Origin of the sequence: Peristeroidobacter agariperforans (assembly GCF_004138335.1) — a bacterium.
GTDB lineage: Bacteria > Pseudomonadota > Gammaproteobacteria > Steroidobacterales > Steroidobacteraceae > Steroidobacter > Steroidobacter agariperforans.
The window spans coordinates 2,647,113-2,762,455 of sequence record NZ_RYFW01000001.1 but is presented as its reverse complement, the minus strand read 5'-3'; the positions used below and the strand labels follow the sequence as shown (position 1 = coordinate 2,762,455).

General features: G+C 62.6%; 102 protein-coding genes, 3 tRNA genes and 2 pseudogenes (2 of these 107 cut by a window edge). 46 read left to right on the top strand and 61 right to left on the bottom strand.

The genetic code is table 11. The features are described from left to right. Positions 1-340, bottom strand: the 5' portion of a protein-coding gene (locus EK373_RS12065) for a PA2169 family four-helix-bundle protein (protein ID WP_129642888.1). 116 nt of this gene lie to the left of the window's left edge; 340 of the gene's 456 nt are visible here — the first part of the coding sequence; the start codon lies at positions 338-340; its stop codon lies beyond the left edge, outside the window. A 315-nt stretch (positions 341-655) separates the two neighbouring features. Between EK373_RS12065 and EK373_RS12060 the strand changes: the two genes are divergently transcribed. Then, the gene (locus tag EK373_RS12060; RefSeq protein ID WP_129642887.1) at positions 656-1,186 is read left to right on the top strand and encodes an HD domain-containing protein; all 531 of its coding nucleotides are present in this window, start codon (positions 656-658) and stop codon (positions 1,184-1,186) included. A 76-nt stretch (positions 1,187-1,262) separates the two neighbouring features. On the opposite strand, the gene EK373_RS34235 is transcribed toward EK373_RS12060, so the two are convergent. Together EK373_RS34235 and EK373_RS12050 are read right to left on the bottom strand one after the other, a co-directional pair. Beyond that, entirely contained in the window at positions 1,263-1,571 is a 309-nt protein-coding gene (locus EK373_RS34235) for a helix-turn-helix transcriptional regulator (protein ID WP_129642886.1), read from the bottom strand. Positions 1,572-2,012: 441 nt separating this feature from the next. Next, positions 2,013-2,105, bottom strand: a tRNA-Ser gene (locus tag EK373_RS12050). Between the two features lie 269 nt (positions 2,106-2,374). Here EK373_RS12050 and EK373_RS12045 point away from each other — a divergent pair. Both EK373_RS12045 and EK373_RS12040 read left to right on the top strand, forming a co-directional pair. Beyond that, the gene (locus EK373_RS12045) at positions 2,375-3,886 is read left to right on the top strand and encodes a M48 family metalloprotease (protein ID WP_129642885.1); all 1,512 of its coding nucleotides are present in this window, start codon (positions 2,375-2,377) and stop codon (positions 3,884-3,886) included. A gap of 124 nt (positions 3,887-4,010) precedes the next feature. Next, the gene (locus EK373_RS12040) at positions 4,011-4,778 is read left to right on the top strand and encodes an MlaA family lipoprotein (RefSeq protein WP_129642884.1); all 768 of its coding nucleotides are present in this window, start codon (positions 4,011-4,013) and stop codon (positions 4,776-4,778) included. A 62-nt stretch (positions 4,779-4,840) separates the two neighbouring features. On the opposite strand, the gene EK373_RS12035 is transcribed toward EK373_RS12040, so the two are convergent. The 7 genes from EK373_RS12035 to EK373_RS12005 are packed head-to-tail and all read right to left on the bottom strand — an operon-like array spanning position 4,841 to position 10,280. Then, a complete protein-coding gene (locus EK373_RS12035; RefSeq protein WP_129642883.1) occupies positions 4,841-5,986 on the bottom strand; it encodes a pyridoxal phosphate-dependent aminotransferase in 1,146 nt (381 codons plus the stop codon). 42 nt (positions 5,987-6,028) lie between these two features. Beyond that, positions 6,029-6,370 (bottom strand): STAS domain-containing protein, encoded by a 342-nt coding sequence (locus tag EK373_RS12030; protein ID WP_129642882.1) that lies wholly within the window; start codon positions 6,368-6,370, stop codon positions 6,029-6,031. After that, entirely contained in the window at positions 6,370-7,050 is a 681-nt protein-coding gene (locus tag EK373_RS12025; protein WP_129642881.1) for an MlaC/ttg2D family ABC transporter substrate-binding protein, read from the bottom strand. The genes EK373_RS12030 and EK373_RS12025 overlap by 1 nt, the downstream gene beginning before the upstream one ends. Then, on the bottom strand, positions 7,047-7,574 hold the full coding sequence (gene mlaD, locus EK373_RS12020; protein ID WP_129642880.1) for an outer membrane lipid asymmetry maintenance protein MlaD: 528 nt from the start codon (positions 7,572-7,574) through the stop codon (positions 7,047-7,049). The genes EK373_RS12025 and mlaD overlap by 4 nt, the downstream gene beginning before the upstream one ends. A gap of 14 nt (positions 7,575-7,588) precedes the next feature. After that, complete coding sequence (mlaE, locus tag EK373_RS12015; RefSeq protein WP_129642879.1) at positions 7,589-8,356, bottom strand: lipid asymmetry maintenance ABC transporter permease subunit MlaE; 768 nt, start codon at positions 8,354-8,356, stop codon at positions 7,589-7,591. Continuing rightward, positions 8,353-9,204: an ABC transporter ATP-binding protein gene (locus tag EK373_RS12010; protein WP_129642878.1), complete on the bottom strand. Its 852-nt coding sequence runs from the start codon at positions 9,202-9,204 to the stop codon at positions 8,353-8,355. Before EK373_RS12010 ends, mlaE begins: the two co-directional genes overlap by 4 nt. Before the next feature lie 56 nt (positions 9,205-9,260). After that, positions 9,261-10,280 (bottom strand): class I fructose-bisphosphate aldolase, encoded by a 1,020-nt coding sequence (locus tag EK373_RS12005; protein WP_129642877.1) that lies wholly within the window; start codon positions 10,278-10,280, stop codon positions 9,261-9,263. A gap of 303 nt (positions 10,281-10,583) precedes the next feature. On the opposite strand from EK373_RS12005, the gene EK373_RS12000 reads away from it, so the two are divergent. Genes EK373_RS12000 through EK373_RS11955 form a run of 10 tightly spaced genes read left to right on the top strand, consistent with a single transcriptional unit; the run spans position 10,584 to position 18,450 of the window. Beyond that, the gene (locus EK373_RS12000) at positions 10,584-11,045 is read left to right on the top strand and encodes an SUF system Fe-S cluster assembly regulator (RefSeq protein ID WP_129642876.1); all 462 of its coding nucleotides are present in this window, start codon (positions 10,584-10,586) and stop codon (positions 11,043-11,045) included. Positions 11,046-11,065: 20 nt separating this feature from the next. Next, the gene (gene sufB / locus EK373_RS11995; protein ID WP_129642875.1) at positions 11,066-12,523 is read left to right on the top strand and encodes a Fe-S cluster assembly protein SufB; all 1,458 of its coding nucleotides are present in this window, start codon (positions 11,066-11,068) and stop codon (positions 12,521-12,523) included. Between the two features lie 46 nt (positions 12,524-12,569). Then, positions 12,570-13,322 carry a Fe-S cluster assembly ATPase SufC gene (sufC, locus tag EK373_RS11990; RefSeq protein ID WP_129642874.1) on the top strand — a complete coding sequence of 251 codons (753 nt, stop codon included), beginning with the start codon at positions 12,570-12,572 and terminating at the stop codon, positions 13,320-13,322. Further along, positions 13,319-14,641 carry a Fe-S cluster assembly protein SufD gene (gene sufD / locus EK373_RS11985; protein ID WP_157994333.1) on the top strand — a complete coding sequence of 441 codons (1,323 nt, stop codon included), beginning with the start codon at positions 13,319-13,321 and terminating at the stop codon, positions 14,639-14,641. The genes sufC and sufD overlap by 4 nt, the downstream gene beginning before the upstream one ends. Next, on the top strand, positions 14,638-15,891 hold the full coding sequence (locus tag EK373_RS11980) for a cysteine desulfurase (RefSeq protein WP_129642872.1): 1,254 nt from the start codon (positions 14,638-14,640) through the stop codon (positions 15,889-15,891). Before sufD ends, EK373_RS11980 begins: the two co-directional genes overlap by 4 nt. 15 nt (positions 15,892-15,906) lie before the next feature. Further along, positions 15,907-16,353 carry a Fe-S cluster assembly sulfur transfer protein SufU gene (gene sufU, locus EK373_RS11975; RefSeq protein WP_129642871.1) on the top strand — a complete coding sequence of 149 codons (447 nt, stop codon included), beginning with the start codon at positions 15,907-15,909 and terminating at the stop codon, positions 16,351-16,353. A 12-nt stretch (positions 16,354-16,365) separates the two neighbouring features. Continuing rightward, positions 16,366-16,917, top strand: a complete 552-nt coding sequence (sufT, locus tag EK373_RS11970) for a putative Fe-S cluster assembly protein SufT (protein ID WP_129642870.1) — start codon at positions 16,366-16,368, stop codon at positions 16,915-16,917. Further along, complete coding sequence (locus EK373_RS11965) at positions 16,917-17,228, top strand: Rieske (2Fe-2S) protein (protein WP_129642869.1); 312 nt, start codon at positions 16,917-16,919, stop codon at positions 17,226-17,228. The genes sufT and EK373_RS11965 overlap by 1 nt, the downstream gene beginning before the upstream one ends. 8 nt (positions 17,229-17,236) lie before the next feature. After that, a complete protein-coding gene (locus tag EK373_RS11960; protein WP_129642868.1) occupies positions 17,237-17,737 on the top strand; it encodes a SixA phosphatase family protein in 501 nt (166 codons plus the stop codon). Then, entirely contained in the window at positions 17,737-18,450 is a 714-nt protein-coding gene (locus EK373_RS11955; protein WP_129642867.1) for a YkgJ family cysteine cluster protein, read from the top strand. Before EK373_RS11960 ends, EK373_RS11955 begins: the two co-directional genes overlap by 1 nt. Positions 18,451-18,457: 7 nt before the next feature. On the opposite strand, the gene putA is transcribed toward EK373_RS11955, so the two are convergent. Then, positions 18,458-21,613: a bifunctional proline dehydrogenase/L-glutamate gamma-semialdehyde dehydrogenase PutA gene (gene putA, locus EK373_RS11950; RefSeq protein ID WP_198683234.1), complete on the bottom strand. Its 3,156-nt coding sequence runs from the start codon at positions 21,611-21,613 to the stop codon at positions 18,458-18,460. Between the two features lie 166 nt (positions 21,614-21,779). On the opposite strand from putA, the gene trxA reads away from it, so the two are divergent. Further along, positions 21,780-22,637, top strand: coding sequence for a thioredoxin (trxA, locus tag EK373_RS11945; RefSeq protein WP_129642866.1), 858 nt, complete (start codon positions 21,780-21,782; stop codon positions 22,635-22,637). Between the two features lie 5 nt (positions 22,638-22,642). Here the strand turns inward: trxA and EK373_RS11940 are convergent, their stop codons facing one another. After that, positions 22,643-23,434 (bottom strand): queuosine precursor transporter, encoded by a 792-nt coding sequence (locus EK373_RS11940; RefSeq protein ID WP_129643661.1) that lies wholly within the window; start codon positions 23,432-23,434, stop codon positions 22,643-22,645. Positions 23,435-23,623: 189 nt separating this feature from the next. Between EK373_RS11940 and EK373_RS11935 the strand changes: the two genes are divergently transcribed. Then, a complete protein-coding gene (locus EK373_RS11935) occupies positions 23,624-24,457 on the top strand; it encodes an MOSC domain-containing protein (protein ID WP_129642865.1) in 834 nt (277 codons plus the stop codon). Between the two features lies 1 nt (position 24,458). On the opposite strand, the gene EK373_RS11930 is transcribed toward EK373_RS11935, so the two are convergent. The 5 genes from EK373_RS11930 to EK373_RS11910 form a co-directional block, all read right to left on the bottom strand. Beyond that, on the bottom strand, positions 24,459-24,737 hold the full coding sequence (locus EK373_RS11930) for a hypothetical protein (protein ID WP_157994332.1): 279 nt from the start codon (positions 24,735-24,737) through the stop codon (positions 24,459-24,461). 205 nt (positions 24,738-24,942) lie between these two features. After that, complete coding sequence (locus EK373_RS11925) at positions 24,943-26,073, bottom strand: acyl-CoA dehydrogenase family protein (protein ID WP_129642863.1); 1,131 nt, start codon at positions 26,071-26,073, stop codon at positions 24,943-24,945. 13 nt (positions 26,074-26,086) lie between these two features. Then, a complete protein-coding gene (locus EK373_RS11920; protein WP_198683232.1) occupies positions 26,087-27,283 on the bottom strand; it encodes an acyl-CoA dehydrogenase family protein in 1,197 nt (398 codons plus the stop codon). Position 27,284: 1 nt separating this feature from the next. Further along, complete coding sequence (locus EK373_RS11915) at positions 27,285-28,355, bottom strand: phosphotransferase (protein ID WP_129642862.1); 1,071 nt, start codon at positions 28,353-28,355, stop codon at positions 27,285-27,287. A 138-nt stretch (positions 28,356-28,493) separates the two neighbouring features. Beyond that, positions 28,494-28,928: a hypothetical protein gene (locus tag EK373_RS11910; protein WP_129642861.1), complete on the bottom strand. Its 435-nt coding sequence runs from the start codon at positions 28,926-28,928 to the stop codon at positions 28,494-28,496. 180 nt (positions 28,929-29,108) lie between these two features. Between EK373_RS11910 and EK373_RS11905 the strand changes: the two genes are divergently transcribed. Further along, positions 29,109-30,194, top strand: a complete 1,086-nt coding sequence (locus EK373_RS11905) for an XdhC family protein (protein ID WP_129642860.1) — start codon at positions 29,109-29,111, stop codon at positions 30,192-30,194. Here EK373_RS11905 and EK373_RS33985 read toward each other — a convergent pair. Beyond that, positions 30,191-30,586: an RNA-binding S4 domain-containing protein gene (locus EK373_RS33985; RefSeq protein WP_129642859.1), complete on the bottom strand. Its 396-nt coding sequence runs from the start codon at positions 30,584-30,586 to the stop codon at positions 30,191-30,193. The genes EK373_RS11905 and EK373_RS33985 overlap by 4 nt on opposite strands. A gap of 135 nt (positions 30,587-30,721) precedes the next feature. On the opposite strand from EK373_RS33985, the gene glpD reads away from it, so the two are divergent. Continuing rightward, a complete protein-coding gene (glpD, locus tag EK373_RS11895; protein WP_232831076.1) occupies positions 30,722-32,254 on the top strand; it encodes a glycerol-3-phosphate dehydrogenase in 1,533 nt (510 codons plus the stop codon). A 116-nt stretch (positions 32,255-32,370) separates the two neighbouring features. Then, positions 32,371-34,185, top strand: coding sequence for a DUF885 domain-containing protein (locus EK373_RS11890; protein WP_129642857.1), 1,815 nt, complete (start codon positions 32,371-32,373; stop codon positions 34,183-34,185). A gap of 127 nt (positions 34,186-34,312) precedes the next feature. On the opposite strand, the gene EK373_RS11885 is transcribed toward EK373_RS11890, so the two are convergent. Together EK373_RS11885 and EK373_RS11880 are read right to left on the bottom strand one after the other, a co-directional pair. Beyond that, positions 34,313-36,940, bottom strand: coding sequence for a TonB-dependent receptor (locus EK373_RS11885; protein WP_198683231.1), 2,628 nt, complete (start codon positions 36,938-36,940; stop codon positions 34,313-34,315). Between the two features lie 185 nt (positions 36,941-37,125). Then, the gene (locus EK373_RS11880; protein WP_129642855.1) at positions 37,126-39,549 is read right to left on the bottom strand and encodes a TonB-dependent receptor; all 2,424 of its coding nucleotides are present in this window, start codon (positions 39,547-39,549) and stop codon (positions 37,126-37,128) included. A gap of 247 nt (positions 39,550-39,796) precedes the next feature. Between EK373_RS11880 and EK373_RS11875 the strand changes: the two genes are divergently transcribed. Further along, positions 39,797-40,987 carry a glycine C-acetyltransferase gene (locus tag EK373_RS11875; protein WP_129643655.1) on the top strand — a complete coding sequence of 397 codons (1,191 nt, stop codon included), beginning with the start codon at positions 39,797-39,799 and terminating at the stop codon, positions 40,985-40,987. Positions 40,988-41,041: 54 nt separating this feature from the next. After that, the gene (gene tdh / locus EK373_RS11870; protein ID WP_129642854.1) at positions 41,042-42,073 is read left to right on the top strand and encodes an L-threonine 3-dehydrogenase; all 1,032 of its coding nucleotides are present in this window, start codon (positions 41,042-41,044) and stop codon (positions 42,071-42,073) included. 5 nt (positions 42,074-42,078) lie between these two features. Here the strand turns inward: tdh and EK373_RS11865 are convergent, their stop codons facing one another. After that, positions 42,079-42,996 carry an MBL fold metallo-hydrolase gene (locus EK373_RS11865; RefSeq protein WP_157994331.1) on the bottom strand — a complete coding sequence of 306 codons (918 nt, stop codon included), beginning with the start codon at positions 42,994-42,996 and terminating at the stop codon, positions 42,079-42,081. A 120-nt stretch (positions 42,997-43,116) separates the two neighbouring features. Here EK373_RS11865 and EK373_RS11860 point away from each other — a divergent pair, with 120 nt between their 5' ends. The 5 genes from EK373_RS11860 to EK373_RS11840 all read left to right on the top strand — a co-directional run bounded on the left by EK373_RS11860 (position 43,117) and on the right by EK373_RS11840 (position 49,014). Further along, on the top strand, positions 43,117-44,553 hold the full coding sequence (locus tag EK373_RS11860; RefSeq protein WP_129642852.1) for a hypothetical protein: 1,437 nt from the start codon (positions 43,117-43,119) through the stop codon (positions 44,551-44,553). Further along, entirely contained in the window at positions 44,550-45,185 is a 636-nt protein-coding gene (locus EK373_RS11855; protein ID WP_198683230.1) for a vWA domain-containing protein, read from the top strand. Before EK373_RS11860 ends, EK373_RS11855 begins: the two co-directional genes overlap by 4 nt. Before the next feature lie 23 nt (positions 45,186-45,208). Continuing rightward, positions 45,209-45,811, top strand: a complete 603-nt coding sequence (locus EK373_RS11850) for a cell wall hydrolase (RefSeq protein ID WP_129642851.1) — start codon at positions 45,209-45,211, stop codon at positions 45,809-45,811. 429 nt (positions 45,812-46,240) lie between these two features. Next, a complete protein-coding gene (locus EK373_RS11845; protein WP_157994330.1) occupies positions 46,241-47,725 on the top strand; it encodes a TonB-dependent receptor plug domain-containing protein in 1,485 nt (494 codons plus the stop codon). Next, positions 47,662-49,014 (top strand): TonB-dependent receptor domain-containing protein, encoded by a 1,353-nt coding sequence (locus tag EK373_RS11840; protein ID WP_129642849.1) that lies wholly within the window; start codon positions 47,662-47,664, stop codon positions 49,012-49,014. Before EK373_RS11845 ends, EK373_RS11840 begins: the two co-directional genes overlap by 64 nt. A 43-nt stretch (positions 49,015-49,057) precedes the next feature. Here EK373_RS11840 and sppA read toward each other — a convergent pair whose 3' ends face one another. The 7 genes from sppA to ffh all read right to left on the bottom strand — a co-directional run bounded on the left by sppA (position 49,058) and on the right by ffh (position 55,619). Continuing rightward, positions 49,058-50,893, bottom strand: coding sequence for a signal peptide peptidase SppA (gene sppA / locus EK373_RS11835; protein ID WP_129642848.1), 1,836 nt, complete (start codon positions 50,891-50,893; stop codon positions 49,058-49,060). A gap of 34 nt (positions 50,894-50,927) precedes the next feature. Continuing rightward, positions 50,928-52,049 (bottom strand): PQQ-dependent sugar dehydrogenase, encoded by a 1,122-nt coding sequence (locus tag EK373_RS11830; protein WP_129642847.1) that lies wholly within the window; start codon positions 52,047-52,049, stop codon positions 50,928-50,930. A 142-nt stretch (positions 52,050-52,191) separates the two neighbouring features. Continuing rightward, positions 52,192-52,533, bottom strand: coding sequence for a 50S ribosomal protein L19 (gene rplS / locus EK373_RS11825; protein ID WP_129642846.1), 342 nt, complete (start codon positions 52,531-52,533; stop codon positions 52,192-52,194). Positions 52,534-52,578: 45 nt separating this feature from the next. Next, positions 52,579-53,316: a tRNA (guanosine(37)-N1)-methyltransferase TrmD gene (trmD, locus tag EK373_RS11820; RefSeq protein WP_129642845.1), complete on the bottom strand. Its 738-nt coding sequence runs from the start codon at positions 53,314-53,316 to the stop codon at positions 52,579-52,581. A 9-nt stretch (positions 53,317-53,325) separates the two neighbouring features. Continuing rightward, complete coding sequence (rimM, locus tag EK373_RS11815) at positions 53,326-53,850, bottom strand: ribosome maturation factor RimM (RefSeq protein WP_129642844.1); 525 nt, start codon at positions 53,848-53,850, stop codon at positions 53,326-53,328. Between the two features lie 35 nt (positions 53,851-53,885). Continuing rightward, positions 53,886-54,143 carry a 30S ribosomal protein S16 gene (gene rpsP, locus EK373_RS11810; RefSeq protein ID WP_129642843.1) on the bottom strand — a complete coding sequence of 86 codons (258 nt, stop codon included), beginning with the start codon at positions 54,141-54,143 and terminating at the stop codon, positions 53,886-53,888. Positions 54,144-54,257: 114 nt separating this feature from the next. After that, a complete protein-coding gene (gene ffh / locus EK373_RS11805; RefSeq protein ID WP_129642842.1) occupies positions 54,258-55,619 on the bottom strand; it encodes a signal recognition particle protein in 1,362 nt (453 codons plus the stop codon). Positions 55,620-55,792: 173 nt separating this feature from the next. Between ffh and EK373_RS11800 the strand changes: the two genes are divergently transcribed. Together EK373_RS11800 and EK373_RS11795 are read left to right on the top strand one after the other, a co-directional pair. Then, positions 55,793-56,602, top strand: a complete 810-nt coding sequence (locus EK373_RS11800; RefSeq protein ID WP_157994329.1) for a cytochrome C assembly family protein — start codon at positions 55,793-55,795, stop codon at positions 56,600-56,602. Positions 56,603-56,611: 9 nt separating this feature from the next. After that, the gene (locus EK373_RS11795; protein WP_129642840.1) at positions 56,612-57,502 is read left to right on the top strand and encodes a transporter associated domain-containing protein; all 891 of its coding nucleotides are present in this window, start codon (positions 56,612-56,614) and stop codon (positions 57,500-57,502) included. Here EK373_RS11795 and radA read toward each other — a convergent pair. Then, entirely contained in the window at positions 57,485-58,846 is a 1,362-nt protein-coding gene (radA, locus tag EK373_RS11790) for a DNA repair protein RadA (protein WP_129642839.1), read from the bottom strand. The two genes, EK373_RS11795 and radA, sit on opposite strands and share 18 nt — an antisense overlap. A 306-nt stretch (positions 58,847-59,152) precedes the next feature. On the opposite strand from radA, the gene EK373_RS33980 reads away from it, so the two are divergent. The 3 genes from EK373_RS33980 to EK373_RS11775 are packed head-to-tail and all read left to right on the top strand — an operon-like array spanning position 59,153 to position 63,519. After that, positions 59,153-61,828 (top strand): CHASE2 domain-containing serine/threonine-protein kinase, encoded by a 2,676-nt coding sequence (locus tag EK373_RS33980; protein ID WP_269813428.1) that lies wholly within the window; start codon positions 59,153-59,155, stop codon positions 61,826-61,828. Positions 61,829-61,863: 35 nt separating this feature from the next. Next, positions 61,864-62,682, top strand: a complete 819-nt coding sequence (locus tag EK373_RS11780) for a Stp1/IreP family PP2C-type Ser/Thr phosphatase (protein ID WP_198683229.1) — start codon at positions 61,864-61,866, stop codon at positions 62,680-62,682. 42 nt (positions 62,683-62,724) lie between these two features. Further along, the gene (locus tag EK373_RS11775) at positions 62,725-63,519 is read left to right on the top strand and encodes an FHA domain-containing protein (protein WP_129642838.1); all 795 of its coding nucleotides are present in this window, start codon (positions 62,725-62,727) and stop codon (positions 63,517-63,519) included. A gap of 118 nt (positions 63,520-63,637) precedes the next feature. On the opposite strand, the gene alr is transcribed toward EK373_RS11775, so the two are convergent. From alr to rpsF, 6 genes are all read right to left on the bottom strand, one after another. Beyond that, the gene (alr, locus tag EK373_RS11770) at positions 63,638-64,711 is read right to left on the bottom strand and encodes an alanine racemase (protein WP_129642837.1); all 1,074 of its coding nucleotides are present in this window, start codon (positions 64,709-64,711) and stop codon (positions 63,638-63,640) included. Then, positions 64,712-66,070: a replicative DNA helicase gene (dnaB, locus tag EK373_RS11765; RefSeq protein ID WP_198683330.1), complete on the bottom strand. Its 1,359-nt coding sequence runs from the start codon at positions 66,068-66,070 to the stop codon at positions 64,712-64,714. 82 nt (positions 66,071-66,152) lie between these two features. After that, the gene (rplI, locus tag EK373_RS11760) at positions 66,153-66,602 is read right to left on the bottom strand and encodes a 50S ribosomal protein L9 (protein WP_129642835.1); all 450 of its coding nucleotides are present in this window, start codon (positions 66,600-66,602) and stop codon (positions 66,153-66,155) included. Between the two features lie 28 nt (positions 66,603-66,630). Continuing rightward, positions 66,631-67,479, bottom strand: a complete 849-nt coding sequence (locus EK373_RS11755; protein ID WP_129642834.1) for a hypothetical protein — start codon at positions 67,477-67,479, stop codon at positions 66,631-66,633. Positions 67,480-67,597: 118 nt separating this feature from the next. After that, entirely contained in the window at positions 67,598-67,822 is a 225-nt protein-coding gene (rpsR, locus tag EK373_RS11750) for a 30S ribosomal protein S18 (protein WP_129642833.1), read from the bottom strand. 31 nt (positions 67,823-67,853) lie between these two features. Further along, complete coding sequence (gene rpsF, locus EK373_RS11745; protein WP_129642832.1) at positions 67,854-68,234, bottom strand: 30S ribosomal protein S6; 381 nt, start codon at positions 68,232-68,234, stop codon at positions 67,854-67,856. A 276-nt stretch (positions 68,235-68,510) separates the two neighbouring features. On the opposite strand from rpsF, the gene EK373_RS11740 reads away from it, so the two are divergent. After that, entirely contained in the window at positions 68,511-70,658 is a 2,148-nt protein-coding gene (locus tag EK373_RS11740; protein WP_129643643.1) for a bifunctional diguanylate cyclase/phosphodiesterase, read from the top strand. 2 nt (positions 70,659-70,660) lie between these two features. Here EK373_RS11740 and rlmB read toward each other — a convergent pair whose 3' ends face one another. Both rlmB and rnr read right to left on the bottom strand, forming a co-directional pair. Continuing rightward, entirely contained in the window at positions 70,661-71,401 is a 741-nt protein-coding gene (gene rlmB, locus EK373_RS11735; protein ID WP_129642831.1) for a 23S rRNA (guanosine(2251)-2'-O)-methyltransferase RlmB, read from the bottom strand. Continuing rightward, the gene (gene rnr, locus EK373_RS11730; protein ID WP_129642830.1) at positions 71,398-73,662 is read right to left on the bottom strand and encodes a ribonuclease R; all 2,265 of its coding nucleotides are present in this window, start codon (positions 73,660-73,662) and stop codon (positions 71,398-71,400) included. The genes rlmB and rnr overlap by 4 nt, the downstream gene beginning before the upstream one ends. A gap of 102 nt (positions 73,663-73,764) precedes the next feature. Here rnr and EK373_RS11725 point away from each other — a divergent pair. The 3 genes from EK373_RS11725 to EK373_RS11715 all read left to right on the top strand — a co-directional run bounded on the left by EK373_RS11725 (position 73,765) and on the right by EK373_RS11715 (position 77,927). Continuing rightward, positions 73,765-73,849 (top strand) — tRNA-Leu (locus EK373_RS11725). A 155-nt stretch (positions 73,850-74,004) separates the two neighbouring features. Continuing rightward, a complete protein-coding gene (gene treZ, locus EK373_RS11720) occupies positions 74,005-75,897 on the top strand; it encodes a malto-oligosyltrehalose trehalohydrolase (protein WP_129642829.1) in 1,893 nt (630 codons plus the stop codon). Further along, positions 75,894-77,927, top strand: coding sequence for an amylo-alpha-1,6-glucosidase (locus tag EK373_RS11715; RefSeq protein ID WP_129642828.1), 2,034 nt, complete (start codon positions 75,894-75,896; stop codon positions 77,925-77,927). Before treZ ends, EK373_RS11715 begins: the two co-directional genes overlap by 4 nt. Here the strand turns inward: EK373_RS11715 and EK373_RS11710 are convergent. The 14 genes from EK373_RS11710 to EK373_RS11645 form a co-directional block, all read right to left on the bottom strand. Further along, entirely contained in the window at positions 77,913-79,799 is a 1,887-nt protein-coding gene (locus EK373_RS11710; protein ID WP_129642827.1) for an ATP-binding cassette domain-containing protein, read from the bottom strand. The genes EK373_RS11715 and EK373_RS11710 overlap by 15 nt on opposite strands. Before the next feature lie 120 nt (positions 79,800-79,919). Next, positions 79,920-80,279, bottom strand: a complete 360-nt coding sequence (locus tag EK373_RS11705; protein WP_129642826.1) for a four-helix bundle copper-binding protein — start codon at positions 80,277-80,279, stop codon at positions 79,920-79,922. A 58-nt stretch (positions 80,280-80,337) separates the two neighbouring features. Continuing rightward, positions 80,338-81,552 (bottom strand): BON domain-containing protein, encoded by a 1,215-nt coding sequence (locus EK373_RS11700; RefSeq protein WP_129642825.1) that lies wholly within the window; start codon positions 81,550-81,552, stop codon positions 80,338-80,340. 171 nt (positions 81,553-81,723) lie between these two features. Then, positions 81,724-83,022 carry an adenylosuccinate synthase gene (locus EK373_RS11695; RefSeq protein ID WP_129642824.1) on the bottom strand — a complete coding sequence of 433 codons (1,299 nt, stop codon included), beginning with the start codon at positions 83,020-83,022 and terminating at the stop codon, positions 81,724-81,726. Between the two features lie 26 nt (positions 83,023-83,048). Then, positions 83,049-83,240 (bottom strand): DUF2065 domain-containing protein, encoded by a 192-nt coding sequence (locus EK373_RS11690; protein ID WP_129642823.1) that lies wholly within the window; start codon positions 83,238-83,240, stop codon positions 83,049-83,051. A 7-nt stretch (positions 83,241-83,247) separates the two neighbouring features. Then, complete coding sequence (hflC, locus tag EK373_RS11685) at positions 83,248-84,120, bottom strand: protease modulator HflC (protein ID WP_129642822.1); 873 nt, start codon at positions 84,118-84,120, stop codon at positions 83,248-83,250. After that, positions 84,120-85,280: an FtsH protease activity modulator HflK gene (gene hflK, locus EK373_RS11680; RefSeq protein WP_129642821.1), complete on the bottom strand. Its 1,161-nt coding sequence runs from the start codon at positions 85,278-85,280 to the stop codon at positions 84,120-84,122. Before hflK ends, hflC begins: the two co-directional genes overlap by 1 nt. Positions 85,281-85,407: 127 nt before the next feature. Beyond that, a complete protein-coding gene (gene hflX / locus EK373_RS11675) occupies positions 85,408-86,688 on the bottom strand; it encodes a ribosome rescue GTPase HflX (protein ID WP_129642820.1) in 1,281 nt (426 codons plus the stop codon). Between the two features lie 21 nt (positions 86,689-86,709). Further along, on the bottom strand, positions 86,710-86,967 hold the full coding sequence (hfq, locus tag EK373_RS11670) for an RNA chaperone Hfq (protein ID WP_129642819.1): 258 nt from the start codon (positions 86,965-86,967) through the stop codon (positions 86,710-86,712). A gap of 234 nt (positions 86,968-87,201) precedes the next feature. Next, complete coding sequence (miaA, locus tag EK373_RS11665) at positions 87,202-88,155, bottom strand: tRNA (adenosine(37)-N6)-dimethylallyltransferase MiaA (protein WP_129642818.1); 954 nt, start codon at positions 88,153-88,155, stop codon at positions 87,202-87,204. Then, entirely contained in the window at positions 88,152-89,993 is a 1,842-nt protein-coding gene (mutL, locus tag EK373_RS11660; RefSeq protein WP_129642817.1) for a DNA mismatch repair endonuclease MutL, read from the bottom strand. The genes miaA and mutL overlap by 4 nt, the downstream gene beginning before the upstream one ends. A gap of 140 nt (positions 89,994-90,133) precedes the next feature. Further along, positions 90,134-91,363 carry an N-acetylmuramoyl-L-alanine amidase gene (locus EK373_RS11655; protein ID WP_198683226.1) on the bottom strand — a complete coding sequence of 410 codons (1,230 nt, stop codon included), beginning with the start codon at positions 91,361-91,363 and terminating at the stop codon, positions 90,134-90,136. Positions 91,364-91,440: 77 nt separating this feature from the next. Then, complete coding sequence (gene tsaE, locus EK373_RS11650; protein ID WP_198683225.1) at positions 91,441-91,959, bottom strand: tRNA (adenosine(37)-N6)-threonylcarbamoyltransferase complex ATPase subunit type 1 TsaE; 519 nt, start codon at positions 91,957-91,959, stop codon at positions 91,441-91,443. Then, complete coding sequence (locus EK373_RS11645) at positions 91,932-93,422, bottom strand: NAD(P)H-hydrate dehydratase (RefSeq protein WP_129642815.1); 1,491 nt, start codon at positions 93,420-93,422, stop codon at positions 91,932-91,934. The genes tsaE and EK373_RS11645 overlap by 28 nt, the downstream gene beginning before the upstream one ends. Positions 93,423-93,470: 48 nt before the next feature. Here EK373_RS11645 and queG point away from each other — a divergent pair, with 48 nt between their 5' ends. Beyond that, positions 93,471-94,535, top strand: coding sequence for a tRNA epoxyqueuosine(34) reductase QueG (gene queG / locus EK373_RS11640; protein ID WP_129642814.1), 1,065 nt, complete (start codon positions 93,471-93,473; stop codon positions 94,533-94,535). Here the strand turns inward: queG and panC are convergent. From panC to pcnB, 5 genes are all read right to left on the bottom strand, one after another. Next, a complete protein-coding gene (gene panC / locus EK373_RS11635) occupies positions 94,532-95,404 on the bottom strand; it encodes a pantoate--beta-alanine ligase (protein WP_129642813.1) in 873 nt (290 codons plus the stop codon). The two genes, queG and panC, sit on opposite strands and share 4 nt — an antisense overlap. A 3-nt stretch (positions 95,405-95,407) precedes the next feature. Then, complete coding sequence (gene panB, locus EK373_RS11630) at positions 95,408-96,235, bottom strand: 3-methyl-2-oxobutanoate hydroxymethyltransferase (protein WP_129642812.1); 828 nt, start codon at positions 96,233-96,235, stop codon at positions 95,408-95,410. A gap of 94 nt (positions 96,236-96,329) precedes the next feature. Further along, positions 96,330-96,995: a deoxynucleoside kinase gene (locus EK373_RS11625; RefSeq protein WP_129642811.1), complete on the bottom strand. Its 666-nt coding sequence runs from the start codon at positions 96,993-96,995 to the stop codon at positions 96,330-96,332. A 17-nt stretch (positions 96,996-97,012) separates the two neighbouring features. Beyond that, positions 97,013-97,546 (bottom strand): 2-amino-4-hydroxy-6-hydroxymethyldihydropteridine diphosphokinase, encoded by a 534-nt coding sequence (folK, locus tag EK373_RS11620; protein WP_198683224.1) that lies wholly within the window; start codon positions 97,544-97,546, stop codon positions 97,013-97,015. Next, positions 97,543-98,940, bottom strand: coding sequence for a polynucleotide adenylyltransferase PcnB (gene pcnB, locus EK373_RS11615; RefSeq protein ID WP_232831074.1), 1,398 nt, complete (start codon positions 98,938-98,940; stop codon positions 97,543-97,545). The genes folK and pcnB overlap by 4 nt, the downstream gene beginning before the upstream one ends. 71 nt (positions 98,941-99,011) lie before the next feature. On the opposite strand from pcnB, the gene EK373_RS11610 reads away from it, so the two are divergent. From EK373_RS11610 to EK373_RS11585, 6 genes and pseudogenes are all read left to right on the top strand, one after another. Continuing rightward, positions 99,012-99,087: transfer RNA gene (locus EK373_RS11610), tRNA-Glu, on the top strand. Between the two features lie 222 nt (positions 99,088-99,309). Next, positions 99,310-100,131: a hypothetical protein gene (locus EK373_RS11605; RefSeq protein ID WP_129642810.1), complete on the top strand. Its 822-nt coding sequence runs from the start codon at positions 99,310-99,312 to the stop codon at positions 100,129-100,131. 560 nt (positions 100,132-100,691) lie between these two features. Continuing rightward, positions 100,692-101,357: pseudogene (locus EK373_RS11600) on the top strand (ABC transporter ATP-binding protein); the annotation flags it as partial. Between the two features lie 71 nt (positions 101,358-101,428). Then, positions 101,429-102,163, top strand: coding sequence for an ABC transporter permease subunit (locus EK373_RS11595; protein WP_129642808.1), 735 nt, complete (start codon positions 101,429-101,431; stop codon positions 102,161-102,163). A 1-nt stretch (position 102,164) separates the two neighbouring features. Further along, a complete protein-coding gene (locus EK373_RS11590) occupies positions 102,165-104,057 on the top strand; it encodes a GldG family protein (protein WP_129642807.1) in 1,893 nt (630 codons plus the stop codon). Between the two features lie 19 nt (positions 104,058-104,076). Then, positions 104,077-105,222: a DUF4340 domain-containing protein gene (locus tag EK373_RS11585; RefSeq protein WP_129642806.1), complete on the top strand. Its 1,146-nt coding sequence runs from the start codon at positions 104,077-104,079 to the stop codon at positions 105,220-105,222. 120 nt (positions 105,223-105,342) lie between these two features. Here EK373_RS11585 and EK373_RS11580 read toward each other — a convergent pair whose 3' ends face one another. Genes EK373_RS11580 through lptF form a run of 3 tightly spaced genes read right to left on the bottom strand, consistent with a single transcriptional unit; the run spans position 105,343 to position 107,969 of the window. Further along, positions 105,343-105,804 carry an RDD family protein gene (locus EK373_RS11580; protein WP_129642805.1) on the bottom strand — a complete coding sequence of 154 codons (462 nt, stop codon included), beginning with the start codon at positions 105,802-105,804 and terminating at the stop codon, positions 105,343-105,345. Between the two features lie 3 nt (positions 105,805-105,807). After that, positions 105,808-106,878 (bottom strand): LPS export ABC transporter permease LptG, encoded by a 1,071-nt coding sequence (lptG, locus tag EK373_RS11575; protein WP_129642804.1) that lies wholly within the window; start codon positions 106,876-106,878, stop codon positions 105,808-105,810. Then, positions 106,875-107,969 (bottom strand): LPS export ABC transporter permease LptF, encoded by a 1,095-nt coding sequence (gene lptF / locus EK373_RS11570; protein WP_157994328.1) that lies wholly within the window; start codon positions 107,967-107,969, stop codon positions 106,875-106,877. Before lptF ends, lptG begins: the two co-directional genes overlap by 4 nt. A 116-nt stretch (positions 107,970-108,085) precedes the next feature. Between lptF and EK373_RS11565 the strand changes: the two genes are divergently transcribed. Together EK373_RS11565 and EK373_RS11560 are read left to right on the top strand one after the other, a co-directional pair. Next, positions 108,086-109,573, top strand: coding sequence for a leucyl aminopeptidase (locus tag EK373_RS11565; RefSeq protein ID WP_129642802.1), 1,488 nt, complete (start codon positions 108,086-108,088; stop codon positions 109,571-109,573). A 10-nt stretch (positions 109,574-109,583) separates the two neighbouring features. Next, positions 109,584-109,976, top strand: a pseudogene (locus EK373_RS11560) (DNA polymerase III subunit chi); the annotation flags it as partial. A gap of 37 nt (positions 109,977-110,013) precedes the next feature. On the opposite strand, the gene EK373_RS11555 reads toward EK373_RS11560, so the two are convergent. Together EK373_RS11555 and EK373_RS11550 are read right to left on the bottom strand one after the other, a co-directional pair. Next, a complete protein-coding gene (locus EK373_RS11555) occupies positions 110,014-110,454 on the bottom strand; it encodes an acyl-CoA thioesterase (RefSeq protein WP_129642800.1) in 441 nt (146 codons plus the stop codon). A gap of 36 nt (positions 110,455-110,490) precedes the next feature. After that, positions 110,491-111,402, bottom strand: coding sequence for a LysR family transcriptional regulator (locus EK373_RS11550; protein WP_129642799.1), 912 nt, complete (start codon positions 111,400-111,402; stop codon positions 110,491-110,493). Positions 111,403-111,528: 126 nt separating this feature from the next. On the opposite strand from EK373_RS11550, the gene EK373_RS11545 reads away from it, so the two are divergent. The 3 genes from EK373_RS11545 to EK373_RS11535 form a co-directional block, all read left to right on the top strand. Next, entirely contained in the window at positions 111,529-112,299 is a 771-nt protein-coding gene (locus EK373_RS11545) for an SDR family NAD(P)-dependent oxidoreductase (RefSeq protein ID WP_129642798.1), read from the top strand. A gap of 135 nt (positions 112,300-112,434) precedes the next feature. After that, positions 112,435-115,209 carry a valine--tRNA ligase gene (locus tag EK373_RS11540; protein ID WP_129642797.1) on the top strand — a complete coding sequence of 925 codons (2,775 nt, stop codon included), beginning with the start codon at positions 112,435-112,437 and terminating at the stop codon, positions 115,207-115,209. A 123-nt stretch (positions 115,210-115,332) separates the two neighbouring features. Continuing rightward, positions 115,333-115,343, top strand: the beginning of a protein-coding gene (locus tag EK373_RS11535) for an AAA family ATPase (protein WP_129642796.1). It continues 946 nt past the right edge of the window; 11 of the gene's 957 nt are visible here — the first part of the coding sequence; the start codon lies at positions 115,333-115,335; the stop codon falls past the right edge of the window.

Here is a 115,343-nt window from a genome sequence, read left to right as displayed (position 1 = left end):
TCAAAGCTGTCTCGTATTTCGCCTTGATGAAGTCCTCGCCCCGCTCGACTTCATCGATCACGGATTCGTCGCTGCCGGTGACCGAATCGCGCAGCTTGAGAAACATGCGATGGCCTGCCGCGAGGATGGACCCGTCGTCTTCGGGCGTTCCGCCGAGGCGGCGCACCTGCCCTTGCAGTTGGGTCACCACTTGGCGTCGGTCTTCGGCCCAGCGAACGAATACGTCCTTGTAACCAGATTGCTTGGCCTTGGCCGCGGCTTGGCTGTAGCCATCGGCGCTGTCCAGCGTAGTTTCGATCAGGGTGTTGAGTACGTCGATATCATGCTCTGCAGGGGGCATCTCGAATCCTCCAGACGGGGTTGTTCAATTCAGTACGGTGCGTTCGAGTCGAAACGCGGGCCATCTAAACGCCTGGGTGTTCTAATAGTTCGTGAGCTGTTCGTGCGGTTTGTCCGACACGATGCGCCCTCATCAGCCCGGTAGCGTCGTGTCAGGTTTTCGCGGGACCGATCCGCTGGAAATGGGCGCCATTCCGTTAGCACTGGCAGGCTGGTTCGCCTTCAACAGCATTTCCGCGACTCCGATCCAGAGACACTTGGAAAGTTTGGACAGAAAATCAAACTAAGATACTGCCGTAACGTATAGAGCCCCCAGATGGAAAACACATCCGCGCTTCTGATCCGAGCGATGGCCTTCGCGGCACACAAGCACCGCAACCAGCGGCGCAAGGACGCGGACGCCTCCCCCTACATCAATCATCCGATCGCGCTGGCCAACGTCCTGGCGAACGAAGCCGGCATTGCTGACCCCGTCGTCCTGGTGGCTGCGCTGCTGCACGACACGATCGAGGACACGGACACGACGCACGCCGAGCTTGAGGCTCAATTCGGACCAGCAATCGCCGCGGTTGTGGCCGAAGTCACCGATGACAAGTCCCTGCCGAAAGACGAGCGCAAGCGCCTTCAGATCGAGCACGCGGCACACATCAGCCCGGCCGCCAAGCTGGTCAAGCTGGCGGATAAGATCTGCAACCTGCGGGATGTTGCCAGCTCGCCGCCGGCCGACTGGTCAGTTGACAGGAAGCGAGAATATTTCGACTGGGCACGCTCTGTAATCGACCAGATGCGCGGGGCGCACCCCGCCCTTGAGCAACTATTCGATGTCGCGTTTAGGGAGCGGACGTAGGCCGAAACGCCCAGAATTGGCACTACCGAAACGACCGCGGCCTGAGAGTAGCGCGGGGCTTGGATGGGGCGTTGACTCAGTTCCGCGCTGATCTGTCCTCCAGCAGATCGAGGAGCCGAACGACAAAGCGCTGATCAGTTCGCCGCCGCGCTTGCAGTCGCTTCGCGTGTCGCACTGCCTTCGGTGACAGCCGTCCTTTGCGAGATGCTGGCGCCAGGCCAATCAGATCCGCGACCGGAACATTGAACGCTTTCGCGATCTTGGCCACGATAAGCAGGCTGATGCGGCGCTCGCCCCATTCGTACGCGAACAAACATTGCTGTGAAGCGCCTATCACACGTGCCAGCTCTGCGACTCCATGCGGATGGATGCGCTCATGACACATCCCCCGGAGGCCGGTCGAGCATCACGATCGCGCCGTCCACAATCAGCAGCTCCGCCACGGCATCGGCGAGATCGATCCGTCATCTGACCCAGTGACGACCGTGATGCATTCGGCGACCGCACGGACCTTCTGCAGCTGTCGGAGGACTGCTTGCTGTCGAAGTTGGCGAGACCCATGGCGCCCTCCGCATGCAACTAGATACGCTCGTCTAGATACGCTCGTCGACGTTGAGGCGTTGTTTCAGGGAGGGCGTGACCGGCTTATCGGCCGGCGTGGGGAACGAGCTGCACTTGCCTTAGCCATGGCTTGCACCTCGAATGCAGGTTTTGGTTAGAGCCGGCTCGGTGCTCATCACCGGGTGGGCTCGCCTCTTTGCTTCTGAGATGCTTTGTCTGGGCTTCCGTACGGTTTCCGTACAGAGTGACAAACCTGGAAAAAGAGTGGCGGAGAGGGAGGGATTCGAACCCTCGTAGGGACGTAATGCCCTCAACCGATTTCGAATCGGTGCCGTTGTGACCGCTTCGGTACCTCTCCGTGCGGGGCCGCGCATTCTATAGGAGTGATCCCCGGCTAGAAAAGGGTTTTTCGCTACAGGGCGGCGGCAAAGAATCCATTCCCCGAGTGCCAGGCGAATATTCGAGCCGTGCGCGTCGGTACACTCCCAGTTCGGTCCGCGGTCCTGCCCGAGACCGCCAACTCCCTGACCTGTCGCGAGTTTTACGTCGGGGATGAACGTACAGCGCCGGTTAAGGTCCAAGCAGTGACGCTTTACAGCCTCCCCGGCCCGCACCACACTGCCTGCTGTGAAAATCCCCTCCTTCTCGATGTTCAAGGCTCTGCTGTGCGCCACCGTGGCGTCCCTGGTCATGGTCGGGGGCGTGAGCCATGCCGATCCGGAGGATTTGCCCGACATCGGCAGCCCGGCGCAGGCCATGCTGACGCTGGAGGAGGAATACCAGATCGGCCGCATGATCGTGCGGGGTCTGCGGGACCAGGATCAGATCCTCGAGGACCCGGAAGTCACCGAGTACATCCGTTCGCTCGGCTTCAAGCTGTCCAGCCAGGCTCACGACGGCGCGCAGCGCTTCAACTTCTTCATGGTTCGGGACAACGCCATCAACGCCTTCGCCTTGCCGGGCGGGTTCATTGGCGTGAATACCGGATTACTGCTGAAGACCGAGGACGAGAGCGAGCTGGCCGGCGTGCTGGCCCACGAAATTGCGCACGTTACTCAACGGCACATTGCTCGCAGCATCGCCGCGCAGAGCCGGTCGAGCCTCGTGTCCACCGCGGCCATGCTGGCGGCAATTCTGGTCGGCGCCGCAGCGGGCGGTGGGGATGCCGCGATGGCGGGCGTGGCCGCAGCGCAGAGCCTGGCCATCCAACAGCAGATCAGTTTCACCCGCTCGAACGAGACCGAAGCCGACCGCGTCGGCCTGGGATTTCTGGCGCGCTCGGGCTTCGACCCGAATGGCATGCCCAGATTTTTCGAGACCATGAGCCGTCTCGGCGGCAGCAGCGAGCTGAACATTCCGGAAATGCTACGCACGCACCCGGTGAGCCACACTCGAATCGCCGAAACAAAGGAACGCGCTGCGCAGCTCGACGTGGCTCCGGCCCCGCAGAGCGTGAGCTATGCGCTGACTCGCGAACGCCTGCGCGTGCTCTCGACGCCTGCGGGCGAAGATCCGCGTGCGTATTACGCCGCCACCATCAACAACGAGCCCGACGCGACGCCGGCACAGGTTTATGGCCAAGGGCTGGCATTGATGATGGCCGGTCAACCGGCCAAGGCCGTGCCGATCTTCGAGCGGCTGCGCTCGGCCGATCCGACCATGCTTCAGTACCACACGGCGCTGGGTCAGGCGCAGCTGCAGGCCAAAGATGGCAAGGCGTCGATTCAAACATTGAAGCGCGCCACGGAGCTGTTCCCGCGCAACGTGGCCGTTACGATTCGCTACGCCGAAACGTTGATGCAAACGGGCGACTCCAAGAAGGCCCACGAAATCCTGCTGGATCTGTTCAACACCGTACCGCCGACACCGGAACAGGCGAAGCTCACGGCGCAGGCGGCGAATGCTGCAGGCGACGTGGCCGATTCGTACTACTACATGTCGGAGTACCACATCATGAGCGGCGATCTGTTGCTGGCCGTCAATCAGCTGCAGCTCGCCCTGGCCGTGCCGAAGATCTCCGAAGTACAGCGCGCGCGCTTCGAAGCCCGTCTCGACGAGATTCAGCAAGCATTGCCCAAGCGGGCCGCCCGCCGGCCCATCGAAGCCAGCAACGGCGACGGCCGTCGACGCGCAAATTGATACAATCCCCGCACCCACCGGGTGTGTTCTGGTATAGCCACTGGCCGAGCGAAGCCCGTTCGCGATTGATTTTGCCGGCTCGCGGCGTCCACCTGATTTTGTTTGTTTGAAGGATTCACGACGCATGTCCACGTTACTGCGCGCTGCGCCCCTGTTGCTTACCCTCGCTGTCGCCGGCTGCGCCAGCGCTCCAGGTCGCACTACCAACAAGGAGAGCTTCGAAGGATTCAATCGCGGTGTGTATAAGTTCAACGACACCGTCGACAAGGCGGCGTTGAAGCCGGCCGCCAAGGGTTACCGCAAGGTCACCCCGCAATTCGTTCGCACCGGCATCGGCAATGTGCTGAGCAATCTCGAGTACCCCGGCACCTTCATCAATCAGTTCCTGCAGGGCAAAGTCCTGCTGGGCCTGAAGGACACCGGTCGCTTCCTGCTCAACAGCACACTCGGCGTCGCCGGCATCTTCGACGTGGCCACGCCGCTCGGGTTGGAAAAGAACGATGAGGATTTCGGCCAGACCCTGGCCGTGTGGGGCGTGCCCTCCGGCGCTTACGTGAACCTGCCGCTGTTCGGCCCCTCCTCCGTGCGCGACGCTCCTTCGCGAGTAGTCGACTGGTTCACCACGCCGCTGCAATACACCGACCTGCCTTGGGAAGCGGACTGGGCCCAGCGCATCATCAGCCCGATCCACACCCGCTCGGAGCTGCTGCCTCTGGACGACACCCTACAGCGCACTTACGACCCATACGTCTTCATCCGCGACGCCTGGGTCCAGCAACGCGAATTCAACATCTTCGACGGCAACCCGCCCCCGGAAACGCTGGAAGATGTGATGGGCGAGGAGCCCGAAGAAGGCGCGACGGAAGAAGCGCCTGAAGCTCCGCCGCAGTAAGGAGCGATTGCTGCTCTACTCACGAAAATCCCGGCCTTGGCCGGGATTTTCATTTGGAGGATTCAGGCAACGCGGCTGCGCTCTCGCTCAGCAAACCACGGCGTGATTCGAGCAATCGCATCTTCGACTTCCGCCGTCGAGACGGCGAAGCTGAAGCGCATGTAGTGGTGGCCTTCGACGGGGTCGAAGTCGACGCCGGGGGCGGTGGCGACGCCGGTGTCGCGGAGCAGCGATTGGCAGAAGGAGACGCTGTCGTCGGTGAGGTGAGCGATGTTCGCGTAGATATAGAACGCGCCATCGGGCGGGGCGATGTTGTTCAAGCCGAGTTTGGGCAGCGCCTGCAGCAGCAGCTGGCGATTGCGGGCATAGGTCGCGAGATAACCTTCCAGCTCGTCGCGACAATCCATCGCCACGAGCGCAGCGTGCTGGCTCAGCGACGGAGCCGTTAGAAACAAATTGCTCATGAACGCGCGGGCGCGAGGCAGATGTTCCATGGGAACGAGCAACCAGCCCAGGCGCCAGCCGACCATGCTGAAATATTTCGAGAAGCTGTTGACGATGCGCGCGTTCGGCTCGAACTCCAGCATGGAGCGCGCCGGGCCGACGTAGCTCAGGCCGTGATAGATCTCGTCCGAAATGATCGTGATATTGCGCTCACGACAGACGCGCGCGATCGCGTCCAGTTCGGCAGGAACAATGATGGTGCCGGTGGGATTCGCAGGGCTCGCGACGATCACACCTTGGGGCGCGGGATCGAGTGCAGCCAGAGCGGACGCGGTCAGCTGAAATCGCGACTCAGGCCCGCAAGGAATCTCCACCGGTGTGAGGTGCAACGCGCGCAGCGTGTTGCGATAGGCGACATAGCCCGGACGAGCCAGCGCAATCCGGTCGCCGGCACAAAACGTCGCGGTCAACGCCAGCGTCAGCGCCGGCGAAGCGCCGCACATCAGTATGAATTGTTCGGGCTCGACCGTGACGCCGTAGCTGTCGAAATAGTGCCTCGCGAGCCGCGCCTTCAGAGCGGTGCTCTCCCAATAACCGCCGGGATCGATATCCAGCACTTCATGGGCCCGCTTGATTGCCGCCCGAGGCGCGCCGGTCGACGGTTGCCCGAACTCCATGTGAATGACCGAGCGGCCCTGCGCCTGCAACTGGTGAGCGAGGCGACTGATCGTGAGGGCTTGAAACGTGTCGACTTGGGAGAGCATGCGGGGCACCGGCCTGCTGGCGGAGCCCACATTATGAACCGATCAGGCGGGCTTGGAGCCGTTGCCGTTCAGCAGATTGTCGACTTCGCTGATGCGAGCCAGCGCCGCGATCTGCGGCGGTACATTTTTTAAGTGGATGGTTTGCCGACGGTGTTTCGCCAGCCGCAGCCATTCGATCAGCAATGCCAGGCCGGCGCTGTCGCCTTCGGGCACATTCGCCAGATCGATGTCGAGCGATGAACCCGCATCCTTGAAGGCCGCCTCGCTGCGCTTGAGCAGGTCAGTCGCGGTATCGGCGTCGAGCGCGCCGTAAACCTTGAAGCGCCCGTTGCCGAGCGCTTCAAGTTTGGCGGGACCCGGGGTCGCTGCCGGTTTCGCGTTCATCAGGCCGGATTCGCTTTCTCGGTCGGCTTCTTGACCGTGCCGCTCGCGACCTGCTGCTCCAGACGCTGGATCACCGCCTCGAGGCCCTTCTGGTCGATCTCGGCGCCGAAGTCGGTGCGGAACGACTTCACATACGACACGCCTTCGATCTGCACGTCGTACGCCTTCCAGCCGTTGTCAGTCTGACGCAGCGAGTAGTTCACCGGCACTCGGCTGCCGTTGTCGCGACGAATTTCCGTGCGCACCGTCGCAACCTTGTCGGCCGGGTTGCCCTGGAACGGCAGGATCTTCAGTCGATCCGGCGTGAACTCCAGCAGCGCCTCGCCGTAGTTCTGCAGCAGCGACTGATAGAACGCCTCGACGAAGCGCTTGCGCTGTTCCGGCGTCGCCGTGCGCCAGTGTTTCGCCAGCACCAGCTGCGCCGAGTACGCGGTATCGAAGTACGGCAGCATGTTCTTGTCGACCAGCTCCCGGACCTTGCCCTTGTTCTTGGCGTATTCCGCGCGATTCGCGTCCAGGTCCTTCAGCGTGTCGTTCGCGACCTTGGAGACCAGCTCCTGCGGCCCGAGCTTGGCGGCGTCCTGCGCCTGTGCGGAGCCTGCGAACAGGCCCAGCGCGGCGACCAGCGACAAACCTGCCGCGAGAATGTTTCTACGACTCTGCTTCACGAAGATACTCATTGCTTCGCTTCCTCCGTCTTGTTCTGTCCGCCCTCGGCGCCCTGCTGGGCGTCGTCCGAGTTGTCGCGCTTCATGAAGCTGGCGACCAGCTGATTGATCAGGTTCTCCAGCACCAGCGCGTCCTGCACCAGCGTGATGCGGTCGCCGCTCTTCAGGAACTCCTCGGAGCCGCCGGCCGTGATGCCCACGTACTGGCCGCCGAGCAGGCCCGAAGTCATGATGGCCGCATCGCTGTCATTCGGTATGCGGTTGTAATTGGAGGCAATCCGCATCTTCACAACGGCTTTGTAAACATTCTGGTCGAAGCTGATGGAATCGACCCGGCCCACCGTGACGCCGGCCATCGAGACGGCGGCGCCCGGCTTCAGGCTGCCGATGTTCTCGAACTGGGCGGTTACGTCATAACTCGCGCCATCGACCGAGAGTTCACGGTTGGTAATCTGGGTAACCATGAAGAACAGTGCCGCAAAGCCCAGCAGCACGAACAGTCCGGTCGAGATCTCTACAGTGCGTGTCGAACGCATAATCGCTCCGCAGATCACAGCATTACAGCTGTGATCATGTAATCCAACATCAGGGTCAGCACCGCCGAAATCACCACGGTGCGCGTAGTAGCGCGGCCCACGCCTTCTGCGGTGGGAATCGCGTTGTAGCCTTCGTACACCGCAATCAGGTTGCACGCGAAACCGAACACGCAACCCTTGATCACACCTTCGGCGATATCGTTCAACTCCACACTGGCGCGCATTTGCGACCAGAACGAGGCCGAATCCACGCCGAAGTTCTGCACACCGACCAGTTGCACACCGAAAATGCCGATGGCGATGAAGACAACCGTCAGCAGCGGCATCGCAATGACGCCACCGACGAAGCGCGGCGCGACCACACGGCGCATCGGGTCGACCGCCATCATTTCTATCGCGGTCAGCTGATCGGTCGCGCGCATCAGGCCGAGTTCGGAAGCGAGCGCCGTGCCCGCGCGACCGGCGTACAACAAGGCGGTAACGACCGGGCCCAACTCCTTCACCAAGCCAAGTGCGCCCACGGTCCCAAGCGCATCTTCGGACCCAAACCGCAGCAGAGTGTCGTAGCCCAGCAAGCCGAGCACGGCGCCAACGAACAACGCGCAGGTCATGATGATGACGAGCGACAAAGCGCCGGTATTATGGACTTGCGCGACGATCAGGGACGGACGCAGCAGCGCCGCCGGAATCTGCCGGAGCAGCCGGCCCAGGAACAAGGTGACGCCGCCGACCGTCGCGGCAAAGTCGCCCGCGTTGTCCGCCAGCTCTCGCACGATTTTCATTCTGAGTCCGCCAGCAGCTGCTGCTGATAGTCAGCCGCCGGATAATGAAACGGCACCGGCCCGTCGGGCAGGCCGTTGAGGAATTGGTTGACGATTTCGGACTGGTGACCTTTCAACTCGTTCAACTTGCCTGCCGCAGCTACCTTGCCGCCGGCGATGATATAGCTGGTGTCGGAGAGGTCCGAAAGCTCGTGCACGTCGTGCGACACGACGATGCTGGTAATGCCGAGCGCGGCATTCATGTGACGCACGAGACGCACGATCATGCCCATGGAAATCGGATCCAGACCGGTGAACGGCTCGTCGTAGATCAACACTTCGGGATCGGTCGCCATGGTGCGGGCGAGCGCAACGCGCCGATTCATGCCGCCCGACAGCTCCGCCGGCATCAACTGCGCAGCGCCTCGCAAGCCGACGGCCTGCAACTTGGTGAGCACGATGTTTCTAATCAAGCATTCCGGCAGATCGGTGTGCTCGCGCAGCGGGAACGCAACGTTCTCGAACACGCTCATGTCCGTCAGCAAGGCGCCGTTTTGAAACAGCATACCCATGCGCCGGCGCAGCGCGTACAGCTCACGCGTCTTGAGCGCCGAGACATCGATGCCGTCGAACAGGATCTGGCCGCGCGTCGGCTTGATCTGGCCGGTCATCAGGCGCAGCAGTGTGGTTTTGCCCGTGCCGCTCGGTCCCATGAGCGCGGTAATTCGGCCGCGCGGAATCGACAGATTCAGGCCGGAAAAGATGCTCCGGCCGCCGACCGAATAGTGCACATCGCGAATCTCGATGAGCGATTCGGAAGCGGCGGCGGATTGGGCGGAAGACGCATCGGTGCTAACAGCAGAGACCATTCACGACCCCGGTATGAACACGCGATGCATTGTCTCCGCCCATACTTACGCCAGGCTTAAGCAGCCTGCTCCGAGGCGGCGGTGTAGCTGCCGTTGCGCGCATCGCCATTCAACTTGGCGCGACGAGCGAAGGCCTTCTGGCCAGCAGCGAACTGATCCGGCTTGCCGCCCCACGCCTTCAGCGCTTCGTCCTGCAGAGCGCGGCCGTACGAGAAGGTGAGCTCCCAAGGCAGATTGCCCATCTTGTTCATCAAGCTCAGGTGCTCGGTGGCTTCGGCAGCGCTCTGGCCGCCGGAGAGGAACGCGATGCCCGGCACCGCGCTCGGCACGAAACGCTTCAGCGTGCGCACAGTGGCTTCTGCAACCTGCTGGCGGCCGGCGCGCGCGGCGTTCTTCTTGCCCGAGATGACCATGTTGGGCTTCAGGATCATGCCTTCGAGATGAATGCGGTGTGAATCCAGCTGCTCGAACACCGACTTCAACACGGCGCTCGTCACTTCCTCACAACGCTCGATGGAATGATCGCCGTCCATCAGCACTTCCGGCTCGATGATCGGAACGATGTTTGCTTCCTGGCAGAGCGCGCCGTAACGGGCCAGCGCATGCGCGTTCGCGTCGATGGCGAACTGCGTCGGGATGTCCTTGGCGATGTCGATCACAGCGCGCCACTTGGCGAAGCGGGCGCCCAGCTTGTGATATTCGGCCAGACGCTCGCGCAGACCATCGAGGCCTTCGGTGATCGTTTCGTTGGGGAAACCGGCCAGCGGCTTAGCGCCCATGTCGACCTTGATGCCCGGGACCACGCCCAGCTTGGTCAGGTACTGCGCGAACGGCGTGCCGTCCTTGGTCTTCTGGCGCAGGGTTTCATCATAAAGAATGACGCCGCTGATGTACTTCGCCGCATCGGGCGTGGTGAACAACATCTCGCGGTAGGTACGGCGCGCTTCCTCGGTCGATTCGAGCTGGATGCTGTCAAAGCGCTTCTTGATGGTGCCGCTGGATTCATCAGCCGCCAGGATGCCTTTGCCTTTTGCAACCATTGCACGCGCAATCGATTCGAGCTCAGAGCGATTCATACTGTCCTCCGCCTTCAGGGGTGAGCTTGCGCGCGACGCGACGCTCGCAACAGCGTCGGCCCAAACGGCAAGCCTCAAGTTTTGGGGGGCGTAGGATAGCAAATCGCCTTCAGCTCCGGCCGGTACAAGTGTTGTAGCGGAACGACAACGTTGGACTACAAGGCCGTTGGCGGGTTTCCTGCCGGTAAAATTGACGCAACCCAAGCCCAACGCCGGGTCGGGACGGACAGGACTCTGGCTTGGGGGTTGTATTGGGACTAGAATGGTCCCATATCCTCCACCGAACCTCTCGATGGAATTCCCATGCTTCGCATTAGCAAGCTGACCGATTACGGCACGGTGATTCTTGCCCGCCTCGCAGGGCAACCGGACCGCTTGTGGACGGCGACGGAAGTCGCCGAGGCCACCCATATCGGGCTGCCCACGGTGAGCAAGCTGCTGAAAAAGCTGCAGCGGAGCGGCTTGGTCGTCTCCACGCGCGGCAGCCACGGCGGTTATCAACTGGCACAGGCGCCGGGCGAAATCACCGCCGCCCGGATCCTGGACGCGCTCGAAGGGCCCTTCGCCATCACCGAGTGCAGCGGCTCGCACAGCACCTGCGGGCTCGAGTCGAAATGCTCGGTCGGCCATACCTGGCAGAAGGTCAATGCCGCCATCCGGCGCGCGCTCACCGACATTTCGCTGGCCGAACTGGCCGGCACGACGCACGGCGTGACGACGACCACCGTCCCGCTCACCCGGCTGCTGCGCGCCTCGCACGATTAATTTTTGGGTTGAAGTTAGCAATGGCAAGCAATCCGCAAACCGATCCGACTTTAGAAGCCCTGGTCGCTCAGAAATACCGGCACGGCTTCGTCACGGACATTGAATCCGACACCGTCCCGCCCGGCTTGGATGAGGACGTCATTACTTTCATCTCGCGCAAAAAGGGCGAGCCGCAATTCATGCTCGACTGGCGCCTGCGCTCGTACCGGCACTGGCTGACCATGAAGGAGCCGCAGTGGGCGCACCTGCGCATCCAGCCCATCGACTATCAATCGATTTCCTACTATTCGGCGCCCAAGCCCAAGGCGGATGCGCCGAAGAGTCTGGAAGAAGTCGATCCGAAGCTGCTCGAGACCTACGACAAGCTCGGCATTCCTTTGCATGAGCGCGCCCGCCTCGCCGGCGTGGCCGTCGACGCGGTGTTCGACAGCGTGTCGGTCGCGACCACGTTCAAGGAACGTTTGCACAAGGCCGGCGTGATCTTCTGTTCGTTCTCCGAAGCCGTGCAGAAATATCCGGAGCTGGTCGAGAAGTATCTCGGCAGCGTCGTGCCCTACACGGACAACTACTTCGCGACCTTGAACTCGGCGGTGTTCACTGACGGCTCATTCGTATTCGTGCCGAAGGGCGTGCGCTGCCCGATGGAGCTGTCGACCTACTTCCGCATCAACGCGGCCAAGACCGGTCAGTTCGAGCGCACGCTGATCGTCGCCGAGGAAGGCTCGCATGTGAGCTATCTCGAAGGCTGCACGGCGCCGATGCGCGACGAGAATCAGCTGCACGCTGCCGTCGTCGAGCTGATCGCACTGGAAGGCGCGCAGATCAAATACTCGACCGTGCAGAACTGGTATCCGGGCGATGAGCACGGCCGCGGCGGCATTTATAACTTCGTCACGAAGCGTGGCGAGTGCCGTGGCGCGAACTCGAAGATCAGCTGGACCCAAGTCGAGACCGGCTCGGCGATCACCTGGAAATATCCGAGCTGCATCCTGACCGGCGACAACTCGGTCGGCGAGTTCTACTCGGTGGCCGTGGCCAACAATTATCAGCAGGCCGACACCGGCACCAAGATGATTCACATCGGCAAGAACACGCGCAGCACGATCGTTAGCAAAGGCATTTCGGCCGGTCACGGCCAGAATGCTTATCGCGGCCTGGTGAAGGTTCTGCCGAGCGCCATCAACGCCCGCAACTTCACTCAGTGCGACTCGCTGCTCATGGGTGACAAATGCGGCGCGCACACCTTCCCTTATATGGAAGTGCGCACGCCGACCGCGAGCGTGGAGCACGAAGCGACCACGTCGAAGATCGGTGACGATCAATTGTTCTATTGCCTGAGCCGCGGCATCTCCGAAGAGGACGCGGTGAACATGATCGTCAACGGCTTCTGCAAGGCCGTGTTCAAGGAACTGCCGATGGAATTCGCCGTCGAAGCGCAGAACCTGCTCGCCGTGAGCCTCGAGGGAAGCGTCGGCTAAAAAGCGCCGACGTGAGCCACCGCCAACCCCCAACTGCCAACCACTTATGCTCAGTATCAAGAATCTCCACGCGCTCGCCGGCGAAAAGCAGGTGCTCAAGGGCCTCGACCTCGAAGTGGGCGCGGGCGAAGTGCACGCCATCATGGGCCCGAACGGTTCGGGCAAGAGCACGCTCGCTCAGGTTCTCGCCGGCCGCGAGGGTTACACCGTCACCGATGGCAGCGTCACTTATAAAGGCAAGGACCTGCTCAGCCTGGCGCCCGAGGAGCGCGCGCGTGAAGGCGTGTTCCTCGCGTTCCAATACCCGGTCGAGATCCCCGGTGTGAACAACGTTTATTTGTTGAAAGCCGGCCTCAACGCCATTCGCAAACATCGCGGCGAGTCCGAGATGGACGCGTTCGAGTTCCTCACGCTAGTGCGCGAGAAGATGAAGCTCATGCAGATGAGCGAAAGCTTCTTGAACCGCGGCGTCAACGAAGGTTTCTCGGGCGGCGAGAAGAAGCGCAACGAAATTCTGCAGATGGCGGTGCTCGAACCGGCGCTCGCGCTGCTCGACGAAACCGACTCCGGCCTGGACATCGACGCACTGCGCGTCGTCTCGAATGGCGTCAACAGTCTGCGTAGCCCGGATCGGGCAATCGTGCTGGTAACGCACTACCAGCGGCTGCTCGATTACATCGAGCCGGATCATGTCCACGTGCTCTCCGACGGCAAAATCATCAAGAGCGGCGACAAGTCGCTGGCGCTGGAATTGGAGAAGCGCGGTTACGACTGGGTGAAACAGGAGGCCGCGGCGTGAGTGCTGTAGGCGCCAAGAGCAATGCATCGCCCGTCGACCGGTACAAGGCCGCGTTCGATGCGCGATGGCAAGGTAATGACGAGCTGACGGCGCTGCGCCGTGCGGCGCTCGATCAGTTCCTGTCGACCGGCTTTCCGACGCAGCGGGACGAGGCTTGGAAGTACACGAACCTGCGTCGTCTGGAAACGCGCTCGTTCACGCCTGCAGATGCGTCCGCGCTCGACGCTCATCAGCCCGAATGGCTGACGACGACGGGAACTCGCATCGTGCTGGTCAACGGCCACTGGCTGCCTGCCCTCTCCTTGCAGACCGCACAGCCGCCGGGTGTGACCGTGCTGACGCTCAAACAATGGTTGCAGCGTGAGCCTGCAGCCGTCGCCGCATATCTGAAGGAACACGATCAACTCACCGGCAATGCGCTGGAGCAGTTGAACCTGGCGTTCTTCGAAGACGGCGTCGTCGTGAATCTCGCGGATAACGCGATTCTCGACGCGCCGATCTACATCGTGCACCAGTCGACCAGTGCGGCGGCAGGCTGCATGAGCCATCCGCGCGTCATGGTTCGCGCCGGCCGGAACAGTCGCGCGACCATCATCGAACACTATCTTGGCGCCAACGAGGCGGAATATTTCACCAACGCGGTGACTCGTCTCGAAATCGCTGCCGGTGGCGCCATCACCCACTATCGAGGGCAGCGGGAAGCGCCTCGCGCCTTCCACATCGGCCACATTCAAACGAAGCTGGCGAAGGACGCGCGCTACTCCATCCATGACATCCAGCTTGGCGCAAGCCTGGGCCGGACTGGCATCACTGCGCTGCTCGAAGGCAGCGGTGCTCACGCGGCGCTGTTTGGTTTGTTTACGCCAATGGGCAATCAGCACCTCGACGCGCACACTCGCATCGATCACGTCGCCCCGCACACGACCAGCGAAGAAGACTATCGAGGCATCGCTGGCGGCAAAGGCCGTGGCGTCTTCAACGGCAAGATCATCGTGCGGCCGGATGCGCAAAAGATCGACTCGCGGCAGTCGAGCCGCAACCTGCTGCTCTCGCCGACCGCCGAGATCGACACCAAGCCTGAGTTGGAGATCTACGCCAACGACGTGAAATGCAGCCACGGCGCGACGACCGGTCAGCTCGATGCGACCGCCCTCTTCTATCTGCGCTCGCGTGGCTTGTCGGAATCGAACGCTCGCGCCTTGCTGATCCGGGCGTTCGCCGAATCCATTCTTTCGACCATCGGTCTCGAACCCGTGCGCGCGGCGCTCGAGAAGCAGATCGATGAGCGGTTCAAGCTAGCTAACGAGGCCAAGGCATGAACGCAGCTGTTACAGCTACGCGGAGCGCGACTGCGCTCGATATCGCCGCCATCCGGCGCGACTTTCCGATCCTGCACCAGACGGTGAACGGCAAACCGCTGGTGTACCTGGACAACGCGGCGTCGAGCCAGCGGCCGAAGTCAGTCATCGAAGCGATCTCTCGTTATTACGAGCACGATCACGCCAACGTGCACCGTGGCGTCCACACGCTGAGCCAGCGGGCGACGGATGCTTACGAAGGCGCGCGCGAGACGATTCGTCGCTTCATCAATGCCCGCGACACGAAAGAGATCGTCTTCGTTCGCGGCACGACCGAAGCGGTGAACCTGGTCGCCCAGAGCTTCGCTCGTCCGGGCTTCCAGGCTGGCGACGAGATCCTGATCAGCGCGCTCGAGCATCACGCCAATATCGTTCCGTGGCAGTTGCTGCGCGATCAGGTCGGCGCCGTGCTGAAGGTCATTCCGATCAACGAAGCCGGCGAAGTCGATTTCGTCGAGTTCCAGAAGCTGATCGGCCCGCGCACCAGGTTGCTAGCGCTGGCGCATGTTTCCAATGCACTGGGCACCATCGTGCCGGTGGAGAAATTCATCAAGGTCGCCAAGCAGCATGGCGTGCCGGTGCTGCTCGATGGCGCGCAAGCCATTCCGCACACCGCGGTCGACGTGCAGGCGCTGGGCTGCGACTTCTACTGCTTCTCCAGTCACAAGATGCTCGGCCCGACGGGCATGGGCGTGCTGTACGGCAAGCGCGAGCTGCTGGAAGCCATGCCGCCGTGGCAGGGCGGCGGCGACATGATTCTATCGGTGACGTTCGAGAAAACGACGTTCAATCAGCTGCCGTGGAAGTTCGAAGCCGGCACGCCGCACATCGCCGGCGCAATCGGTCTCGCGACCGCCATCGATTATCTGGAAACGATCGGCATGCAGCGCATCGCCGCCTACGAGAACGAGCTGCTCGAATATGCGACCGAGCGCCTGAGCGCCCTGCCGGGCCTGCGCATCGTCGGCACGGCGGCGGACAAAGCGGCTGTTGTGTCGTTCACGCTCGACGGCATTCATCCGCACGATATCGGCACCATTCTCGATACCGAGGGCGTCGCGATCCGCACCGGACATCACTGCGCCATGCCGGTGATGGACTTCTTCAGGGTTCCGGCGACGGCGCGCGCATCGATGTCGTTCTACAATACGCGCGAGGAAATCGATCGGCTCGTGGCCGCGCTCGAACATACTCGTCAAGTGTTGGGCTGAGCCCCGGACGACGACATGGATCTGAAAGATCTTTATCGCGACGTGATCGTCGATCACAACCGCCATCCGCGGAACTTCGGCAAGCTGCAGCCTGCCGACGTGCACGCCGACGGCCACAATCCGCTGTGCGGCGACCGCTTGACGATGTACGCCAATCTCAAGGGCGAGCACATCACCGATGTGAAGTTCGAAGGCAGCGGCTGCGCCATCTCGGTCGCGTCGGCTTCGTTGCTGACCGAAGCCGTCAAAGGCAAGACCAAGTCGGAAATTAAAGAGCTGTTCGACGACGTGCATACGCTGCTGACCCAGCACGACGCCGTCGTCGATCCCGCCAGGCTTGGCAAGCTCGCTGCGCTCTCGGGCGTGCGCGAGTTTCCGGCTCGCGTGAAATGCGCGAGCTTGTGCTGGCACACGTTGAACGCGGCGCTGGATCGCGCCGCCGAACCGGTGACTACAGAGTAGTTAGTTTCTTTCATGCACAGCCACGACAACGAACCTGTAACTCTACAGCGCGACGTCGAAGCCATCATGGTTCCCGCCGGCATCCCGGTGACCTTGCGCGAAGGCAAAACAGGCTTCATCACTCAGGCCCTCGGCGGCAGCTTCACGGTTTACGTGGAGGGCAACCTGTTTCGCGTCGCCGGCAAGGATGCGGATGCGCTCGGCAAGGAGCCGAGCCTTGCGCCCGAGCTGCCGCCCAACGCCACCGACGAGGACGTGAAGCAACTGGTGTGGGATCAGATGCGCACCTGCTACGACCCGGAAATTCCCATCAACATCGTCGAGCTGGGCCTGGTGTACACCTGTGACATCATGCACACGCCCGAAGGCGATCGCATCGCCGACATCAAGATGACTTTGACTGCGCCCGGTTGCGGCATGGGCGAAGTACTTGTGCAGGATGTCAAAGACAAAGTCGAGCTCGTGCCCACCGTGGCGCGCGCCGATGTCGAGCTGGTGTTCGATCCGCCCTGGAATCAGAGCATGATGTCGGAAGCGGCGCGGCTGCAGACGGGAATGATGTAATGACCTGGCATCCCGTGGCTCCCGCGGCCTCGATCGCGCCGGGCGACTACGCGCAGACCGAGATCGACGCTCAACTGATCGCCGTGTTCAATATCGCCGGCACGTTCTACGCGATCGACGACCTTTGCACGCACGACGGCGGCGAATTGGCCGGCGGTGCGGTCGACGGCGACGTCGTCATCTGCCCCCGCCATGGCGCCCGCTTTTGCTTGCGCACTGGCGCGGCGATGACGCCACCCGCTTACGAGCCTGTGCGGACTTATCCAACCCGCGTCAGTGACGACGGCATGGTCGAGATCGAAACCGACTAAGGAATCACATGCGCCTCACTCTGCTTCGCCACGCCAAGACCGAAGCTCAGCATTCCGGCCAGGAAGATTGGGATCGCATGCTCGAACCTCGCGGGCAGAAAGATGCGCCGGAAATGGCGCGTCGGCTACGTGAGCGCAAGCTCAAACCCGATCTGGTGATTACCAGCCCGGCCGTGCGGGCCCTGACGACGGCGCAGATATTCATGCGCGAGCTGCACCTGGCGCCTTCGAAGTTGCAGCAGGACGAGCGCTTGTATCTGGCCTCGCCGAAGGTGCTGAAGGAAGTCATCCGGGAGCTGGGCGGCACGGCGCAGCATCTGATGATCGTCGGTCACAATCCCGGGCTGACCGAGTTTGCCGATCGAGTTTCGGCCGATCGGGAGATCGACAACATGCCGACCTGTGCGATCTATACGTTGGAGTTCGAGATCGAGGATTGGAGTGAGCTGGAGTGGGACAGCGGCGTGAATGCCGAACTGGACTATCCGAAGAACTGTAGTACTTGTTGATGGAGATTTCTCTCGACGTTCCCTTCGTCCTCGACGTTCTCGCCGAGGAGCAATCGCGAGCCCAGGGCGAGATTCGCGATGTCGGCGTCGTGCGTGCGTACGAGAACTCGCGCCAGCGTCACGACGCTCGGATCGCAGCAGCGCCCGACGTGAGCACTCTCGCCTGCCGCGCCGGCTGCACGTGGTGCTGCCACTTCAGCGTCGATGTTCGTGCAGTGGAAGTCTTCAGCATCCTGGATTTCGTTGAACGCTCTCTGCCGGCCGCAGAGAAGGCCCGCATTTATGTCGAAGTGCGCACGAACAGCGCAGCGTTGCAGGGCATGGACGACATGGAGCGCATGCGACGCAACGTCAAATGCCCGTTCCTGAGCGCCGGCCGCTGCTCCATCTACGAAGCCCGCCCGCAGACCTGCCGCAACTACCATGCTACGGACGTGGTTGGCTGCCAGCAGTCCTACGAAGATCCCGACAACCTGGAGATCGACCCGGAATTTGCGCCGATGGTGTATCAAGCGGGCGGCGCCCACGTCGACGCATTCACGCGCGCGATGCGTGAAGATGGCTACGACACGAGTGTGTACGAGATGAACTGCGCACTCGACACCGCTTTGTCCGAGCCGGACGCGCGCAAACGATTCGAGCAGAAGCGCGCGCCGTTCAAGAAGCTTGCGGGTGACGATGTGCCCGGCGAGTTTGAAGACCTCGCTGACTGAGCGAAGCTCACTCCCCCGCCATCGTCAACAAACTCGCATTGCCACCGACCGCGGCGGTATTGATCGTCACCGTCTGCTCCGTCGCAAACCGGTGCAAATAGTACGGCCCGCCCGCTTTCGGCCCCGTCCCTGACAACCCGCGACCGCCGAACGGCTGTACGCCCACGACCGCACCGATTATGTTTCGATTCACATAAACATTGCCAGCGCGAACGCGCGCAGCGATGTACCTGGCCGTGGCATCTACACGCGTGTGCACGCCGAGCGTCAACCCGAATCCCGTCGCATTCACCGCATCGATGACTTTGTCGAGCTTGTGCGCCTGGTATCGAATCAGGTGAACGATCGGCCCGAACACCTCACCCGTCAGCTGTGAGAGCGCCTCGATCTCCACTGCCGCCGGCGCGAAGAACGTTCCCTGCTCATGCTCGGGCTTCAGCTTATAAGCATGACTCCAGCGCGCCTTGCGCGTGATCTTCTCCGTATGAGTCCGAAGCATCTCGCACGATGGCGGATCGATCACGGGCCCGACGTCCGTCGTCAGCAGCATCGGATCGCCGAGGGTCAGCTCCTCCATGTACCCCGCGAGCAACTCGGCAACGCGATCGGCGATCTCCTCCTGCACATACAACGCCCGTAGCGCCGAGCATCGCTGGCCCGCGCTGTTGAAGCTGGACTGCACGACATCGAACACGACCTGCTCGGGCAGCGCCGAGCTGTCGACGATCATGGCATTCTGACCGCCGGTCTCTGCAATCAACACCGGAATCACACCCTCTCGATTCGCCAGCGAACGATGGATCGACTTCGCCGTCTCGGTCGAGCCCGTAAACGCCACGCCGGCGACCCGTGGATCCGCGACGATGCGCGCCCCGACCGTCGCTCCATCGCCAGGCAACAGATGCAAGACGTCAGGCGGCACCCCCGCCTCCAACAATATCTGCACCGCTCGCGTCGCAATCAGCGGTGTCTGCTCCGCCGGCTTCGCCAGCACCGAATTCCCAGCAGCCAACGCCGCCGCGATCTGCCCCGTGAAAATCGCGAGCGGAAAATTCCAAGGGCTGATACAACAGAACACCCCGCGCCCGCGCAGCTTCAACTCGTTGCTCTCACCCGTCGGCCCAGGCAAGCGAACGCCCGCGCCAAATTCGTTCCTGGCGCGGTCCGCGTAGTAGCGCAAGAAATCGACCGCCTCGCGCACTTCCGAAATACTGTCTGGAATCGTGCGCCCGCCTTCTCGCGCGCAATACGCAATCAACTCCGGCATGCGCTCTTCATAAAGATCTGCGGCATGTTCCAGAACTTCAGCGCGCTCGCTCGCGGACACCGCATCCCACTGCATTTGCCCCGACACCGCCGCCACGAGCGCTTTATCGACCAGCGCAACGTCCGCCTCTCTCACCGTTCCAATCACTTCGTTCCGATTCGCCGGATTCCGCACCTCGACGCCGCGCATCTCCTGCAGCTCACCTTTGACGATCGGCCCACCGACCCATCGCTGCTGAGCCGCTTGTTTGATCTTCGCGAGCAGCGGCTCTCGTTCCGCCGGATCGGCCAGGTTGACGCCCAGCGAATTCAATCTCGACGAGCCATACAACATCCGAGGCAGCGGAATCCGCGGATGCGACACTTGCTTCAAAGCATCCACTTCGAGGACAGGATCGCGAACGATATCCGCAACCTCGTGCTCCTCGTCGACGCTGCGATTGACGAATGAAGTGTTGGCGCCATTCTCGAGCAGCCGCCGCACCAGATACGGCAGCAGGTCTTCGTGCGAACCGACCGGCGCATACACTCGACAGGGAATCCCCAGCTTGTGCTCCCCGACGATCTGCTCGTACAGCTCTTCGCCCATGCCGTGCAGCCGCTGGAACTCGAACTTCCGCCCCGCCTCCCCGGCCAGCTCGATGATGGTCGCAACAGTCTGAGCATTGTGAGTGGCGAACTGCGGGTAGATCTCCGCCCCCGACGCAATCAACTCCCGTGCACAGGCGATGTATGAAACGTCGGTATTCATCTTCCGGGTGAACACCGGATAGCCCGAGAGCCCTCGCTCCTGAGCCCGTTTGACTTCGCTGTCCCAGTACGCGCCCTTCACCAAACGGACGTTCAAGCGCCCTCCGCTCGACTGCGCCAGCTCCTTCAGCCAGCGAATCACATCGATGGCACGCTTTTGGTACGCCTGCACGGCCAGCCCGAATCCATCCCAACCTTGCAGTTCCTTCGAGCGCGCGACGTGTTCGATGAGCTCGAGCGACAGCTCGAGCCGCTCCGACTCCTCTGCATCCACCGTCAACGGAATGTTTACTGCCTTCGCCGCCACGGCCAGCTCGTGCAACCGAGGCGCGAGCTCTTTGAGCACTCGCTCTCGTTGCGAGAACTCATAGCGCGGAAACAGTGCCGACAACTTCACCGAAATGCTCGGCGATGCTTCGATGGCAGAGACCTTGCTCGAATGCGCGCCGATTTTCTGGATCGCCTCGTGATACGCCTTCAGATAGCGCATGGCGTCCCAGCTCGTCAGCGCCGACTCGCCCAGCATGTCGAACGAATGTCGGTACAGCTTGCTTTCGGCGCTGGTGGAGCGGTCCAGCGCCTCTTCGATGGTGCGTCCCATGACGAACTGATGTCCCATGATGCGCATGGCCTGCCGGAATGCCCCTCGCAGCACGGGCTCACCGATGCGACCTGCAATACGCGCAAGTACGCTTCGGGGGTCGTGCATATCGGCATCGCTCGGCCGCACGATGCGCCCGGTGAGCATCAAGCCCCAGGTGGACGCGTTGACGAACAACGATTCGGCGTCGCTCAGGTGCGAAGCCCAGTCGCCCGCTGCAATCTTGTCTGCGATCAAACGGTCGGCGGTGGCATCGTCAGGAATGCGCAGCAGCGCTTCGGCGAGACACATCAGGATTACGCCTTCCTGTGACGACAAGTCATACTTGCGCAGGAAAGCATCGAGACCGGTGCGGCGCGCCTGATAGTTGCGCACGCCTTCGACCAGAGCTTGCGCGCGGCTCGCTATCTTGGCGCGCTGTCCCTCCGACACTCTGGCAGCTTCCGCCAGCCTGCGGACGATCTGCTCTTCAGCGCCAAGATAGTTCCTGTTGATGGCGTCGGCGATGGGCCGCCGAGCATGGTTGTGCTGCTGGGACGACATCATGGTTTATTTCTTTCCCTGGGAAAGCAGGGTATACACAACGCAACGCGGCACCGGCTGTACGTAGATGGCGACAGCCAACCTGCTACCGTGCGCTTGAATTCGGCGCCCGGGACTCAATTCTCCACGGACGAGTGTGCTTGTAGCAGATCCCCGATGGGAGGGTTGTGTGAGCCAGGAAACGACCGTTGTGACCGCGGACACCTTCATGGCCGAAGTGGTCGAGACATCGGCCCGCGTGCCGGTGCTGGTCGACTTCTGGGCGCCGTGGTGCGGACCCTGTAAACAACTCATGCCCATCCTCGACCGCCTGGCCCAGGAATATGGCGGGCGCTTCCGCCTCGCCAAGGTCAACACCGACGAGCAACAGGAATTGGCGCAGCAACTCGGCATCCGCAGCTTGCCGACCGTCGTGCTGTTCAAAGACCGCACCTCGGTGGATCATTTCGTCGGCGTGGTGCCGGAGGCGCAGATCCGGCGCTTGCTCGACAAGCATTTGCCCACCAGCTCCGACGCACCGTTGGAGCGCGCCCAGGCGCTCAAGGCCAAGGGCGATTTCTCGGCAGCGCGCGCCATCATCGACAGCGCCCTGGCCGGCGATCGCGAGAACATCGCTTATCTGACCGAGCTGGCCGAGCTGCGCGCGCTGGATGGCGACGTTGAGGGTGCACGCGCCGAACTGACGCGCTTGCAAGGCATCGAGCCGAATCATGCCGCGGTGAAACGGCTCGCCGCGTTATTGAGTTTCAGCGACGTCATCGCCGCCTATCCCGATGTTCGCTCGTTACGTGAGCGGAATGCGACCGACGCCAGCGATCTCGATTTGCGCCATGCACTGGCCGTGCATCAGCTGTTGGGCGGCGACGTCGAGCCGGCGCTACAAACCTGGCTCGAGATGATGCGTAACCATCGCGGCTACAAGGACGACCTGGCGCGCCGCAGCCTGCTGCAGGCGTTCGAGCTGATCGGCGACGCAGATCCCATCGTCTCGCGCACCCGTAAAGAAATGGCGCGCTTGTTGTTCTAAACCTCTCAGCCCGAAACGCGCGCCGTCTCCTGCAATTGCTTCGACGCTGCGGTTCCCAAATACGCCCGAATCAACAGGCGCGTCACATAGATGAATGGGATGAGCAGGAACGCCATAAGCAGCTTATAGGCATAGTTCACGCTGGCGACCGCCAGGAACAGCGACATCGGCCACTTCTGCGGGCCGATCACGAAAGCGATGTAGAGCACGACGAAGCTGTCCACCAGTTGTGACACCGCCGTCGAGCCGGTGGCGCGCAGCCAGATCCAGCGCTCGCCAGTCAACATGCGAATCCGGTGAAACACGGCCACGTCGATCAGCTGGCCTACCAGGAAGGCCGTCACCGAGCCCGCGATCGTCCACATTCCCTGCCCGAAGATATTGCTGAACGCCGCCTGCATGTCCGGCACGCCGCGCTCGCTGTTGACCGCGACCCAGAATCCCGCCGGCGTCAGCGAGATGGCCATGTACGCCGCGAGAAAGCCGTAGACGATCAGCACGACCGTGAGCCAGGAAATGAAACGCACCCCGCGCGTGCCGAAATATTCGTTGATGATGTCGGTCATCAGAAACACGAACGGCCACAACAGCACGCCGCTGGTGAACGACAGCGAGCCGCTCTGTCCGAACAGGTTCCAGTTCAACGGCTCCAGCCCGAGCGTGGGCTCCAGCGCAAATATCTTCACGCCGACGAACTCGGCGATCACGGCGTTACAGACCAGGAAGGCCGCGAGCACGATGAACAGCTTTGCCGCCCGGTTCTCGATGGGATGTCCTAGCGCGGCCGTCGCGGCCAGGCCGAGGGCCTGCGAGCCCGGGCCAGCGGCGGGCAGCCGAGCGGAGTCTGGAGATGAAACCAAGGTTCACCAGGTGCGATTACAGTTTCGGATCTGTATGAGTATGCACCACTCCACGGGCGGCCTGGGCATGCTGCTCCCGCGTGAACCAGTTATGCTTCAGTTCTTTTCGCACGGTTCTACAAAGTCATGGTCCAGATCACGGGGCTCAATATCTATCCGGTCAAATCTTGTCGCGGTATTGCGCTCACGCAGGCGCGCCTGACCGAGACCGGGTTCGAGCACGACCGCGAGTGGCTGGTCATCACGCCCGAAGGCCGCTTTCTTACCCAGCGCGAACGACCGCAGCTGGCGCAGGTCGAAACCGCCCTCAGCAACGATCGGCTGGTTCTGCGCAAGCCCCATGGCGCGGACCTGAGCCTGCCTCTGAACCTGACCGGCCCCGAACTGGAAGTAACGATCTGGCGCGACAAGGCTGCTGCCTTCGACGCCGGCGATGAGGCCGCGACCTGGCTCACCGAGCATCTCGGCAAGCCGGCGCGACTGGTGCGCTTCGATAAGCGCCACAAGCGTGCGAGCAACATGCAGTGGACCGGCGGCGTCGAAGCGCTCACTCAATTCGCCGATGGCTATCCGTGGCTGCTGATCTCGCAGGGTTCGCTGGATGAGTTGAATCGGCGCATGACGACGCCGCTGCCGATGAATCGGTTCCGTCCCAACATCGTGGTCGACGGCCTGCCGGCGTTCGGCGAAGACAGCGTCGATGAGTTCGTCGCGGGCGACGTGCGGCTGAAGGTCGTGAAGCCTTGCGATCGCTGCGTGATCACGACCACCGATCAGATCACCGGCGAGCGCAGCAGCGACGAGCCACTGAAGGCACTGAAGGAATTCCGCTTCGATCGCAATCTGCGCGGCGTGCTGTTCGGTCAGAACATGATCCTGACCGGCGGCATGGGCAAGGAGCTAAAGGTGGGTCAGCAGTTCGAGGTGACTGCAGGCACGAGCAAGACCAGCATCGGCTGAATTACTCGCCGTACTCGCGCGTCACGGCGCGCGACAGCAGCCGCAGTGTCTGGGTCTCCCAACCGAAGCGGGCTTCGGCAGCAGCATCTTCGCCGACCGCGCTCTGCACGGCGGCGACATGGGGAGCGACGCGACGGATCACCGTGCTCTCCCAGTCTTCGCGCACCAGGGTCTTCTCAGGATCGGCGTCTTCCAACTCGGGATCGATCAGCACCGGGCGGGGCATCTCGATGGTGGCTTCCGGATCGTAGTCGCGCTCGGTTGTCATAATCTTCGACACTCTTCGGCTCGGACGACCCCGCCACCCTAGCCACTTCCGCCAAAGTCGGCATGAGCGGCGGATCACAAGGTCGTCATCTCAGTGAAACTCGCGTACGAAGTCGCGGGACCGCGCACGCTTTGTAGCTAATGCGCGGCGCCGAGCCCAGGTTCCGCTGGACCGGTTACAGGCGAGTGACAGAGATGCGAATAGCTTGCCAGCGACCTTAATAACCAGACAATTGAGCAAACCGATCGGTGTGGTAGTACTGATCGCCGAAGGTTTCCGCGGCCGCGCGAGCACGCTTCATGAAGAAACCGATGTCGAATTCGTCGGTCATACCGATGCCGCCGTGCATCTGCACAGCTTCGTTGGTGGCGATGCGCGCCACCTCGCTGGCCTTCGCTTTTGAGAGACACACCAGCGATGAAGCCGTCGGCTCCTGCGCATCCAGCGCCTGCAGGGTTCGCAGCACCACCGAGCGCACCAATTCGATCTCGCAGAACAAGTGCGCTGCGCGATGTTGGAGCGCCTGGAACGTGCCGATCTTGACGCCGAACTGCTCGCGCTCGCGCAAGTAAGCCAACGTGCGCTCGAAAGCTTCCTCGGCGACACCCAACAACTCTGCCGACAATACAGCGCGACCTGCATCGAGTACGGCGTCGAGGACAATTGCGCCTTTATCGAATGTGCCGATCACATCGGCATCGGTAACCGACACGTCGCGCAAGTCGACGGTCGCGCTGTTGCGGCTGTCGACCATCGAGGAGCGCGTGATGCTGACGCCGCTCGCCTTCGGGTCCACCAGGAACAGCGTGATGCCATCGCGGGCGCCGATATCGCCCGACGTGCGCGCCGTGACGATCAAGCGGTCCGCGATGTGGCCATCCAGCACGTGCAACTTGCGACCGCTCAGCTTGTACTTGCCGGTGCAGCGAGTGGCGACGTGATAGGGCGTGTGACGCACACATTCGTCGCTGGCCAATGCAATCAGCAAGTCGCCGCCGGCAATGGCAGGCAGCAATGTTTCTTTCTGCGCCGGAGTGCCGCCTCTTAGCAACGCGGTTACAGCCAGCACTGCGCTCGACAGCATCGGCGTTGCGCTGAGATTGCGGCCGATCTCGGCTGCGATGAGCCCGGCGCCCACAAAGCCAAATCCCACGCCGCCATGTTCCTCGGGCACGAGCACGCCGGCCCAGCCCATCTCGGCCATTTCTTTCCACACATCGCGACTGAGGCCGATCGGGTCGACATCGTCGCGCAGCTTGCGCAGTTGAGAGACGGGCGCACGCTCGGCGGCAAAGCGCTTCGCGGCGTCACGAAACATCAGTTGATCGTCGGTGAGTACCAGAGTCATGAGCTGCTCCTGATCACGCGCCCGGCAGGCGCAGCACGTTCTTGGCGATGATGTTGAGCTGGATCTCCGACGTGCCGCCCTCGATGGAGTTGGCCTTGGTCCTGAGCCACATCGCGGCCAGCTGCTCTTCGCTATGAGAATCGCCGAACTTCAAGCCTTCGCTGCCTGCTACCGACATGGTCAGCTCGGCGCGCCGCTTGTTGAGCTCGGTGCCGTAGTACTTGAGCATCGACGACATCGCGCCGGTCTCATTGCCCGCTTTCGCTTCATCGGTAACGCGATTCATCGTGAGTGCGAATGCGAGCGCGTCCATCTCGAAGCGTGCGATATCGGTACGCAACGCCGGCTCCGCGAGGCGCCCACCGGCGAGACCGATATTCTTGATCGCGAGCTGACTGAGCGGCGTGACCCGCTGCGTACCCATGCCGCCAATCATGTTGCGCTCGTGGGTGAGCAGATACTTCGCGATGGTCCACCCTTTGTTCAATTCGCCGAGCAGGTTTTCCTTCGGCACTTTGACGTTGTCGAAGAACGTCTGCGTGAACGGCGAGTAACCGGAGATCAAGCGGATCGGGCTGGTCGTGACGCCGGCCGATTCCATGTCGAACAGCACGAAGCTGATGCCTTCCTGTTTTTTGCCGGTGAAGCTGGTGCGGACCAGGCAGAAGATCCAGTCCGCCTTGTCGCCGTAGCTGGTCCAGATCTTCGAGCCGTTGACGACGAAGTGATCGCCGTGATCGTCGGCGCGCGTCTTCAGCGACGCGAGGTCGGAGCCCGCGCCAGGCTCCGAATAACCCTGACACCAGCGAATCTCGCCGCGCACGATCTTGGGGATGTGCTCGCTCTTTTGTTTCTCGTTGCCGTACTTCAGCAGCGCTGGCCCGAGCATGGAGATGCCGAAGGACGTAAGCGGAGGACGGCACTTCAACGCAGCCAGCTCTTCGCGCAGCACGCGCGCTTCGTCCTTGCTCAGACCGCCACCGCCGTACTGCTTCGGCCATTCTGGAACCGTCCAGCCCCGCTCCGCCATCTTCTGCAGCCACACGCGCTGCGCGTCGTTCTTGAACTTGGCGCGCCGGCCACCCCAGCAGATGTCGTATTCGTCGACCACGGGCTGGCGCATTTCGGGCGGGCAATTTGCTTCCAGCCACGCGCGAGTGTCGCGGCGGAATGCTTCCAGCGTCTGATCTGAATTCAGTTGTGCGGACACGTTAGTCTCCATGGCGCGTCATCGCGCGACCGGCGGCAGCAAAGCCCTTGGCATGTTCACCATACTTGATGGCGCGCTGATCGGCGGCATTGCCTTGCAATGCGCGCGCGTACACGCCCTGGGTGATCGCAGCCATGCGGAAATATGCAAACGACAAGAAGAACGGCCAGTCGGCGATGCGATCGCGGCCGGAGAACTTGCAATACAAGCTCAGGAATTCCTGCTCGTCCGGAATGCCGAGCTCGGCGATGTCGACACCGGCGAGCCCGCCGCTGCCGGTATCGCTCGGCGGAATTCGATAGAACATGCAGGCATAAGCCAGGTCGCTCAGCGGGTGACCGAGCGTCGCCAGCTCCCAATCGAGCACAGCAATGATGCGCGGTTCGGTGGGATGCAGAATCGTATTGCCGATCCGATAGTCGCCATGAACGATCGCGGTTTCGTCGCTGGCCGGCAGATGCGCCGCGAGCCAGGCCATCAGCTCGTTCATATCGGCGTTCTCTTCGGTCTTCGACGCCAGATATTGTTTGCTCCAGCGATCCAGCTGGCGCGCCACGTAGCCTTCGGGCTTGCCAAAATCCCCTAATCCGCAAGCTTTGTAGTCGACCCCGTGCAGCTTGGCGGCCACGCGTGCGTAGTCGGTGTAAATCGCACGACGTTCTGGTGGAGTGAGATTCGGCAAATGCACGCCGTTGATCACGCGGCCCTCGACATGATCCATCACATAAAACGGCGTGCCGATGATGCTTGGATCCTCGCACAGCACGCGTGCACGCGGCACCGGCACTTCCGTATCGGGCAGCGCGCGCAGGATGCGATATTCGCGCTCGATCAAATGCGCCGACGGCAACAGCTTGCCCGGCGGCTTTTTCCGCAGGACGAACTTCTTGGTGGGGGTCTGGATCAAATAAGTGGGGTTGGATTGCCCGCCTTGAAACTGACGCAGCTGCGCGGGCTGCGAGAAATCATCCAGGTGCCGTTGCAGGTACTGCCACAACGCCGCTTCGTCGAAACGGTGCTGCGGCAGGACGTCGATCAGAGAAACGTCTGACTGTGATACGGGCCCCGGCATTGCTCATCGTCTCCCTGGTTCGGCCCGTCATTGTATGCGCCAGCCCTCCATGCCGGAACTGCGCGTACGTGCAGAATTGATAGTGTCGTGAACTGTACCGCTGTGTGAAATAAATCTCACACTGGCGTGCGCCCGAGCTCAGAGTGAAATCGTCATCGCGCCGAACACGACGCCGAGATCCACGCCTCGGCCCGTGCCGCTCAGCGCCAATGAGACTTCACCCTTGGTCATCACCTGCGCGCCGGCTGATTTGATCACGCCAGCGTGCGCCTCGGCTGCGACATAAGTGCCCAGCAACTGCGCCGTGCTGCCGACGGCGGAGAACCTGCCCTGGCCATCCTCGATCGACGACTTGCCCACCGTGAGCCCGCCGCCTTTCGCCGACAGCTTCACCTTCAGCGACTGCCCGTTGTCGCAGTCGATCGTGCCGCGGCCGTCGGCAGTCTTGTAGAACGCCGACCAGCCCTGCATGGTGAACTTGAGCGTGCAGCGGACGTTGGCTTCGGGCGCGGCCGGCAGCGGGCCGGCGCCGGCGAGTGCCAGCAGGGATCCGAGCATGAACTTGCGAAGCATGCGCCCTCGCTTATCGATTCATTGGTGATGGAGCGCGGTACCTTGTGTTAGTGGTGCCGATGACCTCGAAAAGTTCCCGGGCGACGGAAATGCTGGATTAGGCAAGGATTGAGCCCGCTTTTACATGCAGCATCGCCGCGAAGCTGGGACAATCCGCCCCTGGAGGTCGATTTCCCCGCCATGACCCAGCCAGGATTGATCCACAGCGGCATCGCCGCCGACGAATTCTTCCGCTACTACGTCGACCGCGCCGAGCCGCTGGTGCTCGCGACGGTCGCGCAGACGCTGGGCTCGACCTATCGCAAGGCCGGCGCCCAGATGCTCATTGCCGGCGACGGACGCGTCGCCGGCCTGCTCAGCGGCGGTTGCCTCGAAGCGGACTTGATGGCGCGTGCCAGCGCTGTGCTCGCTAGCGGCGAGCCCGCCACCGTTCATTACGACACGCGCAGCTCCGATGACGTGATCTGGGGCATCGGGCTGGGTTGCGAAGGCGCGATGACCATTCTGTTGAGCCGGCTGGATCGCGCCAACGACTATCAGCCGTTCAACTTCGCATCCCGTTGCCGCTTCGATCAGATCGAAGCGAGCTTCGCCGTCGTCACTCAGTCGCGTAACCCGAAATATCCTCTGGGTGCGGCGTTCTGGACGCAGAACAAACATTCAGCTCCCGCCCCCGTAGCCGCGGCGATGGCTGTGCCAACGCCGCGAGGTGCGGGGCCGTCCAGTCAGGTCGTTGATGCTGAGGATGCGACGTTCCTGGTCGTGCCGATCGAATTGCCGCCTCGCCTGCTGCTGCTCGGCGCGGGCCCGGACGCCATGCCGCTGGTGGAAATTGCCGGCCTGATGAATTGGCAGGTCACCGTGATCGATCACCGTCCGGCGTACGCCATTGCGGATCGATTCCCCCGAGCCCGACGGGTCTTACTGAAACCATCCGCCGAGCTGCCGCAGGAATTGCATGCAGGACAGTACGATGCCGCGGTCGTGATGAGCCATCACCTGCTGTCGGACCAAGCGTATCTCGCGGCGCTCGCGGACAGCTCAATTCCTTATGTCGGCCTGCTCGGCCCCGCTCCCCGGCGCATTCGTTTGTTACACGAGATCGGCGATAAAGCCGCCAAGCTCAGCGGGCGTCTGTATGGCCCGATCGGCCTCGATCTCGGTGCGCGTTCGCCCGAGACCATCGCGCTGGCCATCGTCGCCGAGATTCAAGCCGTGATGGCAGGCCGCGAAGGCGGCTCCTTCAGCAAGGTAGCGCCGGGCTAGCCACGGCGCAGATCCCGCAGTACCCGCCGGGCATGCTTGTCGGGCCGCCCTTCGGGCGCAGGCGCGGCGAGCCGATTGCGCTCCCGCTGCTGCTCTCGCGCGGCGATGCTTTCCGGCGTCTCTTCATAATGCTGCCGGGCTTCTGGGGCCGGGCCACGCCGAACCGGCATGCCGCGCACGATCACTTCCAGTCGCGTTTCGTCCTTGGTGATGTGCAGCCGGTCGTCGACGTGCAGGACCCGCGAGGGTTTCACGCGATCGCCGTTCACATGTACCAGACCGCCGGCCACCGCTTCGGTAGCCTGGGAGCGGCTCTTGAACAGGCGTGCGAACCACAGCCATTTGTCGATGCGCAATCCGGACTGGTCGCCGGCGGATTTCTCGTCGGTCATGCCGGCAGTGTACGCCGTTAAAGTGACGCGGGTGCACGTAGGGGCATTCATTCGACACCGGGCCATCTGTATCCTCGACTCTCTGTCAGCACTTTCGGGTCGATACTGTTTCAAGGCATGGGCAACAGCGAGCACGTGACAACGGGGGCGACGACCGCCAGCAACAGCGACCAACTCAGCGTCGATCTGCTCATCATCGGCGGCGGCATCAATGGCGCCGGCATCGCGCGGGATGCGGCCGGGCGCGGCATGAAAGTGATGCTGGTCGAACAAGCGGATCTCGCCTCGGCGACCTCCTCCGCCAGCACCAAGCTCATCCATGGCGGCCTGCGCTATCTGGAGTTCTTCGAGTTCAGACTGGTGCGCGAGGCGCTGATCGAACGCGAGCGGTTGCTGCGAATCGCGCCTCACATCATCCGGCCGATGCAATTCATCCTGCCGCACGTGCCGGAGCTGCGGCCGCGCTGGCTGATGCGCCTCGGATTGTTCTTCTACGATCACATCGGCGGTCGCAAGATCCTGCCCGCGTCACGCAGCGTGCGTCTCGCCAACGGCGCATACGGAGCATTGCGGCCCGGACTGGATCACGGCTTTGCCTATTCCGATTGCTGGGTCGATGACAGCCGCCTGGTCGTGCTCAACGCGCTGGACGCGGCGTTGCGTGGCGCGTCGATTCGCACGCGCACGCGTTTTCTAAGTGCGAAGGTCGACGGCTCGCTGTGGCTCGCAACCGTTCAAGACGTGAAGAGCAATGAGACGACGCAAGTGCGCGCCCGCGCGATCGTCAACGCCGCGGGCCCGTGGGTGCAGGAAGTGCTCAAAGGGTTTCCCAAGATGGACAACGAAGGGCACGTCCGCCTGGTCAAGGGAAGTCACATCGTCGTGCCCCGGCTGTACAGCGGCGAGCACGCCTTCATGCTGCAAAATCCCGACGGCCGCATCGTGTTCACGATTCCTTATCAGGAAGCCTTCACGCTGGTCGGCACCACCGACGTGCCCTTCAGCGGCGATGCGACCAATGTCAGCATCTCGCCCGAAGAAGTCCTGTATCTGTGCAGCACCATCAACAGTTACTTCCGCAAGGGCATCGCGCCCTCGGATGTGAAATGGAGCTACGCGGGCGTGCGGCCGCTCTCCGACGACGAATCGAAGAACGCATCGAAAGTCACACGCGACTATAAGCTCGAGCTGACCGAAACGACTCCCGATGCTCCACCGCTGCTATCGGTATTCGGTGGCAAGATCACGACCTATCGCCGGCTCGCCGAAAGTGCGCTCAGCAAACTGCAGCCGCACCTGGATAGCAGCGACCGCGAATGGACCAACAAGGCCGCTTTGCCCGGCGGCGATCTACCACGCGCTGACTTTGCCGCGTTCGCTGAGGGCGTACACAAGCGGTGGCCCTTCCTGTCTGCCTCTCTGGCTCACCGCTTGGCGCGAGCGTACGGCACGCGCGTCGAGAAGATTCTCGGCAAGGCCCAGGCCATGCTGGATTTGGGCGAGCACTACGGCGCCGGCCTCACGCAAGCCGAAATCGACTATCTGGTCACGAACGAGTGGGCCCGCAGCGCCGATGACATTCTGTGGCGGCGAACCAAGCTCGGGCTGCACCTGGACCCGCAGCAGCGGCAGCGAGTCGCACAGTTGTTCGATTCGCAACAAAGTTGAGCGCGGCCTGCGTGGCCAGCTCGACCGGGACTCCGGTAAGCTGGAGTCCGACAAAAGTCGCGCCTTTTGGCGGACGTATCGAAAGGGCCTCGGCCGCTTTCGATCAGAGGATATGAATGAATCGCCGCACACTCATCCGCGCCGCGGTCGGCGCAGGTCTCGCAGCCTTCAGCGGGCTGCCCGCATTCGCAGCCAATAACACATCGCCCGCGCTCGATGCCCTGCTGCAACGACTCGCGGAAGACTACCTGCGACGTAGTCCGGAACAAGCGACCCAGTATGAATTCGATGTCGGCTCGAATGCTGGCCTGCGCTCTCAGCTCGACGACCGCTCGCTCGCCGCGACAGCCAGGGATCATGAATCCGCGACTCGCGCGCTGAGCGAGCTTGGGAAAATCGATCGCACGAAGCTCGATCCCGCCGCACAGCTCGACTACGACACTGCCGTGTTCGTTTACTCGATGCTCAAGGATCTGACCGGGCGCTACGGCACCATGGACATCGACCTGCGTCCAAGCCCGTTCCCCGTCAGCCAGATGAACGGCACCTATTATTGGTTGCCGGAGTTTCTGGGCTCACGTCATCCGCTGCAGTCGGCGCAGGATGTCGATGCCTATTTCTCGCGCCTGAGCGCCTTGGCGCGCTCGCTGGATCAAGAGACCGAAAGAATTCGTCACGATGCGGGCATCGGCGTCATTCCGCCCAGCTTCGTGATCAAACGGACCCTGGCGCAGATCCAGACATTGCGCGATACGCCGCCGGCGCAGACCGCCATGATCGGCCCAGCGATCGAGCGAGCCCAGGCCAAGAAGCTTGGCGACCTCGGGCCGCGTGCCGAACAAATATTCCGCTCGCAGATCGTTCCGGCTCTCAACCGCCAAATGCAGGCACTGGAAGCACTCTCGCCAAAAGCCAAGACATCGGCCGGCGTTTGGGCGCTTCCCGACGGCGAGGCTTATTACGCAGCGGCCGTGCATTCGAACACGACGACCAAGATCGAGCCTGGTGAACTGCACAAGCGCGGCCTGCAACTGGTTGCGGATATCAGCGCGCAGCTCGATCGCAGCCTGCAGGAACAAGGATTGAAAAGCGGGCCAATCGGGGAACGCGTCAAGGCCCTGGATGCGGATCCTCGCTTCCTCGTGCCGGAGAACGATGCGGGACGTGAGCAACTGCTCGCGGCCGCGCGCAACGACATCGCCGCGATCCGCGCACTGCTCCCGAAGGGCTTCAAGACGATTCCGAAAGATGAGCTGCTGGTGAAGCGCATTCCTGTCGCCATCGAAAATGGCGCGCCCGGCGCGTTCTACAGCGATGGCGTCGGCGGCCAGCCCGGCACGTTCTCGTTGAATTTGAAATCGCCCGCTGAGCTGCCGTTGTGGCGGCTGCCGACGCTGGCCCATCATGAAGGCATTCCGGGTCATCACTTCCAGTTCGCCGTGTTGCGTGCGGCGGGCGAGCTCTCATTGTTCCGCCGGCTGGTGCGTTTCTCTGCGTACACAGAAGGCTGGGCGTTGTACGCCGAGCGCGTCGCCGACGAGTTGGGCATTTACCAAAAGAATCCAGCGGGTCGGGTCGGGCTGCTGCAGTCGGAGCTGTTCCGCGCCGCCCGCATCGTGGTGGACACCGGCATTCATCATCATCGCTGGACCCGCGAGCAGGCCGTCAAATGGATGGTCGAGAACGCCGGCGAGCGCCAGATGTCCAGCGAGCGGGAGATCGACCGCTATTGTGTGTATCCCGGCCAGGCCTGCAGCTTCATGGTCGGCGCCACTGGGATTCGCGCCGCGCGCGAGCGGGCGCGCCAGCAAATGGGCAGCCGCTTCGATGTGCGGCTCTATCACGATCTGGTGTTGAGGTCGGGACCGGTGCCGATCGATGTGCTGCACGCCGCGGTGGATCAGTGGAGCAAGTCCGCGCCCGGCCCATAAAACGTAACGCGTGCCACCCCAGGCACAGGGATGTGCCCGCCGCCGCAGGCGGCGAGCGCAGGGGGAAAAGTCGCGCCTTTTCCCCTCTGCGCCACAGCGCGAGTGGCAGGATGCCCGAGTCGCGTTTTTAGAAGCGAAACTGCAACTCCATCCCATACGTTCGCGGATAGGTCAGCGAAACCGTGCGACGCGACCCCACCGGCGTAGGCGTGCCTCCCGTCGAGCTGCCGTAGCCAATCTCGTCGAACGCATTTTTCACGAAGCCGATCACGGTGTAGCGGTTCTCGGCATCGTTCCATAACAGGCGAAAGTCCGCGAGCTCGAACGACGGCGCGGTGTAGATGGGATTGTTCCAGATCGTCGATTGCTGATCGTTGGTATCGGTGTACATGCCGCTCGCGGTGAGCGACCCAGCCGCAAAACCCCACGTGTAGTTCGCACCCACGGTCCACTTGTGCTCCGGCGACAGCGGCAAACGATTACCTACCAGCGTCTGCGCCACATCGCCATTCGGCAGCACACTCACCGGCTGAGCGCCCGACGTAAGTGCTCTGGGATCCGCGTTATCCACGAAACAGCAGCCGCGAGTGATCTCCGTATCGAGATACGAATAACTCGCCAGCAACTGCAATCGGTCGATCGGCGACCAGACGGCCTCCAGTTCCACACCCTGCACTCGCGCCTGCAAGTTCAAGAACCGGCTGGCAGTGATCGTGCCGAGCGACACAGTGAGAGGCGTCTGGAATCCATCGTAATCACTGTAGAACACAGCGGTATTGAGCTGCACTCGATCCGCGATCACCGTCTTCACGCCGAGCTCGTACGAATCGACATACTCCGGATCGGCGTACGGATTGGGCGTCAGGCCATTGGAGCCGAGCCAGCCACCCGATTTGTAGCCGCGGCTGTAGCGCAGATACAAATTCGTGTTGTCGTTGGGTTCCCACTGCAGGCCGGTCGTGCCGGTTACCGCATCCCAATCGCCTGCGAGATCGCGCCGTAGACCACCACCTGGGTTGGGCTGGAGATCGGGAGCGCAAGCGGTCGCGCCGCAGACCTGACTCTGCGTCACATCGAGCGCGAGCGCTTGAGTCTGCGCAAGCACGGCGGCGCCAACCAGCGGACCGAGGGTGGGCACCTGCGTTTGTATGTACGAAAGCGGCGTACCCGCAGGAAACAAATTGATGATCGCATTCTCGAGCGTCGTCCCCGCATCGGCCGCGGCGATGGCAGTACCGGGCGTGCGCGCCACATACCTCGCCATATCGATGCCCGTCTTCTTGTCCTTCGTGTACCGCAGGCCCAGCGTGTAGGTCCACTCCTCGGCGAACGTCCAATCCATTTGACCGAACCCCGCGTAGGAGTCCGTCTCCAGGTGACCGTCCACCGCGAGGAACGCGCCGCTTGGGTTCGACGGCGCACCGAGCGGATTCAGGATCGCGTTGTCGCCCACGACCCGGATGCCCTGCGGCTGGTCCCACTTCTGGCTGTATTGATACAAACCGACGATCCATTGCAGATCGCCATCGCCATTCGATGAGAGATTCAGCTCGTTCGACTGCCACTGCTGTCGCTCGTGATAGTACGTGCGAGCGTCGGGCGTTACATTGAGCGCGTTGAATGACGCCGTGATCGTCTGACTCGGCAGCGGCCCGCTCGGGCCATCGAGATCGACCGACAACGGCCCGCTCGCCGGAATACTGAAGAGGCCGGTTCGCGGCGTGCCATCGCTATCCGATGATGTGAAGTACGTGTACTGCTGGTAGCCGGATAGCAGCTTGAGCGTCGCGCCATCGAAATCCGCTGTCACGTCCAGATGGATGCGGTGCTGGTGCGACAGCGTGCCGGCGGCATCCGAGTTGGTGTCGATCGTGTAGGGATCGGCAACGCTCGGATTGGGCTCGGTGTAGCCGAACACGGTGTTGTAGTACAGCGCCGAGGTGCCCGTTCCTGCCAGTGAAATATTGTTATAGGGCGAGATGACGCTGCCCAGCGTGTTACCCACGCCATAACTATCCTGCCACTCGAACTTCGAATATCTCAGCCGCGCCACCACTCGTTCGCCAAGATCGGCTTCGAGCTGGGCCTCGACGAACCAGCGATCGCTGTCGGCCGTGTCGGCGCCCGGTCCGATGTTATTGATGAAGCCCTCCTCACGACGATCCTTCGACCCACCGACCAGGAAACGGATCGACTCGGTGATCGGCCCACGCAGCAGCGCATCGGTGCGCCAGCTGCCGTAGTTGCCGAAAGTGCCACGCACCTCGCCGTTGAAGTCTTTGGTCGGACGCTTGGCGATGACGTTGAGCGTCCCGCCGATGGAGTTCCGCCCGTACAACGTGCCCTGCGGGCCGCGCAGGATCTCGGTGCGATCGATGAATAGCGACGGCGTCGAAGTATCGGCCATGGACGTGGAAAAAATGCCATCGGAATACAACGCCACGGATGGATCGGTGCCGATGTTATTGGTGAGACGGCCGAAGCCGCGAATCGAGAGGCGGTCGTTGTTGGTATAACTCAAGCTCGGCGTGATGCGCGCCACATCCTCGATAGTATTGACCCCGATCAGATCCCGACGCGCGCTGGTGTAAGCGGAAACGGCAACTGGCACTTCTTGAAGCGTCTGCTCGCGCTTTTCGGCAGTGACCACGACTTCTTCCAGTACTGAACTTTTCGTGTCCTGTGCGTTTGAAATCCCACTCACGCACAACAGGCCGCCCATGACGGACAGCAATCCTCGCTGTGACATCTTCATGAGAACCCCCGTTCGGATGAGCGACATCCGACCATTAATTATGTGTGGAATCGACGATCGCTCTGCGGTCGCATCGATGGTATGAACTGCGCCTTCCTACAGCAACACTCCAAAGCAAGCCTGCAGCACGGAATATATACAAACATTCCTGCGCCCCCTCCGAAGGGAGGGGGACAGGAGTGGTCTTATGTGCCAAAGCGGAACTGCGCTTCGACGCCATACACGCGCGGGGCGGTTGGTGAGGTCGTGAGAGTGCGCACGCCCCATGCGGATTGCGTTGCGCCTACTGCCTCATAACCTTCGTCATCGAACACGTTGCGCACGAAACCGATCAACGTGTAGCGGCCGTCCGGCGCGTTCCAAAGCACGCGCAAATCCGTCTCGTCGTACGACGGCGCGAGGTTGTAGTCGCGCGCGAACACGGAGTAGTACGTTTCGTCTCGATACGTCCACGTGCCCGAAAGCGTGAGGGCGCCCAACGGCATCTGCCACGTGTAGTTGGCGTTGAACGCGATCTTGTTTTCCGGCGAGCTCGGCAAGCGTCCACCGTCGATGCGCTGACCGATTTGCTGACCGGGCACCGGAGTGCCGCAGGGACGCGCATCGGGAGCAGTGGCGCGCGTGTCATCGCCATCGATGAAGCAGCGCGTGTCCTCGATCTCGGTGTCGAGATAGCTGTAACTCAGATTCAGCTGCAGGGCATCGGTGACCGCCCACAACGCCTCCAGCTCCACGCCCTGTGAAACGGCGTTGTCGAGATTGAAGAAGCGCGATTCATTGATGTTGGACACCGGATCGCGGACCGTCGAGGGATACTGCGCATCTTTGTAGTCGTAATGGAAGATCGACAGGTTCGCGGTCAGGCGCCCGAAGAGGGTCTGTTTCAGGCCCAGCTCGTAAGCGTTGATGTATTCCGGCTCGGTGTAGCCGGTGCGGTCCGGTGCAAATGCACCGGCGTTGAAGCCGCCGCTCTTATAGCCTCGCGTGTACTTGGCGAAAGCCATCGTGTCGGAGTTGGGTGACCACTGCAGCCCCGCCGTACCGGTCGTCGCGTGCCATTTGCCGCTGAGCGGGTTACGTATATCGATCTCGCTGTAGTACGCATAGGGAACGCCAGGGACACCGTACAGCGCACGCGTTCGATACTCCTCCGCGTCTTTATTGTCCTCGGTGTAACGCAATCCGATGGTGGTCTTCCAGGTCGGCGAGAAGCTGTAATCGATCTGTCCGAACACGGCCCGCGCATCCGCGTCCAGAAACGCACCGGCAATCTGCAAATTATGGTCGGGATTCGGCGGACCGAGCACCGTCGGCGTCGTGCGAGCCATGCGCGGCGTCGCCAGTTCCGTCTGCTGCGGCACGCGCACGCCGGAATTCTGATTCACCTGCTCGTGATATTGATACAGGCCGATGATCCATTGCAGGTCGCCGTCGCCGGTCGAGATCAGGTTCAGCTCGTTGCTGTAGTACTCCTTGTCCTCCATGTAGAACGCTTCGATCTGCGGGAAGATCGTGAACGGCACGCCGCCGGCCACGGTTCGGTAAGGTCCGCGATCGATGGTGTCGTAATCGGACACTTGCGAGTACGTCGAGCCCGTGTAGCCGCCGACGTACTTCAGATCCGCCCAATCCATGTGGCCGACCAGCTCCATCACATAGGAATGATTGCCGTCCAGATTGGCTCGAAACGGAGTGTCGTTGTTGTACAGCCGATGATTTTCGTTGCTCGGATTGGTTGCGGTGAAGGGCGCCGACACCGGCTGGGTCGGCGTGCCGTTGAACGTGGAGTTTGGAAACAAACCGCCGAAGTACGTCGGCGCGATGTCGTAGGGAGTGGTCGCGATGGTCGAACGGCGCGCCTGATTCCACTCCGCGTGGCTGTATCGGATCCAGCCGTCGACGCGCTCGCCGATGTTGAATTCGAGCTGCTGCTCGACATAGAGATCATCGCTGGCGTTGCCCTCGGTCTCGTCGCTGTTCACATCGCGGAAGAAGCCGCGCCCTTGCCCGCCCTTCGTGCCGGCCGTGCGAAACCGTAGCCAGTCGGTGATGGGACCCGACAGCGCGGCTTCGAAATATCTGGTTTCGTAATTGCCGGCGGTAGCGCGCACTTCGCCCTGAAAGGTATCGGTCGGCCGCTTGGAAATGATATTCAGCGCGCCGCCGATCGAATTGCGCCCGTACAGCGTGCCCTGCGGTCCGCGCAGCACTTCGATGCGATCGATGATGATCGGACGCTTGCCCGCCTCGTAATTGCTCGCTGTGTAGAAGCCGTCCGAGTAAGCCGCAACGCCAGGGTCGGAGCCATAGTTGTTGGTGAGTCGCCCGACGCCGCGCAGACTCATGCGATCCAGCGTGCTCGCGAATGAAAGGCCGGGGGTGAAATCCGTCAGTTCGCCGATGGTGATGACGCCCATGACATCGCGCATCTCCGCCGTCATTGCCGTCACCGCGATCGGCACATCCTGCACGCTTTCACTGCGCTTCTGCGCCGTGACCACGATCTCTTCCAGCAGGTTGTCGACCGCTCCCTGTGCCAGTACCGGACTCGTCGCAGAAATGCTCAACAGGCTGCCGATGGACAGCCACGCTCGTCCTGTCGCCTTCATGAATCCCCCTCGCACCGCTCACGGTGCGGTCCGAATCGTTATTTGGAATCTGAGGTCGCTCTGCAGACATACCGAGAATAAGAATTTTCTTTGTTAGATAGCAATATGCCTGGATAATCCCACTGCTCAGAACTGTACTCAGTCTTCTAGAAAGCTGTACTCCAGGGCGCGGAACCTAGCTGACCTGCTAGCCGTCATCCGCACAGTGGCACAATCCGCGCTTCGGCACGGGCAGCGTGAGGTCGATGTGAAGCAGGACTTTCTTCAGCGATTGACGGCAGAGACGGAACAGCTGCGCGTGCAAGGGCTGTTCAAGCCGGAGCGGGTGCTGAGCTCGCCGCAAAGCTCGTCGGTGCGGGTGGTCGGCGGCGAAGAAGTCCTGAACCTCTGCGCCAACAATTACCTGGGGCTGGCCAATCATGCTTCGGTGCGCGAAGCGGCCCGCCTGGCGCTGGACCGTTACGGTTACGGCATGGCCTCGGTGCGTTTCATCTGCGGCACGCACCAGATCCACAAGGATCTGGAAGAACGATTGAGCCGCTTTCTCGGCACTGACGACACCATCCTTTATTCCTCCTGCTTCGATGCCAACGGCGGTTTGTTCGAAACCTTGCTCGACGAGCAGGACGCGGTCATCAGCGACGCGCTGAATCACGCCAGCATCATCGACGGTATCCGCCTGTGCAAAGCGCAGCGCTTTCGTTATGCGAACAACGATCTGGACGAGCTCGAAACTCGCCTGAAGGAAGCAGCGCACTGCCGAGTGCGGCTGATCGCCACCGACGGCGTGTTCTCGATGGACGGCGTGATCGCGCGTCTGAAGGAGATCTGCGATCTGGCCGATCGCTACGACGCGCTGGTGATGGTCGATGATTCGCATTCGGTCGGCTTCGTCGGCGAGCGCGGCCGCGGCACGCACGAACTGCGAGGCGTGATGGATCGCGTCGATATCATCACCGGCACGCTCGGTAAGGCGCTGGGCGGGGCTGCCGGAGGATATACATCGGGCCGCAAGGAGATCGTCACCTGGCTGCGCCAACGCTCCCGGCCGTATTTGTTCTCGAACAGCATCCCGCCCTTCATCGCCGCGGCGAGCCTGCGAGTGCTGGATCTACTGGAAGCAGACGATAAGTTGCGCTCGCGGCTATGGGACAACGCCGCGCATTTCCGTAAACAAATGACCGCTGCCGGCTTCAATCTCGTGCCGGGCGAGCATCCCATCATTCCAGTCATGCTCGGCGATGCCAAGGTTGCAGCCGAGTTCGCGCAGCGGCTGCTCCAGCACGGTGTTTATGTCATCGGCTTCTCATTCCCGGTGGTTCCCCACGGCAAGGCGCGCATCCGCACACAAATGTCGGCGGCTCACACGACCCAACAACTGGACAAGGCCGTGGCTGCATTCGCCACAGTAGGCAAAGAGCTCGGCGTCATTCGATAATCTGCAGCGCCCACGCTGCGCTTTGCTCAATCGGATCAACACAAGCACACTCTCATGCGCGCACTAGTCAAAGCCCATGCTGCCGTCGGCATTGAACTGCAGGATATTCCCAAGCCGACGGTCGGCCCCAACGACGTGATGATTCGAGTCAAGCGGACCGCGATCTGCGGCACCGACATGCACATCTACAATTGGGATGCGTGGGCGCAGAAGACCATTCCCGTGCCGATGGCCGTGGGCCACGAGTACAGCGGCGAAGTGGTCGAGGTCGGCAGCGAAGTACAAGGCTTCAAGCCGGGAGATCGTGTTTCGGGCGAAGGCCACATCACGTGCGGCTACTGCCGCAACTGTCGCGCCGGACGGCGGCACCTGTGTCGTAACACGCAGGGTGTCGGCGTGAATCGCCAGGGCTCGTTTGCAGAATACGTCGTCATTCCAGCCTTCAACGCGTTCAAATTGCCGGCGGCCATCGACGACGAGATCGCGTCCATTCTCGATCCACTCGGCAATGCCGTACACACCGCGCTGGCATTCGACGTGGTCGGCGAGGATGTTTTGATCACGGGCGCCGGCCCGATCGGCATCATGGCGGTGGCGATCGTTCGTTTCATCGGCGCGCGCAACGTAGTGATCACCGACGTAAATGACTATCGCCTGGACCTGGCGCGCAAGATGGGCGCTACCCTGGCGCTGAACGTCACGCGCGACTCGCTCGACGACGCGATGAAACAACTCGGCATGCAGGAAGGCTTCGACGTCGGCCTGGAAATGTCCGGCAACGCCTCCGCCCTGCGCAGCATGCTCCGCACGCTACATCACGGCGGCAGCGTCGCCATGCTCGGCATCCCTGCCACCGAAGTCGCCATCGACTGGAACGAAGTGGTCTTCAAGGGCCTCACCATCAAGGGCATCTACGGCCGCCAGATGTTCGAGACCTGGTACAAGATGGCCGCCATGCTCCAGAGCGGCCTGAACATCCGCCCCATCATCACTCACCGCCTGCCGGTCAGCGAATATCAGCGCGCCTTCGAAATCATGGGCGCCGGCCAGTCAGGCAAGGTGGTGATGAATTGGGAAACGGGCTGAAGGCGCTACTTCGGCCACACGATGAAGCGCCGAGTCGCGATCTGCTTCGGCTCGGCGCCGGCCTGCTGTAACAATCGATCCAGGTCTTCCAGGTCTCGGGGCGTCAGCACGAGACTCGCTTCGTTCGGTTGATACGTTGTGCCAGCTGCGTACTGCGTGCCATCGCGCGCAAGCTCGATGTGCGTGCCCATGACGGCAGCCACCGGGTGAGTGTTCGCAAACGTCGCCATGCGCCGCACGCTGACGCGAAACGCCGCCCAATCTCTCACGTAGAGGCGGCCGGGATAGACGCTGTCTCCGGTCAGCAGCCATCGCGTGCGATCGTCGTAAACGACCAACGCTTCGTCCTGATGGCCGGGCGCGGGGAGCACAGTCAGTGTGCGACCTCCCAGATCGATCGTGGCCTCGCCGTCCGGCCAACTCGTGAAACCAAAATGCTCTCGCACGGCAGTCGCAGTGGGCTCGACCAGTGTGGCGCCGGGCTTACCACGAAACTGCGCGTCGGCGGCGACATGGTCGCCGTGACTGTGAGAGTGTGTGACCAGGATTTTCAGTTTCTCAGCGCCCCGTTGACGCATGAGCTGTCGAACGGTTTCGTAGAGCGGGAACTGCTCGGGATCTGCCGTCGCCCCGGTGTCCTGAATGAACAGCGTGTGCTCGCCGAACATCAAGTAGATGAAGGGCCCCTCAAAATTCGCGCATTTGTTCTGCCTGAGAATGTAGGTGTCGGGCTCGAACTGAAACGTTTCGATGGGCGGATCGCGATTCTCGGCGCAATTCGCCGATCCATGAATCCACACCTTCTCGCTCAACTCATCGGCGCGTGCCAGGCTGAAAAACGACAGCACGGCCGCCGCCACCAGAATCAGTCCGATAACCGTGCGGGCATGTCGTTCAGCCAGCCGGCTTGAGAACTGCGTCAAGATTCGCTCCATTCGTTCATTCAGGTCACATCCGCCCGCCCCGTTCAGCCGAATCCGAAAGAGCTAGCGGCATCCTCGTTCAGGATTGCCGCGCCGGACGCCCATTGCAAGGGGAAACCTATGTCCTTCAGCGCGATTCTCGAGTTCACACCCTGGCCCACGCTTTCGATACTGATCCTATTCATCGTGGCAGTCTTCGTACTCTTTCTGGCGCGAGATACGGCTCACCAGGCCATTCGTACGGCGACCAGCGCCATAGCGCGCGGCCTGCGACTGGCATCGCATTCGACGACGCATCTCGAGGCGCGGCTCGCGACGCGCAATCGTGACGTTCTGCTGGCGGCGGGACGCGAGGCAAAGGAACGGATCATCGAACGCGAGTTCGAGCGCATCAGCGACAGCGTGCGCAAGGATCTCTCCAACTATCCGACCCTGCACCGGGCGCTGAGCGAGTCGATCCGGCGCATCGAGGAGGATCATCAAGCCGCCGTCGATGTGCCGCCGGAAGCGCCGGGCTGGGTTCGTGCCGTCGATGCCGTGTCGAAGATGGAAGGCAAGAACGGCGCAGCCGCCATCCTCGAGGACATCCATAAATCGCTGGTCAAAGCTCACAAAGAAGCGATGGATACCTATCGCGAGGCCAGCTCCGAGCGGCACGGTCTGCTGCGCAAGATGATGCCGGAGTGGCGCGTCATCAAAGAAACACTCGACCGTGTCATGGCCTCCGTCGAAAGCCTGCTGAACCGGGCCACTGCCATCGATCGGCACATGCAGGACTATCAGGATATCGTGCGCGGCCACGACCGAGCGGTCTCGACGCTCTCCTCCTCATCGGTCGTGCAGTTCTTCGTCTCGGGACTGGTGCTGCTGATTGCGATCGGCGGCGCCGCGATCAACTTCTCGCTGATCGCACGCCCCATGTCGGAAATGGTCGGCGGTACCAGTTATATCGGCTCGTTCCGGACCGCCGACATTGCCGCGCTCGTGATCATCATGGTCGAGATCTCGATGGGTCTGTTCCTGATGGAATCGCTGCGTATTACGCGATTGTTCCCAGTCATCGCGGCGCTGCCCGACAAGATGCGTGTGCGGATGATCTGGATCACCTTCAGTCTGCTCACGCTGCTGGCGAGCGTCGAGGCCGGCCTGGCTTATATGCGTGAGGTGCTGCTCCAGGACGAATTGGCGACTGGCGCGCTGCTGCGCGGGGAAGATAGCGGCGGCCTGCAGAACGAATACTTGTGGATCACCACGGCCGCGCAGATGGGCATGGGCTTCATCCTGCCGTTCGCGCTGACGTTCGTCGCGATTCCGTTCGAAACGTTCGTGCACTCCTCCCGAACCGTGCTCGGCCTGTGCGGCATCGGCCTGCTCAGAGCCGTGGCATTGTTCCTCCGGGTGCTGAGCAATTCCTTCCATCACATCGGCAAGCTGCTGGAGCGTCTCTACGATCTGCCGCTGTTCGTGCCATTGTGGCTGGAAAAGGCCCGGGCAAAAGCCGCAGCCGACGAGGAGCGCGCTCGTGAAATGGTTTCGGTACAGGAGGCACAGACATGAAGGCATTCATCCTGGCCCTGACTGCCCTCTTGATCGGCGGCTGCACGCCGAGCGCGCCACGCAACACAGGCGTCTATCTGTTGCTCGATACGTCCGGCACATATAACGAGGAACTGAACAAGGCCCAAAGCATCATTCTGTACACGCTGTCGAAACTGCAGCCGACGGACTCGTTTGCCGTGGCCCGCATCGACACCGGCAGCTTCAGCGAGAAGGACATCATCGCCAAGGCCACCTTCGACGATCGGCCCAGCAGCGCCAACGTGCAGAAGCGCGCGTTCGCGGATGCCATCAAGACGTTCGTCGATCACTCGAAGGCGGCGAGCTATACCGACATCACCGGCGGACTGCTCCAGGGCATCGAGTTCCTCAACGAGAAGAATTCCGGCCGCAAGGCCATCCTGATCTTCTCGGACCTGAAGGAAGATCTCGACAAAGGCTACGTGCGCGACGTGCCGCTCGACCTGAAGGGCTTCGAGGTCGTTGCACTCAACGTCACCAAGCTGCGCACGGACAACTACGATCCTCGCGAATATCTCGCGCGGGTCGATACCTGGCGCCAGCGAGTCGAGAAAGCCGGCGGTCGCTGGCGAATGATCAACGATCTGGAGCGCCTCGACGGCCTGCTGTGACGTCTAGCGGCTGAAGCGACGCGATGCTGAGATCGTTGTTCTACGGCGTACGGGGCTGGTTCGTACTCCGACGGCGCAGGCTGGCCATGTATTGGGCGCTCCGGGACCGGGGAGACGCCCCGTTCTTCGCATTTCTCAGCCTGCCGTTCATCGCGGTCGGTCTCATTGTCTATTTTGCCTACGCCGCTCGCTCGACCTACGACGGCTCGCAAATCGATGCAGGCAAGCTGCGGGCTCGTGAGATTCGCTGCCTCGCCGAGAACATATATTTCGAGGCGCGCGGCGAGACACTGAAGGGGCAGTACGCGGTCGCGGAAGTCACGATGAATCGACTGGCTTCGCCGTACTTCCCCGACACGATCTGCGAAGTCGTGCACGACACTCGCTGGGATCGATCGCGACGCCAGCTGGTCGCGCACTTCTCCTGGACGGCGCTCAAGCTGCGACTGGAGTCGGGCAGTCCCGCTTGGAAACAAGCAATGGACGTGGCGACGACGGTCTATCACGGCTACTACGAGCCAGTGGTGCCGGACGCTTTGTTCTATCACGCCACGAGCGTGAATCCCTACTGGGCGAGCTCGAAGAAAGTGGTTGCCAGGATCGGCAACCACATTTTTTATCGGTGACGGCCACTGCCGGGCCACATACCCCGATTTTCAGTACGGTGAGGCTTCGTGCGTCACGGCAAGCGGCGCCGTTGTTGCCGTACGGCCACGATCATGCAGCACACGGCCAGTTTTTAATTTCAGTTCTATAGTCGCTTCATCGTGACAGCGCCACATGCGCTCGACGCGCGCGTTGTCGTTCTGATACATTTAAATCGCATAAATTGTTAAGGCGCGCAATCATGCCGCCTCCTGGCCGCAAGAGCTGCAAGAGCTCGTTTCCGGACCCGGCGTCGACCGGGCAACGCGGCCACTTTTCGCTTCATTCCCAGGGAAGCCAATCCCCAACAGCAGTGGAGGCCTCTTCAATTCATCAGGAGAGCATCCATGACCAGCACCTGTTTGAGGCGCGCCCTAGGCTGCGCACTCTGTACGACCCCAATCCTCCTCGTGACAGCGCTTGCCGTGGCACAGGAGCAGAAACAAACATCGGCCGGAGCGCCGTTGGAAGAAGTGATTGTCACCGGTTCGGCCATCCGACGCGTGGAGGCAGAAGCATCCTTGCCAGTGCAAGTGTTGGACTCGCAAGCCATCCAGCGCACCGGCGCCGCATCGGTCGTCGATCTGATGCAGCGCTTGCCGACGATCCAGGGCGCGACCGTTGAATCCGATGCGGTGGGCGCCGCGACGTTCGGCTTTTCTGGCGTCTCGGTCCACAACATCGGCGAGAACCGCACGCTGGTGCTGCTCAATGGCCGGCGCATGGCCCAATTCGGCGGGCAGACGCTGACCGGCTTCGCCGCTGCCGTCGACCTCAACAGCATTCCGGTCTCGGCAATTCAGCGAGTGGAGATTCTGACGTCCGGTGCGTCGGCGCTGTACGGCTCGGACGCCGTCGCCGGCGTGGTGAATTTCATCACCAAAGATAAGACGCTGGATCGCGACGTGTCGGCTCGCTATTACGCGCCCGAGGACGGCGCGCAGGAGCGTGGCGTCAGTCTCAGCGCCGGCATCGGCGACTATGAAAACAGTGGCTGGAACTTATTCGTCGCGATCGCCGGCGACAAGCGCGAAGAGCTCAACTCCGCGGACCGCGATTTCGCCGACTCCGCCATCGTGAATTTCGATTACGTCGGGCAACGGTGGACCTTCTTCAACGGCTCACCAAGAAACATTCCCGCGAATGCGGTCGCAACGACGGGCAACCTGGCCGGCGAGACCGTCAGCCTCGGCTATCTGAGCAGCGGCAGCTGTCCGGAGGGTTCGGCGCCGGTCGGCGCCGCGTGCTACTACGACTACGTCCGTAACATCCAGCTCTATCCCGAGCGCGAGCGCAAGAACGCCAACGCGTCGCTCAATATAAAACTGGGCGAAGCGCACAACCTGTTCGTCGATGCGCTGTGGTCGGAAGCCAAGTCGCTCTCGAAGATCGCTCCAGTGCCCGGCGAACTGGGCGTCGACGTGGGCTCGGCGCTCTACAACCAATATCTCGCGGGCGTCGTTGACGATGAGGGCAACCCGCTATTCGGACCGGCGGACGTGGATGAGGACGGCGTGATCGATCCCATCGTCGCGCCGTATCGTACCTTCGATCTGGGCCAGCGCATCAACGACGATGAAGCGACGTTCTATCACGCCGCGATCGGCATCGAAGGCGATCTCAGCGGCTGGAACTATGACTTCGCGCTGACGCAGTCGGAAAGCGATGTGAAAGGTCACATCGCCGGCTATCCCGGCGCCCTCGCGTTCGACGCTGCGCTGGCGAGCGGAGCCATCGATCCTTCGTCGCCCCGGGACAACAGACCGAAGCGGGCCTCGCCGCGCTCAACGGCATCAACTACCGCGGCTATTGGGACGGCGGCACTTCACGCATGCAGACAGCAGAGCTGCGGGCATCCACTGACTTGTTCGACCTGCCCAACGGCAAGCCAGTGATGTTTGCGGCAGGCCTGAGCCATTACCGGGAAAAATTTCAATCGAAGCCCAGCCAGTTCGCGCAAGCGAATCTGGACGATCCGGTTGCAGGCACTCCCGCCGCTGGCGGTCCGGGCACTGGCGATCAGCGGTTCGGCGACGCCGCCGCGTCCATTCCGTATGGCGCCGACCGCAACGTCACCGGCGTGTTCACGGAGATCAACGTGCAACCGCTGGAGTGGCTGGAACTGTCGGGCGCCGGTCGTTACGACGACTACAGCGACGTGGGCTCGACGACCAACTACAAGGTCAGCTTCCGCGTCACACCGGCGCAGCAGTTCCTGATTCGCGGTTCGTACGGGACAGGCTTCCATGCGCCGACCGTGCCGCAACTCAACGCCTCGCTGCAGAACTACGGCGTCACGGCGAATCCCTACGATTGCACTCCGGACCTGGCGGCCATCGCCTCGAGCCTGGGCGCGATCTGCCGGCCGCCACAAACGCAATATGACGTGTTCGCGGGCGGCAATCCGGATCTGACGCCCGAAGAGTCGGAACAAGCGATGCTGGGCATGGTGTTCGAGTTCTCGCGCGAAGCATCCGTCGGCCTGGACTACTGGTGGGTGGGGATCAAGGACGCCTTCGGCCAGATCGAGGAGACGGAGGCGTTCGCCAATCCGGCGACCTATCCGGATGCCTGGACCACGTTCACGGATATCGGCACCGGCACGACCTACATCGCCTACAACCAAACCAACATCAATACCGGCAAGGAGTATTACAGCGGCATCGACTTGAACGCCGACGCCAGCTGGCAGTTGCCGTTTGGCAAGTTGCGCACGCAACTGGTGGCCACCTACATGATCACCGACAAGGAACAACTGACGAAAGACGGTCCCTACTACCGGAACATCGCCAACTATTCGACGCCGCTGGATGAGGTGACCTTTCGTTGGGTGGGACGCCTGTTGACGACACTGGATCACGGACCGTTCTCACACACGATCACCATGAACTACAAGAGCAGCTACCTGGACGTGGAGACCACGGTGGATGGCATCGACGCCAACGGCGATTTCAACGGCGAGGTCGCGGACGTTCGTCTGGAGGTCGACGACTACTTCACGCTCGACTGGCAATCGAGCTGGCAAATCACCGATTGGGTGCGACTGACAGTCGGTGCGCTGAACCTGTTCAATGAAGATCCGCCGCTGTCGCTGACGGCGAGCAATTTCCAGATCGGATATGACGCGCGCTACTACGATCCGCGCGGTCGGGTTTTGTTCGGACAGGTATCGTTCAAGTTCTGATCGAGCTCACTGGCGGGCCAGGACGGCCCGCCAGTTTTTATTCTCAGGGCGCTGAACACATGCAGTAGTAATACACATTCTTCGGATCGTTGAACCGCGCCAAGCGCGTCAACTCCGCTTCCAACGGCGCCAGGATGCGGCGTGCGTTAGAAAACAATTCGTGCTCCGGCACCAGCGCGCGGGTAACGCGCGCGGCCAGCGCCTGTGAGCGCATGGCGAGCGCCTGGCGCCAGCCCATCGGCGCCTCGATGTAGTGAACCTTGTAGTCCTTGCCCAAGCCCGCCTTCTCCGCGGCGGAATTCAGCGCGTCCTTGTACGAGCCGAGCTTGTCGACCAGGCCGTGCTGAGCGGCGTCGACCCCGGCCCACACGCGGCCCTGCGCGACCTCATCGATATCCTGGAAGGACTTCTCGCGCGCCGTGGCCACGTTGTTCACGAACACGCTGTAGGCGTGATCGATGGAGTTCTGCAGGATCTCCTTGGCGCCATCGTTGAGCGTGCGATCCAGGCGCAGCGAGCCGGCGAGCGGGGTCGTGCCCACGCCGTCGATGGTGACGCCAAACTTCTCCAGCGTGCGCTCGATGGTCGGGAACACGGCGAACACGCCAATCGAGCCAGTGAGCGTCGCGGGGCTGGCCCAGATCTCATCCGCATCCATGGCGATGTAATAACCACCCGACGCCGCCGTGCTGCTCATCGACGCGATCACCGGCTTGCCGGCATCGCGTAGCGCATCGATCTCGCGACGGATCACTTCCGAGGCCAGCATGCTGCCGCCAGGGCTGTCGATTCGCAGCACCACTGCTTTGATCGAGTCGTCGTAGAGCGCGTCGCGCAGCAGACGTGACGTCGAGTCGGAGCCGATCGTGCCCGGCGGCTGCGCGCCGTCGAGAATCTCGCCCGACGCAACCACGACGCCGACGCGATCGCCTTCGAGCAGCGGTTCGCTGGAGCGGGCCGCGGCCAGGTAGTCCCAGTTCATGATGCCGTTGAACGTATGTTCATCCTCATCCTCGCCGACCAGCGCCTTGATCTGATCCTCGAATTCCCGGCGTGACTTCAGCTCGGTGACCAGATTGCGTTCCAGTGCCGCCGTGGCCAGATCGCCGCGATGTGACTTCGCGATCTCGGCGTACTCGTTCGCGTAAGCGGCAATCGCGCCTTCATCGAGCCCGCGCGCCTTGGCGACGCCCGCCAGATACTGTTTCCACAGCGCATTCAGCCAGGCCATGCTCTCCTGCTCTTCCTGCTCGGACATGTCGCTGCGGCTGAATTGATCCGTGAACGACTTGAACTTGCCGGCGCGGAACACGTTCACGTCGACCGACAGCTTGTCGATCACGCCTTTCAGGAACGTGCGGTAGTAACCGAAGCCTTCGATGAGCACCAGGCCGTGCGGATCCAGATAAATCTCGTCGGCCTGCGCGGCGAGGTAGTACTGCGCCTGGTCGAAACTTTCGCCGAACGCAAACACCTTCTTGCCCGCCGCCCGGAAGCGCTGAATCGCTGCTGCCAGCTCCTGCATCTTGGCAATGCCGCCGCCGGCCATGCCGCTCAAATCGAGCACCATCAGCTCGATGCGCTTGTCTTTCGCCGCGGTGTCGACCACATCGACCAGATCGCGCAGCAATGTTTCAGGACGGCTCTGACCGTACGCCTCAGCCACCGCGCGCTCGAACGGATCGCCCGCCAGTTGTTCGACCAGCGCGCCCTGCGGCGAGAGCACCAGCGCCGCCTTGTGAGGAACGATCGGATTGGCCGGCGAAATCAACGCGCCGATCGCCAGGAACAGCACCAGCAGCACGATCAGGTGCAGCACTTTGCGCAGGCCATCGAGACCACGCCAGATGAAGGTCAGGAACCAGGCAATCGCTTTCATGGAGCAGGCGTCGAATGTCGAGTGAAGGGAAAGGTCAGGTCGCGGAATAAGTCAGTCGGTAGATGGCGCCGGCGGTGTCGTCGGAAATCAGCATCGAGCCGTCCTCGAGCACCAGCAGATCGACCGGCCGTCCGAGCACGTCGTCGTCGCGAGTGAAGCCGGTCGCGAAAGGTTCATAACCGATCGCCTTCTCGCCGTCGAGCCGTACCAGGGTCAGGCGATAACCGCTCTTGCCGGCCTTGGCGCTGCGGTTCCAGGAGCCATGCTCGGCGATCAACACCTGATTGCGGTACTTCTCGGGGAACGCCGTGCCGGTATAGAACTTCACACCCAGTGGCGCGACGTGCGCGCCCAAGGTTCGCACCGGCGGCGTCATGCGAGAGCAATCGCCCAGCTTGCCGAAATCCGGATCCTTGGTGTCCCGGCCGTGGCAGTAGGGAAAGCCGAAGTCGAGCCCGGCGCGCGGCGCGACGTTCAGCTCGCACGGCGGCGAATCGTCGCCGAGATAATCACGGCCGTTGTCGGTGAACCAAAGTTCTTTGGTGGTGGGGTGCCAGGTAAAGCCGACCGAGTTACGAACGCCGCGAGCAAACACTTCGTGGCCCGAGCCATCGGCATTCATGCGCGTGATGACGGCGAAGTTCGGCTCGTTACAAACATTGCAGGGCGCGCCGATCGGCACGTACAACTTTCCGTCCGGGCCGAACGCAATGTATTTCCAGCCGTGATGGCGCGCGGTCGGCAGATCGTCGCGCACCACTTTGGGCGCCGGCACGCCGGTCAGCGTCGATTCGATGTCGTCGTAGCGAAGGATGCGATGCACCTCGGCGACATAGAGCGCGCCATCGCGGAAGGCGACGCCGTTCGGCATGTTCAGCTTGTTCGCGATCACCCGCACCGTCGGTTTGAGTCCGGTGCCCGGCGAGCCGCTGATGGCATAAACAGTGGTGCCGCGCGTGCCCACGAACAAAGTGCCCTTCGCGCCCAGCGCCATGGAGCGGGCGGCCGGCACATTGTCGGCGTAGACCTCGAGCTGGAAGCCGGCGGGCAGACGAACGTTCTGCAGCACCTTGTCGGTCGCCGGACTGGCGAGCGCAGCGGTCGCGCAACAGGTCGCGAGCAAGCTGAACAGCAGGCGGGGGAGAGAGGTGGGCATGGTGTCTCCGCTAGGAAGACACAGTTTAACCACCGCGGAGACGAAGCAGTTAGCGCGCGTGAGACGCGCGGCTAACCGGGATGGGAGGGATGGCCGGCGTGTAGCTTTGAGCCAACGCCGACCAGCAATCCGTAGGTGTGAATTACACCTTTTCTTCGATGCGCGCGGCCTTGCCGGTCAGATCGCGCAGGTAGTACAGCTTGGCGCGACGGACGTTACCGCGACGCTTCACGGTGATGGCGCCGATCGACGGGCTGTAGGTCTGGAACACGCGCTCGACGCCTTCGCCGTGCGAAATCTTGCGCACGGTGAAAGACGAGTTGAAGCCGCGATTGCGACGGGCGATCACGACGCCTTCATAGGCCTGCGTGCGCTCGCGGTCGCCTTCCTTCACCTTCACTTCCACGACGACGGTGTCGCCGGGCGAGAAGTCCGGAATTTCTTTGCCTGCGGCTTCGCTCTCGAGCTTTTCGATGATGTTCATGGTCGTACCCATCCGTATTCAAACCGGCGGCGGAGAGCCTGATTACTACTTCGGCTCCGCCAAAAATTCTTTCAATAAGCGCTGCTGTTCGGCCGTCAGCGCCAGTTTCTCGATCAAGTCCGGGCGCCGCAGCCAGGTGCGCCCGAGCGCCTGCTGCTCGCGCCAGCGGCGGATCGCGGCATGATTGCCACCGACCAGCACCGCGGGCACGGCCTGCCCTTCGAACACTTCCGGCCGCGTGTAGTGCGGCCAGTCGAGCAGCCCGGCGACGAACGAATCCTCGACCGCCGACGCCTCATCGCCCAGCACACCCGGCAGTAGCCGGACCACGGCGTCGATCAGCACCAGCGCCGGCAGCTCGCCCCCCGACAACACGTAGTCGCCGATGGACACGCTCTCGTCGATCTCCGACTGAATCAGCCGCTCGTCGACACCTTCATAGCGCCCTGCCAGCAGCAACAGGCCCGGCAACTTCGCCAGCTCCTGCGCCTTCGCATGCGTCAACGGCGCTCCATCGGCGGCCAGATAGACGCTGCGACTGCCTTCGGGCAATCGCGCCTTCGCGGCTCGTATCGAGGTCCGCGCCGGCTCGATCGTCATGACCATGCCCGGCCCGCCCCCGTAGGGACGGTCGTCGACGGACTTGTGCACGTCGGTGGCGAACTCGCGCGGGGTCGTGGCGTTTACCGCCACCGTGCCGCGCTCGATGGCGCGACCCAGGACACCCACTCGAACTGCTTCGGCCACGAACTCCGGAAACAGCGTCACCACTTCGATGCGCATCGTCCGAACTCAATCGTCCAGCCAGTCCACACCCCAGTCGAACACGATGCGCCCGGCATCCAGGTCGACCTTGACGATCCGGTCCTTCACGAACGGGATCCAGTGCTCCTTGACGCCTTTGACCACCGCGATATCGCCACCCGGCGTACTGCGGAAGTGGTCCACGCGACCCAGCGATTCGCCGCTCGGGGTCAGCGCTTCCAGTCCTTCCAGATCGCTCCAGTAAAACTCTCCGGGCGCCGTAGGCGGCAGCTCGCTGCGCCGGACGGCAATCTCGATGCCCACCTGCAGCCGAGCCTCTTCCGGAGTCTCGATGCCGGCCAGCTTGGCCAGCACGCCTTTGGCGGTCATGCGCCCGTCTTCGACTTCGACCGCTTCCCACTGCCCGGCTCGAAGCAGGTGCCAGCTGTCGTAGTCCAGAATGTTCTCGGGCGGGTCGGTGTACGAAGTAATCCGAACCCAGCCCTGCACGCCGAAAGTGCTGCCGATCTTGCCCAGCACTACCCAGCGGTCTTCAGCCTGCGCGTCGCCCATAATCGATCAACACAGGCAGCGCTCAGCGCTGCAAATCAGGCCGCGACAGCCTGCTTACGATGCGTCTTGACCAGCTCGGCGACGCGCTCGGACGGCTTCGCGCCCTTGCCGACCCAGTAGTCGACGCGGTCCAGCTTCAGCTCCAGGCGGCGCTGCTTGCCGGTCGGAATCGGGTTGAAAAAGCCGACCTGCTCCAGGGTCGTGCCGCCCTGACGCATACGGCTGTCGGTGACGACGATGTGATAGAAGGGCGTCTTCTTCGCCCCACGACGGGTGAGCCGGATCGTGACCATGCTGCTAAAGCCTCGAAATCAATACGTAAAGCCGGGCGTCCGGGCACGGGGCACCCGGAAAAGGGCGCGAACTATACTGGATGTATAGGTTTTTTCAAAGCCAAACGGTCAGGTTCAGCCGCCCGGTCGGGGAAATCCCCCGCCGCCGAAGGCGCTCATCAGCCGGCGCAGGCCGCCGCCCTTGGAGAACGTCTTCATCATCTTCTGCATCTGCATGTGGTTCTTCAGGAGCTTGTTGATCTCCGACACGTGCACGCCCGAGCCGGCCGCGATCCGGCGCTTGCGGGAGGCATCGATGGTCTTGGGATAGCGGCGCTCGCCGGGGGTCATGGAGCGGATCATGGCCAGCTGGCGCGTGATCTCCTTCTCATTGCCCTGGGGCATCTGCGCCGCCTTGCCGGCCAGCTGCGCGGGCAGCTTGTCCATGAGCGCGCTCAGGCCGCCCATTTTCTCGACCTGTTGCAGCTGATCGTGCAGATCCTCCAGGTCGAAGTCCTTGCCCTTCTTCAGCTTGCGGGCCAGCTTCTCGGCCTGCTCGCGATCGACGTTCTGGCTGACCTTTTCGACCAACGACAAGACGTCGCCCATGCCCAAGATGCGCGAGGCCACGCGCTCGGCGTGGAACGGCTCCAGAGCATCGGTTTTCTCGCCCGTGCCCATGAAAAGAATGGGCGCACCAGTGATCTGCCGCACCGACAGGGCCGCGCCACCGCGCGCGTCGCCGTCGGTTTTCGTGAGGACGACGCCCGTCAGCGTCAGCGCCGCGCCAAACGCCTTGGCCGCGTTCACCGCGTCCTGACCGGCCATGCTGTCGACCACGAACAGCGTTTCGGTAGGCGTGACAGCGCCGGCGATGTCCTTGATCTCCACCATCATTTCGTCGTCGACGTGTAGTCGGCCGGCGGTGTCGACGATCAGGACGTCGTACAGCGACTGCTTGGCCTCGGTCAGCGCTTCCTTCGCCAGCGTCACCGCGGGTTTCTTGGGATCGGACGGGAAGAACGCGACATCCAGCTGGGTCGCGAGTCGCTCCAGCTGCAGGATGGCGGCCGGACGGTAAACGTCGGTACTGGCGAGCAGCACCTTCTTGCGCTCGTTCTCCTTCAGCCACTTGGCGAGCTTGCCCGCAGAGGTCGTTTTACCCGCGCCCTGCAGGCCCGCCAGCAGAATGACCACCGGCGGCTGCGCGCGCAGATTCAGCGGCCGGACGCCCGCGCCCATCAGCGCGATCAGCTCGTCATGGATGAGCTTCACCAGCATCTGGCCCGGCGTCAGGCTCTTATCGAACTCCTGGCCGACGACCTTGCCGCGGATGGTGTCGACGAAGCCCTTCACGACCGGAAGCGCGACGTCCGCCTCCAGCAGCGCCATACGGACCTGGCGCAGCGTGTCGGCGATATTCTCCTCGGTAAGACGCCCGCGGCCCCGCAGGCTCTCCATGACGCCTTGCAGGCGTTCAGTCAGTTTGTCGAACATGAAATTTTTGAAGCGGTTGGCGGTTGGCGGTTCGCGGTTGGCGGTTAGTTTAAGACAGCCGGAGGGAAATATGGCCGCTGCGCCTCTTAGCCAACCCCCACCCGCTAACCGCCAACCGCTAACCGCGATCCGTTATCCTAGGCGCGTCATCCTTATCTGAGTCTTCCACCTCAGTGTTGTCCATCGTCGTTCTCGCCTGCTATCTGGCATGCGCCGCATGGCTTGCCTCGAGCGTGTATCGCGCCGATGAGAGGGCTGCGCACGGCCGCCGGATCGCGGGCCTTGGACTCGGGGCCATCGCCGTCGCGCTCCATGGCGCCCTGCTCTGGCAAAGCGTGTTCGCCAAACCCGAACTGGCGTTCACCGTCACCGAAACCGCCTCGCTCATCGGATGGCCCACGGGGCTCATAGCGCTGGTGCTCACCTGGGCGCGGCCGCGCTTCGCCGGCATCGGCTCCATTCTCATGGCCATCGCGGGCGTCGTCGCCGCAACTACCGTGGAGGGCAACGCGGGTTACGCGCTCGAACAGCAGAGCTGGGAGATCGCCGCGCACATCGTGCTCTCGACGTTGGCTTATGCGCTTCTCACCATCGCCGTCGCACTCGCCGTGGCCCTGGCACTGCTCGATCGTCGACTGCGCAGCCGGCGGCCGCTCGGCATGCTCACGATCCTGCCGTCGATGGAAGCGCTCGAGTCCGCCACGTTCCAGGCGCTCGGCGCCGGCTTCGCGGTGCTGACGCTCGCGCTATTCAGTGGTTTCATCTTCGTGCGCGACTTGTTCGCGCAGCACCTCATTCACAAGACGGTGCTGTCGTGCCTCGCGTGGGTGGTATTCGCGGTGCTGTTGTTCGGTCGCTGGCGTTTCGGCTGGCGCGGCCGCGTCGCGAGGAACTGGACTTTGAGCGGCTTCGCGCTGCTGGGTCTGGCGTATTTCGGTTCCAAAATCGTGCTCGAGTCCATTCTGGGCCGGCACTGGGGTTGAGGAACGGATTTGAGTCTGCATGCGATCGGTTGGATGAGCACGCTGGTGCTTGCGATCCTCGTGGCCGCGACCATCGGGTTCTATTTGGGCCGCGCTTTCACGCGCCGCCCGCGGGTCAAACCGCGCCGGCGTTCGGAGCAGACGCCCTGGCCACACGACAATCCACGCCGCCGTCTCACCGACAAGTTGCTCGACCTCGACACCATGAAGGTCGACGACATCATGATCCCGCGCAGCGAGATCGCTTACATCGACATCAGCGATGACTGGGACTCCATCATCGATACGCTGCGCTCCACCCCTCACACGCGCCTGCCGGTCTGCGAGAACAACCTCGACAACATCATCGGCATGCTGCACATGAAGAAGGTCGCGCACGCGTTGGCGCGCGCCGACCTCACGCGCGAACGATTGTTACAACTGGCGCGCGAGCGAGAAGGCTACTTCGTACCCGAGGGCACGACGCTGAGCGTGCAACTGCTGAACTTTCAGCGCGATCGCCGTCGGATCGCGCTGGTCGTCGACGAGTACGGCGACATCCGCGGCCTGGTGACACTCGAGGACATTCTCGAAGAAGTCGTCGGCGACTTCACCAGTGCGCCGGGCGCGCTCCATCAAGATATTCATCGCGATGCCGACGGCAGTTTCGTCATCAACGGCGCGATCAGCATACGTGTGTTGAATAAAACCCTCGGCTGGGACCTGCCTACCGACGGACCGCGCACATTAAATGGTTTGATTCTCGAATTCCTGGAAACGATTCCGCAGCCCGGCACCGGGCTGAAGCTCGGCAACCTGTCGGTGGAGATTCTCCAGACCGCGGAAAACAGCGTAAAAACCGCGCGCATCCGCCCGATCGGCTTGCAGGTCGAGCCGACGGCGTCAAAAGGCGTGGCGTAGCGCTTCGTCGAGCCGTTCCACGCCAATCACTTCCAATCCTTCGATCTCACGGCGCGGCTTGTTTGCTTCCGGCACGATGGCGCGCTCGAAACCGTGTTTCGCCGCTTCGCGCAGACGCTCCTCGCCGTAGGGCACCGGCCTCACCTCGCCCGCCAAACCCAGCTCGCCGAAGCAAACCAGTCGCGGCGCGAGCGGTCGATCACGCACGCTCGATACCGATGCCAACACCGCGGGCAAATCCGCCGCGGTCTCTGAAATCCTCACGCCGCCGACGACGTTTAGAAACACATCACGGCCCGCGGTGGACACGCCGCCGTGTCGATGCAAAACCGCTAGCAACAGCGCGAGCCGATTCGCTTCCAAGCCCACGGCGACGCGTCGCGGGTTCATCCCCTGCGCTTCATCGGTGAGCGACTGCACCTCGATCAGCATCGGACGGCTGCCTTCGCGCGCCACCATCACCGCGCTGCCGGCCACGGGCTGCGGATGCTGCGACAAGAAGATCGCGGATGGATTCTTCACCTCGCGCAGCCCCTGCTCCGTCATCGCGAACACGCCGACTTCATTCGCCGCGCCAAAGCGATTCTTCACTGCGCGCACCAGACGGAAGCGACTGCCCGCATCGCTCTCGAAATAGAGCACCGTGTCAACCATGTGCTCGAGGATCCGTGGACCGGCGATCACGCCTTCCTTGGTGACGTGGCCGATGATCAGCACCGACACCCCTGATGACTTCGCAAAGCGCACCAGCGCGGCAGCCGCCTCGCGCACTTGCGCCGCCGAGCCTGGCGACGAATCCACGTCGTTGACGAACATGGTCTGGATGGAATCGATGACCAACACGCGCGCACCCGACTGTTGCGCATGCCCGAGAATGGTCTCGACGTTCGTTTCCGCCAGCAGTTGCAACGTATCGCTGACGACTTCGAGACGGCGCGCGCGCAGGCTCACCTGCTGCAACGATTCCTCGCCCGTGACATAGAGAGTCGGAGTCGCGCGGCTGAGCGCATCGCCCGCCTGGAGCAGCACCGTTGACTTGCCGATGCCGGGATCGCCGCCGAGCAGCGTCACCGAACCCAAGACCAAGCCGCCGCCGAGCACGCGGTCGAACTCCTGCAGGCCAGTCGCGATGCGCGGCTCGCTCGTTTCGGATACCTCGGCCAGTCGCCGCGGCCGTTCCGTGCCGGCCGCCAACGGCCGACGATCCGCACCCGTGCGTGAGGCACGGCTAATACTCATACGTTTGAGCGTGTCGGCGGCGCCGCAGGAGGGGCAGATGCCCTGCCACTGGAGGCTCTCGTTGCCGCACTGATCGCAGACGAAGATTTCCTTGGTTTTGGCCATGGTTCCTTACGGGACGCCGGGCGCCCCAAGACGTTGTATGGATGTGAACTGATCGGCAGCACCGCAGCGCAGAGTTTGCCTCATGCGATTTGTGGGCTAGCAGCCCACCGCGGGTGTGACGCCACCGGCAATTTAACCTATCGTCCTTCGCTATACTCGCGCCGCAATTTCGCCCCACACCGACCAAGTCCTGACACTTGGCCAAGAATCAGCGACCACCATGGTCTTGCGACCATCGTGTTTGTCACGGCCAGGGTAGTCGAACGGTCCGGTAGTGGGTTTGAAGTCTTAGGCGGTACTCAACTCGTGGCGGCAAAACTGGCGCGATTCTCCTGGCTTCCCGGCGGGCTGGCTGCAGCCCTGGTGGTTGCCGTGGGTCATTGGGTCTACTCCCCCGCCTCGCTGCCATTGGAGCTGGGCGTCTACGACCGCATGATGACTTCGGTCGAGGCCAAGCCCTCGCGCGAGGTCGTGATCGTTGCCATCGACGACGCCAGCCTGGCCCAGCTCGGCGAATGGCCGTGGCCGCGCGATGTGCACGCCAGCTTGATCGACAAGCTGAAAGCGGAAGGCGCGCGCGTCGTCGCATTCACCGTTCCATTCGATACCGCCGGTCGCACCAGCGAGCGTGAGAAAGTTCGTGCTGCGCTCGCGTTGCTCGAGTCCAGCAACCTCGGCAATTCCGAGCAGGCCCGCCAGTTGCGCAAGCTGCTCGGCGAGTCGGCCGCGGGGCGCGATCCCAACGCGCATCTCGCCAGATCCATGGCGGCTCACGGCAACGTGATCTTGCCGATGCACATCCGCCTGAGCGACACAGCCGCCGACAGCGATGAGATTCCCGCGCGCTTCTCGCCGGCCAGCGATCCTTCGGCGTTGAATCGCACCGCTCACGCCGACGTCACGATGTTGCCGGCGCCCGTGTTTCTGGCCGAGGCCAGCGGCATCGGCCACACCTATCTGCCGCCCGATGCGGATGGCGTCGTGCGCACCAACCTTGCCGCGGTTCGCGTCGGCGCGAGCCTCGTGCCGTCGCTTTCAGCCGTCATCACCAGCCGCGCCCTGGGCGTTTCGCCCAATGAAATGATCTTTCATTCCAACAATGCGCTGACCATGGGAACTCGCCGGACGCCGCTGGATTCCACTCAGCATAGTCATCCACGTTACTTCCCGCCGAGCGGCGTGCAGGCATTTCAGCAATATCCCTACTGGCAAGTGTTATCGGGTGGCCTGCCGAAGGGCACGCTGCGCGATAAGGTCGTGCTGATCGGCCTGATGAACCATGACAGTGTCGATGAGTCCGTCGCGACGCCCGTGAGCAAGTCCACGCCGCCAGTAGTGGCCATTGCCAGCGCGGTGTCGAGCTCGTTGGCCGCGCAGATGTATTCTCGCCCGGCTTATGCGCCCGTGGTCGAGTGGGGCGTCGTGGTGCTCGTGCTGCTGTTCTCGGCTTTCATGTTGCCTGCCGCCGGCGCAGCGATTGGCGGAATGACCACGCTGCTGTTCATGGTGTTGTTGGCCGGCTCCGAGATCGTCCTGCTGCGCTCGTCGCAGGTCTGGCTGCACTTCACGCTTGCTTGCGTGGCGCTGGCTGCCGGCTATGGTTTGTATCTGGTCGGGGAGTTGATCCGTCGCGCCAACATCAGAGCAGGCGACGGTGCACGCGATCCCGGCGCCAATCTGCGCTCGCTCGGACAGACGTTCCACAAGCAAGGCCAGCTCGATCTCGCGTTCGAGACCTATCAGCGCTGCGCGCTGGATGCACCGACCATGGAACTGCTCTACAACCTGGGCATGGACTTCGAGCGGCGCGCGCAACTTGCCAAGGCATCGGCGGTGTACTCCTATATCGCGACGCGCGATCCCAATTACCGCGAGCTGAAGGTTCGCCGGGCTCGCGTGCGCGATGAGCCGTTGACTCGTGAACCAGCGACGCGCGCATCGATGGCGCGAGAGTCCCGCGAATCGATGGCGCATGAGACGGCGACGCCCGTGCCACCCGTCAAACGCGAGCCGCCGCGGCCCATCCGGCCGCGACAGCCGGCCATCGATTTGAAAGACCACGAAGAAACCGTGCCCGACCTGCTCGACGTTCCCTCGGCGGGACGATCGTCGTCCAAACGCACCCTCGGCCGATACGAAATCGAGCGCGAGCTCGGCAAAGGCGCCATGGGCATCGTCTACCTGGGCCGCGATCCGAAGATCAATCGCGTGGTGGCGATCAAGGCCATTCCGCTGGCGGAGGAGTTCGAGGAAGACGATCTGGCCGAGGCTCGCGCGCGCTTCTTCCGCGAGGCGGAGATGGCCGGCCGTCTGAACCATCCGGCCATCGTCACCGTCTACGATGCGGGCGAAGACAATGGCCTTGCATACATCGCCATGGAGTACCTGCGCGGCCACCATTTGAGCACCCACACCGACGTGAAGCAGCTGTTGCCGCCAAAAAGCGTGATGCTGCTCGTCGCCCGCGTGGCCGAGGCTCTGCACTATGCGCACCGGCAGAACGTCGTTCATCGCGACATCAAACCAGCTAATATAATGTTCAATCCCGAGACGGATGAACTGAAGATCACGGACTTCGGAATTGCGCGCCTGACCGATACAAGCCGAACCAAAACCGGAATCGTCCTGGGCACACCGTCATTCATGTCACCGGAACAACTCGAAGGGCGCACGCTCGACGGTCGCTCCGATCAATTCGCGCTGGGCGTGAGCCTCTATCAGCTGCTGTGCGGTCAACTGCCGTTCCGCGCCGATTCGATGCCGCGCTTGATGCAGAAGATCGCCACCGAGCCGCACACTCCGATTCGCACGATCCGTCCCGACCTGCCGCCGGAAGTCGAAGCCATCATCGACCGCGCGCTGTCCAAATCGGCCGACGATCGCTATGTGACTTGCGCCGAAATGGCCATGGCCCTGCGCGCTGTCGCGGGTCCGCCGGAGAAGAGCGCGGCACGGGCAGAACACGAGTGGTTGCTGCCGTGAGCTGGACACTGCGGACACGGAGGGTCAACTAGGTGGTGCGTGGCAAGATCCGCTCCGTAGGGTTAAGCGACGTCGGTCGCGTGCGTGAGCACAACGAGGACACCATCGGTGTCGACGCCGACATCGGTCTGTTCGTGCTCGCCGACGGCATGGGCGGCTACAACGCCGGCGAGGTGGCCAGCGGCATCGCCGTGAAAACCGTGATGAGCCTGGTGAAGGAAGCAGTCGAGCACCAGGACATGTCCTCCTCCGATCCGGAGACCGGCATGGCCCGCCCGAGCATCGTGTTGCGAGATGCGATCGCGCGCGCCAACAAGATCATCTATCAGACGGCGAAGACCCAGCCCCAGTGCGAAGGCATGGGCACCACCATCGTCGCCTGCCTGTTCTTCGACAATCGCGTGGCCATTGCCCACGTCGGCGACTCGCGCCTGTACCGGCTGCGGGCCAACCGGCTCGAGCAGATGACCATGGACCACTCACTGCTGCAGGAACTGGTCGACCGAGGCTTCTATTCCCAGGCCGAGGCCCAGCGGGCCACGAACAAGAATTACGTGACCCGAGCCCTCGGCGTGGAGCCCACCGTCGACGTCGAGGTCCATGAACAGCCTGTGGATAAGGGCGACTTTTTCTGTCTGTGCTCCGACGGCCTGTCCGACATGGTCGAGGACGATGACATTCACTTAACTATGAGCACCTTTAGTGCTAGCCTTGAAACGGTTGCTAAGCAATTGATTCAATTGTCGAACGACAATGGCGGTCGGGACAATGTGTCGATCATCCTTGCGCAAGTTGTGGACTCGTTCGCAGCGCGGACAGGGGTAGTTGACAGAATCTTGCGCTGGTTCGGCTAGTCACATAGGTCGCTGACTGGCATTACTCGGGGACGAGCAAAAATGGCACGGTTGATCCTCAGCCTGGACGGTCAGGTGATGGCCGAATACAACATGAACAAGGAGCGGTATACCGTCGGCCGGCTCCCCGATAACGACATCCGCATCGACAACCCGGCCGTGAGCGGTCACCACTCGCTGGTGATCAACATTCTCAACGACTCGTTCCTCGAAGATCTGAACAGCACCAACGGCACTTACGTCAACGGCAAGCTGATCAAGAAGCACGCGCTTCAACATGGCGATGTCGTGACCGTCGGTCATCATCAGCTGCGCTTCGTCGACACGCAGAGCTCGGACACCGAGCCGGATGAGTTCGAGAAGACGATGGTGATCACCCCGGGCTCCGCCGTGGCTGCTATCGCGGCGAAGAAAGCTGCGACCGTGTCGCCTCCTCCGCCGGCTCCGGCCCCGAAGGCTGCTGCGGCTCCGACGCCTGTTTCAACGTCTGCTCCGCCGATGACCCGACCGATGCCGCCTGCGGGCAGCAGCACGAGCTCCACCGGCGAGCACCCCGGCATCGCATTGCCGAAGGCCAAGCTGCAAGTGCTGAGCGGCGCGTTCGCCGGCCGCGAGCTCGAATTGAACAAAGCCCTGACGACGTTGGGTCGCCCTGGCGTGCAAGTCGCTGCGATCACTCGTCGAGCGGACGGTTATTTCATCGTCCATGTCGATAGCGGCAAGCCTGGCGATTATCCGTCGGTCAACGGCGCAGCGATCGGCGAGCAGGCCCGTAAGCTCGCGGACAACGATGTGATTTTGCTCGCTGGCGTGAAGATGGGGTTCTTCGAAGGCTGAGCGTCGGCTGATAACGCCGCAATGGTTCTTTGTCCCCTCCTTCGGAGAGGACGCGGCTGCTTAAAACATTGCTCTCAGTAGCCAGCCTATTGCGAGCGGAGACTTTCCAGGCAAAGGTTCAAGCGCCCTTCCACAACAGCGGCACGCGCGAGGTCACGCGACACACGAGCTCATAGCAAGTCGTGTCCGCGTAAGGCGCAAGCCGCTCCGCCGGTAACCCCTCACCCCATACAACGACTTCATCGCCGGCCTTGGCATCGGGCAAATCAGTGATGTCGATGGAAATCATATCCATCGAAACGCGTCCGGCGATCGGCGCTTCCCTGCCACCGACCAGCACAGGCGCGCCGTTGCGCGTGCCACGCGGAAAGCCATCGCCGTAGCCGATGGCGGCAATGCCAATGCGCGACGGGCGCTGAGCGCGCCAGATGCCGTTGTAACCCACCGCTTCACCGACACCAATGTTTTGAACAGCAATGAGCTGAGTCGACAAAGTCATCGCCGGCCGCAAACCCAACTCGGTGGCGGTCTGGTTCGGCATCGGTGACATGCCATAGAGCATCAACCCCGGCCGCACCCAATCCTGATGCGCTTCCGGCCACGCAATCACCGCCGCCGAGTTGGCGGTGCTGCGCTCGAGGCCGAGCGGCCCGACCAGATCGTCGAAGACCTTCAATTGAGTCGCGGTAACGTGGCCCCGCTCTTCCGACGAAGAGAAGTGCGTCATCACCCGAATCTGACTGACCGATGAGCAGCGTTGCAAACGAGCGTGCGCGGCACTGAAATCTTCAACCCGGAAGCCCAGCCGGTTCATGCCGCTGTTGAGCTTCAACCAGACAATGAAGCGATGCGGCCCGGCGAATTGCTCCAGCGCATCGAGCTGTTCGGGAGAGTGAACGACGATCTCACATTGTTCTTTGGCCGCGAGAGCGAACTGCTCGACGCCGAACACGCCTTCGAGCAACAGGATGCGCTGAGTCACGCCCGCTTCACGAAGCGCAACGGCGTCGGCAAGACGGGCCACGCCCAGTCCATCGGCATCCGCGAGCGCGCGGGCGACGCGAATCATTCCATGGCCGTAGCCATTCGCTTTGACGACAGCAATGACCCGCGAGCGAGGCGCCATCCGCCGCACCACTGCCAGATTACCGCGCAGTGCCGCCGCGTCGATGGTCGCAACGGGAAAGCTCACTCAGAAAGGTCCGTCGCCGAACGCGGCCTCGGGGGCGTAATTCTCGAACTTCGTGAACTTGCCGAGGAACGTCAGCTCGATATCGCCAGTCGGACCGTTACGCTGCTTGGTAATGATGATGTCCGCGATGCCCTTGCGCGGCGTCTCGGGGTTATAAACTTCTTCGCGGTAGATCATCATGATGATGTCCGCGTCCTGCTCGATGGCGCCCGATTCGCGCAAGTCGGAGCTCACCGGCCGCTTGTCCGTGCGCTGTTCCACAGCACGATTCAGCTGCGACAGCGCGATCACCGGCACCGACAGTTCTTTGGCGAGCGCCTTCAGCGAGCGCGAGATCTCGGAAATCTCGGCGGTGCGGTTTTCTTTGTTCCCTGGCACCTGCATCAGCTGCAAGTAGTCGACCACGATCAGATCCAGACCATGCTCGCGCTTCAGGCGCCGCGCACGCGCGCGCACTTCGGTAGGAGACAAGGCCGGCGTGTCGTCGATAAAGATGTTGGATGCCTTCATCATCGAGATGGCCATCTGCACCCGCGACCAGTCGTCGTCGTCCAGCTGCCCGGTGCGCAGCTTGGTCTGATCGACCCGGCCCAGCGAGGAGACCATACGAAACGCCAGCTGCTCGCGGCCCATTTCCATACTGAACACGCCCACCTTGGCCTGCTTCGGGCCGAAGGCGGCGTTTTCCGCCATGTTCAGGCTGAACGTGGTCTTGCCCATGGAAGGACGGGCGGCAACGATGATGAGGTCGCCCTTCTGCAGACCTGCCGTCATCTCATCGAGCTTCTTGAAGCCGGTGGAAAGACCGGTGATGGCGCCGGGGTTCTGCGACAGCGTATCGATCAGATCGATGATCTTGCCGACTTCGTTCCGCAGCGGCACGAAGCCCGAGCCGGTCTTGTTACGGCTCTCGGCGATCTCGAACACGCGGCGCTCGGCTTCGTCGAGGATCTCGGCGGACGCGCGGCCTTGTGGGTCGTAGGCGCCGTTGGCGATTTCACCGCCGACGGAGATCAGTTGGCGAAGTGTCGAGCGTTCGCGGACTGCATCGGCATAGGCTCGAACGTTCGCGGCGCTCGGCGTGTCACGAACCAGTTGCGCCAGGTAAGGCAGACCGCCGACTTCGGACAGCAGGCCTTTGCGCTCCAGCCATTCGGAGAGAGTGACGGCGTCGGAAGGCTCACCGTTGGCGCCGCGCTCGGCGATGGCCTCGAAAATGATTTGATGATCGCGGCGATAGAAATCGTCGGCGACGATGCGGTCCGCGATGTTGTCCCAGACGCGGTTGTCCAGCATCAGGCCGCCGAGCACGGCCTGCTCCGCCTCGATGTTGTGAGGCGGGACTCGGATGTCATCCACCGCCGTGTCTCTATCGCGGGCGCGACGCGCACCCGCGAACGAGAACTTGCCTTCGGCTTCGGCCACGGTGGCGAGCCGAGAGTTATTCTTCGCCGATGATCACGACCGGCACATCGACGTTCACGTCGGTGTGGAGGTGCAGCTGCACGACGTGCTCGCCAGCCTGACGGATCGGGCCGTTCGGCATGCGCACTTCGGCACGCTCGACCGTGTGACCGGCCTTCTTCAGCGCCTCGACGATGTCGCTGTTGCCCACCGAGCCGAACAGCTTGCCTTCGCCGCCGGCCTTGGCCGTGAGCGACAGCTTGAAGCCTTCGAGCTTCGCGGCGCGCGCCTGGGCGCTGGCCAGCTCTTCCTTCGCGACCTTCTCGAACTCGGCGCGACGGGCTTCGAACTTGGCGACGTTCTCCGGCGTGGCCAGCGTGGCCTTGCCCTGCGGCAGCAGGTAGTTGCGGCCGTAGCCGGCCTTCACCTTGACCTTGTCACCGATGTTGCCGAGGTTGGCAACCTTCTGCATCAGAATGATTTCCATCAGCCTATCCTCAAGTAAAAGAGGCCTGTTAAGCGCTCTGCGTCCGAGGACGCAGCCAATTGTCCAAAAAGCCCCAGATCGCGAGCATGAGCACCACGATCGAGGTCACCGGCAGCACGATCAGCAATACATAGATCGCGACCAGCCAGTTGCGATCCATCCGACCGACCGCCTTGCTGCGATGAGCGGCCGCCAGCCCCTGGAACGCCAGCGCGAAGAATGCCACCGACGCCAGCGAAACCGTCAGGGCCGAGCCCGTCATGAACGCAGCGATGAACAGCACGGTGGTCGCGATTCCCAGCGCGAGCCCGAGCCGCAACTGCCGGTACTCGACACCAAACGAACCCGGGCTGTCCAGCAGCGACTGCCACCACCGGCCCAGCAACACCGCGCCGAACACCACACCCAGCAAGAGCGCCGCGACGCTGCCCCACATGGTGCGCGCCCAGGTGGCAATGATCACGTCGCGATCGCCTTCAAACCTGAAGCCGGCCCGCGCCATCGCGCTCAATTGCAGCTCGATCTGCTCGCGCCACATGCCGACCGGATCGGGCAGCACGGCGAACACCACCATCAGCAACACCGCCAGGCTCAGCAACGTGACCTGGAATACCAGGTTCAGCGAGCCCGTGTTCCGCAGCAGCCAGGCCAGCAGCACCGGGCCGAAAAACAGCATGGCGCCGCCGAAAAACAGTAAAGCAAGCCAACCCGGCGGTATCGCCGACACCGACGCCACCACCCAGCTGGCCGTTGCGCCGGCGATGAACGCCATGCCGAGCGCATAACGCATATCGAAGCGCAACGCCACCAGTACAGCAATGGCCGCGGCAACGATCAGAAAGGGCAGCGGCAGACTCGGGGAAAGCGCTCCGCTCATGGCGCTCGCAAAGGCGGCGCGCCACGGATGCCCTGTTAGCCAGACAGCAATTGCACGGTGCATGTATCTGCCCCGCCCCATTGTTTCACAGGGTGCGGGGCGTGGGACCCGAAGTTTCTCAGTGCTGGTCGGTGTACGGCAGCAGCGCCAGGTAACGAGCGCGCTTCACGGCAATCGCCAGCTGACGCTGATAGTGCGACTTGGTGCCGGTGATGCGGCTCGGAACGATCTTGCCGGTCTCGGTGATGTAGCTCTTCAGGATGCCGAGATCCTTGTAATCGATCTGTTCGATGCCTTCGGCGGTGAAGCGGCAGAACTTGCGACGGCGGAAAAAGCGGGACATGGTGAACCTCTACTAAGAGTGATTGGACAGATCAGGTCGAGGCGGAGGCGCCTTCTTCCTCGTCGTCACGCGCGAAGCGCTCGTCGCGCTCCTCGTCGCCCTTCGCCATCGGCGAGGCTTCGGTGACGGCCTTGTCCATCTTGATGACCAGGTGGCGGAGGACCGCATCGCTGAAGCGGAACGCGCCGGTGAGCTCGGCCAGCGTCTTGCCGTCGACCTCGATGTTCATCAGCACGTAGTGGGCTTTGTGGACCTTGGCGATCGGGAACGTGAGTTGCCGACGGCCCCAGTCTTCCAGGCGATGCACGGTGCCGTTGCCGGCCGCGATCATGCTCTTGTAGCGTTCCAGCATCGCCGGAACCTGTTCACTCTGGTCAGGGTGCACCAGAAAAACGATCTCGTAGTGTCGCATTGCTGCTCCTTGTGGGTATGCCGCCTGGATCGAGAAGCCAAGTGCGGCAAGGAGTTGAAAGAAACTGTCCGCCCCGCCCGAGGGTCGGGACGCAACAGGGCCGCGGATACTAGCCGAGCGCCCCGCCCGAAGCAAATATAAGGAGCGCTAGCTAGGGGTTTCCCCGAATCCGCCTGCCGGCCCGGCGCTGAATCGTTGCTGGACTGCGTCAAGACAAATCGGCAGCGGCCGTTACAGCCAGCGGCGACGGCTAACCGCCGCTCCTCAGGACTTTACATAGTGAACGGCTCATACAACCCGTGGCTCGTGACGCTATCGTTCGTGGTAGCCGTCTGCGTGTCATACACCGCACTGAACCTCGCCTCGCGCGTGGCCACGGCCCGGCGCCAGTATGTGCGCATGTGGCTCGCGGGCGGCGCGCTCGCCATGGGCGTCGGCATCTGGTCGATGCACTTCATCGGCATGCTCGCGTTCACGCTGCCGATTCCGCTCTCTTATGACATTCCCAAGACGCTGGCTTCGCTGGTCGTCGCGATGCTGGTCTCGGGCTTCGCGCTCAGCATCGCGAGCCAGAAACGAAGCAGCCTCGGCCGCCTGGCCGGCGCCGCGGTGATCATGGGCCTCGGCATCGCGGCCATGCACTACTCGGGCATGGGCGCGATCCGCATCGTGCCTTTCATTACTTATGAGCCGAAGCTGCTGATCCTGTCGATCGTCATCGCCATCGTGGCGTCGTTCGCCGCGCTGTGGCTGTTCTTCCATCTGCGAGGCGGCGCCTCGTGGCGCATCCGCCTGCAGCGATCGATTGCGGCGTTGGTGATGGGCGCGGCCATCTCGGGCATGCACTACACCGGCATGTTTGCTTCGCAGTTCGCGCCTGGCTCGTATTGCATCGGTGCGACCAATACCAGCACCGGCTGGCTGGCGTTGCTGATCGGCGGTTTCGCGCTGAGCGTGCTACTGATCACGATGATTCTGCTGATGTACGACGCGCACCTGGACTCGCGCTCGCGTCAGCATGCTGTCGCATTGGAAGATGCGAATGCGCGCCTGCGCCACCTGGCGACGCACGACACGCTCACCGAATTGCCCAACCGCCTGTTGCTCGATGACCGTCTGGAGCAGGCCATTTCTTATGCCGAGCGCCGCGAAGGGCGCGTCGCCGTGCTGGTCATCGATCTCGACCGCTTCAAGATGATCAACGACTCGCTCGGTCATCACGGCGGCGACGAATTGTTGAAAGAAGTGGCGAATCGCCTGCGCGGCATGCTGCGCAAGAGCGATACGCTGGCGCGCACCGGCGGCGATGAATTCGTGCTCATCGCCGATGAAGTCACCGGTCAATCCGATGTGGAGCAACTCGCGCAGCGCCTGCTCGCCTGCTTCGCCAGGCCCTTCCACATTCTGTCGGTGGACATTCACACCGCGCCCAGCATCGGCATCAGCCTCTTTCCGAGCGATGGCACGCGCGCCGAGGAACTGGTTGTCGCGGCCGACGCGGCGATGTATCACTCGAAGAAAGTCGGCGGCAACACGTATTCGTTCTTTACGCCTTCGATGAACGCATTCGCGCAGCAACGCCTGGAACTGGAGAACGGCTTGCGTCGCGCGCTCAGCAATGGCGAGCTCGAGCTGCACTACCAGCCGAAGGTGGATGTCACCACCGGCCGCATCAGCAGCACCGAAGCGTTGATTCGCTGGCGGCATCCGGAGCGCGGACTGATTCCGCCGGGCGATTTCATTCCGCTCGCCGAAGAGACCGGCTTCATTCTGCAGATCGGCGAATGGGTTCTGCGCGAAGCCTGCCGCCAGGCGCGCCAGTGGCAGGTCAATGGCATGGCGCCGGTGCGCGTCGCCATCAACATGTCGGCAACTCAGTTCCGACAGAAAAACCTGGTCACCATCGTGCAGTCGGCGCTGGAAAGCGCCAACCTGGAACCGACCTATCTGGAAATCGAGCTGACCGAGAGCGCGGTCATGCACAACGCGGCAGCGTCCGCGGAGATTCTCGAACAACTCAGCCGCCTGGGCGTGCACATTTCCATCGATGACTTCGGCACCGGCTATTCCAGCCTGAACTATCTGCGCCGCTTCCCGCTCGACAAGCTCAAGATCGACCGCACCTTCATCAAGGATGTGGTCGCCAATCCCGAAGACGCGGCCATCGTGCAGGCAATCATTTCACTGGCGCACAGCCTGCGATTGAAGGTGATTGCCGAAGGCGTCGAGACCGAGCAGCAGCTGGAATTCCTGCGCTCGCTCGGCTGCGATCAGTATCAGGGCTTCTTTTGCAGCCCTGCCGTGGAGCCGGAAGATTTCGCGGAAATGATGCGCGCCAAGAACCCGGGCAAGTTCGATCCCCTGGCGACCATGAGCCGCCTGTACGTGCCGGTGAAGTCACGCAAGACGGGCACCGCAAGCTGATTTTACTGGCGCTGACGGACGGCTTCGTACAGCAGCACGCCGGTGGCAACCGAAACATTCAAGCTTTCCACGACGCCGCGCATCGGAATGCTGACCAGCGCATCGCAGTTCTCGCGTGTCAGGCGACGTAAGCCCGTGCCTTCCGCTCCCAACACCACCGCAAGCGGCCCAGTGAGCTTGCTCGCATAGAGCGAGTGCGGCGCCTGATCGTCCGTGCCGACGATCCAGATCTCTCGTTCCTTCAACCAGCGCAACGTGCGCGCGAGATTCGTCACCTGAATCAACGGCACGGTTTCCGCGGCGCCCGATGCAACTTTGCGCACCGTCGCCGACAGGCCAGCCGCGCGATCCTTCGGCACGATCACCGCAGAAACGCCAGCGGCATCGGCCGTACGCAAACAGGCGCCGAGATTGTGAGGATCCTGCACGCCATCCAGCACCAGCAGCAGCGGTGGCGTAGTGAGTGAATCGAGCAAGTCGTCGAGCGCGCCTTCGCCGAGCACGCCCACACTGCGGATCTGCAAGCACGCGCCTTGATGGCGCTCGTCGCCGGCCAGTCGATCCAGCTCTTTGCCATCGCGCATCTCGATCTTGATGCCCTTGGCCTGGGCCAGCTTCAATACCTCGGCAATCCGCGCATCGTCCCTGCCCTTCTGCAGGATCAGGAGCGCGGCGCGTTCGGGCCGTTGCTGCAGCAGTGTGCGTACCGCGTGCAGCCCGAAAATCGTCGTCGATTCACTCATCGTCTTCCTCGGTGCTGGTTGCGTCGACGCTGCCACGGTCCGCGCACCATGCGTTGACCGCCGCCCGCCTCGGCCAGCTCGAAGTCGATTTTACGTTCATCGATGACCACATTGATCAGTCGCACGCGCAAATGATCGCCCAGACGGAAAATCCGCCCGCTGCGCGCGCCGACCATGCGATAGCCGGACTTGTCTCGCGAGAAATAATCGGCGCCGAGCGCGCTGACGTGCACGAGCCCGTCGATCTGCATTCCCTTGATCTGCACGAACAGGCCGAAGTCGACCACACCAGTCACCAACGTGTCGAACTCCTCGCCGATCTTGTCGCGCATGAATTCGCACTTGAGCCAGGACATCGCGTCGCGTGTCGCTTCATCGGCGCGCCGTTCAGTGTGCGAGCACGACTGCCCGAGCGTGGACACCATGCCCGTGGTCCATGGGAACGTCTCGGCATTGCCACCTCGCAGGATGTGACGGATGCCACGATGGACCATCAAGTCCGGATAGCGTCGGATCGGCGAAGTGAAGTGCGCATACTCGGACAAGGCCAGGCCGAAGTGGCCGATGTTCTCGGGTTGATACACCGCCTGCGGCATGGACCGGATCACGACGGTCTGGATCAGATGCGCCTCTTCGTGACCGACGGACCGTTGCAACACCTGGCTCAGATCGTGCGGCTCCAGCTCTCGATCCGTGGGCAGATGAATGTTGAAACCCTGCAGGAACTGACGCAGCTGCTCCAGCCGATCCTCTTCGGGCTTGCCGTGCACGCGGTACAGCGTGGGAATGCGATGTTTCTTCAGGAAACGCGCAGCCTGCACGTTCGCGGCGATCATGCACTCTTCGATCAAACGATGGGCGTCGTTGCGCGTCGACTCCACAAACGTCGCAATGCGCCCCTGTGCATCGAACTTCACTTTCAACTCCGGCGCATCGAAGTCGAGCGCGCCGCGGCTCAGGCGCTGTCGGTGCAACGCTTTGAATACGCCATACAAGCTTTGCAGCTGCTCGCCCAGAGCTGTCACTTCAGGCTCATGGGCCGCGGCAGGATTGGCCAGATACGCCGCCACTTTGGTGTAAGTGAGGCGCGCTGCCGAGCGCATCAATCCTTCGAAGAATTGCGCGCGCGTCACCTTGCCGTCCGCGTTGATACGCATCTCGCAGACCATGCAGAGCCGGTCGACGTTCGGATTGAGCGAGCACAAACCGTTCGAGAGCGCTTCGGGCAGCATCGGCAAGACGCGATTCGGAAAATAAACCGAGGTGCCTCGCAGCTGCGCCTCACGATCGAGCGCTCTATTCGGCTCTACGTAGCTGGCAACATCGGCAATCGCCACCAACAATCGCCAACTGCCGCCACGCAACGGCTCACAGTACACCGCGTCGTCGAAGTCGCGAGCATCTTCACCGTCGATCGTCACGAGTGGCAGCTCTCGCAGATCCTCGCGGCCGCGCTTCGCGGCGGCCGACACCGAGTTGCCGAACACTTCCGCTTCGGCAATCACTTCAGGAGGAAACTCGAATGGCAAGCCGTGCGAATGGATGGCGATGTCGGTTTCCATGCCCGGCGCCGCATGCTCGCCGAGCACACGGGTGATGTGCCCGAGCGGCTGCGCCGTCTTGGACGGTTGCTCGACCAGCTTCACCAGCACGACCTGACCCGGGCGCGCCTGGCCCAGATGCTGTCGAGGCACGAGCACTTTGTGACCGATACGCGGATTGTCCGGCACGACGAAACAGATGCCGGATTCGTCGTACAGCCGGCCAACGATCTCGCGTGTATTGCGCTCGAGCACTTCGACGATGGCGCCTTCGGGCCGGCCGCGATGATCGGTGCCGCTGATGCGCACGGCCGCACGATCGCCGTGCATGGCCTCCTGCATCTGGCGTGGTGCGAGGTAGATCGGCGCCGACCGATCGTCCGGCATGAGGAAGCCGTAACCGTCTTTGTGGGCGCTGACCGTGCCTACCGTGAGCGAGAGCCGCTCACGTAAGCAGTACTCATCGCGCCGATTACGGATGATGGCCCCGGACTGCAGCAGCTCCTCCAGCTCCTTGGTCAGCCGTTTACGGGCGGAGGCACCATTGCGCTCGGCGCGTTGGGCGAGCTCATCGAAATCCAGGGGACGGCCAGCGGCCTGCAGCACCTGGGGAATGGCCGGCTGGTCACGGGAGACCCGGGGCCGGGACGGGGCGCCGGTCCGGACGGCCGGGCGCTTGGTGGTCTTTTTGGGTTTACGAGTTTTTTTTCTTAGCTTCATAGGGATTCACAGGGGGAAAACAGGGGCTTGTCATTGACAGCCCTAAAGGGCATCGGTACATTGCGCGCCTCTTGCGGGGCATGCCCCCGCGTTCCCTTCCTTGCCCAGGTGGCGGAACTGGTAGACGCGCTGGTTTCAGGTATCAGTGGAGCAATCCGTGGAGGTTCGAGTCCTCTCCTGGGCACCATCTCTCACTAATAAGAAGAATAAACACGAAGGCGGCAATAGTACCCCATCGGTGGTGACGCGTCCTCACTAGGGCGGAACCATGTTCGCGATTCGGCGCTTGACTTCATGTGCTCACCGCACCGCTGTCATCACCGTCGCGATCGATGGGTTCGCATGTCGCCGTCGCCGCATCCTGAACTGCTGGGCGCACTGTCTTCTGATGGCACGGCACGCTTTCGCGTGTGGGCGCCCGAGGCGGCACGCGTCGAAGTGGTGTTCGCAGACAGCGATTGCAAGCCGTTTGCTCTGACGCGCGAGGACGGTGGTTATTTTTCCGGTGCCACGAGCACGTCCGCCCGGCTCTATAAATATCGCCTCGACGATGCCGGCCCGTGGCCCGACCCCTGCTCGCGATTCCAACCCCAGGGCGTGCACGGTCCATCGCAGCTCGTCGACCCCAGTGCATTCACCTGGACCGACGCGAAATGGCAGGGCATCGGCATCGCACGGCAGGTCATATACGAACTACACATCGGCACGTTCACGCCCGAAGGAACGTTCGACGCTGCCGCGACCAAACTCGAATATCTGCGCGATCTCGGCATCACCGTGCTGGAGATCATGCCGGTCGCCGAATGCCCTGGACGTTGGAACTGGGGCTATGACGGTGTGCAGATTTACGCGCCTTATCACGTGTACGGCGATCACGAAGCATTCAAGCGATTCGTCGACCGCGCACATGCGCTGGGCCTGGCGGTCATTCTCGACGTCGTCTACAACCATCTCGGACCGGATGGTAATTACCTCGGCCATTTCAGTCCGCATTATTTCAGCAAGCAATATCGCACCGACTGGGGCGATCCGTTCAATACCGACGAAGAACACAATGCCGGCGCACGTGAGTTCCTGATCGGCAACGCGTGCTATTGGATCCGCGAGTTTCATCTCGATGGTTTTCGGCTCGACGCCACTCAATCCATTCTCGATTCGAGCAGGACACACCTGCTGACCGAACTGACGACGCGCGCTCGCGCCGTCGCGCAGCCTCGCAGCATCGTCTTCATCGCCGAGAACGAACCTCAGTGCAGCGAGCATCTGCTGCCAGTGAAAGCCGGCGGCTTCGGCATCGACGCCATGTGGAACGACGACTTCCACCACAGCGCGCGTGTAGCTTTGACCGGCAGTCGCGACGGGTACTTTCATGACTACACCGGGCGCGCGCAGGAATTCCTGTCGTGTGTACGCCGAGGATTTCTGTATCAGGGCCAGTGGTACGAGTGGCAGAAAAAAAGCCGCGGCTCGCCGCTTCACGACCGCGAAGCGGCTGCCTGCGTGATCTTTCTGCAGAATCACGACCAGGTTGGAAACACCGCCACGGGGGTACGCATTCATTCCAACTCGGCGGCGCCGCGCTACCGTGCACTGTGCGCACTAACGCTGCTCGCTCCACAGACGCCGATGTTATTCATGGGACAGGAGTTCGGCGCATCGACCACATTCACGTTCTTCGCCGATCACACTGAAAAACTTTCGTGCCAGGTGCACGCCGGCCGCCGCGAATTTGTCGGCCAGTTCCGTGCCTACGCGGATGCGAGGCTACAGGCGTTGATTCCGGATCCCGCCGCCGAGCGGACTTTTCTAGACTCCAAGCTCGACTGGGCCGAATGCTCTCGCAATCGGCATCTGCTGAGCTTGCACCGCGACCTGTTACGTCTGCGCGCTCGAGACCCCGTGATCTCACGACAGGATCACCTCCGCATGGACGGCGCAACGCTGAGCGAGCACAGCTTCGTGTTGCGATGGTTCGATGACGATCACGGTGATCGTTTGTTGATCGTGAACCTGGATGGCGAGCTGAAGCCCGGCTCGATCGCCGAACCGCTACTCGCGCCGCCGCGCGGCTGCGGCTGGCAAACGTTGTGGAGTAGTGAAGCGCCCGAGTACGGCGGAATGGGCGCATTCGAGCCGGTCGCCGATCACGGACGCGGCGCCTGGCGAATCCAGGCGCAAAGCGCCGTGCTGTTGGTGGCGGCGCCCCGCATCACAAATCCCGAGGTACCCGCATGATTCGCGATCGGCAGATCGTACTGAGCTGGAACCGCGACAGCGATCCTTCATTCCTGCGCAGCCGCGAGTGGCTGGTCACGAACGGCTTGGGCGGCTACGCCTCCGGCACCCTGGCCGGCATCCCGGCGCGGAAATATCACGGCCTGTTCGTTCCCAATCTGGCCTCGCCGAAGGGCAGGCACATCCTCATCTCCCGCTGCGATGAATGGGTCATGATCAACAACCGCGAGATGCACCTGGGCGGGGCAGAGTACGAGTCCGAGCGCTTCGAAGGCGAATTGCACTTGTTCCTGAAAGAATTCCGGCTGGACCATCGCATCGCCGTGTGGACCTTCGAGCACGAAGGCGTGGTGTTCGAAAAGTCGGTCACGATGGTCCACAACCAGAACACGGTGTGTGTGCAATATCGGCTGTTGCACGGCGAGGCGCTCGAGCTGCACGTTCGGCCGTTTGTTTCTTTTCGACGCCACGACGAATCGCCGCGCGCCGAGCCGGGCTCCTTCGCGCTCGAAGTGCGCCGCGGCCGGCACGAGGTCCGTCACATCGATTCCGACATCGTCCTGCGCTTCGGCTTGCACCCCGGCCCTACGGCGTTCGTCACCGAGGAGCGCGACGAATCCAACTTCGTGTACCGCATCGAGCGGGATCGCGGCGATCCCGAATTCGAGAGCGCATTCAGTCCGGGTTATCTGCTGGCGCGCGTCCGGCCCGGTCACCCGGCGGTGTTCGTCGCTTCTGTGCACAATTGGGAACAGCTGGAGTTCGACGCGCCGGCAGTCTTCGATGCCGAACGTCAACGCCTGCACCATCTGTTGAGTCTCGCCCCGGCGCTGAGAAACGATCCCGTCGCCGAGCAGCTGGCGATGGCGGCGGATCAATTCATCGTCCTTCCCGGCAGCCGCTTGGAAGAAAGCGTGCTCGCGCAGGCAGCCGGCGGCGAGTTGCGCAGCGTCTATGCAGGTTATCACTGGTTCGGCGACTGGGGTCGCGACACCATGATCAGCCTCGACGGGCTCACGTTGTCCACCGGGCGCTACCGGGAAGCGGGCGCCATTCTCAGCACGTTCTCGCACTATGTGAAGGATGGCCTGCTGCCGAATCTGTTTCCCGAAGGCGAGCGGCAGGCGTTGTATCACACGGTCGATGCGACGCTTTGGTACTTCCACGCGATCTCGCGCTACGTCGAGGCGACGGCGGATCGCGCGCTGGTGAGAAACTTGTTTCCAGTGCTTCAATCCATCATCCGCCATCATCTCGAGGGCACGCACTTCAACATCCACGTCGACCCGAAGGACGGACTGATCTCGGCCGCGGCCGAGGGTCTGCAACTGACGTGGATGGACGCGAAGGTCGACGGCTGGGTCGTGACGCCTCGTCGCGGCAAGCCGGTGGAGATTCAAGCGCTGTGGCACAACGCCCTGCAGCTGATGGCGCAATGGGCCAGCGAGCTGCGGCAGCCGCACGAGCAATACCAGAACCTCGCCGCCCAAGTGCGCGATTCGTTCAATCAGCGCTATTGGAACGAGCGACGCGGCTGCCTCTACGACGTGATCGACGGGCCCAACGGCAACGACGACGCCATTCGACCCAACCAGGTCTTCGCCGTGTCGTTGCAACATCCTGTCCTGTACCAGCGCCACTGGAAGCAAGTGGTCGACGTCATCCGCGAGAAGCTGCTGACCGCTTACGGGCTGCGGACGCTGAGCTCGGATCATCCGGACTACAAATCTCACTATCGCGGCAACCTGCGCGAGCGAGACGCGGCGTATCACCAGGGAACAGTGTGGCCTTGGCTGATCGGCCACTACATCGACGCTTATCTGCGTGTGTATCCGGACCCGACCGGGGCCAGAGCATTGTTGGAATCGTTCCCCGGACACCTTTACGACGCCGGTGTCGGCAGCATCAGCGAGATCTTCGATGCTGAGGAGCCCTACGCCCCAGGTGGCTGCATGGCGCAGGCCTGGAGCGTGGCCGAAGTACTACGGGCCTGGTTGAAAACCAAGCCCGGTGGATCAAGCAGCCGCTGAATCGGCCTGCGCCTGGGCCGCGCGATCTTCCTGACGATACATCGCCAGCAACTGACGGAAGTCAGGCGAGGTCGCGGCGAGCAACGCCGCGGGGCCTTGCGCGACGACGCGCCCCTCGTGCATCACGATCACTTCATCGAAACGATCGAGCAGATGCAGGCGATGGATCGACGACACGATGCACGAGTTCGGCAGGGCCGCGAAGATGTTGTCGTAGACGCGCGCCTCGGTCCTGGAGTCCAGGGCCGCGGTGGGCTCATCGAACAACACCAGATTGCTATCGGCTGCGGCGAGCATGCCGCGAGCAAGCGCGATTCGCGCACGCTGACCGCCCGACCAGTTCGCACCACGCTCTGCGACTGCGGTGTTCAAGCCATTGGCATCCGCCGGGATGAAGTCGCTGACACATGCGGTGTTCATCGCGCCTGAATACTGCGCGTCTGCCGGCGCGCCGGCGTGCGTCGAGCAAAGCGCCAGGTTCTCCGCCAGCGTACCTTCCAGCACTTCGGCATCCTGCGGCACCAAAGTCACATTCGCTCTGAGCATCTGAGCCGCGGACGACGGCGTTACGATCGCCGGACCATTGCGACGATCGATGGCAACGCGATCCGCCTCATACAAACCCGCCAGCACACGCAGCAACGTGCTCTTGCCCGAGCCGCTGCCGCCGATCAGCGCGTAACGGCGCCCCTGCTGAAGCGCAAGCGACACGCCATTGAGTGTCGGGCGCTCGCTGCGTGCACCGGGATGGCTGAAGACCACATCGCGGACCATGTAGTACTCCGAGTCCGGCGATGAAGGCCGCAACACCTCGGGCTCGAGCGCATCAGCCGTTTTGACAGTCGCATCGCGAATCGGATCGGCGCTGCCATAGTCGGCGTGCTGGCGCGCAAAGTTCTGGAAGTTGGAAGCAAACGTGGAGATCACACCGGCCGCCTGCGACGCGTATTCCCACACCATGTACAGGCTGCCGAGCATCAGGGTCTTCTGACCGACGCTCGCGTCCGTGTGCCGCACGGCCAGCCAGGCAAACAGCGCGACCAGGCCGCAGCTGAGCACCTTGCTGCAGACGTCGACGGTGCACCACTTCGCCTCGTTCAACACGATGGAGCGACGCAACGGCGCGAAGATGGCTTCGAGACGCCGCTGGATCAGATCGTTGATGGCCCGCGCCTGACGAAGCGCGAACACGCTGGTGATGTTGCCCAGCGCATCGAGCAAGGCCGCGGAGTAGCGACGCTCAGCGTCGTTCTCACGATGCGCAAGACGAATCATGGCGCGGTCGAATCCGATGACCGATACGCAAATGAGCACGAAGCCGACGATTGCGCTCAGACCGACGTACGGCTGCAACAGCCACAACGCGACGATGGGACCGACCAGCCTGACCGCGCTGCTCAGATAGATGAACTGACTTTGAGTGAACGATGACAGCGCCGAGCTGCTCTGCTGCAGGCGATGGGCCGTGACGCCGGAATGACTGGCTTCATGCCAGGACAGCGGCAAAGACAGCAGTCGCTGCAACAGGCCGCCGGAAACGCGCCGGCGAATCTCCAACGCGACATTGCGCTCGAGCAGGCGGCCCGGGCCGTGGAACACCCAGCTGAGCGCGGTGGCGACCACGACCAGCGCCAGCCACACACCGGCCTGACCGATGCCGGACGCCCCATTCGCTTGCAGGACGTTGATGGCGCGGCCGGCGAAATACGGCACGCTGAGCAGGATGCATTGAGCGGTCAACAACAGGACGACGGCGCCGACCAGGTGCTTACGCCGGCCCTGCGATTGTTCCCAAAGATGCTTGTAGAGATAGAGGATGCCGCCACGCTTTGCAGCCGTGGCCGGGGTGCCCGAAACGGACGATTCGCTCATGCTTGGCTTACATAACCTCAAGTGCCAGGGACGCACTTTAGGGTGCAGCTAAGTACCTCAGTGTGAACGAGTCGACGCTTCGGGCCTAAGGTTTTTGCTGAGTTTCAGACCCGTCGAACTTCAATGTCGCGACATGGCGGCACAGCTCTTCGAGCAGTGTTCGCAGGCGTCGACACACTCCTCCATCCCGTCCAGGTCGCGGCAGCTGGCCGCGCATTCCTCGCAGACGCGCGAACAGGCGCGGCACAGTTCTGCGTGAAGAATAAAGTTGGCGAGCATGGCGTCGGCCGTCACCCGACACAGATCCGAACAGATGGTCATCAAGCGGAAGTGCGCCGGCTCGACGTGCGGACCGCCCTGCTCCAGGCAATGGTTCATGGCCATCGAGAAACAAACCCGGGAACAGCGCAGGCAGTCCTCGATGCATCGTTTCATATCCGTGACCGGATGCTCGCCCGGCGTCTCGGCGATTGTGTTCATGAGTTGATCCTTCGCAACGAGACGGGTCGGGGCGCCGGCGACGCCCCGACCCTCACGGTCAATGCTGAACGTTGGATTCCCGGCCCTTATCACCGCCCCTGGCAGTGGCGGGGCCGGTGGTACCGGTGGTGCCGCTGCCGCTCGCGCTTTGGGATGATTGCGAGCCGGCCTGGCTGCGTTGCTGGTCCTGCACGCGGATACTGTTCTGCACTTCCTTCACGCCGGAGATCCGTTCGGCCAGCGTCTCGGCCCAACGTTTGTCGCTACGCGAAGTGGTCGAACCGCTCAAGGTCACTTCGCCATCCTTGACGCTGACCTCGATGTTGCTCGCATCCAAACGGTCGTCGTCGGTCAGGCAATCGCACACTTCTTCGCGAATACGATCGTCCGAGCGTTTGTAACCACGCGGACCGCGCCCACGGTGCGCGCCGTATTCCTGCTGGCCCCACTGACGTCCCTGGGAACCTTGCGAGCCATATTGGTCCATTCCCTCGCCCTGGCTGCTGTACTCATCACCGAAATAGCCGCTGGGAGTACCGCTGTACTCGCCGTATGCGCGACCGCCGCTCGGCCGCCCAGATCCGTAGCTGCGCATCGGCTGACGTTGTCCCTGACCCTCGCCCCGCTGCCCTTCGTAAACGCTTCGACCTTGGTAGCCGCCCTGGCCTTGGAAACCGCCTTGGCCGTAACGGCTGCGCTCATAGCCGCGATAGTTGTAATCGCCCTGACTGCCGCCACCGCCGCCCTGGCTGTACTGAGTGCCGGCTTCGCCCCAGCGGCCCTGGCCGCCTTGATAACTGCCGCCGCTGCCGCCGTAACCGCGATAATTGCCAGTGCCGCTGCTGCTGAACCCACCGTAATTGGCTTCGCGATCGTATTGGCCGTGCACGTCGCGATTACGCCATTGCTCTTCCTCGCGACCTTGCCAACCGCCGGTCTCATTGCCGTGATGGCCGCGGCCCATATATTCACGACCGCGTCCGTAGCCGCTCTCGCTGTAACGTCCGCTCTGGCCGTAACGCGCGCCCTGCCCGGATTCTCGCTGGCCATACTCCTGATCGTAATCGCCCTGGCCATAGCCGCGGTTGTAACGCGCTCCTCCCTCCTGCTCCGAGCGCCTGCTGCCATAGCCGCCTCTTTCCGTATCGCTGCCGTAGTAGTCGCGCTCCATCGATTCCCGCGCGCGACGTGAATCATCTTCATCCCAATCGCGCGAGCGCGAACGCTCGTTGCGATGTTGATCCCAGTCACCTCGGTAATTGCTGTAAGCCATTGTCGTCTCCTCAGCAAAGAATTGATCGCGGGGTGCCGAAACAATTCCTCATGGCATCGGGAGTTCCGAGTGTCGCGCGCACGCGAAAGCCGCGCGTAAACCAGTTACGCGCGAGTCTTTTCTGACAGAGATTTGAGCGCTGCCCGGCATGGCCAGCGCTCCAGAGAAGCATCAGTCGAAGGGATGCTTCAACACGATGGTCTCGAGCCGGTCGGGGCCGGTCGAGATGATGGAGATGGGCGCGCCCGCCAGCACTTCGAGACGACGCAGATACGACTGCGCGTTCTTGGGCAGCTCATCGAACGTCTTCACACCCGCGGTGCTTTCCTTCCAGCCCGGGTGCTCTTCGTAGATCGGCGCGCAGATCGACAATGCTTCGGCGCCGACCGGCAACAGGTCGCGACGCTCGCGCTTCACTTTGTAACCGACGGCAACGCGCACGGTGTCGAGGCCGTCGAGCACGTCGAGCTTGGTGATGCACAAGCCGGAGATGCCGTTGATCTCCACCGCACGACGCAGGCTCGCCGCGTCGAACCAGCCGCAGCGACGCGGACGACCCGTTACGGAACCGTATTCGTTGCCCTTCACTCGCAAGTGCTCGCCGACTTCATCGTCGAGCTCGGTCGGGAATGGGCCGCTGCCCACGCGCGTCGCATAAGCCTTGGCAACGCCGAGCACGTAGTGCAGCTGTTGCGGGCCGACGCCTACACCGGCGCACGCCTGGCCGGCGATGCAGTTGCTGGAAGTCACAAACGGATAGGTGCCGTGATCGATGTCGAGCAACGCAGCCTGCGCGCCTTCGAACAACAAGCGCTTGCCGCCGCGGATCAGCGCGTTCACTTCGCCGGAGACATCCGCAACCATCGGCCGCAGCTGCTCGCCCAGCGCGAGCGCTTCGTCGAGCGTCTGCTGGAAGTCGATGACCGGCGCCTTGAAGTAATTGCGCAACACGAAATTGTGATAATCGAGCACCTCGCCGAGCTTGGCGGCGAAACGCTCACGCGCGAACAGGTCCTGCACGCGAATCGCACGGCGAGCGACTTTGTCCTCATATGCCGGACCGATGCCACGCCCGGTCGTGCCGATCTTCGCGGCGCCGGCCGCTTCTTCACGCGCCTTATCGAGCGCGATGTGGTGCGGCAGGATCAACGGACACGCTTCGGAAATGCGCAGGCGTTTCGGCACGTCGATGCCGGCGGCCTTCAACTCCGCCATTTCATCCAGCAGCGCCTTGGGCGAGAGCACCACGCCGTTGCCGATGAAGCAAGTGACGTTCTCGTGCAGGATGCCGGAGGGAATCAGTCGCAGGATGGTCTTGCGGCCGTTGATCACCAGCGTATGGCCGGCGTTGTGGCCGCCTTGAAAACGCACCACGCCGGCGACGCGATTGGTCAACAGATCGACGATCTTGCCCTTGCCCTCATCGCCCCACTGGGCGCCGATGACGACAACATTGCGATGGCTACTCATTACGGACTCGGGATGAAGAAAGAATTCTAGGAGCGCACGAAGTACAGCAGCGCGATGCCCGCGCTCATGCTCGCGAGACCGAACCATCGCAGCTGCCGGTCCTGCAAACTGGACAGCGCCTGCATCAGGCGCTTCACCGATTGCGGGCTGAGAAACGGCATTACGCCCTCCAGCACCAGATACAGCGCCAGCGCCGCGAACAGGTCCGACCAGTACACGAGGCCGTCAGCGCCTGTTCGAGCGATTCAAGTACTTGAAGAACTCGCTGTCCGGCGAAATCACCAGCACGTCGTTGTCGGTGCCGATGGCCAGCCGATAGGCCTGCAGGCTGCGGTGGAACGAATAGAACTCGGCGTTGCGATTGTAGGCCCGAGCATAGATGTCTGCCGACTTCGCGTCGCCTTCGCCCTTGATGATTTCCGACTCGCGGTAGGCTTCCGCAAGGATCTCGGTACGCTGACGGTCAGCTTCGGAGCGCAGCTTCTCGGCGTTTTCCTCACCTTCGGCGCGCAGGCGCTTGGCCTGGCGATCGAAGTCCTGGCGCATGCGGCTGAACACCGATTCGCTCACTTCCTCGGGCAGATCGATCTTCTTCACGCGCACGTCGACCAGCTGCAGACCGAGCCCCTTGGTGCTCTCTTCGGCCAGCTTGAGGATTTCGCCGGTGAACTCGGCGCGCTCGGCCGCCACGACTTGTTGAATGGTGCGACGGGCGATCACGCCCTTGATGCCGTCCTTCACGATGCTGCCCAGACGGCCCGCAGCGATTTCCCGGTCGCCGCCCGAAGTCGCCTGGTAGTAAGTCGAGACGTCGGCGATGCGCCACTTGATATAGAAGTCGATGCGCAGGATCTTGCCTTCGCTGGTCAGGAACTGCTCCGACGGATAGTTCTTGGTGTCGATGCGACGCTCGAACTTGCGGATGTTGTTGACCATCGGGACCATGAAATGCAGGCCCGGCGCGTAGTCGGCGCGCACGATCTCGCCGAAGCGGAACTTGATCGCCAGTTCCGTCTCGCGCACGGTGAAGGTCGACATGGCAACCACGAAGGCCACCACTGCCGCCAGAATCAGAATCAGAAATCCGCGGCCGGCCATTAGCGGGTCCCTCGCGTACGGCGATCGCCGGAGACGCTGGTGGCGTCACTGGAGTCGGTGCTTTCCACAGTCATGCTGGGTTCGGTCGTGGTCACGCGGGGTGCGCGACGGTTCTGTTCGAGCAGCTTGTCGATGGGCAGATAGACCAGGTTGCCGGCGCCACCCTGAGTATCGAGCACCACCTTCTTGCTGGAAGCGAGTACGTTCTCGACTGTTTCAAGATACAGGCGCTCGCGGGTCACGGCCGGAGCACGCTCGTACTCGGTCAGCAGCGCGGTGAAGCGCTCGGCCTCACCTTCGGCCTTCGAGATTTTTTGCGCGCGATACGCTTGCGCTTCCTGCACCGCTCGCACGGCGGCGCCGCGAGCACGTGGAATCAAGTCGTTCGAATAAGCCTGCGCAGCCAGCGATAGGCGGTCGCGGTCTTCACGCGCTTTGATCGCATCCTGCTGGGCGGGTGCCACTTCGTTCGGCACCTTCACGTCCTGCAGGTTCACCGCGGTGATTTCCAGGCCGACTTTGTAAGCATCCAGCGTGCGCTGGATCAGCTCCTTGGTGCGGGCCACGATTTCCTGACGACCGCTCTCGAGCACGCCATCCAGCTTGCTGCGGCCGATGATCTCGCGGATCGCGCTTTCGCTGACTTCCTTCAGCGTCTGCTCAGGGTCGTTGACGTTGAAGGCATAGTCCAGCGGGCTCGCCCGGCGGAACTGCACTTCCATGTTGATATCCACCATGTTTTCGTCCGAGGTCAGCATGCGGGTCTGCTCGCTGAAGCTCTCGATGGTTTGGATATTGACGATCTGCTTGGTCTCGATCGGCCAGGGCAGGTGCCAGCGCAGGCCGGGCATGGTGGTCGCGACGTGCTTGCCGAAACGCAGGATGACACCGCGTTCGGCAGCGTCGACCGTGTACAGGCCGCTGAAGGCCCAAATGGCCGCCAGCACCAGCACGATCGTGCCGATGCCGAAACCTCGGCCCGGGCCCGCGCCGCCTAAGGTGCGATTGCCGCCACTGCCGCCGCCGAACAGGCCGGCCAGGCGGCGCTGCAGGTTGCGCAGGACTTCGTCCAGATCGGGCGGTCCCTGCTCGGGCTTATTGCCGCCGCCCCAGGGATTGCGCTTGCCACCGGAGTTACCGCCGGGTTCGTTCCACGCCATGGTTTTGGATGACTTTGTGTCTGAGAACTAAGGATTTATGGGAGGTCTTGGAAGTCGCACCGGCGAGTTGCGCTGGCCGAACCCGAAACGAGCGATTTTAGGAATCGCCCCCGAAGGTTACAAGCTTTTAACCCTCCGCCAGAGCTTCCGGCAACCCTTCGGAGCGGCACAGGTGCTCGAACGCCCGCCGGGGCATGGACACTTCGAGGTCCACCGCACCACTGGGCAAGGCCTGTTCGGCCAGCACGGCCCCAGCCGCAAAGAAGCGCGCACGCGCTCGCCCCTCCTCAGGTTTGAGCACGACATGCCGGTGCACCAGTTCCGGTCCCAGGAATTCGCCGATGGCATCGATCAGCAATTGGGTGCCGTCGCCGGTCTGGGCCGACAGCCAGACCCGACGGGCCCCGCCGTTCTCGCCCCGCTCCACATGCACGGTCTCACCGATCAGGTCAGCTTTGTTGAAGACCTCAATCTGCGGCAGGTCGCCTGCACCAACTTCGCTCAACACCTGGTTGACCTGGGCAATGCGCTCGCTGCGATTGGGATCGGCGGCGTCGATGACGTGAAGCAGCAGCGTCGACTCGCGCGCCTCCTGCAACGTCGAACGGAATGCCGCCACCAGTTCGTGCGGCAGGTCGCGAACGAAACCGACGGTATCGGCGAGCAACGCGAAACGCGCATCCGGCAGCTCCAACCGACGCACCGTCGGATCGAGCGTCGCGAACAATTGATCGGCTGCGTAGGCGCCCGCCCCCGTCAGCCTATTAAATAGAGTGGACTTGCCCGCGTTGGTGTAACCCACCAGGGCAACGGTCGGTATTTCCGCCCGCTTGCGTTCGCGACGCGTGGTCGCACGCTGCGTAAGCACCTTGTCCAGACGTGAGTTGAGCGTGCGAATGCGCGCCGCGAGCAAGCGGCGGTCGGTTTCGAGCTGGGTTTCACCAGGGCCGCGCAGACCGATACCACCCTTTTGACGCTCCAGGTGGGTCCAGCCTCGCACCAGTCGGGTGGCGATGTGTTTGAGCTGCGCCAGCTCGACCTGCAGTTGGCCTTCGAAGCTGCGGGCGCGTTGCGCGAAGATGTCCAGGATCAGTCCGGTGCGATCGAGCACTCGACACTGCATCAGGGCTTCGAGATTGCGTTCCTGGCTGGGCGACAGACCGTGATCGAACACGACCAGGTCCGCACCGAGCTCTTGCACTCGCGAGCGAATCTCTTCGGCTTTGCCGCTGCCAATGAACAACCGGGGATCCGGCACCTTGCGAGTGCCGGTGATGACGGCGAGTACTTCGGCGCCGGCCGAACGCGCCAGCGCCTCGAACTCACTCAGCTCATCCTTACCGGGGGGACCTCCCAGTCCGATACGGACCAGGAGCGCACGTTCGCCGCTGCGAGGACGTTCAAACAACAACGAACTCCACGGTCAGTCTCACTCGCTGGCAGCTACTGACTCCGCGCCTTCTTCTTCGCTCGTCGGCAAGCGGATGGCCCGCGCCGGAACGACTGTGGAAATCGCGTGCTTGTAGACCATCTGGCTGACACTGTTCTTCAGCAAGACGACGAACTGATCGAACGAGTCGATCTGACCTTGTAGTTTGATACCGTTCACCAGGTAAATGGAGACCGGGACGCGCTCCTTGCGCAATGTGTTCAGGAACGGATCCTGTAATGATTGCCCTCTGGCCATCATTTATCTCCTTGTTATGCCTTCGAATTCTTTGGTTGAGCTTTGCCGACTAATGCCGCTTCCCTGCAGCTGAGCGACAGCCTACGGGCACCATCCGGTAACCGCTGCGATGCCGCAGTTTAGCACAGCGATGTTCCCGTCGAAGCTGCCTTTGATTCAATACGCAGCTGCATCAGTGTCATGAGTGAACCGCTGTGCCCGCCCACAACGCTCATCACACTCAAGCAGGTTTCATCACACCATGCCACGAACAAATGTAGCGACGGCATTCTCTATCGGGTCGGCTGCGGTGGAATCAAGGGCATCACACCATTGCATATCATCTTCGGCCCGTAACCAGATCAATTGTCGCCGCGCCAGCTGTCGAGTCGCGAAAATCGCGCGCTGCACCGAAGCAGGTAAAGCCTCCCTGCCGCACAAATGTTCCCAGAGTTGCCGATAACCGACGGACCGGATCGCGGGCAAGTCGGCGTGCAGGTCGCCGCGCTGTTGCAGCCGTCTCACCTCATCCAGGAAGCCCGCCTGCATCATGCGTTCGAAGCGCCGCTCGATCGCCTGGTAAAGCCGTTCGCGATCGCTCGGCGCCCAGGCGAATGCAGCGAACTTCATCGTGGGATCGGCCGGCCGGGTCTGTGCGTGCAGCTCGCTTAGCGTTTTCCCGGTCAGCCGGTGGACTTCGAGCGCCCGTTGTATTCGTTGTCCATCGTTCGGTTGGATTCGCTGTGCGGTCGTTGGATCCAGCGCTGCAAGCTGCGCGTGTAGCGCTGGCCAGCCAGAGCGCGCGGCTTCGGCGTCAATTTGCTGTCGTACGCCGGGATCGGCTTGCGGCATTTCTGCGAGGCCGCGACGAAGCGCACGGAAATACAACATCGTGCCGCCTACCAGCACCGGCAAGTTGCCTCGCTTGCGGATGTCTCCAATTGCATGCAGTGCGTCACGTACGAACTGTCCCGCCGAATACGGCTGCGACGGATCGAGGATATCGACCAGGTGATGCGGGAAACGTTCCAATTCCTCGCGCGAGGGCTTGCCCGTACCGATGTCCATGCCGCGATAGACCAGCGCCGAATCGACGCTGACGATCTCGATCGGATAGCGGGCGGCGAGACGCAGCGCCAGATCGGTCTTGCCCGCGCCGGTCGGGCCCATGATGAGCGGAATCGGAGTGGCTTGCGGGGTCGCGCTCATCGTCCTCGAAGAAACATTCGATCCAGGTCACCCAGGCTCACATACGTCCAGGTCGGACGGCCATGATTGCATTGATCGCTGCGCACGGTGCGTTCCATCTCGCGCAACAATGCATTCATTTCGGGCACGGTGAGATTGCGATGCGCGCGCACGGCGCCATGACAAGCGACCGTGCCCAGCACTTCGTTGATCGCCTCTTCGATGCCGCGCGTCGAACCATCGGCAGACAAGTCCGCACTGATCCGTCGCAACAACTCATCCAGATCTTTCTGTGCAAGGAACGCCGGCACCGCACGGATCTGCACGCTCGTGGGACCGGAGCGCATGACATCGAGGCCGAGCCGATTCAACGCCGGCGCATGTTCTTCCAATACATCCGCTTCCGAAGCCGCGACTGAAACAGACAACGGCACGAGCAGGGGCTGGCTTGCCACGCCGCCGTTTGCGAGCGCCGCTTTCATGCGCTCGTACGTCGTGCGTTCGTGAGCGGCGTGCATGTCCACCAGGATCAAACCATCGGGCGCTTGCGAAAGAATGTAGATGCCGTGCAACTGCGCGAGCGCAAATCCGAGCGGCGGTGTTTCGGGATGCGATTCGACCGCCGGCATTTCCATGTCGACGGCGCCCATCGCCGCGGGTGCGGCACTCGTTCTTTCGAATGCAGGCGGCGAGGGATACGCCGCCGACGGCTGGCGAAAATAGGCTGGCGGCGGGGGCTCGGACACGCGCAGGCCAAGCGTCGCTTGATTCGGGCCACGCATCGGCCACATCGACACGGCCTCGCTCGTCGGCACGAGGTGATTCGCATCGGTCGGCGGAGGCGCAGCGCTGGCCGCGCCCGCATACGTTTCCCGCAACACTCGCTCGACCGTCTTGAACAGGAAGTTATGAATGTGCCGACCGTCGCGGAAGCGCACTTCCAGCTTCGCCGGGTGCGCGTTCACATCGACCTGTCGCGGATCGATCTCCATGAACAGCACGAAGGCCGGATGCCGGCCATGAAACATCACATCCCGGTAACCGAGCCGAATGGCGCTGCTGATCAAACGATCGCGCAGCATGCGGCCGTTCAAATAGAAATGTTGCAGGTCGGGCTGCGCTCTGGCGTAAGTCGGCTGACACAGCCAGCCGGTGAGCTTGCAGCCGGACGACTCGTGCTCGACATACATGGCGTTCGCCATGAACTCGTCGCCGACGATCTGCGCCACGCGACGCTCGCGCTCGAGTTGCGACCTCGCCGCCGGGAAATCGCCCAACGATTTACGGGCCGCAGACAACGAAAACGCCGTCTCGAACTTCGATAGCGCAAGCCGCTCGACCATGCGCGCGATGTGCTGAGTTTCGGTGCGCTCCGCCCGCAGAAACTTGCGGCGTGCCGGCACGTTGAAGAACAGATCGCGCACTTCGACAGTCGTGCCGATCGAATGCGGCGCCGGCTCCAGCTCGCTCAGCAGGCCGTTGTCGGAACTGACGCTGTAACCGACGGAGTGATTCGCACTGCGCGAGGTGATCTTCGTGCGCGACACCGACGCGATACTGGGCAGCGCTTCGCCACGAAAGCCCAGCGTGCCGACCCGTTCGAGATCGTCGATGCTGGCAATCTTGCTGGTCGCATGTCGCGACAGGGCGAGCGCCAGTTCCTCACGCTCGATGCCGCAGCCGTCGTCCCGGACGCGGCACAACTTTGCCCCACCCTCCTCGATCTCGATATCCACCCGTTTGGCGCCGGCATCGAGACTGTTCTCGATCAACTCCTTGAGCACCGAGGCGGGCCGTTCGATCACCTCGCCGGCGGCGATCTGGTGGATGAGTTGCTCGGGCAGGACACGGATCGGCATGGAGAAGCGGTTAGCGGTTAGCGGTTAGCGGTTAGCGGTTGGCGGTTGGCCAAGAGGCGGCTCGGCGAGCCGCGGAAGATTATCGCGCGAAAGCGCGCGTCTTCACTAACCGCCAACCGCGAACCGCGAACCGCGAACCGCTAATGCGCTGTGCTGCCAGCACTTTCGCCGTCAGCGGTGCTCGCGATCACCGTCGCGCCGGACTGCTTCGCGCGCAGATCCGCGACCAGCGTGCCCGGCGGGGGATTGGTATAGAAGTATTCCCGCACGCCTTGATGGATCGCCTCGGCCAGCCGCTGTTGGTGCTTGGGATCGAGCAGACGCGCCTCTTCGGTGGGATTGGAGATGAAGGCAGTCTCCACGAGCATCGACGGAATATCCGGCGACTTCAGCACCAGGAAGCCGGCGTGCTTGACGCCGCGGTTGGTGATGTTGCCGATCTTGTAAAGCTCCTGCATGACCAGCTCGGCCGCATCGACACTGGCGCTCATGCTGGCGCCTTGCGACAGATCGAGCAGCACCGAGGCCAGCACACTGTCCTTGTCGTCCAGCTTCACGCCACCGATCAGATCGGCCGCGTTTTCGCGATCGGCGAGCCAACGTGCCGACTCATCGCTCGCACCGCGAGCGGACAGCACATAGACCGACGAGCCGGCGACCGATCGGTTCGTGTACGAGTCCGCGTGTACGGATACGAACATGTCCGCCTGCTGACGGCGGGCGCGAGCGATGCGCTCGCGATGCTCGACGAACGTGTCGTTGTCGCGAGTCAGTATCGCGCGCATGCCGGGCTCGCGATCGATGCGATCCTTCAAGCGCTTCGCGATCGCGAGCGTCACATGCTTCTCGTAGGTCCCGCGCTTGCCGATCGAACCGGGATCGACGCCGCCGTGACCAGCATCGATGGCGATGATGATGTCCCGACCATGAGCATCGGCCGCGGCCTTGACGACAGAGGGCTGCGAGGGTGCCGCTGCAACCGTGCCCTTCCCGGGCGTGAGATCGAGCACGAGTCGGTGACCGTAGGACTGCTGAGGCCCGATCGTGAACGTATTGGGCTGCGCCGGACCGGTGAGATCGATGACCACGCGCAGATCGCCGTTGGGCTGGACCGCCGCGCGCAGCTGCTTTACGAAACCTTGCCCTTCGGGCAGCAGGCGCTCGCTCTCTAGCGTTGCGGCGGGAATGTCGACGACCACGCGATCAGGGTTGTCGAGGGTCAGCACATTGTGTTCGGCGGGATCGCTCAAGTCGAAGACCAGCCGCGTGCCGTCCGGCCCCGCCCAAAGGCGCACGTCCTTGACGGTGACGGGCTTGGCGGCAGACGCGCCAACGGCGGCCAGGGCCAGGCCCAGGCACGCTGCCAGCACAGAAAGGAATGGAGTTCGCCGCGATCCTCGCATATGGCCGGTAATCTACCGCGCCGGTGTGCAAGTTTTCAACGAAATTATGAAGATAGCAGACGCAATTCCGGTATTGCTGCAACGATGTGACGCACGGCGCTAGCGCCATTCAGGGAATGCGGGGTTATCCTGACCTGTCTTCCCTCGGTTCCCGCCGGGGGATAGGCGATGTCGATCCACAGGTCGGCGGCGGGAATCGCGCCGGCGGCCCGCGACGGCCATTCGATGAGCAGCAGCGCCGATCCCGTCAGCAGATCGCGAATGCCGAGCGGCTCGACTTCATCGGGATCGTTCAGGCGGTACAGATCGAGGTGATAGATCGAGCGGCCCGGGGTCTCGTAAGGCTCGATCAAGGTGTAAGTCGGACTGCGCACGGGCCCGGCCACGCCGTACGAGCGCAGAATGCCGCCGACCAGCGTGGTCTTGCCGGCGCCAAGCTCACCTTCGAGCGCGATGGTGAAGGTGTCGTCGGTGACGTCGACCGCTGCCGCAATCGCCCGACCCAACACCTGCATCCGCTCGGCCGAGCCGACGTTCAGAATCTCTGTGCCGGGTTCACGCACGTGGGCAGATATCCAAATAGGTCCGTAGCCAAAAGTCCGCGCTCGCCGCGCCGGGCAGCCATATCGCCTGCCATCGCGTGCACTAGAACACCCGCGCGAGCCGCACCGGGAAGGTCGGCGGTCTGCGCGGCGATGCCTGCGATGACGCCCGTGAGCACATCACCCATGCCCGGAGACGCCATGCCGGGATTGCCCTGGTCGCAGATGTAGGGCAGCGAGTCGCCAGTCACGACCAGCGTGCCTGCACCTTTCAATACGACGGTGCCATCGAACTTCTTCGCAATCTCGCGGGCGGACTGCAAACGATTGCGTTGTACGTCCGCGGTGCTGATGCCCAGCAGACGCCCGGCCTCGCCCGGATGCGGCGTGAGAATCCAATTCGAGTTGGAGCAAGGCGCATGCGCCAGCAGATTGAGCGCATCGGCATCGATCACGGTGGGTTTGTCACTTTCCAAGGTGATATCGAGCAGTGCCCGGCCCCAGTCGCTCTGCCCCAGGCCCGGACCGATCGCAAGCACGTCGGCGCGCTCGATCATCGCTGCCAGCTCACTCGCACCTTCGACGCCACGACACATCAGCTCCGGACGGCTGGCGGTAATCGATGCGACATTCTCGGGCCAGGTTGCGACCGTCACCAGTCCGGCACCTGCTCGCAAGGCCGCCTCGCCCGCCATGCGCGCGGCGCCCGCCATTCCTAAGCCGCCGCCGATGACCAGCACACTTCCCTGCTGACCTTTGTGAGCCGTGCGACGCCGCCGCGGCAGCAACTGCGCGACGAAGTCTTCATCAATTCGCAATGCTGACGGCGGCACGAAATCGGCCGCGCCCGCCGGCAGATCGAGATCGTCGAATAGCACGATGCCGGTGTGATTCGGCCCTTCGCCGAGATAGAAGCCCAGCTTCAAACCGATGAACGACAGCGTGCGTTCGGCCACGATCGCCGCGCCCCAAACCGCACCCGTATCGGAATCCAGTCCGCTGGGAATATCGAGCGAGAGGATAGGTACGCCGCACTCGTTGATGGCATTGATCCGTTCGATCATGACAGCATCGAGCCTGCGCGACAGGCCAGTCCCGAAGATGGCATCGACGATGACCTCGGCGTGGGCGAGACAGCCATCGCTCCAGGGTTGCACGACACCACCCGCCGCGACGAAATCATCGTGAGCGCGCTTTGCATCTCTACGCAGCTGGGCGGTATCGCTCAATGACACCACCCTGACATCGACGCGCATGGCCTGCGCCAGCCGCGCGAGCACGTAGCCATCGCCACCGTTATTGCCCGGCCCGCACACGACGGCGATCCGCTGCTTCGATGGCCAGCAACTGCGCAGCGCCACTGCGGCCGCTTCGCCCGCTTGGGTCATCAACGTGTACGAAGGAATGTGCAAATCCTCGATCGCGTGACGATCGAGGGCTCGCACTTGAGCGGCGGTGTGCACGGCCAATGGCAGCGGCTTCATACGTCAAAGGTTAGCAAAATCGAGCGGCCGTTCTGCCAGAATCGCACCATGTCCGCCGCCGCCCCGCATGACTACACCGAGCTCGCCAGCTCGATCCGACAGTGGAGTCGCGAGCTGGGCTTCCAGCAGGTCGGTATCACGGGCATCGAACTGCCCGAAGATGAAGCGCGCCTGATGACCTGGCTGGAGCAAGGCCGCCATGGCGCCATGGAATATATGGAGCGCCACGGCCGTCGGCGCGCCCGCCCCCATGAGCTCGTGCCCGGCACGCTGCGCGTGATCTCGGTGCGTATGGATTATTTACCTACGCCTGCGCGGGACCCGGACGAAATTCTCCAGAATCCCGAGCTCGGCTACGTCTCGCGTTATGCGCTGGGACGTGACTATCACAAGGTGCTGCGGCGTCGGCTCGCCAGGCTGGCAGAAACGATTCAGGAGCACAGCGCGTCGCAGTCCCATCGCGTGTTCGTCGACAGCGGCCCGGTGCTCGAGAAAGCGTTCGCGCGCAATGCCGGCCTCGGCTGGATCGGCAAGCACACCAACCTGATCAATCGACGCGCCGGCTCGTATTTCTTCCTCGGCGAGATCCTCACGGATCTGCCACTACCGGTGGACGCGCCGGAGACCGAACATTGCGGGACTTGCCGCGCGTGTATCGATGTGTGCCCGACGCAGGCCATCGTCGCTCCCTTCCAACTGGACGCAACTCGCTGCATCTCGTATCTCACCATCGAGCTGCGCAGCTCGATTCCCGAACAATTCCGCAAGGCCATGGGCAACCGCATCTATGGCTGCGACGACTGCCAGCTCGTCTGCCCCTGGAACAAGTTCGCGCGCTTCACGAGCGAGGTGGATTTCGTGCCCCGCCATGCGCTCGATGGCACCAAACTGGTCGAGCTGTTTGCGTGGACCGAGCAGGAGTTTCTGGATCGCACCGAAGGCAGCGCGATCCGGCGCATCGGCTACGAATGCTGGATAAGAAACATCGCCGTTGCACTGGGTAATGCGCCGACCAGTCCGGAAGTCGTGGCTGCTTTGATCTCGCGCCGGGACGATCCCTCAGCGCTGGTGCGCGAGCATGTCGGCTGGGCGCTCACCCAGCACGCGGCTTAGTTATTGCCCGGACGCTTCGCGCGGACGTTATCGATCAATCGCGCCCGACCGATGCGAGCCGCCGTGACAATCACCAGATCGTTCGACTCGCCATTCGGCATCTGCAACGAATGGGCATCGCGAATCGCGAAGTAGTCCGGGCGGAAGCCCGCTTTCTGCAGCGCTTCGGTTCCTGCCTGTTCCAACGCAGCGTAATCTTTCGAGCCGGACTCGAGCGCGACACGCGCCCGTTCGAGCGCTGCGAATATCTGCGGCGCGACCGCACGCTGCTCCGGGAGCAAGTAGCGATTGCGCGAGCTCATTGCAAGACCGTCTGTTTCGCGCGCCGTCGGCACGCCGACGATTTCGATCGGCATGCACAGATCGATGGCCGCACGGCGAATGATCATGAGCTGCTGGAAATCTTTCTCGCCGAACAACGCCACGTCGGGCTGCACGAGATTCAGCAACTTGGTCACGACGGTCGCCACGCCCATGAAATGGCCGGGCCGGAACGCGCCACACAGAATGTCTTCGAGCCCAGGCACATGAACGCGCGCCGTTGTTTCCTGCCCGCGCGGGTAGATGTCATCGACCTCGGGAGCGAACAACACTTCGACATTCAACGACCGCAGCAACTCACGATCGTCTTCGGGCGTGCGCGGATAAGCCGCGAAGTCTTCGTTCGGTCCGAACTGCAACGGATTGACGAAAATACTGACGATGACGTGCTCGGCCAGCTCGGACGCCTTGCTGACCAGGCTGCCGTGCCCCGCGTGCAGATTGCCCATCGTGGGCACGAACGCAATGCGCTCGCCCTTGCGACGCCATTGCGCCACGCGCTCGCGCAACTCGTGGGGACGCACCACCACTTCTAATGTCTTGGCCATTACTTAAAAGCAGTGCTCGGGGCCCGGATATTCCTTCGACTTCACGGCCTGCGTATAGGCTTTGACCGCTTCCATGGCGCTGTCGCGCCCGGCGAGGAAATTTTTGGAGAACTTTGGTTTGCGGCCCGATGTGATATCGAGCACGTCATACAACACCAGGATCTGACCGTCGGTGTCAGGGCCTGCGCCGATGCCAATGACCGGCACGTGCAATTGTTCGGTGATGTGCTTGCCCAGCGCCGCCGGAATACACTCGAGCAGCACGATATCTGCACCCGCAGCTTCGAGCGCCTGCGCGTCGCGAAGCATGCGTTCGGCCGCCTCGTTCTCACGGCCTTGCACGCGGAAGCCGCCGACTTTGTGAACCGACTGCGGCTTGAGACCGAGGTGCGCACAGACGGCGATGTCGTGGCTGGCGAGGAATTCGACGATCTCGACCTGACCCGCGCCGCCTTCGAGCTTCACCATCTTGGCGCCGCCCTCCTGCATCAGCCGCACGGCGTTATCGAGCGCCTGCTCCTTCGACGCGTACGTCATGAAGGGCATATCCGCGATCAGGAACGGGCGATACAGCCCTTTGGCGACGGCGCGGCAGTGATAAACGATGTCGGCCAGCGTCACGGGCACGGTCGTGTCATGACCCTGAATGACCATGCCGAGGGAGTCGCCGACCAGCACCACATCGACGCCGGCGTCATCCACCAGGGTTGCGAAACTGGCGTCATAAGCGGTGATCGCGGCGATTTTTTCGCCGTCCGCCTTCATCTTGACGAGGGTGCCGACATTGACCGGCGGGCGCGGCGCGTAACGCTCTTGAAGGTGCTTGTACATGGCGGTGAGCTACGGCGGGGCGGGAAGAATGCCCAGGCTCGCCCCGACAGTCAAACTGGGGCGGATGACAGCCTTATCAAGGGGATAGGCAGGCTTAGACGGCGCTCTTCAACGGGTTGTAATAGTGCCGCCCGCGCCGGGTGCGGATGACCTGGTCCAGCAGCTGCCCATAGTCGTGATCGTTGTTGACGAAATCCGCCTGCGCGGCGTTCACGATCAACAGCGGCGAGGCGTCATAAGCATGGAAGAACCGGGCGTACGTTTCCTGCAGCCGCTCCAGGTAATTCTTCTCGATGTTCTGCTCGTACTTGATGCCCCGCCGTTCGATACGCTCGCGCAGGATATCGACGGGCGCCTGCAGATAAATCACCAGATCCGGCACCGGCGCATCGACCGCAAGGCGCGCGTAGACCTGCTCGTACAACGCGAACTCCTCCTCATCCAAGGTCAGTTGCGCGAACAGCTTGTCTTTGTCCAGCAGGTAGTCGGCGACCCGCACCGTATCGAACAAGTCGTGCTGGCGGATGTCCTCGAGCTGGCGCGTGCGCTGGAACAGAAAGAACAACTGCGTCTGCAGCGCCGCCGAGCGCGGGTTCTTATAGAAGCGTTCCAGGAACGGATTCTCGTCGGCCTGCTCGAGGATCAGCTCGCTGCCGAAGCTGCGCGCGAGCCGCCGGGCGAGAGTGGTCTTGCCGACGCCGATCGGTCCTTCGACCACGATCAGACGATGCGGCGCTGGAATGAGAGGCTTCTCGGTCATGTCCACCGCTGAATTGTTCAAGGGACGCCGGGAGCGCCGGTGAGCGGCGCCAATCCGGCGCCTCCGACGCGTGCCGCGAGCTGACTCACGCGGCCATGGCCGGGAACGAGCAGCTCGGGGGCGAGATCGCGCAAAGGATACAGGACGAAATTGCGCTCAGGCAGACCACGATGAGGCACCGTGAGATCGTTTTCCGAAATCTGCGCGTCGGCGTGCACCAGCAAGTCGAGATCGATCACTCGCGGCCCCCAGCGCACGATGGGCTGCGTGCGTCCCAGCTCGCGCTCCAATCTTTTTAATTCCACCAGCAGCTCGCGCGGCGTCAGCATCGTGAGCAAGCCGGCCGCGGCGTTGATGAATTCAGGTTGATCCTGCGGGCCGAGCGGCAGGGTTTTGTAAAGGCGTGAGCGCGCGATGAGACGACACCGCTTCAGCTGCGCGAGCGCAGTGAACGCGCGCTCGATCTGAACCAGAGGCTGATCGAGATTACTGCCAAGCGCTACATAAGCGGGGAACCACAATGCAGGCGCCGTGGAGTTGACGGCGCTCAAGCAGCTGGCGGCCGAGGACGACGGCGCCGACGCCGACGCCGCCTCTGACCACCCGCGGGTGACTCGCCACTGGCATCTTGCTCGACCATGGCCGTGCGGTCTTCGGCAGACTTCGCCTGAATGTCGGTCCACCACTGCGCCACTTCTTGTTCGACTTCACCGGCGGCGGCGCGCAACAGCATGAAATCATAGGCCGCGCGGAACCGCGGATGATCGAGCAAGCGCAACGCCCGACGGCCTTCACGATGCGCAAAGCGCGGCTGCAGGCCGACGATTTCGCGAAGTGGCAACGTGAACCGTTTCGGCACAGCGACGCGCGACTGCTGACGCGCGGTGACTTGATCGCAAGCAGCAAGCAGCGCCTGAATCTCGGCGCCCTGCTCCGCCTGCAACTTCTCGAACGCCTGGCGAATCGGCGGCCACAAGAGCACCGCGAACAGGAACGTCGGCGTGACTGACTTGTCCGCACGCACGCGCTCGTCGGTACCTTCCAAGCCGAGCCGTAGAACGCGCGCGGCTACGCTGTTCGGATCGGCGTTCATCGACGTCGCGAGATCCGGGAACAGGTGTTCGAGGAGGCCCAGATCCCAGAGCAGCTCGAAAGAACGGATCGCGTAACCCGCAAGGAACATTTTGTTCACTTCATCGAACAGCCGTGCGGGCGGCACGCCGTCAAGCATCCACGCGAGCTTCGGAATCGGGTTCGCGGTGTCGATATGAATGCCGAAGCCGAGCTTCGCCGCGAAACGAACCGCGCGCAGCATGCGCACGGGATCTTCGCGATAACGTGTCTCAGGATCGCCGATCAGGCGCAGAACGCGTGCGTTCGCATCCTCGTAGCCGCCGACGTAATCCCAGATCGAGAAGTCGCTGATGTTGTAGTAGAGCGCGTTGGCGGTGAAATCACGGCGCCACACGTCTTCTTCGATCGTGCCGTACAAGTTGTCGCGCAAGATGCGGCCGCGCTCATCGAGCACGCGATGCCCCGCCTCATCGACGCTGTTGTCCTCGTCGATCGGGGTGTGCGCGGCGCGGAAGGTCGCGACCTCGATGATCTCGTAGCCGAAGCGCACGTGCGCGAGATGAAAGCGCCGGCCGATCAACCGGCAGTTGCGGAACAGCTGCTTCACCTGATCGGGATGCGCGTTGGTAGCGACGTCGAAGTCCTTCGGGTGCAGGCCGAGCAACAGGTCGCGCACGGCGCCGCCCACGAGAAATGCCTGGTAACCAGCCTCTTTGAGCCGGTAAAGGACCTTCAACGCGTTCGAGGAGATGTTGGCGCGCGAGATCGTGTGCTGATCGCGAGGCACGACGCGCGGGGCGCTCGCCTCATCGAGGATCTCGGCAGGAGAGTTGTTATCGTTCAATAGCAGCGGACCGTCCGTCGATGTCAAAAACTTGAGCCGCGTAAAACGGCCCGTATAATACCGCGTCTTGTCGGCACGTCGTGCCAGCCTTCTAATACGCTCCCATCGTCTAGAGGCCTAGGACGGGGCCCTCTCAAGGCCTAAACCGGGGTTCGAATCCCCGTGGGAGCGCCACCTCTCTTCGTCAGCTTTCCTGGCACGAGACCTGCCGGTCCGTGCGCGCACGGCCTGTGCCGGGCCGGACGCCCGAATGCCCGGGGCGCATGGAAATGCACTCGACCGCCGCCAGCTGGCGACAAGCGGTAACAGCGCACAGAACCGCTCAGTATCAGCGGCTTTTCGAGCCGTTCCCGCAGGGTCCGTGTGCATAATGCGCGCACTTTCTACGGAGTCGTCATGACGCCAGCGGATCGCCGCATCACGGAGCTGATCGATAAGTGGCTCACCAGCATCGACCTGCATCTGCAGTATGTCGAGTTGAGTGACGCCGCTTATGCGCGCGTTCAGCCCTGGCAGAAGCACGACCGCCCGACTCGCTGGGTCCTCGAAGTGGCCCGCCAGAAGGTGCTGGAGCTGAAGCAGCACTGCGAAACGCGCCAGGCCATGGGCGATAGCAAATTTTCCGAGTCGCTGGAGCTGATGGCGTTCCTCGCGAACCTGGTCGGCATTCAGCATATTCAGCGTTTCGTTCCGCTCGCCGACCCGACCAAGGCCGAAGCGGCGACCGGCAACAGCCAGACCGTCGAAGCGCCGACAGTAATTCGCGCGCCACCCCAGCGGACCCGCACGCCGGCTGAAGAGCCCACCCGCGAGATGCCGCAGCTCAAGGTGGTCAAGGTCAAACAGGATTTTCCACTTTTCGACGCCGAGCCCGCCGCGAGCCGAACCGCGGACAACTTGCCAGCGCCGACAGCGGTGCCGCCGCGGCAGATCCCGTCGGCTCGCCCTGCCCCTAAGATCAACCCGGCCGGCACGCAGCCTGCCAAAGCTGCGCCAAAGGCCGCGATGAAACCCGCACCCGAAGCACCTAAGTCCGCGGCGCCATTGGATTTAAAGGGCAAGATCATTGCCGACGCGGTGCGCCTGCTGAAGTGGGGCAAGCCCTGGCACGAGCTCGCGGAGTTGATTGCCCGGATTGCCGAGCGCCCTGCGGAGGGCGAAATCCGCAAAGTGCTGCGGGCCCATAAAGCCGAGATCGAAAAAGCCGCCCAGGCCTAGAAATCGCGGGCAAAAAAGAGGCCGGATACTTTTGACAGTGATCCGGCCAACAGGGGGATTCGATACCGACCGCGCCATTGTCCCAGGCGCAGCCTGCAAATTCGTTGCACTCTAAACGCGATCCCTTCTTGGGCTGATCCGCGCGTCTCGCTGCAGATCATTTATCGCATTTATTTTGCGATGCCAAAGATACCCGAGATCGCATCGCAACACAAGCTTTGCGTTGCAAAAACTTCCAAAACCGCTCACGCAACGCCTCCACAGGCGAATTGGACCGCACGGACGCTACAAGTTCATTACGACGTTCATTAAGAGATCGTCATGGCCTCGCGCCGGGCGCGACTTGAAAAGAGCGCCGCGCCCGGAGAAGAATCCCCGCCCTCGCGCTGCTCCATAAACATGAACATGGCCGCCCTCGAGGCGCCATCGAAGCGGCGCCCTCGGAACCGGCGGGACGGAGCGCAGTCTGAAGGGACGATTTTTTTTGCAGGCCGATTGTCGAGCATGGACCATCCGACCTCTGAAGACGACCACTGTGACCACTCAAACAGGGCCCTCGTATGATTGAGATCAGAAACCTGACCAAACGCTACGGCGCGCTGACCGCCGTCAATGACATCTCCTTCACCGTCAGCCCCGGCGAAGTGCTCGGCTTCCTCGGCCCGAACGGCGCCGGCAAGTCGACCACCATGAAAATGATCACCGGCTTCCTGGCGCCGACCTCGGGCGCGATCAGCGTCTGCGGCCACGACGTCGAGAACGATCCGCTCGCCGCCAAGGCGTGCATGGGCTATCTGCCCGAAGGCGCGCCGAGCTACGGCGAGATGTCGGTGCGCACTTTTCTGGAATTCATCGCGGATATCCGCCGCCTGAGCGGCGAGCGACGCCGCACCCGCCTCGATGACGTGATCGCCCGCCTGCAGTTGGGCAGCGTGCTCGAGCAGATGATCGAAACGCTCTCGAAAGGCTTCAAACGCCGCGTCGGCCTGGCGCAGGCGCTGCTGCACGATCCACAGGTGCTGATCCTCGATGAGCCCACCGACGGCCTGGATCCCAACCAGAAGCACCAGGTGCGCACGCTCATCAACGACATGTCGAAAGACAAGATCATCGTGATCTCCACGCACATCCTCGAAGAAGTCGACGCGGTGTGTAACCGCGCCATCATCATCGCCGGCGGCAAGCTGCTCGCCGACGCCACGCCCAAGGAACTGGCGGCCCGGGCGCCGAGCGGTCGGCTCGACGACGTGTTCCGTCAGATCACGACCGGCCAGAAGAACGCAGCCTGAGGTGAGCAATGCATAACATCAAAGGCATCTTTCGCCGCGAGTTCAGCAGCTACTTCGCCACGCCGCTCGCGCTGGTCTTCATCGTGTTCTTCCTGATGCTGGCCGCGGGCTTCGCGTTCCAGTTCGGCAGGTTCTACGAGCGCGGCCAGGCGGATCTCGCGCCGTTCTTCTCGTTTCACCCCTGGTTGTATCTGTTCCTGATGTCCGCGATCTCGATGCGCCTGTGGGCCGAGGAGCGCAAGTCCGGCAGCATCGAGCTGCTGATGACCTTGCCGGTCACGACCTGGCAGGCCGTCATCGGCAAATACCTCGCCGCCTGGGCCTTCGCCGGCGTCGCGCTGGCGCTGACCTTCCCGATGTGGATCACCGTGAACTATCTCGGCAATCCGGACAACGGCGCGGTCCTCGCTGGTTATATCGGCAGCTGGTTGATGGCAGGCGGCTTCCTCGCGATCGGCGCCTGCATGTCGGCGGCGACCCGCAATCAGGTGATCGCGTTCATCTTCACCGTGGTCATCTGCTTCGGCTTCCTGCTCTCGGGCTATCCCATCGTGCTCGACCTGGTGTCCGGCTGGGCGCCGCGAGTGCTGGTGGACGCGCTGGCGTCGCTGTCGTTCTACACCCACTTCGAAGCGATCTCCAAAGGCGTGATCGACCTGCGCGACCTGTTGTATTTCGGGACCGTGATCGGTGTCTGGCTCGCCGCCACCACCATCGTCCTCGACATGAAGAAGGCCGACTGACATGACTGCAAAAACACGCAAGACCTATGGCGCAACCGCGCTCGTGGCGCTCGCCTTGTTGTTCATCGGCGCCACGATCCTGATCACTTTCGTCTTCCGCGGCGCGCGGCTCGACCTGACCGAGAGCAAGCTCTACTCGCTCGCGCCCGGCACCGAGAACATCGTCAGCTCGCTCAGCGAGCCGGTGAATCTTTATTTCTTCTTCTCGCAGGATGCGAGCGAGCAGCAGCCGCAGCTGCGCGCCTACGCTCAGCGCGTCCGCGAGCTGCTCGAAGAAATGTCTCAACGCTCCAAGGGCAAGCTGCGCCTCTCGGTGATCGATCCGGAGCCGTTCTCCGAGGACGAGGATCGCGCCACCGAGTTCGGCCTGTCGCCCGTGTCCGCTACGCCGGGCGGCGAACCGATGTACTTCGGCCTCGCCGGCACCAACTCGACCGACGGTCGCGAGATCATCGGCCTGTTCCAGCCGGACAAGGAGGAGTTCCTGGAGTACGACATCGCCAGCCTCATCTATCGCTTGAGCAACGCCAAGCGCGCCAACATCGGCTTGATTTCGAGCCTGCCGGTGGACGCCCGCTTCGATCAGATGAGCGGTCAGATGGCGCCGGGCTGGGCCAGCATCCAGCAACTGCGAGAGACACTCGAAGTGCGCACGCTGCAGCCCGATGGCAATGACATTCCTGCCGACATCGGCGTGCTGATGCTCGTGCACCCGAAGGAGCTGAGCCCGCAGGCCCAGTACTCGATCGATCAGTTCGTCATGCGCGGCGGCAAGCTCATCAGCTTCATGGATCCACAGTCGGAGAACGATACCGCCGGCGCGCAGCCGGGCATGCCGCCGATGGGCAATCGCTCATCGACGCTCGGTCCGCTGCTCGATGCGTGGGGCGTGAAGTTCGATACCGGCCAGATCGTCGGCGATCGCGAGCTCGGCCTGACGGTGTCGCTGCAGCAAGGCCAGCCGCCTTCGCAGCACATCGCCATCATTGGTTTGAACCGCGAGAGCATGAACCCGAAAGACGTGACGGTCTCGGCGCTCGACACGATCAACGTGATGACCGCCGGCGCGCTGTCGAAGAAAGAAGGCGCGACGATCGAGTTCGAGCCGTTGATTCAGTCGAGCACCAACGCTGCGCTGCTGCCGGCGGCGAAACTGATGTTCCTGCCTGACAGCGATTCGTTGCTCGATGGATTCAAGGCATCGGGCGAGCGTTACACCATTGCCGCGCGCATTCACGGCAAGGTGAAGTCCGCGTTCCCGAACGGCAAGCCTGGCGCCGAAGGCGCCGCTGGCGCGCATCTCATGGAGTCGAAGGAAGATGCCAACATCATCCTGGTAGCCGACACCGACATGCTCGCGGACCCGCTGTGGGTTCGGACGCAAAACGTGTTCGGTCAGCGCTTCGCCGTCGCTTGGGCGAACAACGGCGACTTCCTCGCAAACTCCGTCGACAATCTCGCCGGCAGTGCCGACTTGATCAGCGTGCGCGGCCGCCAGAGCTTCTTCCGTCCGTTCACCAAGGTCGACGAACTGCGCCGCCAGGCGAGCGATCAGTTGCGCGCCAAGGAGAAGGAGCTGGATCAGGAGCTGAAAGACACCGAGCAGAAACTGACGGCGCTCGAGGCCGGCCGCGGTGGCAATCAAGCGACGTTGTCGCTCTCGCCCGAACAGGAGGCCGAGCTCGAACGCTTCCAGCAAGAGCGCGTGCGCATTCGTAAGGAACTGCGCGACACCCGCCGCAGCCTCGATGTCGAAATCGAAGCGCTCGGCACCCGGCTGAAGGCCATCAACATCGCGTTGGTGCCGCTGCTGCTCGCGCTCGGCGCGATCTTCCTGGAAATCACCCGTCGCCGCCGGCTCCGCGCCGGCCGCGCCGCCGCCCACACGGGTTGAGAGTGACTGAGGTTAGCTCATGACTTCGCGAAAACTTTCCGTCCTCGCCATCGTTGCAGTGATCGCCGTGCTCGCGGGCCTATGGCTCGCGGGTCGACAGACGTCGCCTCCGGCGACCGAATCCGCGGCCCTGTATCCGGATCTCAAATCGGAGCTGGCGTCGGTCACTGCTGTGCGCATCGTCAAAGCCGGCGGCGCGCCGGCGCTGGAAGTGAAGCGCGGTGACAACGGTTGGACCGTTGCCGAGCGTCACAACTATCCGGCCGACGAAGCCAAGCTGCGCAAGCTGGTTACCGGTCTCGCCGACGCCAAGGTGCTGGAAGAGAAAACTTCCAATCCGGAGAGCTACAAGGCACTCGGCGTCGAAGATGTGAGCGATGCCGCCGCCGGCGGCGTGCAGATCGAGATCGATGGGCCGAAGCAGCCGATCAAGCTGATCGTCGGCAAACAAGCGCAAGGCGCGCAGTCCCAGTACGTGCGTCGCGCTGGCGAGCCGAAGAGCTGGCTGATCAACAAGAGCATCGACACGTCCTCGTCGGCCGATCAATGGCTGCGCAAGGAAGTCATCGATGTTTCTGCCGATCGCGTGCAGTCGGCCGAGGTGACCGTCGAGAAGAGCAAGCCTTACTCTGCCACGAAGAAGACCCGCGCCGATGCGGACTTCACGGTCGAAGGTTTGCCGAAGGGCAAAGAGCTGAGCTCGCCCTCAGCTGCGGATAACTTCGCCACCGCCCTCGCCGGCTTGACGTTGAGCGATGTGAAGCCCGCCAGCGAAGTGCCTGACGCGCCGAGCGCTCGCGCGACGATCAAGACCTTCGACGGCTTGGTCGCGGAACTGACCGGCTGGAAGAAGGACGACAAACATTACGTCGCCCTGAAGACGTCTTTCGACGCTGCGCTCGCCGACAAATTCAAGGTCGCGACCGCGGACACGGAAAAGAAAGATGCGCCGGCAGCCGACGCTGCCAATGACGCTGCCAATAAAGAAGGCGAAGGCACGCCACCCGCTACGGACAAACCTGCTGAAGCCGCCAAGCCAGCTGCGCGCAACGTCGAAGAGGAAGCGGCCAAGGCCAACGCGCAGGTCAACGGTTGGGTTTATGAGATCCCGGCGTACAAGTACGACGCGATCTTCAAGCCGCTCGATGAGCTGATCAAGAAATAACGATGACACCACAGCGGCCCCGGTCCGGGGCCGCTGTCCATCCGCGCGAAGCGCGAGTGACGGGGAGCACGGTGCCCGGAGGACCTCCCCCGCCGTGGCCGTCGCGAACCACCGCCCCTCTTAGCTCCGATTCTTCGGCAGCACCACGACCCGCGTCCGGGTCCACCGATCGTGCCAGGCCAGCTTGTCGCGATCGATCCAGATCCACCAATAGCCCGCGAATGCCAGCACCAGCGACACCGTCGCTGCGGCGAGGCGCTTGAGCACATCGGCCCAGCCCAACCGAGCGCCGTCCTCGCGCTCGACTCGCAGACGCCACGCTTGCATGCCCAGCGTCTGGCCACTGCGCGTCCAGGGCACTCCGAAATAGATGATGATGACCACCAACTCGAGCAACTGAAAGCCATGCTTCCACTTGCTGTAAGGTCCGACTGTGACAGCCTCACCTCCGGTCAGCGGCAACATCAGTGACGTAAGCACTATCAGCACCGCCACCACCAGCAGCAGGTCATAAAACATCGCGCCCAGCCGGCGCAGCACGCCGGCGCTGGGCAGGCGCTCGGTGGGAACGGAATCGGTCATGCTTTAACGAACGCGTGAGATAGCGAAGAAGGTAACGAGGGTCAGCAGCACGGTCGGCAGCCAGGCAATCATGATGGGTGGCATGTTGAACACTTCCCCACCGCTTTCCAGCATCTTCGCCATCAGGAAGAACACCACACCGATCATGATGCCGACGACCGTGCGCGCGCCGGTGCCCGTCGCGCGCATCGGCCCGAACGCGAACGGCACGGCCAGCACCACGATGATCGCAACCGCAACCGTCCTTGCGATGCGCGCCCAGAAGGCAACCTCATACGTGCGCGAATCGAGGCCATTCGCCCGCAGATGCTGGATGTAGCTGAACAAGCCCCGCCCAGTCAGCGAATCCGCATCCAGCACCGCCAGGCCGAGAAACTCCGGTGATAGTCGTGTCTGCAGCCGCGTCTCCGGTTCTTTGCTGGTCACCACTCGCTCATCGTCGATGCGCGATTCGACGTAGTTCTCGAGCTGCCACAGATTGTTCTCGTCGATGCTCGCATTGTTAGCATGCCCGACGCTGCGCAACCGGCGCTGCCCATCGAACTTGAACACATACACGCCGCCGTACCGGTTGCCCGCCGCCTGCTGGCGGACCGAGATCATCATGTCGCCGTCTTTCGCCCAGGCGCTCTTGTTGCCCGCCATGCTGTAGTCGTTGAACTTGGCGAAAGTTTTCATCTGCCGGCCGTACTGCTCCATCGGCGGCGCGATCACCTCGCCGACGATGGCCGTGAAGATCATCAGGATGATGCCGGCGCCGGCCGTCCACATCGCGATGCGCATGGTGGAGACGCCCGCCGCGCGCACGACGATCAATTCCAACGTGCGTGCCAGACTACCCAGCGCCAGCAGCGCGCCGATCAGCGCCGCGATTGGCAACAGATCGAACGCGTATTTCGGCAGGTACAAGCCGACGTACATGAAAGCGTTCGCGACCGTGAAGGCGCCGACGCCGATGTCGTCCTGCTGAGTGATGAACAGATACAAGCCGCTCAGCGCGAGCAGCACGAGCATGACCAGCGCGGTGTTGCCGAGGATCGCCCTGATGACATATCTGGAGAGGATGGACGTCATGCCGGCACCGCCACAGCTCGCACCTTCTTGCCAAACGGCGCCTCACGCCACAGCAACCACAGGCCCAAAGCCACCGCGACGCCGTGGGCCCACCACATCCCCACCCATTCGGGCACACCGCCTTCGATCCACGCGCGCCCCGCCGCCAGCAGCTGCGAATAGATGAAATACACCAGGATCGCGATGCCGATACGCCCGAAGCGACCTTGTCTCGGCCGCAAGCGAGCCAGCGGCACGGCGATGAGCATCAGGACGAGCGCCATCACCGGCGTCGAAATGCGCCATTGCAGCTCGGCGCGATCGCGCGGATCGCCGGACTGTAACAATTCGTTGGTGGACTTCATGCCCGCCTTGCCCGCGCGCCCGCCGATCTCACCGAGCCGGATCGGATAACCACCCTCCGCGAAATGAGTGATCTGCCATTCCCCTTTCCCCGGCACTCCCTTGTAATGTTCACCGTCGTACAGCACGAACATCTGATCGGCTTGCCCGGCGCCACGCTGCTCGGCGCGCGTCGCGACCCAGATCTCCAGCTCGCCTTCGGTCTGCGGATCCTGCGTCCGATCCACGAAAACATTCACGTTGTGCAGGATGCCGTTGTCATCGACGCGCTCGGCATAGAACACCACGTTGCCGCCGCCAAACGTGCGGAATCGACCCGGCTCGAGCAGACCGAACTGCGCATCCTGCAAGGCTTCGGTACGGATCTGCTGGGCGCGCGCGGACGCGGCGGGAATTGCCCAGAACGACAGCCACACCAGCAAAGCGGTAATGAACAAGCCGAGATAGGCGATCGGCCGGTACAAACCGGCAGGTCCGACCCCGCAGGACTGGATCGCCGCCATTTCGCTCTCGTGATACATGCGGCCGAGCGCCAGCATGATGGCGAGGAAAAAGCCGATGGGCACGATCACGGTGAGATAGCCGGCCGAAGTCAGGCCGATCAGCGACAGCACCACAGTTCGTGGAAAATCGTTGGCGGCCGCCTGCGACAGCACCCGCGCCAGCTGATTCGACAGCAGGATGACCAGCAGTACGCCGGTCACGGCCAGCCAGGTTTCCGTAACCTCCTTCAGGAGGTATCGATCCAAGGTTCGCAATGCTCGTTCCGCTTTTTACCCGCAGCGAGAGGTTGGTTTCCGCGGCGGTCAGGCGCGCGGAATGGAGTAGACTACCGTCTTTTTCGCGCCCCTTGCGAGGAAGGTTCATGGAATTTTTCGTCAGCACCGCCTCAGCGTCCCGTCAGCGCACTGATTGCGCCATCGTCGGCGTCTACGACAAAGGCGTTTTGTCGGCCGCCGCCGAAGATCTCGATGCCCGCATCGGCGGCCGCATCGCCAAGCTGGTGAAGCGAGGCGATCTGCGCGGCAAGACCGGCGACGCGGTATTACTCGCCGATCTGTCCGGCGCGCCGGTCGAGCGAGTCATCGTGCTCGGCCTGGGCAATCGCAGCGCTTTCAAGCGCAAGCAGTACCGCAAGGCGCTCGCCAGCGCGCTGGCCCTGTTGTCCAAGACTGGCGCACGCGATGCCATCAGCTATCTCGGCCTGGATGAAGTCGCCGACGCCGATGCGTACACGCAGGCGCGCGTTGCGGTGGAAGCGGTCGCCGCTTCCCAGTACCGCATTCCCGATCACAAGACGAGCAACAAACGCCCCAAGCCGTCGCTGATCAGGTTCGGCCTCGCAGTCGCCAGTCGCGGTGATAAAGGTCAGGCCGAGCGCGGCCTCGCCCATGGTGAGGCGATCGTCAGCGGCATGGCCTTCATGCGCGATCTGGCGAACCAGCCCGCCAATGTTTGCACTCCGAGCTATCTCGCCCGTGCGGCCAAGAACCTCGCCAAGGATCACAAGAAGCTCAACGTGCGCGTGCTGAACGAGGCCGAGTGCAAACGGCTCGGCATGGGCTCGTTCCTGTCGGTGACCAATGGCTCCGAAGAGCCCGCCGCATTCATCGTGTTCGAGTACTACGGCGCGGAGCGCAGCCAGGCTCCGGTGGTGCTGGTAGGCAAGGCGGTCACGTTCGACACCGGCGGTATTTCCTTGAAGCCGCCCGCCGCGATGGATGAAATGAAGTTCGATATGAGCGGCGGCGCGAGCGTGTTCGGCACGATGAAAGCCGTGGCCGAGCTGGAATTGCCGATCAACGTGATCGGCGTCGTGCCGGCTTGCGAGAACATGCCGAGCGGTCGCGCCACCAAGCCGGGCGACATCGTGAAGAGCATGTCGGGCCAGACCATCGAAGTGCTCAACACCGACGCCGAAGGCCGCCTGATCCTATGCGATGCCATCACCTACTCGCGCCGCTTCAAGCCCGAGGTGGTCATCGATCTCGCGACGCTCACGGGCGCCTGCGTGATCGCGCTGGGCAACCATCTCTCCGGCCTGTTCAGCAACGATGACGAGCTCGCGGCCGAACTGAAGGCTGCCGGCGATCGCGCGGACGATCGCGCGTGGCACATGCCGATCGGCGAGGAGTATGGCGAGCAGTTGAAGAGCAACTTCGCGGACTTCGCCAACGTCGCCGGCCGCGAAGGCGGCGCCATCACCGCGGCTTGTTTCCTCGCGAAGTTCACCGACGGCCTGCGTTGGGCGCACCTCGACATCGCCGGCACGGCGTATCAAGCCGGCGCGAACAAAGGCAGCACGGGCCGCCCGGTGCCGCTGCTGGTCGATTACCTCATCAACAAGAAGTAATCGACCTGCCATGAGTCGAGTGGACTTCTACGTCCTCTCCGCGGACGCGCCCGACGCCCGCCTGCGCTACGCGTGCAGGCTGGCCGAGCGCGCCGTCGAGCAAGGCTGTCAGGTGTACATCCAAACGCCCGACGTGCAGCGACTCGACGACATGCTGTGGACATTCAGCGATGGCAGCTTCCTGCCCCACGAGGTCTATCGAGGCCAGGCGGCCGAGCACGGGCGAGTGATGGTGATGGTTGGATCGGAGGTTGGACCGCAGTCGCACCGTGGATTGCTGATCAATCTGATGGATGCGATGCCGCCGGACGTGAATGCGTACGATCGGATTGCTGAGATCGTCGACGTCGACCCGGAAAGGAAGCGCGCTGCTCGCGAACGTTTCAAACAATATCGCGAGCAGGGGTGTGCGATGGAGTCGCACAACCTTTAAGCGGGCGTCAGGGCAGATACGCGGCGTGGTCGATCGTCACATTCGATGCGCCGCGCTCTAACGCGGCTCGAAGCGGCCCTGGCAGCGGCGACTTCTGCAGACCGTGGTGATCGACGTGCACATACACCGTCTCGACCGTCACGATCACCCTCTCGTCGCCTGCAATACGAAACTCCGTCGCCAGCGTGAACGACGTGTTCCCCAAATGTTTCGTGGCGACTGAAATCTCCAGCACCTGATCGTATCTCGCCGGTGCGCGCCACTCGGTAGTTTGCCTGACCAGCTGATAATCGAGATCGCCGGTCTGCATTTCCTTCTCATAGCCGAGCGCCCGAAAGAACTCCGCAGTTGCAAGATCGGTGTAATCGCCGTAACGCGAATTGAACACGACCTTCTGCGCGTCGCACTCGTTATAACGTGTCCGCAGGAAATATCGGAACCGGCTCATCGTCGCTCCTCACTCGCGCAATCGTACGTTCCCAAATCAGACCGGCCGCGGCAACAAGTGCGGCTTCAGCAAGTCCGCGATCCAGGCCATGAACACCTGCACGCGTCGTGACAGATTGCGGCGCTGGGCGTACAGCAACCATACGGGCATCGGCTCCGCGCGCAGCTCAGGCGCGACTTCCACGAGCAGGCCCTGCTCTATCAACATCCGCATGCCCGGCCCAGGGGCCTGGATGATACCCAGACCGGCCAGGCAGCTTTCCTGATAGGCCTCGGCGCTGTTGACGGTGATCGCGCCGGGCATGTCCACGGTGCGGTACGCCACGCCGTCGTGATATTCGAATCCCATCGACTTCGCACCGAAGGTGCCCACATAGTGGATCAACTGATGGTGCGCCAGGTCTTCCACGGTCCGCGGCATGCCATGAGCGCGAACGTATTCGGGACTCGCGCAGTTGGTGACAGCGAACATCCCCAGCGGGCGTGCAATCAGACTGACATCGTCCACCGATCCGACGCGCATCACGCAGTCGAACCCCTCGCGCACCAGATCCACTTTGCGATCAGTACAACTGAGCTCGATCTCGAGTCGCGGATGTTGTCGCAAGAACTCGGTCAGCTGCGGAATGACCGTGGTGCGCGCGATGCCCGTAGGCATGTCGACGCGCAATCGCCCTCGCAATTCCTGGGGGCCTTGTTGAAACATCGAGCGCAGCTCGTCCATATCCGCCAGCAGATCCTTGCAGCGTTCGTAACAGGCCCGGCCGTCCAGAGTCATTTGGACCTTGCGAGTGGTCCGATGCAGCAGCTGCGTGCCGAACTCGCTCTCCAACTGCTGAACCGCCGTGGACATGCTCGCTTTGGGCATGCCCAGGCTTTCGGCCGCCCGCGTGTAGCTGGCGAGTTCGGCAACGCGGACAAAGATCTGCATGGCTTCGAGCTGGTTCATGGGGGGATCTCGGTGGATTGTTCTAATTATACGAACACTGCGCTCAAGATCCGCTGATTTATCCACCGAATCCACATCAATAAGCTGTCCTCCGTCGGTTCGAATCCACCCAACAAGGAGCCAGCAATGAATACCTCGAACACCTCCCCTATCGCTCTGATCACAGGCGGCAGCCGCGGCCTCGGCCGGAACATGGCCCTGCAATCCGCCCAACGCGGCATCGACGTGCTGCTGACCTATCGGAGCAATCGCAAGGAAGCCGAGGCTGTAGTCGCCGAGATCGAGAAGTCGGGCCGGCGCGCGGCGGCGCTGCAGCTCGACGTGAGCGTCGCCTCGACCTTCGATCAGTTCGTGGGCCAGGTCCGCGAAGTGCTGAAGAGCCGCTGGCAGCGTGACCGCTTCGATTTCCTCGTGAACAACGCGGGCATCGGTATCCACGCCGGTTTCGCGGAAACCAGCGAGGCGCAGTTCGATGAGCTCGTCAACATTCACTTGAAGGGACCGTTCTTCCTGACCCAGAAACTGTTGTCGTTGCTGGCTGACGGCGGCCGCATCGTCAATATTTCTTCCGGCCTGGCCCGCTTTGCCCTGCCCGGCTATGCGGCATATGCCGCCATGAAGGGCGCAATCGAGGTGCTGACCCGTTATCAGGCCAAGGAACTGGGCGCCCGCGGAATCGCGGTGAATGTGGTCGCGCCGGGCGCCATCGAGACCGACTTCGGCGGTGGCGCAGTCCGGGACAACAAGCAGCTGAACGACTTGATCGCCTCGCAGACCGCGCTCGGCCGGGTCGGCCGGCCGGACGACATCGGCGGCGTGGTCGCCTCGTTGCTGTCGCCGGAAAATCGCTGGATCAACGCCCAACGCATCGAAGCCTCGGGCGGCATGTTCCTCTAAGTCGCGGTCAAGGTAGGAGCGGGCCGGCAAAGTCGGCCCGCAATCTCTACGGGATACGGCGGCGGTCCGCAGACTGGGGTGTGGCAGCTATACTAACCAGCTGTTTCCACGCCTTCTGCCCCCTCCAGCCGGACTATGCAAAAGACCTACGACCCCAAGGACATCGAGCAGCGCACTTACCAGCGATGGGAGTCGCACGGCTGGTTCAAGCCCTCGGGCCAGGGTGCGCCCTACAGCATCGTCATTCCGCCGCCGAACGTCACCGGCACGCTGCACATGGGTCACGCCTTTCAGCACACGCTGATGGACGTGCTCACCCGCCAGCACCGCATGCAGGGCGAAAACACATTGTGGCAACCGGGCACGGACCACGCCGGCATCGCCACGCAAATGGTCGTCGAGCGACAGCTCAACGCGGAAGGCGTCCATCGCCGTGACATCGGGCGCGAAGCGTTCGTCAAACGCGTGTGGGACTGGAAGGCGCAGTCCGGCGACACGATCTCCCGCCAGGAACGTCGCATCGGCAACTCGGTGGACTGGACGCGCGATCGCTTCACGATGGATGAAGGCCTGTCCGAGGCCGTCACCGACGTGTTCGTGCGTTTGTATGAAGACGGACTGATCTATCGTGGCAAGCGCCTGGTGAACTGGGACCCGGTGCTGCACACCGCGCTGTCCGATCTGGAAGTGATGTCACAGGAGGAGCAAGGCTCGCTGTGGCATTTCCGTTATCCGATCGAAGGCGGCTCGGAACATCTGGTCGTCGCGACCACGCGCCCGGAAACCATGCTCGGCGACACCGCCGTCGCCGTGCACCCCGAGGATGAGCGTTACAAACATCTGGTCGGCAAGCAGATCCGGCTGCCGCTCACCGGTCGGCTCATTCCTGTCATCGCCGACGACTACGTCGATCCGGCGTTCGGCTCGGGCTGCGTCAAGATCACTCCGGGCCACGACTTCAACGACTACCAGATCGGCGTGCGTCACTCGCTGCCGCTGATCAACATCTTCGACGCCAATGCCGCGCTCAACGACGAGGTGCCCGAGAAATATCGCGGCCTCGATCGCTTCGCCGCGCGCAAGCAAGTGGTCGCAGACCTCGAAGCATTGGGATTGGTCGAGAAGATCGAACCTCACAAACTGCAGGTGCCGCGAGGCGATCGTAGCAATGCGGTGCTCGAGCCCTGGCTCACCGATCAATGGTACGTACGCATCGCGCCGCTCGCCGAGCCCGCGATCAAGTGCGTGCAGGACGGCCGCATTCGTTTCGTGCCGGAGAACTGGTCCAAGACTTATTACCAGTGGATGGAAAACATCCAGGACTGGTGCATCAGCCGTCAGCTGTGGTGGGGGCATCAGATCCCTGCGTGGTATGACGATCAGGGCAACCACTACGTCGCTCACAGTGAAGAGCAAGCCAAACAGCAGGCGCGCGCCAAGCTGGGCCGCGATGTGACACTCAAGCGCGACGAAGACGTGCTCGACACCTGGTTCTCCTCCGCGTTGTGGCCGTTCTCGACGCTGGGCTGGCCGCAGCAGACGCCGGAGCTCAAATCGCTGTATCCCACCAGCGTGCTGGTCACGGGCTTCGACATCATCTTCTTCTGGGTGGCCCGCATGATCATGATGGGCCTGAAATTCGCCGGCGACGTGCCGTTCCGGGAGGTGTACATCACCGGCCTGATCCGCGACGAGAACGGCGACAAGATGTCCAAGTCCAAGGGCAACATCATCGACCCGCTCGACCTGATCGACGGCATCGACCTGGAGTCGCTGGTCGCCAAGCGCACCACCGGGCTGATGCAGCCGAAAGACAAGGACAAGATCGAGAAGAACACGCGCAAGCAGTTTCCGACCGGCATGCCCTCCTATGGCGCCGACGCGCTGCGCTTCACGTTCTGCGCGCTCGCGACCATGGGCCGCGACATTCGTTTCGATCTCGGCCGCATCGAGGGCTATCGCAACTTCTGTAACAAGCTGTGGAATGCCGCGCGCTATGTGATGATGAATCTGGAGAGCGCGCCGCCTGCCACCGCCACCGGTCCGGTTGAATATTCCGTCGCCGATCGCTGGATCCGCTCGCGCCTGGGCGCGACGATCGAAGAAGTGCGCGCACGCCTCGCCGAATATCGTTTCGATCTGGCGTCGCAGGCGCTCTATGAGTTCGCCTGGTACGAGTACTGCGACTGGTATCTGGAGCTGTCGAAGCCGACGCTGCAGTCCGAGCAGTCGAGCGACGCGCAGAAGCGCGGCACTCGCGAAACGCTGGCGGTCGTGCTCGAAGCCTATCTGCGTTTGTTACATCCGCTCATGCCCTTCATCACCGAAGAGATCTGGCAGTCGGTCGCTCCCATGGCAGGCATCAAAGGCGAGACGATCATGTTGCAGTCGTATCCCACTGCGGCGGAGTTCTCGCGCGACGCTGCCGCTGAAGCCGCGATCACCCCGATCAAGGCGGTGATCCTGGGCGCGCGTCAGATTCGTGGTCAGTTGGATATTCCTCAGGCGCGCGAAATCGCAGTCGCCTTCCAGTCGCCCGAAGCGACGGACGAAGCCTCGATCCAGGCCAGCCTCGACGTGGTCCGCGGGGTCGGCAAGATCGGCGAGCTGAAAATTCTGCCGAGCGACGCTCCGCTGCCGCCATCGGCAACCGCCAACATCGACCGCCGCACGATCTCATCGCCACTGGCCGGGCTGATCACGGACCCGCAGGCGGAGCTGGCTCGGTTGCGCAAGCGCAAGGCCGGCGTGGAGCAGAACCTCAAAAAGGAAGAAGCCAAGTTTGCCAATCCGAACTTCGTTGCGAATGCCAAGCCCGAGGTCGTCGCGCTGGGTCACGAGCGCATCGCCGAGTTCAGACGTCAGATCGCGCAGCTCGATGAGCAGGAGAACATGGTGAGCCGCTTGTAACAGCGGCTCACGCCTTGTCGGCATCTGGCGAATCTGTCGTGCGCGTTGGCGCGAATGCGAACTACCTACTTGCATTTCACGCCATACTGCCGACACTGGCCGGCGAATGAAGCCGGAGAGCGCATGAATTCCGC

Excerpts from the sequence above, each read along its gene's own strand:
- EK373_RS12060 (WP_129642887.1), top strand. The coding sequence starts at position 656 with ATGGAAAACACATCCGCGCTTCTGATCCGAGCGATGGCCTTCGCGGCA.
- EK373_RS34235 (WP_129642886.1), bottom strand. The coding sequence starts at position 1,571 with ATGTGTCATGAGCGCATCCATCCGCATGGAGTCGCAGAGCTGGCACGT.
- EK373_RS12040 (WP_129642884.1), top strand. The coding sequence starts at position 4,011 with ATGTCCACGTTACTGCGCGCTGCGCCCCTGTTGCTTACCCTCGCTGTC.
- EK373_RS12035 (WP_129642883.1), bottom strand. The coding sequence starts at position 5,986 with ATGCTCTCCCAAGTCGACACGTTTCAAGCCCTCACGATCAGTCGCCTC.
- EK373_RS12030 (WP_129642882.1), bottom strand. The coding sequence starts at position 6,370 with ATGAACGCGAAACCGGCAGCGACCCCGGGTCCCGCCAAACTTGAAGCG.
- EK373_RS12025 (WP_129642881.1), bottom strand. The coding sequence starts at position 7,050 with ATGAGTATCTTCGTGAAGCAGAGTCGTAGAAACATTCTCGCGGCAGGT.
- mlaD (WP_129642880.1), bottom strand. The coding sequence starts at position 7,574 with ATGCGTTCGACACGCACTGTAGAGATCTCGACCGGACTGTTCGTGCTG.
- mlaE (WP_129642879.1), bottom strand. The coding sequence starts at position 8,356 with ATGAAAATCGTGCGAGAGCTGGCGGACAACGCGGGCGACTTTGCCGCG.
- EK373_RS12010 (WP_129642878.1), bottom strand. The coding sequence starts at position 9,204 with ATGGTCTCTGCTGTTAGCACCGATGCGTCTTCCGCCCAATCCGCCGCC.
- EK373_RS12005 (WP_129642877.1), bottom strand. The coding sequence starts at position 10,280 with ATGAATCGCTCTGAGCTCGAATCGATTGCGCGTGCAATGGTTGCAAAA.
- EK373_RS12000 (WP_129642876.1), top strand. The coding sequence starts at position 10,584 with ATGCTTCGCATTAGCAAGCTGACCGATTACGGCACGGTGATTCTTGCC.
- sufB (WP_129642875.1), top strand. The coding sequence starts at position 11,066 with ATGGCAAGCAATCCGCAAACCGATCCGACTTTAGAAGCCCTGGTCGCT.
- sufC (WP_129642874.1), top strand. The coding sequence starts at position 12,570 with ATGCTCAGTATCAAGAATCTCCACGCGCTCGCCGGCGAAAAGCAGGTG.
- EK373_RS11980 (WP_129642872.1), top strand. The coding sequence starts at position 14,638 with ATGAACGCAGCTGTTACAGCTACGCGGAGCGCGACTGCGCTCGATATC.
- sufU (WP_129642871.1), top strand. The coding sequence starts at position 15,907 with ATGGATCTGAAAGATCTTTATCGCGACGTGATCGTCGATCACAACCGC.
- sufT (WP_129642870.1), top strand. The coding sequence starts at position 16,366 with ATGCACAGCCACGACAACGAACCTGTAACTCTACAGCGCGACGTCGAA.
- EK373_RS11965 (WP_129642869.1), top strand. The coding sequence starts at position 16,917 with ATGACCTGGCATCCCGTGGCTCCCGCGGCCTCGATCGCGCCGGGCGAC.
- EK373_RS11960 (WP_129642868.1), top strand. The coding sequence starts at position 17,237 with ATGCGCCTCACTCTGCTTCGCCACGCCAAGACCGAAGCTCAGCATTCC.
- EK373_RS11955 (WP_129642867.1), top strand. The coding sequence starts at position 17,737 with ATGGAGATTTCTCTCGACGTTCCCTTCGTCCTCGACGTTCTCGCCGAG.
- putA (WP_198683234.1), bottom strand. The coding sequence starts at position 21,613 with ATGATGTCGTCCCAGCAGCACAACCATGCTCGGCGGCCCATCGCCGAC.
- EK373_RS11935 (WP_129642865.1), top strand. The coding sequence starts at position 23,624 with ATGGTCCAGATCACGGGGCTCAATATCTATCCGGTCAAATCTTGTCGC.
- EK373_RS11925 (WP_129642863.1), bottom strand. The coding sequence starts at position 26,073 with ATGACTCTGGTACTCACCGACGATCAACTGATGTTTCGTGACGCCGCG.
- EK373_RS11915 (WP_129642862.1), bottom strand. The coding sequence starts at position 28,355 with ATGCCGGGGCCCGTATCACAGTCAGACGTTTCTCTGATCGACGTCCTG.
- EK373_RS11910 (WP_129642861.1), bottom strand. The coding sequence starts at position 28,928 with ATGCTTCGCAAGTTCATGCTCGGATCCCTGCTGGCACTCGCCGGCGCC.
- EK373_RS11905 (WP_129642860.1), top strand. The coding sequence starts at position 29,109 with ATGACCCAGCCAGGATTGATCCACAGCGGCATCGCCGCCGACGAATTC.
- EK373_RS33985 (WP_129642859.1), bottom strand. The coding sequence starts at position 30,586 with ATGACCGACGAGAAATCCGCCGGCGACCAGTCCGGATTGCGCATCGAC.
- EK373_RS11890 (WP_129642857.1), top strand. The coding sequence starts at position 32,371 with ATGAATCGCCGCACACTCATCCGCGCCGCGGTCGGCGCAGGTCTCGCA.
- EK373_RS11885 (WP_198683231.1), bottom strand. The coding sequence starts at position 36,940 with ATGAAGATGTCACAGCGAGGATTGCTGTCCGTCATGGGCGGCCTGTTG.
- EK373_RS11880 (WP_129642855.1), bottom strand. The coding sequence starts at position 39,549 with ATGAAGGCGACAGGACGAGCGTGGCTGTCCATCGGCAGCCTGTTGAGC.
- tdh (WP_129642854.1), top strand. The coding sequence starts at position 41,042 with ATGCGCGCACTAGTCAAAGCCCATGCTGCCGTCGGCATTGAACTGCAG.
- EK373_RS11860 (WP_129642852.1), top strand. The coding sequence starts at position 43,117 with ATGTCCTTCAGCGCGATTCTCGAGTTCACACCCTGGCCCACGCTTTCG.
- EK373_RS11855 (WP_198683230.1), top strand. The coding sequence starts at position 44,550 with ATGAAGGCATTCATCCTGGCCCTGACTGCCCTCTTGATCGGCGGCTGC.
- EK373_RS11850 (WP_129642851.1), top strand. The coding sequence starts at position 45,209 with ATGCTGAGATCGTTGTTCTACGGCGTACGGGGCTGGTTCGTACTCCGA.
- EK373_RS11840 (WP_129642849.1), top strand. The coding sequence starts at position 47,662 with ATGCAGACAGCAGAGCTGCGGGCATCCACTGACTTGTTCGACCTGCCC.
- sppA (WP_129642848.1), bottom strand. The coding sequence starts at position 50,893 with ATGAAAGCGATTGCCTGGTTCCTGACCTTCATCTGGCGTGGTCTCGAT.
- EK373_RS11830 (WP_129642847.1), bottom strand. The coding sequence starts at position 52,049 with ATGCCCACCTCTCTCCCCCGCCTGCTGTTCAGCTTGCTCGCGACCTGT.
- rplS (WP_129642846.1), bottom strand. The coding sequence starts at position 52,533 with ATGAACATCATCGAAAAGCTCGAGAGCGAAGCCGCAGGCAAAGAAATT.
- trmD (WP_129642845.1), bottom strand. The coding sequence starts at position 53,316 with ATGCGCATCGAAGTGGTGACGCTGTTTCCGGAGTTCGTGGCCGAAGCA.
- rimM (WP_129642844.1), bottom strand. The coding sequence starts at position 53,850 with ATGGGCGACGCGCAGGCTGAAGACCGCTGGGTAGTGCTGGGCAAGATC.
- rpsP (WP_129642843.1), bottom strand. The coding sequence starts at position 54,143 with ATGGTCACGATCCGGCTCACCCGTCGTGGGGCGAAGAAGACGCCCTTC.
- ffh (WP_129642842.1), bottom strand. The coding sequence starts at position 55,619 with ATGTTCGACAAACTGACTGAACGCCTGCAAGGCGTCATGGAGAGCCTG.
- radA (WP_129642839.1), bottom strand. The coding sequence starts at position 58,846 with ATGGCCAAAACCAAGGAAATCTTCGTCTGCGATCAGTGCGGCAACGAG.
- EK373_RS11775 (WP_129642838.1), top strand. The coding sequence starts at position 62,725 with ATGGCACGGTTGATCCTCAGCCTGGACGGTCAGGTGATGGCCGAATAC.
- rplI (WP_129642835.1), bottom strand. The coding sequence starts at position 66,602 with ATGGAAATCATTCTGATGCAGAAGGTTGCCAACCTCGGCAACATCGGT.
- EK373_RS11755 (WP_129642834.1), bottom strand. The coding sequence starts at position 67,479 with ATGAGCGGAGCGCTTTCCCCGAGTCTGCCGCTGCCCTTTCTGATCGTT.
- rpsR (WP_129642833.1), bottom strand. The coding sequence starts at position 67,822 with ATGTCCCGCTTTTTCCGCCGTCGCAAGTTCTGCCGCTTCACCGCCGAA.
- rpsF (WP_129642832.1), bottom strand. The coding sequence starts at position 68,234 with ATGCGACACTACGAGATCGTTTTTCTGGTGCACCCTGACCAGAGTGAA.
- rlmB (WP_129642831.1), bottom strand. The coding sequence starts at position 71,401 with ATGAGTGAATCGACGACGATTTTCGGGCTGCACGCGGTACGCACACTG.
- rnr (WP_129642830.1), bottom strand. The coding sequence starts at position 73,662 with ATGAAGCTAAGAAAAAAAACTCGTAAACCCAAAAAGACCACCAAGCGC.
- treZ (WP_129642829.1), top strand. The coding sequence starts at position 74,005 with ATGTCGCCGTCGCCGCATCCTGAACTGCTGGGCGCACTGTCTTCTGAT.
- EK373_RS11715 (WP_129642828.1), top strand. The coding sequence starts at position 75,894 with ATGATTCGCGATCGGCAGATCGTACTGAGCTGGAACCGCGACAGCGAT.
- EK373_RS11710 (WP_129642827.1), bottom strand. The coding sequence starts at position 79,799 with ATGAGCGAATCGTCCGTTTCGGGCACCCCGGCCACGGCTGCAAAGCGT.
- EK373_RS11705 (WP_129642826.1), bottom strand. The coding sequence starts at position 80,279 with ATGAACACAATCGCCGAGACGCCGGGCGAGCATCCGGTCACGGATATG.
- EK373_RS11700 (WP_129642825.1), bottom strand. The coding sequence starts at position 81,552 with ATGGCTTACAGCAATTACCGAGGTGACTGGGATCAACATCGCAACGAG.
- EK373_RS11695 (WP_129642824.1), bottom strand. The coding sequence starts at position 83,022 with ATGAGTAGCCATCGCAATGTTGTCGTCATCGGCGCCCAGTGGGGCGAT.
- hflC (WP_129642822.1), bottom strand. The coding sequence starts at position 84,120 with ATGGCCGGCCGCGGATTTCTGATTCTGATTCTGGCGGCAGTGGTGGCC.
- hflK (WP_129642821.1), bottom strand. The coding sequence starts at position 85,280 with ATGGCGTGGAACGAACCCGGCGGTAACTCCGGTGGCAAGCGCAATCCC.
- hfq (WP_129642819.1), bottom strand. The coding sequence starts at position 86,967 with ATGGCCAGAGGGCAATCATTACAGGATCCGTTCCTGAACACATTGCGC.
- miaA (WP_129642818.1), bottom strand. The coding sequence starts at position 88,155 with ATGAGCGCGACCCCGCAAGCCACTCCGATTCCGCTCATCATGGGCCCG.
- mutL (WP_129642817.1), bottom strand. The coding sequence starts at position 89,993 with ATGCCGATCCGTGTCCTGCCCGAGCAACTCATCCACCAGATCGCCGCC.
- EK373_RS11645 (WP_129642815.1), bottom strand. The coding sequence starts at position 93,422 with ATGAAGCCGCTGCCATTGGCCGTGCACACCGCCGCTCAAGTGCGAGCC.
- queG (WP_129642814.1), top strand. The coding sequence starts at position 93,471 with ATGTCCGCCGCCGCCCCGCATGACTACACCGAGCTCGCCAGCTCGATC.
- panC (WP_129642813.1), bottom strand. The coding sequence starts at position 95,404 with ATGGCCAAGACATTAGAAGTGGTGGTGCGTCCCCACGAGTTGCGCGAG.
- panB (WP_129642812.1), bottom strand. The coding sequence starts at position 96,235 with ATGTACAAGCACCTTCAAGAGCGTTACGCGCCGCGCCCGCCGGTCAAT.
- EK373_RS11625 (WP_129642811.1), bottom strand. The coding sequence starts at position 96,995 with ATGACCGAGAAGCCTCTCATTCCAGCGCCGCATCGTCTGATCGTGGTC.
- EK373_RS11605 (WP_129642810.1), top strand. The coding sequence starts at position 99,310 with ATGACGCCAGCGGATCGCCGCATCACGGAGCTGATCGATAAGTGGCTC.
- EK373_RS11595 (WP_129642808.1), top strand. The coding sequence starts at position 101,429 with ATGCATAACATCAAAGGCATCTTTCGCCGCGAGTTCAGCAGCTACTTC.
- EK373_RS11590 (WP_129642807.1), top strand. The coding sequence starts at position 102,165 with ATGACTGCAAAAACACGCAAGACCTATGGCGCAACCGCGCTCGTGGCG.
- EK373_RS11585 (WP_129642806.1), top strand. The coding sequence starts at position 104,077 with ATGACTTCGCGAAAACTTTCCGTCCTCGCCATCGTTGCAGTGATCGCC.
- EK373_RS11580 (WP_129642805.1), bottom strand. The coding sequence starts at position 105,804 with ATGACCGATTCCGTTCCCACCGAGCGCCTGCCCAGCGCCGGCGTGCTG.
- lptG (WP_129642804.1), bottom strand. The coding sequence starts at position 106,878 with ATGACGTCCATCCTCTCCAGATATGTCATCAGGGCGATCCTCGGCAAC.
- EK373_RS11565 (WP_129642802.1), top strand. The coding sequence starts at position 108,086 with ATGGAATTTTTCGTCAGCACCGCCTCAGCGTCCCGTCAGCGCACTGAT.
- EK373_RS11555 (WP_129642800.1), bottom strand. The coding sequence starts at position 110,454 with ATGAGCCGGTTCCGATATTTCCTGCGGACACGTTATAACGAGTGCGAC.
- EK373_RS11550 (WP_129642799.1), bottom strand. The coding sequence starts at position 111,402 with ATGAACCAGCTCGAAGCCATGCAGATCTTTGTCCGCGTTGCCGAACTC.
- EK373_RS11545 (WP_129642798.1), top strand. The coding sequence starts at position 111,529 with ATGAATACCTCGAACACCTCCCCTATCGCTCTGATCACAGGCGGCAGC.
- EK373_RS11540 (WP_129642797.1), top strand. The coding sequence starts at position 112,435 with ATGCAAAAGACCTACGACCCCAAGGACATCGAGCAGCGCACTTACCAG.